This window comes from Brevibacterium sp. Marseille-P9724 (assembly GCF_902500275.1).
Lineage (GTDB): Bacteria > Actinomycetota > Actinomycetes > Actinomycetales > Brevibacteriaceae > Brevibacterium.
The window spans coordinates 343,634-458,976 of record NZ_LR722990.1 but is presented as its reverse complement, the minus strand read 5'-3'; the positions used below and the strand labels follow the sequence as shown (position 1 = coordinate 458,976).

The following is a 115,343-nucleotide window of genomic DNA, read 5'->3' as shown; positions in this document are numbered from 1 at the left end:
GGAGGGCAGGGCAGTTGCCGCCGAGGTGGTCAGGCAGGCTGAGGAGGTCAATCGCCAGCTGGATGTTCCGCTCATCGGACTGGTAGTCGGCGCGACGATCGGAACTGCCGCTGCTGATCTCGGCATTGACCTCGGGGGATTTTCGGGCCCGGTGCTCTCACCGGGCTTCGGTTCGCAGGGGGCCGGGACTGCCGATCTTGAGGCTGTTTTCGGTGAGGCCTACCGTGCCGGAAGGGTAATCGTCAACGCCTCGCGGTCGCTGTCGCGGTGCGGTCCTGACAGTGCCGATATTGCTGAGGAAATAGCCTCGATTGCCGAAGCGGTGACCCCAAAAGGCCGCTAGACTGCGAGTGTCCCGATCTACAAAGCGGATCTTGAGGAGGGGGACACATGGTACTGACACCGCTGACTGACGAACAGCGATCAGCTGCCCTGCGCAAGGCCTTCGACGCTCGCGTTGAGCGGGCGGAAGCCAAAGCAGATTTGAAATCAGGCAAAAAGAAGCTCGCCCAGGTCTTGGCAGAAGCCAATGACAGCGAAGCCCTGCAGAAGATGAAGGTCTACGACCTTCTGCGCGCAATCCCCAAAGTGGGGGACAGGCGCGCAGAGGCCATTATGGAAGAAGTCGGCATCGCCCGTTCACGCAGGATCAGAGGCCTGGGCGTCCACCAGCGAGCCGCGCTATTGGAGAAATTTGACTGAACCAGTTCTGACCGTGCTCACCGGCCCATCGGCGGTCGGCAAGGGCACCGTTGTCCAGCATGCCAAGAACAGCGCTGACCGACTGTGGCTCTCGGTGTCGGCAACTACGCGCGACCCCCGCCCGGGAGAAGTGGACGGCGTGCACTACCGCTTTGTGACGGACGCAGAGTTCGACGACCTCATCGACGCGGGCAGAATGCTCGAATATGCTGTCGTCCACGGTAAGCACCGCTACGGAACGCCGTCAGAGCCTGTTGAGCAGGCTTTGGCCGAGGGCTTTGCACCGCTTTTGGAAATCGACCTCGACGGGGCGCGTCAAGTGCGTCAGCACGCACCGAATGCGCGTTTTGTGTTCATGGCTCCGCCCAGTTGGGACGAACTCGTTCGCCGACTCACCGGTCGCGGCACCGAAACGCCCGAGCAGATTGCCCGTCGTCTTGAAACTGCGCGCACTGAACTTGCGGCGAAGGACGAATTCGATCACGTGATAGTCAACACCGATGTTTCGGCAGCCGCTGCCGAACTAGTAGACTTGATGGGACTGTCATCAGACACCCCTAGGTGAATGTGGAGAAATTTCTTGACTGCTAACCCCGAAGGCATCACCAATCCGCCGATCGACGATCTGCTCAATGTGACGCCGTCGAAGTACGAACTCGTCATCGAAGCATCCCGCCGCGCCCGCCAGATCAATTCGTACTACGCACAGCTGCAGGACGGACTGCTGGAGAACGTCGGTCCGCTCGTGACCCCGGAAGCCGGCGAAAAGCCGCTGTCGATCGCCCTGCGCGAAATCAATGAGGGCAAGCTCGTCAGCCGTGAGGCCAGCCCCGAAGAACTCGCTCAGGAAGAAGCTCTCGCCGAAGAGTTCGACTTCAGCTTGGACCCCGACGCACTGTGAACATCGTTCTCGGCGTCACCGGGGGCATTGCCGCGTACAAAGCGGCTCATATTGTCAGGATTCTGAAAGAGGCAGGGCACAGCGTTCGCGTTGTTCCCACCGAAAGCGCCCTGCGCTTTGTCGGCGCGCCCACGTGGGAGGCGCTGTCCGGCCAAGCCGTGCAGACGGATGTCTTCACACGCGTTGAAGATGTCGAGCACGTACTCATCGGCCAAGAAGCCGACCTCGTGCTCATTGCACCGGCAACGGCAGACAGCCTGGCGCGCATCCGCGCCGGCATTGCCGACGATCTTCTGACCGCCACGGTTCTGACGACCACCGCACCGGTCGTGGTTGCCCCCGCAATGCACACCGAGATGTGGTTCAACCCGGCAACCGTCGACAACGTCATCGTTCTCCGCAGTCGCGGAGTGCACGTCCTGGAACCTGCTTCCGGTCGCCTGACCGGAGCGGACTCCGGTCCCGGACGGCTGCCGGAACCGCAGGAGATCGTCGACTTCGCCCTGTCCGTCCACCGCGAAGCCGCTGCCCAACCAGCCAGCGGACTCCTTGCCGGGCGCCGAGTGTTCATCAGCGCCGGCGGCACCCGCGAACCACTCGATCCGGTGCGCTTCCTGGGCAATCGGTCATCCGGCAAACAGGGCGCAGCGCTTGCTGCCGCAGCCCACAGGGCCGGCGCTGAGGTTTGTTTGGCGTCGGCCAATATCGATTCGTCGATCCTTGCGTCCCTGCCGACCGGCATTGACATTCGGGAAGTCGAAACGACAGCACAGCTGGAAAGCGTGTGCCGCGAGCAGGCCCCACAAGCAGACATCGTCATCATGGCAGCCGCTGTGGCGGACTACCGTCCGGCCCAGACGGCAGGCCACAAGATGAAAAAAGACGGCGATGCCGGTCTGACCATCGAACTCGTGCAGAACCCCGACATCCTCGCCGGTCTTGTTGAAAATCGGCGCGAAGGCCAGACCATCGTCGGCTTTGCCGCGGAAACGGGCAGCCCGGAAACTCCTGCCGCGGAAATGGCTCGGCAGAAGATCGTGCGCAAGGGCTGCGACCTTTTGGTTTTCAACGATGTGTCCGGCGGCAAGACCTTCGGCCACAACACCACGAGCGTCGAAGTGCTCGCCCTGACCGACACGGGGGCTGTGGGGCTCGGAGAGTTCACCGGAGACAAGGCCGATGTGTCGGTTTCTGTCATGGACACGATCGCCAAGCACGCGGTCGAATAGGATTGAAGCGTGTCTGAACTTCGTCAATTCACCTCTGAATCCGTAACTGAGGGCCACCCGGACAAGATCTGCGATCAGATCAGCGATGCCGTGCTCGATGCCCTTCTCGAACAGGACCGTCGGGCCCGCGTGGCCGTCGAAACGATGGTCACCACCGGCCTGGTGCACGTCGCCGGCGAGGTGACAACCTCTGGCTACGCTGACATTGCTCAGCTGGTGCGCGACGTCATCACCGACATCGGCTATGACTCTTCAGCGAAGGGCTTTGACGGGCACACCTGCGGTGTTTCCCTGTCGATCGGCGCCCAGTCGAACGACATCTCGTCGGGTGTGACGCGCTCCCTCGAAGCGCGGTCGGGCACAACGGACCTGTACAGCGCTCTGGGTGCTGGCGACCAGGGCCTCATGTTCGGCTACGCGGACAATTCGACGCCCACTCTCATGCCCACGCCCATCTACTGGTCGCATCGTCTGACCGAACGACTCACCGCAGTCCGCAAGTCCGGCACTCTGCCCTATCTGCGGCCCGATGGAAAATCCCAGGTCACGGTCGGCTACGACGGCGACGCGGCGGTGTCTGTCGAAGCTGTTGTCCTGTCTACACAGCATGACGAGACTGTCACACACGCCGAGCTCGCCCAGGACATCCGCACGCACGTGGTCGATCCCGTGCTGGAAGAATCCGGTCTTGACACCACCAAGACCAACTACTTCATCAACCCCGCCGGGCCGTTCATCACCGGCGGCCCCATGGGGGATGCCGGTCTGACCGGGCGGAAGATCATCGTGGACACCTACGGCGGCTTTGCCCGGCACGGCGGCGGTGCGTTCTCCGGCAAGGACCCCTCGAAAGTCGACCGCTCCGGTGCCTACGCAACCCGCTGGGTGGCCAAGAACCTTGTCGCCGCCGGCCTGGCCGACCGCGCCGAAGTCCAGGTCGCCTATGCAATCGGCGCTGCCAGTCCCGTCGGCCTGTACGTCGAGACCTTCGGCACCAGCACGGTTGACCCGGTGAAGCTGGCTGACGCGGTTCGGGACGTCTTCGACCTGCGGCCGGCGGCCATCATCGACGAACTCGACCTCAACCGGCCCATTTACCGCAAAACCTCAACCTACGGCCACTTCGGTCGCGAAGACGCCGACTTCACGTGGGAGAACACCGACCGCGCCGATGCTCTGAAGTCCTATTTCAGCTGAGCGCTGTGGACGACGCTCAGCTGTTCACAGACGCTGAGGAGCCTCGCTTGAGGATCCGCGGCGGTGCACAGCCTGCGGCGGACCGTCCCGTGGCGCGCGTCCTGTTGGAATCACCGCTTCCGCACCTGGATCGGCTGTTCGACTATGCGGTGACCGAAGAGCAGGAAACCGAGGCGGTCGTCGGGGCTCGCGTCCGCGTCCGGTTCTCTGGGCGCAGGCTGTCGGGTTTCATTGTGCAGCGCACAGATACGACCGATGTCGACGGCGAGCTTGCGCCGCTGGCCTCTGTTGTTTCGCCGCTGCCTGTGCTGGGTGAGCAGCTGTACGGCCTGTGCAGGGCTGTTGCCGCGCGCTTTGCCGGAACAACGGCCGATGTTGTCAGACTGGGTGTGCCCGCACGCCACGCCAGGGGCGAAAAGAGCGTTCTGAAATCTGCTCCCGGTGATCCAGCACTGGCAGCTGAGGCCGCCCGCGCCGTTTCGGAGTCGACACAGGCCGACACGGCCCCAGCTGCAGAAGCCGATTTCCTTGCGGCACTGCATTCGTGGGCTGAGAACGCGGGTTCGTCTGAGTCGTCTGAGTTCCCACCGGGCCCGCGTGGTGCCTACACGGTGCTTCCGGGAGATTCCGGAGGTCTCGATTGGGTGCGCTTCGGGCTTGAGGCTGCTGCCGGGGTGATTGCCGCGGGGCGGACCGTGCTGTGGCTCGTCCCGGACTACCGGGAACTCGAAGCCGTCAAGCGTCGGCTCGGGAGGCTTGCTGAGTTCACTTCTGTTCTCAGCGCTGACCAGGGTCCAGAAGCACGATGGGCCGCGTGGGTTCGCGTGCTGACCGGACGGTCGCGCATGGTTCTGGGCACACAGGCGGCAGCCTTTGCACCCCTGCAGGACCTCGGGCTCATTCAGATGTTCGACGACGGCAATGACTCTTATCTTTTTGGGCGCGCACCGTACGTTCATGCGCGCTTTGTGTTGCAGGAGAGGGTCCGTCAATCCGGTGCCGCTTTGCTGTTTGTTGACCGCACGCGCACAGTCGACGTGCAGTTCCTCATCGACTCCGGCTGGGTGGGGCAGCTGCAGACTTCTCGCCAGGAGCGACGCGACGGTGCCCCGGTAGTCTTCTGCCCGCAGACTCAGCGCAGCGTCAGTGACCTGACCCAGCTGCCGGATGCGGTCTTCAGCGTCATCCGCGCTGCGCTGGGGCGTGCGAAAAGCGATGCCGCTGTTGGGCCTGTGCTCGTGCAGGTTCCGCGGACCGGCTATTCGACGTTTCTGACGTGTGCGGCGTGCCGCAGTCCTGCTCTCTGCCCGTCGTGCGAAGCCCCGCTGAGTGCGGCGGGGCCGGAGGGCCCCTTCGCCTGCTCGCGCTGCGGGTGGCACATCGAGCACCTGTCCTGCCGCAGTTGCCGCAGTCGGCGCTTCAGCTTCCACAGCGCCGGTCTCGACGGCATTCACGCGCAGCTCGGCCGGGCATTTCCCGGCTTCAGCGTTGTGCGCTCCGGCGGCAGCAGAGTGTTTTCCCGGCTTGACGATCCTGCTGACATCGTTGTTGCCTCGACGGGTGCCGAGCCTTATGTGGATGGCGGATACGCGGCAGCGGTTCTTCTTGACACGCTGTGGCCCGGTCCGGTTCTCAGGGCGACAGACAGGGCAATTGCCCGGCGCATGCGGGCCGCGGGCATGGTTCGCTCGTCTCGCGCAGGCGGTCGGGTGCTCATACTCGACGACGATCCCGATGTTGTGCGGACCCTGACCCGCTGGGATCCCGATGTCTACGCTGCAGCGGAAGCCGCCGATCGAACGCAGGCCGGCTTCCCGCCGGCCTGGCGAACAGCCGAGGTGACAGGTGCCCGCAGCGCGGTCGAAGACGTTTCAGAAGCCTGCTGTGATCAGTTCGGCGCACGCCTGTACGAACTGCGCGACGGCCCGCCTCGTTCCCGCTTCACCCGACCCGGTGACGATGTCGATGAGTCCGTCGTCACCGCGGTTATCGGCATTCCGGCCGCAACCGGCAACACCCTGTCTGAGCACTTGGCCGCCGAAACCGCAGCCCGGTCCATGCGGGGTGACGCGCAGATTCGCGTCCGCATGGACGATCCCGACGCTCTGTGACAGCTGCCGCCCACTAGACTGAGCGGCGTGAGAATCCTGTTTGCCGGCACCCCGGAACCCGCTGTTCCCTCCTTGCGCGCGGTGGCCTCGCAGCACAGCGTGGCAGCCGTGCTCACCCGTCCCGATGCACCCCTTGGGCGCAAACGCGTTCTGACGCCCAGTCCGGTCAAGATCGCCGCACAGGAACTCGGCCTGCCCGTCATTGAGGCCAGCCGCCTGGTCGGCGACGCCGTCACGCAGATCGAAGAACTCGAAGTCGATGCCGTGGCAGTCGTCGCCTACGGAGCGCTGGCCGGCCCCCGATCTCTCGCGGCCGCCCGCCTGGGCTGGTACAACCTGCACTTTTCGCTGCTGCCCGACTATCGGGGCGCCGCTCCCGTGCAGCGTGCTCTCATCGACGGGCACACCTCTTCCGGTGTCACCGTGTTTCGGCTTGATGAGGGTATGGACACCGGCGATATTGTCAGTGCCCTCGAACTGCCGCTCGACCACGCTGACGCAGGTGCAGCCCTTGTCGACTACGCGGACAGGGGAGCGGCGGTTCTGGCTGATGCGCTCACAGCCGTGGAAAACGGCACCGCACAGTTCACCCCTCAGCCGCATGAGGGCACACTCGCACCCAAGATCACCGCCGCTGATGCCCACCTGGACTTCCGGCGCCCAGCCGAACAGCTCATCGCACGCTCCCGCGGCACCTCGCCGGCTCCGGGACCGTGGAGCACAATCAACGGCAAGAGAGCCAAACTGGGTCCGCTCCAAGCCGCAGACGGCGCACTCGAACCGGGACGGGTCGCCAGTGCTGACGGCGGCATGCTCATCGGCACCGGCAGCCATCCCGTATTCGCCCCGACTGTCCAGCCGTTCGGCAAGCAGCGCATGGCCGCAGCTGACTTCCTGCGCGGCAACCCGGATGTTCGCTTTGACCTGGGAGACGTTGAATGAGTCGCCCCGACGCTCGTCGCAGCCGAGGGAGGAACAACCGACAGAAGGCAAATCTCGCCCGCATTCTCGCCTGGGAGGTGCTCGTCGCCGTAGACGAAGACGACGCCTATGCAAACCTCCTGCTGCCGCGCAAGATTGAGCGCACGCGCCTGCGGGCAGACGACGCCGCCCTGGCTACTGAACTGACCTACGGCACACTGCGAGCCCGCGGCCTGTACGACGCGATCATCGCCGAAGCCGCATCCCGAAAAGTCGACAGCCTTGAAGCGCCCGTGGTCAATGCCATGCGGATGGGCGCACACCAGCTTTTGGCAATGCGCGTTCCCGACCACGCGGCGGTCGGCGAAACAGTCGCCGTCATCAAACAGTCGCTGCCGAGGGCGGCAGGCATCGTCAACGCCGTCCTGCGTCGGATCGGTGAGCGCAGCTATGACGACTGGCTTGCGGCAGTCAGTGCGGGCCTGGCCGAAACACAGGCGAAATCCCTGCGGTACTCTCACCCGGCCTGGATTGTCACCGCCCTTGAAGAGGCGCTCACCGCTCACGGGCGCAGCGCATCCGAAATCGATCTGCTGCTGCAATCGCACAACGTTCCCGCCCCCGTTGTGCTGACCGCGCTGCCCGGCCTTGATCGCAGCGAACTTCCCGGAACGCCGACCGAACTGTCGCCCCTGGGCGCTGTTCTCGACCGCGGCGACCCGGGAAACCTCGAAGCGGTGCGCGCCGGGCGCGCCCGCGTGCAAGACGAAGGCTCGCAGCTGACAGCGCTCACACTGCTCGAAGCCACCGCCCCAGACGGGGAATGGCTGGACATGTGCGCAGGTCCCGGGGGCAAAACCGCTGTGCTGGCGGCAACGGCAGCACAGCGGAACACACCCGTGACAGCGCTCGACGCCTCCGGGCACCGAGCCGACCTCGTGGTAGACAGCACGCGCGCTTTTGCTGACACGGTCGAAGTCTTCAAAGCCGACGGGCGGGAATTCGCCGAGGCCTACCCCGGGGACTTCACCCGGGTTCTCGTTGACGTTCCATGCTCCGGTCTGGGTGCGCTGCGGCGCAGGCCGGAAGCGCGGTGGCGGCGCAGCGCCGAAGACGTGCAGACACTGCGGCCGCTGCAGGACGAACTGCTTCGTGCGGCGTGGCAGGCGTGTGCGCCCGGCGGGGTCATCGCATACTCCACGTGTTCACCCCACCGGCACGAAACCCTTGACGTGGTCCGCGCCTTCGCCGAAAACACTCCCGAGGCCCAGATTCTCAACACACCCGACCATATGGCCCGGGTGACGCGACAGCCTGCCGAAAGCTTCGCATCGTCCGCCGTGGGCGACGGCACAGCAGCCCAGCTGTGGCCTCACGTGCACGAAACCGACGGAATGTTCGTCTGCCTCATCCGCCGTCCAGCCTGAGAGGACACCCGTGTCGATTTCCATCAACCCCAGCATCCTGTCCTGTGACTTCGCCCAGTTCGATAGCGAACTGGCCCGAATCGCCGATGCCGACATGGCGCACGTCGACGTCATGGACAACCACTTCGTGCCCAACCTCACCTTCGGTCCGCCCGTTGTAGAGCGGATCCAGGCCGTTTCGCCCATCCCGTTGGACATGCACCTCATGATCGCCGATGCCGACAGGCACGCCCCGGTCTACGCCGAAATGGGCTGTGAGTCAGTGACCTTCCACCTGGAAGCATCGGCTGCTCCGGTGCGCACCGCCCGCGAACTTCGACGTTTGGGCGCAAAGGCATCCGTCGCAGTCAAACCGGCCACCCCGGTCGAACCGCTCATCGACCTGCTCGGAGAGTTCGATCAGGTGCTCATCATGACCGTTGAGCCGGGCTTCGGCGGACAGAAGTTTCTCGACGTGTGCCTGCCGAAGATCCAGCGGATCCGCGATGCGATCTCGGCGGCCAATCTCGAACTGACAGTTCAGGTCGACGGGGGAATCTCGGAGCAGACCATAGGCCGTGCCGCAGAGGCCGGGGCGGATGTCTTCGTGGCCGGCTCAGCCGTATACGGTGCCGACAGCCCGGCCGCGCAGATTGCGCGTCTGCGCGAACTTGCGGGAGAGCACGCTTGCTGACAGACCTCTTCGGAATCCTCAACACGCCCGCCTTCTGGCTGGCGGGCAAGGCCGTCCCGTGGTCAGACCTCATCGGCAATGTCTTCGCCCTGCTGACGGTGGGCCTTGCGCTCAAACGCAGCGTGTGGTCCTGGCCGGTGCAGATTCTGGGTTCCCTGCTTCTGCTCAGCGCGTCCCTGTCAGCGCACCTGGGAGGCAACGCCAGCCGCCAGGTGGTCATCATCGCCGCAGCCGTGTGGGGGTGGAGCACGTGGCAGAAGTCGAAGAGCGAAACCGGCTCGATTGAGGTTCGCTGGGCAACGTGGAAAGAGCGCGCTGTTCTCCTTGCCGCGCTCATTGTGGGCACCGCTGTTTTCGGCACCGTGCTGAAACTGGGGGACTGGTCCTGGAACCCCTATCCGGACGCGTACATCTTCATCGGCTCGCTCGCTGCGATGTACGCGCAGGGCAGGGCGATCGTCGAATTCTGGTTCGTGTGGTTGGCTGTCGACCTCGTGGGAATCCCGCTGGCCGTTATGGGCGGACTGCTCTTTTCCGGGATCGTCTACTTCATCTTCCTCATCATGGTGCTCATGGGCATGCGCGACTGGGCCAAGCGGTCAAGGCAGACAATATCGTCGCCGTCATCGGCCGCTGCCACAATCCACGGTGACGAGGCCGTCTGAGCCGAGGGCACCTCGGGTGTGAGCAGCTGTGATTCTCGCACAGCGAGCCGCGGCACATACGGCACGAGGCGTGTACTAATCTGACAGCGTGAAGACCTTTGACGAGCTTTTTGCCGAATTGAAGAACAAAGCGCAGACCCGCCCGGAAGGGTCCTCGACCGTGGCCGAACTCGACGCCGGAGTGCACCAGATCGGAAAGAAGGTCGTCGAAGAGGCCGCCGAGGTGTGGATGGCCGCCGAATACCAGTCCGACAGCGAACTGGCCGAAGAGATCTCCCAGGCGATCTACCACCTGCAGGTCATGATGCTCGCACGCGGACTGACCCCCGAAGACATCTACCGGTACCTGTAAGGAAGGCCCCGTGCTCAGAGTCGCAGTCCCGAACAAGGGATCCCTGTCAGAAAAAGCCACGGAAATGCTCCGCGCCGCGGGCTATTCGCTGCGGTCGAACGCGAAGACGCTGGCTCACACTGACAACGTCAACGAAATCGAGTTCTTCTACCTGCGTCCGCGCGACATCGCGGTGTACATCGGGCGAGGAATCCTTGACATCGGCATCACCGGTCGTGATCTCCTGCTCGAATCCGGTGCGGAAGCCAAAGAGATCATGTCGCTTGGCTTCGGCGCCTCGCGATTCCACTACGCCGGCCCGGCCGGTGCTTTTGCCAACACGCGCGAACTGGACGGCAAGAGCATTGCGACCTCGTACCCGGAACTCGTTGAGCAGGACCTCGCCCAGCGGGGCATGAGCGCCTCGATCGTGCCGCTGGACGGCGCTGTCGAAGTGTCGATCCAGCTGGGTGTTGCCGACGCGATCGCAGATGTTGTCGAAACCGGCACCACCCTGCGGGCTGCGGGACTGGAGACTATAGGGGAGCCGATTCTGCGCTCCGAGGGAGTGCTCATAGGTCGGGACGGACCGCCGCGCGAAGCAGAAGACCCCGAGCAGATCGAACTCAGAACCGATATTCTGCTGCGCCGCCTGGAAAGCGTCATCGTCGCCCGCGACTACGTGCTCATCGACTACGACGTCGCCGAAGAAAACCTCGAAGCGGCCATCAGCATCACCCCGGGCTTCGAAAGCCCAACCGTTTCGACCCTGCACGACCGCGGCTGGTTCGCCGTGCGGGCCATGGTGCCCTCGGCTGAACAGCACACTCTCATGGACAAGCTCTACAGCGTTGGCGCGCGGGCGATCCTCGTCAGCCGCATCGACGCCTGTCGTATCTGATATCGGCCGTCAGCACCGACGCCGACGGCTGTCACACCAGGAAGGACTGACATGTCGCAAGGACCACTCAACGGCTACACCGTCGTAGACCTATCCCGCGCTTTGGCCGGCCCTCACGCAGGCCAGATCTTCGGTGACCTCGGCGCGCGGGTCATCAAAGTGGAAAACCCCGCCAGCGGTGATGACACCCGCAGCTGGGGACCGCAGTACGTGGGTCCCGAAGACCAAAAGCAGGCCACATACTTCCTGGCGTGCAACCGGAATAAGGAATCCATCGCGCTGGATCTCAAAAGCGAGGACGGCCAGCACGTCCTCGAAGAGCTGATCAAGCGCGCCGACGTTCTCATCGAGAACTTCCGCACCGGGGTTATGGATCGTCTGGGCTTCTCCACGCAGCGCTGTCTGGAGCTCAACCCGCGCCTTGTGATCCTGTCCATCACCGGTTTCGGCCACGACGGTCCCGAAGGCGGTCGTGCCGGCTACGACCAGATCGCCCAGGGCGAGGCGGGGCTCATGTCGGTCACGGGTTCGGGCCCGGACGACTTCCAGCGGGTCGGCGTGCCGATCGGCGACCTCCTGGGCGGCATCAACGGAACCCTCGGAGTCCTGGCGGCTCTGCTTGAGCGCGAAAGGACCGGCAGGGGCAAGATCGTGCGCACCTCGCTCATTGCTGGAATTGTCGGCGTGCACGCCTTCCAGGCCACTTCGCAGCTCGTCGGCGGTGTGACACCCAAGCCCAACGGCAACCACCACTCGGCGCTATCGCCCTACGGCCTCTTCCGCTGCAAGGGCGGCGAGGGGGGTGCGGTCCAGATGTCGGTGGGCAACCAGTCGCTGTGGCAGAAGTTCTGCAGCGCCTTCGGCCTTGACCCCGAAGCTGAGGGCATGGCCGACAACGACGCGCGCGTGAAGAATCGCGAAGCCGTGACAGCCGCCGTTGAAGGCGCTTTTGCGGACCTCGATTCCGCAGAAGCCCTCGCGAAGCTCAGCGAAGCGGGAATTCCCGCCGGTGTCGTCCGCACGATTGACGAAGTCTACAGCTGGGATCAGGCGCTCTCACAGGGCCTGAAGATCACCGTCGACCACCCGGTTGTCGGCGACATGGACCTGGCAGGGCCGGTGCTGCGCTTCTTCGACGGAGGCGAAGCCGGCGAAGTCGAAACGACGTTCGCCGACCACAAAGCACCTCCTGTCCTCAACGCCGACTCCGAGGCCATCCGCGCCTGGTTGGACGGTGAATCATGACGAAGCGCTACTCCGCTCGCGAACTCATTGACCTCGTCGTCGATGAGGGAACATTCGAATCCTGGGACACCGAACCGATCACACCGGCGGCCGGGATCTCCGAAGAATACGCGGCTGAACTTGCCGCAGCCTCCGAAAAATCCGGGGCTGACGAAGCGATCCTCACCGGCGAAGGCCGTGTGCGCGGTCGTCGCGTGGCCATTGTGGCCAGCGAGTTCCGCTTTCTTGCCGGTTCAATCGGCATTGCCGCAGCTGAGCGCCTGACTGCCGCCGTCGAGCGGGCGACAGCCGAGGGCCTGCCGCTGCTGGCTGGGCCCGCTTCCGGCGGTACGCGCATGCAGGAGGGTACGGTCGCCTTCCTGTCGATGGTGAAGATCACCGCCGCAGTCAACGATCACCGCAAAGCCGGTCTGCCGATCCTCGTGTACCTGCGCCACCCCACCACGGGCGGAGTGTTCGCATCGTGGGGTTCACTCGGGCACTTCTCAGTCGCCGAACCGGGCGCGCTCGTGGGCTTTCTCGGCCCGCGCGTGTACGAAGAGCTCTACGGTGAGCCCTTCCCAACCAACGTGCAGACCGGCGACAACCTCCACCGGCGCGGCCTGGTGGATGCCGTCATGGGGCCTGAGCGGCTGGCAGAAACCGCAGCGAAAGCCCTCGACGTCCTCATGGGCGCACTCGAGGTTCCGGCCCCGGTGGACAATCCCGACACCTCGCCCGACCCGATGCCCAGCGGCACCAACGCTTGGGACATCATCACCGCCTCGCGCGATGACAACCGTCCCGGAGTACGCGAACTGCTGCGCTACGGGGCGCGCAATGTGCTGCCGCTGAACGGAACCGGTCAGGGTGAGAAGGACCGCGGCATGATTCTTGCGCTGGCCACGTTCGGTTCGGCCCCCTGCATTGTGCTGGGACAGGACCGCCGCGGACAGCGCAAATACGAGCCCATGGGCCCGGCGGCCCTGCGGGAGGCTCGCCGCGGTATGCGCCTGGCTGATGAACTGCACATTCCGCTGGTCACCGTCATCGACACCCCGGGTGCGGCTCTGTCCAAGGATGCTGAAGAAGGCGGCCTCGCCGGTGAAATCGCCCGGTCTCTGTCCGATCTCATTGCCCTGAAAGCACCGACGGTGTCGGTCATCCTCGGTGAGGGATCCGGCGGCGGAGCCTTGGCTCTCATCCCCGCCGATCGCGTGCTCAGCGCAGAAAACGGCTGGCTGTCTCCGCTGCCGCCAGAAGGCGCTTCGGCAATCGTGCACCGGACAAAGGACTACGCCGCTGACATGGCACAGGCCCAGCAGGTGCACTGCGAAAAGCTCGTTGAACACGGAATCGTCGACAGAGTCATCGCCGAGAAGCCCAACGCCGCTGCCGAACCGCGTGAATTCTCCGAGCGCGTGGCTCAGACGCTGGAATACGAAATCATCAACCTCATGCGCGTCCATCCTTCGCGCCGCCGCTACCAGCGGATCGACCGCTACCGAAAGCTGGGTGTGTAATGCCTGCCGTGCGCATCATTCCGTGCCTTGACGTTGACGGCGGGCGTGTCGTCAAGGGTGTGAACTTCAAGGGTCTGCAGGACGTGGGCGACCCGGTTGAACTCGCTGCCCGCTACGGCGACGGCGGAGCAGACGAACTGACGTTCCTCGACATCGGAGCTTCCAGTTCGAACCGCGAAACCCTGTACGACGCGGTCAAGAAGACCGCTGAACAGGTTTTCATTCCGCTGACCGTCGGCGGGGGAGTCCGCACCGCCGAAGACGTCGATCGGCTGCTGCGCTGTGGAGCTGACAAAGCGTCGATCAACACCGCCGCCATCGCCCGGCCCGAGGTGATCGGCGAGATCGTCGACCGCTTCGGTTCGCAGGTTCTCGTGTTGTCTGCCGATGTGCGCCGCGGCGAAACCGCCTCTGGCTATGAGGTCACAACCCACGGCGGCAAGAAGGGAACGGGCCTGGACGCGCTTGAGTGGGTACGCGAAGCCCAGGAGCGCGGCGTGGGCGAAGTCCTGCTGAACTCCATGGACGCCGACGGCACCAAGGAGGGCTTCGATCTCGAACTCATTCGCCACGTGCGCCCGCATATCACGGTTCCGCTCATCGCATCCGGTGGTGCAGGCAAGCTCGAGCACTTCGCACCCGCCGTGCGAGCCGGAGCAGATGCGGTTTTGGCCGCCTCGGTCTTCCACTACGGAACATTCACAATTGCCGATGTGAAAGACGCTCTGCGCACAGAGGGCATCGAAGTTCGATGACCGACGTTTGGGGACCCGACGACCTGCGCTATGGCGCCGATGGTCTTCTGCCTGCCGTCGTTCAGGAGTACGACACTCGCGAAGTGCTCATGCTCGCCTGGGTCGATGCCGAGGCGGTGCGCCGCACACTGGCCACGGGAAGAGCCACGTACTGGTCGCGTTCCCGCGCGGAGTACTGGGTGAAGGGCGAAACCTCTGGCCACGCACAGCAGGTCGTACGAGTCAGCCACGACTGTGACGGTGACACGGTTCTGTACGAAGTGCGCCAGACGGGGGCTGCCTGCCACACGAACACGCCGTCGTGCTTTTCTGACAGGAGGATGGATGATCACGCCGCTCAGTGAATTCCGCGAACTCGGCAAACATCACCGGGTCGTTCCCGTCACCGCGAAAGTTCTCGGCGACGGGGAAACCCCGATGTCGATCTACCGGGCTGTTGCCCACGGCCGCCCGGGCGCGTTCCTGCTGGAATCAGCTTCGCAGGGATCCTGGCAGCGCTACTCCTTTGTGGGACGCAGCCCCCTGTCGACGCTGACCGCACAGCGCGGCGGCGAACTGACCTGGCACGGCACGGTCCCCGCGGGTGCACCGACAGGCGGCGATCCGCTGGAGGGCATTTCGCACGTGCTCAGTCTGCTCAAGAGCCCGCCCCCGGTTGATATGCCTCCGATGACATCGTCGCTTGTGGGCTACATCGGCTGGGACGCGGTCCGTCGCTTTGAAAAGCTCGCCGATGGTCCGCACGCCGTCTCGAACATCCCCGAGATCCACCTGTCGATCCCCGGTGACGTCGTGGTGTTCGACCACTACACCGCAGAAATCACTCTCGTGGCCAACGTGCTCAACGCCGACGGATCCCCTGAGCGGATCGAGCAGGCCTACGAGAACGGGCGCAGCAGGATCGACGCCATGCTGCACGATCTCAACTCCCCGCGCACACCGGTCATTTCAACACTCGACTGGCCGGAGCCGACAGTGCGATCGCACACGGAGCACGAAGACTTCCTCACCACCGTCGAAGCCGCAAAAGAGCACATCCGCCGCGGCGACGTGTTCCAAGTTGTGCCCGGACAGCGCTTCGAAAGCGACACCTCGGCATCGGCGCTCGACATCTACCGCGTGCTGCGGCGAACCAACCCCAGCTCGTACATGTACCTGCTCGACATCGAAAACTCCGAGGGCGAGCCGTTCAGCGTCATAGGCTCGTCACCCGAGGCGCTCGTGACCGTGAAGGACCGAGAAGTCCTCACACATCCGATTGCAGGTTCGCGCCCCCGGGGCAAGACCGAAGCCGAAGACCGGCGGCTGGCCGAAGAGCTCATCGGCGATGCGAAAGAGCGCTCCGAACACATCATGCTGGTAGATCTGGCGCGCAACGACCTTGCAAAAGTGTGTCGGCCGGGAACTGTGGACGTCGCAGAGTTCATGGAAATCGCACGCTACAGCCACATCATGCACATCGAATCGACCGTGACCGGCACACTGCGCGACGGCGTCGACTGCATGGACGTCATCCGCGCGGCATTTCCAGCGGGCACGCTTTCGGGTGCGCCGAAGCCCCGGGCGCTGCAGCTGATCGACGAACTCGAACCGGTCGGACGCGGACTGTACGGCGGTGTTGTCGGCTACTTGTCGTTCGCCGGGGACCTCGACATGGCAATCGCCATTCGCACAGGAGTCCTCAAGGACGGCGTCATTGCCGTCTACGCTGGGGCCGGTGTGGTTGCTGACTCTGCACCGGAAGCCGAGTATCAGGAAACGCGCTCCAAGGCCGCATCCGTGCTCAATTCGGCCGCTGCCGCGCAGGCGCTGCGGGCAGCAGGCTCAGCGGAAGACCTCAAAGGACGCGAGGAGCGCGCATGACCCGCGGCCGGTCCGTTCTTCTGCTGCTGGTGATCGCCGGGATCCTGTGGTTCATTTCGACGCGTGAACTCGTGATGCTGACTCCAGCGGGCAGCACCGGTCCGGCAGGTGTGGCCAATGGGGAACCCGCCGCCTCCGAAGGTGGGGGTTCGCCCGTCCTTGCAGCACAGGCGGCGGCATTTGCGGTCACGGCTCTGCTGCTGGCGATGCTGGGCACGCTCGGCCGCAGAATCACCGGCATCCTCATGGTGCTGTTGGGGTTCGGCTACGCCGGTGCGAGCCTTGGCATCGCGCTTGGCCAAGATGCCACACCCTGGGCATGGACGGCCGTGGTGGCCGGCTTGGCAGCGGCTGCCGCCGCGGGGTTTGTCGGCTTCGGCCGCGATCAATGGCGCACCAGCCAGAAATTCGAACGAGCGGGAACCGCTGAGGGTGAAGCCCATCCTGACGACGACCCAGCCGCCGCCTGGGACGCGCTGTCGCGGGGAGAAGACCCTGACGACATCAGATGATCTGCCGACAGTGGCGAGCCGATTGTCAGCGACTCGGCCTTTCGTGAGAGAATCCTGACAGCAGAATGAAGGAGCACAATGTCTAAGACCAAGTACCGCAACGGAGCCCCCGACCTCGACAAGTCGAGCATCGACTACGAAGCAATTCAGGACCCTGGCCACATGCACTCCGTAGGCGCGTGGATCGGCGTCATCCTCGTGTTCGTCGGTGTTGCCGTCGCCGGCATCGGCACCCTTATCGTCAACACCAGCGGCTGGGCGCTGTTCTTCGTCGGCTGTGCACTCGTCGTGCTCGGCGCGGTTGTCGGCCCGGTCCTGGTCAAGGCCGGCCTTGGACCGAAGATTCACCGCAACACCCTGCAGCGTTGACAGTCCTCGGTGACATCATCGACGGGGTTCGCGAGGACCTCGAAGAACGCCGCGCTCGTGTCGACCTCGAGCAGATAAAAGAGCGCGCAGCGGCAGCAGCCCCTGCGCGCTCTTTTGCGCCGGAGCAGTTCGGGCTGATCTGCGAAGTCAAGCGCTCGTCGCCCTCCAAGGGCGCACTGGCCGACATTGCCGACCCGTCTGAGCTCGCCGCGGCCTATGAATCCGGGGGAGCGGCAGCCATTTCGGTGCTGACGGAAGAGCGCCGCTTCGGCGGCAGCCTGGCGGACTTCGCAGCCGTGCGCGCCCGCGTGGACGTTCCGCTGCTGCGCAAGGACTTCATGGTCGACGAATACCAGGTGTACGAGGCCCGGGCCTACGGCGCAGACATCATCCTGCTGATCGTCGCAGCCCTCGATGACTCCCAGATGCGCCGCCTGTACGATCTCGCACACGAACTCGGCATGGCCGTCCTCGTCGAAGCGCACACGAGCAAAGAAATCGTTCGTGCCACAGCGCTCGGCGCGAAGGTGCTCGGTGTGAACACCCGCAACCTCAAAGACCTGTCGGTCGACCCGGCCCGCTTTGCACCGCTGGCGGCGCAAGCCAGAGGGCACACGCACTTGGTCGCCGAAAGCGGTGTGGCCACGAGCGCTGAAGTCGAACTCTACGCCGCGGCGGGTGCAGACCTGGTGCTCGTCGGCGAAGCACTCGTGAAGCACGGCGACCCGCAGGCCAAGGTGGCCGAGTTCACCCGCGCTGGCCGCGCACAGCGCTGACCGCCACCAGCCGCACACCCAAAGCAAGCCGCCCGCGCGCAGGCGCCTTCGGCCCCGAAACCGCGCACACAGAACGGAAGTGACTATGCCCGAAATCCCAGCAGCAGAAGCCGGTCCGTACTTCGGTGAGTTCGGCGGACGCTTCTTCCCAGAAGCCCTCGTGCCCGCTCTCGAGCAGATTGAGGAAGCCTGGCGCAAAGCCATGGTCGACCCCCAGTTCTCGGAAGAGCTGACTCGACTGCAGCTTGAGTACACGGGTCGTCCCAGCCTGCTGACGGAAGCGCCGCGCTTCGGTCAGCACTGCGGCGGGGCTCGCATCTTCCTCAAACGCGAGGACCTCAATCACACGGGCTCACACAAAATCAACAACGTGCTCGGGCAGGCTCTGCTGACGGCGCGAATGGGCAAGACGCGGGTCATAGCCGAAACCGGCGCGGGCCAGCACGGCGTGGCCGCAGCGACTGCTGCTGCGCTGTTCGGCCTTGAGTGCACCGTGTACATGGGTGAAGAAGACACTCAGCGACAGTCGCTCAACGTGGCTCGCATGCGCCTTCTCGGCGCAGAGGTGGTTCCCGTGCGCACGGGAACGCGCACGCTCAAAGACGCTATGAACGAAGCCATGCGCGACTGGGTTGCGAACGTTGAAACGACGCACTACATGATCGGCACAGTAGCCGGACCCCACCCGTTCCCCGCCATGGTGCGAAGCTTCCAGCGGGTCATTTCGGATGAAGCCCGCGAACAGATCCAGCAGCAGGCAGGCCGCCTGCCGGACGCCGTATGCGCCTGTGTGGGAGGCGGCTCGAACGCCATGGGCATCTTCGCGGCCTTCATCGGCGACGAAAACGTCCGCCTGTACGGTTTCGAAGCAGGCGGCGACGGAGTCGACACGGGCCGTCACGCAGCTCGATTCTCCGGCGGCAGGCCGGGTGTTCTGCACGGCTCTGCCACCTACATTCTGCAGGACGAAGATGGGCAGACCCTGCCTTCGCACTCTGTGTCTGCTGGACTGGACTATCCGTCCGTGGGGCCCGAACACTCCTACCTCAACGATTCCGGGCGAGCTGAATACCGGCCGATCGTCGATGACGAAGCCATGGAGGCCTTTCGCCTGCTTGCCCGCACCGAGGGGATCATCCCCGCCATCGAAAGCTCGCACGCGCTTGCCGGCGCAATGAAAATCGGCAGGGAACTCGGAGAAGACGCTGTTATCGTCGTGAGCCTGTCAGGGCGCGGTGACAAAGACATGACCACCGCAGCCCGGTGGTTTGACTACATCGACGAAGGAGCAGTCCAGGTATGAGCACGGCTGAAGTCCTGACACAGACCAAGAATGACGGCCGGGCTGCCCTCGTGGGCTACCTGCCGGTCGGCTTCCCTGACGTTCCGGGCTCACTTGAGGCCATCGGCGAACTGGCTCGGGGTGGGGCCGACATCATTGAAATCGGCATCCCGTACACCGATCCCGGGATGGACGGACCGGTCATCCAGCGGGCAGCCGATGCTGCCCTGCGCGGCGGCGTGCGCGTTTCCGATTCGCTGCGCGCTGTCGAAGCGGCGGCGAGCGCCGGGGCCGTTCCCGTCGTCATGAGCTACTGGAATCTGATCCTGCAGTACGGCGTCGAAGCCTACTCACGTGACCTCGCATCGGCAGGGGGCCATGGCATCATCACCCCGGATCTGCTTCCGGATGACTGCGCAGCCTGGGACGCCGCTTCGGACGCACACGGCCTTGACAGGATCTTCCTCGCCGCACCGTCCTCAACTCCCGAACGGCTCGCTCTCATCAGCTCTCGGTCGCGCGGTTTCGTCTACGCCGCTTCGACTATGGGCGTGACCGGAACCCGCGATCAGGTGGACTCACACGCGGAAGGCCTCGTCAGCCGCGTGCGCGAGGCCGGTGCCGAGCACGTGTGCGTGGGCCTGGGTGTGTCGAATCGCGAACAAGCCGCCGAGGTTGCCGCCTATGCTGACGGTGTGATCGTCGGCTCCGCACTGGTGCGGGCTCTCGATGAGGGCGGTTCGGCCGCGGTCGGCCGACTTGCTGAAGAACTGAGCGAAGGCACGGTCCGCTCGTGACATATCAGGCGGCTATTCCCTCACCGACGTGGCAGGGCTTTTCGTTCGGCCCTCTGACGATCCACGCCTACGCTCTGTGCATCATCGCCGGGATCTTTGTGGCCCTGTGGCTGACGAACCGCAGGTGGACTGCACGAGGCGGAGATTCCGATGACCTGTGGACGATTGCCATGTGGGCGATCCCGGCTGGCATCATCGGCGGTCGCCTCTACCACGTGTTCTCTACCCCCGACCCGTACTTCGGACCGGGCGGCAATCCGGTCGCGGCACTCTACATCTGGAACGGCGGACTGGGCATTTGGGGCGCTGTCGCCCTGGGTGTGCTGGCTGCCTACTTTGCAGCGCGCAGGCTCGACATCCGGTTCGGGGCCTTCCTCGATGCGGCAGCTCCCGGCCTGCTCCTGGCACAGGGGATCGGACGATGGGGGAACTGGTTCAACCAGGAGCTCTTCGGCGCTCCGACCAGGCTTCCGTGGGGTCTGCAGATCGACCGGGTGCTCAACGGCCGCCCCAACCCCAACTGGCCGGATCCCGCCATCCCAGAGGGCACGCTGTTCCACCCGACGTTCCTGTACGAATCAGTCTGGAACATTCTGGGTGCTCTGCTGCTCATTTGGCTGGGCAGGCGGTTCCGCCTGGATCACGGTCAGGTGTTCTTTGCATACATCTGCTATTACACGCTCGGTCGCGTGTGGATCGAGGCGCTGCGCATCGACACCGCCGAGCACATTCTGGGCCTGCGGCTCAATGTGTGGACGTCCATCCTGGTGTTCGTGCTGGGAGCCGTTCTGCTGGCCGTGTCGCGACTTCGGCACCCCGATTTCAACCCGGACATCACCCTGAGCGGATCATCGGGTGCTCCCGACACCCAGCCGAGCGGGCCTTCGACTGAGACCTCCGCGCTGCCCCTGCAGGCCGACGGCGGCCAGGAGATCGGGTTCGGACCCGTCACGCACACACTGCCGGTGATTGCCGACCCCGAAACAGCTGAACTTCCGGTATCGGGTCGGTCGTTCGGCTACTTCGGGGCTGTCACATCGACGATTTCGATCATTCCACAGGTGCGCAAACGCGAGGATGAGCAGCGCGAAAGCTGATTGATCTGCGGTGGAGCTCTCACCGGGGACGACATTCGACTAGGGTGGAACCATGCGGCTAGCCAAGATCGTTGCGACCCTCGGACCTGCTCAGAAAACCTACGAAGACATTCGCGCCATAATCGATGCCGGAGTCGATGTCCTCCGCTTCAACTTCTCCCACGGCACTCACGCTGACCACAAACGCCTGTACGGCTGGGTGCGCGAAGCGGCAAACGACACGGGACGGCCGGTTGCGGTCCTTATGGACCTGCAGGGACCTAAGATCCGCTTGGGCACTTTTGCCGACGGCCAGAAGCACTATTTTGAACGCGGCCAGCAGTTCACAATCACAACTGAAGACGTCGAAGGAACTGTCGAGCGCATCTCGACCACGTACCAGGGCCTGCCCGGCGACGTCAGTGTGGGCGATCCTCTGCTGGTTGACGATGGCCGCGTGCGCCTGCGCGCTGTCGAAGTCGGCGAAACCGACATCCTGGTCGAAGTTGAAGTGCCCGGCTACCTGTCTGACCACAAGGGCGTCAACCTGCCCGGTGTTGCCGTTTCGGTGCCGGCGATGACCGAAAAGGACATCAAAGACCTCCGCTTCGGTCTGCGCATGGGCGTTGACTGGGTGGCACTGTCCTTTGTGCGCGACGCCGCCGACGCCGAGTACATTCGGTCAATCATGGACGACGAGGGAATTCACATCCCCGTGATCGCCAAACTGGAAAAGCCGCAGGCGGTAGAGAAGCTCGATGAGATCGTTGACGCCTTTGACGGCCTTATGGTGGCTCGCGGTGACCTGGGCGTTGAAGTGCCGCTCGAACAGGTTCCACTCGTGCAGAAAAAGGCCATTGCCAAGTGCCGCCGTGAGGCCAAACCCGTCATCGTGGCCACTCAGATGCTCGAATCGATGATCGAAGAGCCCCGGCCCACCCGTGCTGAAGCCTCGGATTGCGCCAATGCCGTGTTCGACGGAGCTGACGCGCTCATGCTCTCCGGCGAAACCTCGATCGGTCAGCACTGGCTAGACGCAGTGCGCACCATGGCGCGCATCATCGAGTCCTCCGAACAGCAGGGCCTGCACTTGGTGCCCGAATTGGGCAGCGAACCGAAGACCCGCGGCGGAGCGATCACCGCGGCGGCAGTGCAGGTTGCCCATGACCTCGACATCGACCACATGTGCGTTTTCACCCAGACGGGCGACTCGGTTCGCCGCATGTCACGGCTGCGCGCACCGCTGCAGCTTCTGGCATTCACCCCCGATGTCAAGGTGCGTCATCAGCTGGCGCTCACCTGGGGTGTCGAAACAATCCTCGTCAACGAAGTCAGCCACACCGACCAGATGGCCCGGCAGACTGACGAAATTCTGCTGGGCGAGGGCATGGCCGAAGAAGGCGACTACTGCGTCATCGTGGCGGGATCCCCACCGGGGCTGCCCGGTTCGACCAACGCTCTGCGCGTGCACAAGCTGGGGGACGCGATAAAGGGCCGCGCGCCGGCGTATCGGGACGACAATCAGATCTTCAGCCATCCCGAAGCCGGCTACGGCAAGGTCACCGAACCGGGTTTCTGATCCGCGGCCGCTTCCTCGGCGAGCTGAGCCGGAACAGCCCCGCTGTGCCCCGTGCGGAAGTGGGGCTGTTCCGGCGCCGAAGCAAAAAGTCTCGGGACATCGTTCACGCGATGTCCCGAGACTTCGTCTGTGTACCGGATGCGGGACTCGAACCCGCACATCTTGCGATAGAGCATTTTGAGTGCTCCGCGTCTACCAATTCCGCCAATCCGGCATCAGGGCAATCGTAGTGCACACCGGCGGAAGCACAAAACACGTGCCGCAGGCCCCGGCTTTCGATCACCTGCCCGGCCTGCGTACCGTTTACAGGCCAAGGCGACTACGATGGAGGCGTGTCTAACCCAGATCAAGAACATCAGCCCGTACGTCGAGTCATCGTCGCCGAAGACGAATCCGTCATTCGACTCGACATTGTTGAAATGCTTCGGGAAGTCGGCTACGACGTCGTAGGCGAAGCGGGTGACGGTGAATCAGCCGTGCGCCTTGCCGAAGAGCTCCGTCCCGACCTTGTTGTCATGGACATCAAAATGCCGAAGCTCGACGGCATTTCCGCAGCCGAGAAAATCGCCAGGGCAGGTATTGCCCCAGTCGTGCTGCTCACCGCCTTCTCACAGAAGGAACTCGTCGAGCGCGCCCGAGACGCCGGAGCTATGGCCTATGTCGTCAAGCCGTTCACAGCGGCCGACCTGATTCCCGCCCTCGAGATCGCACAGTCGCGCTACCAGGAAATGCAGGCGCTGGAATCCGAGATCGCGGACATGACCGATCGCTTTGAAACGCGCAAGCTGGTCGAACGCGCCAAGGGGCTGCTCATCTCCAGCATGGGGCTGACTGAACCGGAGGCCTTCCGCTGGATCCAGAAGACGTCGATGGACCGCCGCCTGACAATGCGCGAGGTCGCCGAAACGGTTCTCAACCAGCTCGACTCCAAGGACTGACTGAGCGGCTCTTTGCGCGTTCGGCTCAGCTCTTGGGCTGGAGCACCAGATTGGTGATCCGCACGATCGACAGCAGTCTGCCGTCGTCGTCGGTCATGCGGACTTCGTGGTTGATGATGGTCCGACCGGCGTGGATCACTTCGGCACGTCCCCGGACGCGGCCGCTGCGGGCGGCTTTCAGGTGAGTGGCGTTGAGGTCGACGCCGACGACGTTGGTGCCCGCGCGCAGAAAGGAATGCTGGGAGGCCAGGGTTTCTGCAAGTGCTACGTGGGCGCCGCCGTGGAACAGCCCGGCTGGCTGCTTGTTGCCCTCAACGGGCACGCTTCCGCTCAGGAAGTCGTAGCCGAGTGAGTCAATTGACATGTTCATTGCGGCCATGAGGGTGTCATCGCCGAATTGCGGATGGCCGGCGAGGATCGCCGCGTACTCGGTTTCGCTCAGTCCCGGTGCCAGTGGTGTGATCTGCTTCATGTTCCTCCTTGCTGTGGTCACTCTAGCCGATCCCAGCTGGCGGTTAGCGCAGTGGTTTTGCCGGTAGTGTGGGGGGTGTGAGCACCAAGAGACTTCTTCTGATTGACGGTCATTCCCTTGCCTACCGGGCCTACTTTGCTCTGCCGCCGGAGAACTTCTCAACGGCTGACGGTCAGACCACGAACGCTGTTTTCGGCTTTGCCAGAATGCTGCTGACCGCCGTCAATTCGCTCGAACCCACTCACGTGGCCGTGGCGTTCGACCTGGGTCGGCAGACCTTTCGGCTCGAAGAGTACCCGGAGTACAAAGCCGGTCGGGCAAAGACTCCGGAGGACTTTCACGGTCAGGTGGACCTCATCAAGGACATGCTCACCGCCTTCGGCGTCCCGGTCATCACTCGGGAGGGGTACGAGGCGGATGACCTCCTGGCCTCGCTGGCGCGCCGGGGTGCGGGGGAGGGCTATGACACCCTCATCGCATCGGGTGACAAAGACTCCTTCCAGTTGGCTGATGACAACATCACAATCATGTACCCCAAACGGGGTTTCACCGATCTGCAGCACATGACGCCGCAGGCAGTGGAAGACAAGTACGGTGTCACTCCGGCGAACTACCGGGGCCTTGCCGCGCTCGTGGGCGAAAAGGCGGACAATCTGCCCGGCGTGCCCGGGGTGGGCGAGAAGACGGCCGCAAAATGGCTGACCAAGTACGGTGACCTTCCCTCGATCATCGACAACGCCGAGGACGTCGGCGGCAAGGTCGGGCAGAGCCTGCGCGATCACATTGCGGATGTCGAACGCAACTACCGCCTCAACAGGCTCATCGACGACCTTGACATCCCGCTGGATCTTGCTGATGCAGCTCTGGGCCGCGGCAGCGCCGAAGAGATCACCGAGCTGTTCGACGCGCTCGAATTCCGTCAGCTGGCAGCAGAAATCGGGCCATTCCTCGGCGGCGGGGAAATCCCTGCGCCCACCGGGAGCGAAGCCCCCGCTCCGCAGAAGACCGACAGCATCCGCGCTGTAGCGGAAGCCGCTTCCGGCAGTGTCCTGGGTGTGGACGTCGATCTCGACACGCCCGACCGCCTGGGCTTTGCCGCAGGTGACAGCGCGTGGCTTATTGACCTGAGCACTCTCAGCCCGGACGCCCAACAGCAGCTGTCGGGCCTTCTGACTGAGCATCCGCAGATTGCAATGCACGACGCCAAACCGCAGATCAAAGCTTTAGCCGACAACGGTCTTCGGGTGAGCGTGTGGACGGACACGGAGCTTGCCGCCTACCTGCTGACACCGGACGCGCGCGGCTATGACCTCGAAGAACTTGCCCAGAGCCGTGCTGGCATCGCTGCGGCTGAGCCGGACGAAAACGCCGGCACTCTGCTGGAGAACACGAATGATGAAGCAGCGGCCAGAAAGGCTTTTCTCGCAGCCCGGCTGGCCCCGATTCTGCGGGAGCAGCTCGACGAGTACAGCCAGCTTGCAGTTCTCGACGACATCGAGATACCCGCGCAGGCGGTCCTGGCGGCGATGGAGCGAATCGGCATCAACATCGACTCCACGCAGCTGCAGAACCTCATCGACGAGTTCGGACGCGAAGCCGACCAGAGCGCCGAAGACGCCTACAGCGCCATCGGCCACACCGTGAACCTGGGTTCGCCCAAACAGCTGCAGACCGTGCTCTTCGACGAACTCGACATGCCGAAGACCAAGAAGACGAAGACCGGCTACACCACCAACGCCGATGCTCTGCACGACCTGTTTCGCAGAACCCAGCACCCATTCTTGGAGCACCTGTTGGCTCACCGCGAACGCATCAAGCTCAAGCAGACGGTTGTGGGTCTGAAGAAGGAGATCGCCGACGACGGACGGATTCACACCACCTACCTGCAGACGATGACCGCAACCGGCAGATTGAGCTCAAAAGACCCCAATCTGCAGAACATACCGGTCCGCACCGATTCGGGCCGGAGAATCCGCGGTGTATTCACGGCCGATGCCGATGCGGGCTTTACGGACCTTATGAGCGCTGACTATTCGCAGATCGAAATGCGGATCATGGCTCACCTGTCCGGTGACGAAGCGCTCATCGAGGCATTCCGCGCCGGTGAGGACCTGCACTCCTTCGTGGCCGGCCAGGTTTTTCAGATCCCGGTTGAGGATGTCAGTCGGCAGCAGCGCGAAAAGGTCAAGGCCATGTCCTACGGGCTGGTCTACGGTTTGTCGGCCTACGGGCTGTCGAATCAGCTGGGCATCAGCCCGACCGAAGCGTCGGATCTCATGGCCGAGTACTTCTCGCGTTTCGGTGCGGTGAAGAAGTACCTTGACGGTTCGGTCGAAGAAGCTCGCCAGAGGGGCTACACCCAGACAATGTACGGTCGCCGTCGCTATCTGCCGGCACTGCAGTCCTCCAGCCGCCCACAGCGCGAAATGGCCGAGCGGGCGGCTCTCAACAGTCCTATCCAGGGAACTGCGGCGGACATTATGAAGATCGCAATGTTCCGCATTGCCGACGCCCTTGCCGAGGCGGATCTCGCCTCGCGCATTCTCCTGCAGGTGCACGATGAAGTGATTGTCGAGTGCGCCGCCGGAGAGTTCGACAGCGTCGAGAAGATTGTGGTCGATACGATGCGCGATGCCGCTGAGCTCAGCGTTCCCCTTGACGTCAATGTGGGCCGTGGGCCGGACTGGCAGTCCGCGGCTCACTGACGCGGCGCTCATACGGCTGTGGTCCCACCCGAAAAGTGGGGCCACAGCCGTACTGAGTCACTGTGCCAAGCGGGTGGAGAAGATCGCGGTGCCGGGCATGAGCTTGCCGCGCAGGGGGGACCATCCGCCCCACGAGGTTTCGTTGTCTTCGGGCCATTCGGGTTCGGCGAGCTTTTCCAGTGTGAAGCCGGCTCCGTGGATCAGTGAGATCCAGTCGCCCAGAGTGCGGTGGTGTTCTGCGTAGACCGGATTTCCCTGTTCGTCGAGTTCGACATAGGGGGTGCGGTCGAAATAGGAGTATTCGACGCACAGGCCGTCTTCGCCGGGCAGATCAGGGAATATCCAACGCAGCGGATGGGTGACGGAGAATACCCACCGACCACCGGGGCGCAGAACGCGCGCGGTTTCAGCAAGCACCTTTTCGGCGTCTTTGACAAAGGGGAGGGCACCGTAGGACGAAAAGGCAATGTCAAATGAGCCCGAGGGGAACGGCAGCTGGCGGGCATCTGCCAGCAGGAACGTCGGCGGGGTGGCGGAGTCGCTCAGCGGGTTTTCCCTGGAGAGTCGGGCGGCCTGTTCGAGCATGCCGGACGATACATCGCATCCGGTGACGATTCCGCCCTGTTCTGCAACCCAGCGCGAACACTGCCCGGCCCCGCAGCCGATCTCGAGCACCTGTCTGCGCGCAACATCGCCGAGCAGGTTGACGTCGTCTTCGTTAACCCCTTCTGGACACCAGATGAATTCTTTGGCGCCGAGAAAAGAGCCGTGCTCGGCCAGGTAGTCCTCCGCGGAGTTGTCCCAGTAGGTGCGATTGGCCCGAACAGAGGCCTCCTCGTCGATCGGAAAGTATCCGCCGGAGATGATGCTGGGGTAGCCGTCAGACGTGCTCATACACTTCCATCCTCATTAAGCAGCGGGCTGTCTATTCTAAAGCGACTCAATGGATGTTACGCTTGATCATTGTGTAATGCTTGCGCCGCTCTGCTCGCCCGCGTACACACAATAATCTGTCCATATCAACACGAGCTCCGGACCGAGCAGCCCGCCCGGACCGGATAATCCAAATCGGAGTCCCTAACTTTATGACCACTACCACGCCGGACGCGGCGAACACCAAGCAGGTCGCTGTCGACGACATCGGATCTGCGGAAGATTTCCTCGCGGCAGTCGACGAAACCATCAAGTACTTCAACGACGGCGACATCGTTGAAGGCACAGTCGTCAAGGTTGACCGCGACGAAGTCCTGGTCGACATCGGATACAAGACGGAAGGCGTCATCCTTTCGCGCGAACTGTCGATCAAGCACGACGTCGACCCCTCTGAGGTTGTCGAAGTCGGGGATCCGATCGAAGCACTCGTGCTGACGAAGGAAGACAAAGACGGACGCCTGATGCTCTCGAAGAAGCGCGCACAGTACGAGCGCGCTTGGGGCGACATCGAAAAGATCAAGGAAGACGACGGCGTCGTCACCGGTTCGGTCATCGAAGTCGTCAAGGGCGGCCTCATCGTCGACATCGGACTGCGCGGCTTCCTGCCTGCTTCGCTTGTGGAAATGCGCCGCGTGCGCGACCTCACGCCGTACATCGGCCAGGAAGTCGAAGCCAAGATCATCGAGCTCGACAAGAACCGCAACAACGTCGTTCTGTCGCGCCGCGCATGGCTGGAAGAAACCCAGTCGGCCGTCCGCCACGACTTCCTGCAGACCCTGCAGAAGGGCCAGGTGCGCCCCGGTGTCGTGTCGTCGATCGTCAACTTCGGTGCATTCGTGGACCTGGGCGGAGTCGACGGACTCGTCCACGTGTCCGAACTGTCCTGGAAGCACATCGACCACCCCTCCGAGGTCGTCGCAGTCGGCGACGAGGTCACGGTGGAGGTTCTTGATGTCGACATGGACCGCGAACGCGTTTCACTGTCGCTCAAGGCCACCCAGGAAGACCCGTGGCAGCACTTTGCTCGGACTCACGTCATCGGCCAGATCGTGCCCGGCAAGGTCACCAAGCTCGTTCCGTTCGGTGCGTTCGTTCGCGTCGAAGACGGCATCGAAGGTCTCGTTCACATCTCCGAGCTCGCCGTTCGGCACATCGACCTGCCCGAGCAGGTCGTGTCGGTTGACGAAACCATCTACGTCAAGGTCATTGACATCGACCTGGACCGCCGCCGCATCTCGCTGTCGCTCAAGCAGGCCAACGAAGGTGTCGACCCGGACGCGGAGGAATTCCTCGACCCGGCTCTGTACGGCATGCTCCAGGAGTACGACGAAGACGGCAACTACAAGTACCCCGAAGGCTTCGACCCCGAAACCCAGGAATGGATGGAAGGCTACGAAGCACAGCGCGAAGAATGGGAGCAGCAGTATGCTGCAGCCCAGGAGCGCTGGGAAGAGCACAAGAAGCAGGTTGCGCGCGCAATCGCCGCCGACGCCGAAGCCGCCGCTCAGGCCGGCGACGACGCCGCCGGTGCGGGCGCTTCGTTCAGCACGGAAGAATCGGCTGATGACGAAGGCACCCTCGCTTCGGACGAAGCTCTCGCCGCTCTGCGCGAGAAGCTCGCAGGCAGCTGATCTCCTCTGAGATGAAGCCGCGGCCACTCCCACGGGGAGGGGCCGCGGCTTCTGCTTTCCACATCAGAAAGCTCGCTCCCTGGCTGATCTACACTGCCGTCCTGGCCTGCTTGTCCGCGGTCGTCTACGCGGAGCTCTTCGGCGGCTTCGGCTCAAGAGTCTTTGCTGACAACGACGATTCGTCCCTCTTCATCTGGTGGATAGCCCACACGGCCGATGTTGTCGGCGGATGGCTGGGCAGACCCACCTTTGACAGTTCTCTGCTGTACACCACCGCAATGAACGCCCCAGACGGTGTCAACGGAGCGTGGAACACCTCGCTTGTCGGCATAGGCCTGCCGCTCGTGCCGATCACCTGGGCGTTTGGTCCGATCGTCAGCTACAACCTCGCCATCGTGTGCGCCCCGGTGGTGTCAGCCCTTGCGGCAGCGCTTCTCTGCCGACGCTTCACCGCTCATCTGCCCGCATTCTTCGCCGGCGCCCTGTACGGTTTCTCCACCTACACCATCGCCCAGTCTTCGGGCCACCTGAATCTGGCCAGCGCGGCCTTCCCGCCGTTGGTGGTGCTGCTGATGCTGCTCATTGCACGCGACCGCCGTTGGACGGTGCCCTTCGGCATTGTCCTGGGCTGGCAGTTCTATATTTCAACTGAGCTGTTGGCGGGCACCTTCCTCGCAGTCCTCGTCTTCGCGGCTTCAGCAAGCATGTCGGCGTGGTCTCACGTTCGGGCCTCTGCGCCTGCTGTTCTTCGCCGAGGTGCAATCGCTGCGGTCATTGGGCTTGTCATAGCTGCGCCTCTGCTGTTCACCATGTGGTTCAGACCGAACGCTCCGCGGGAAGCCATCCGACCGCACGGGGTGTGGAACACCGATGTTCTCGATGCGGTCACCCCGGGCCACTACACCCGAATCGGCGGGGGAGCGAAGCTGCCGCGGATCGAGCCGATTGACCCCTCGGAACTTGGCGGCTACCTGAGCGCACTGTGGCTTGTACTGTGTCTTATCGCCGTCATCGTGCTGTGGAAGCGAAGCCCAGCGGCCCGCACCGCTGCCCTGACCGGGGCTGGCGTGTGGGTTCTGTCCTTGGGCTCACCGGTGCTCTTAGGCGGCGAGCAGGTGCTGCCCCTAGGGCCGTTCCGGCTGGTGGAGCTTACACCCGTGCTTGGAAATATTCTTCCGATGCGGTTGATGATCCATGTTGTGCTCGCCTGTTCTGTTCTGTCGGCGCTGCTGATGGAACGTGCGCGTGCTCTGCCGGTTCGCGCTCTGACCGGCGCTGGACTGGCCGGTGTCCTCGTATTGACAACCGCGGCCCCAGTTCCCGCGCGTGACCTCCACATCCCCGCGTTCTACACCCAGTCGATTCACGACACGATCCCAGCAGGATCGCTGGTCAAAACACTTCCCAGACCGCGGGCCTGGGCCTATCCTCGGGCAGACGAGGCGATGGTCTGGCAGGCCGTGTCCGGTATGCACTACCGCGAGGCCGGGGGCTACTTCATCGGCGGGCGCGACGACGCACCCGTAACCTATGCCGCGCCCGCCGATTCGCTGGATATCCTCCTAGAAGAAAAGCGCGGCGGTCCTGTGCCGAGTGCTGCAGAACTGCAAGACGGAGTCAGAGAGCTGTGCGGCGGGGGAGTTGACTACATCCTCATTGCCGACGACGGCTTCTACCTGCCGCAGTCAGCCCCGGACATCGCACAGGCCGTCGGCGAAGCCGCCGGTGTGACGCCTCAACATACAGGCGGGGTGTGGATGATCAAGCTGAACAAGGAGCAAGGATGCTGAAAATAGGTCTGACCGGCGGTATCGGAGCCGGAAAGTCAACTGCGGCAGCGCTGTTCAGAGCGCGGGGCGTACCCGTCATCGACTCGGACGTCGTTGCACGCGAAGTCGTCGAACCCGGACAGCCCGCCCTGCGGGCACTGCGTGAGCGCTTCGGAGAGTCAGTTGTCAAGGACGGCGAACTGGACCGCGCTGAACTTGCTCGAATCGCATTTGTCGACGCCGAATCCACACGGGCCCTCAACGACATCATGCACCCGGCTATTGCACAGCGCACCGCTGAGCTGTTTGCCGAGCAGGCCGGAACCGGGACCGTCGTCCACGATGTTCCTCTGCTGGCTGAGAACAGCATGGAAGACGACTATGACCTTGTCGTCGTCGTCGACGTTCCCGCCGAAGTGCGCTTACAGCGGCTGGTGCAGCTGCGCGGAATGGACGAAGCTGATGCTCGCCAGCGGATTCTCCGCCAGGCCTCAGACGATCAGCGCAAGTCAATCGCAGATGTCGTTCTCGACAATTCCGGCACCCCCGAGGAATTCGAAGAGCAATTCGAAGAGGCCTTCCAAAGCGTGATCCAGCCAGCCGCGCGCAAAGCCAGGGGCTCCCAGCCCGGCCGGTGACAGCGTTCTGCTGCTGACTACCTCGTGAGTTCCGGGAAGCAGTGGGCGCGAGCCGTCCAGGAGCACAGAACAGCGCCGTCGATGACGGCGCTGTTCTCGTGGCTCTCTGATCTTTTAGGCCATAGTGGCGCTGAGCGTGATCTTCACACCCGACAGCGCTTTTGCCGCCGGGCAGGTCTTCTTGGCCCGCTCAGCGAGTGTCTGGAACGTCTTCTGCTCTATGCCCCCTGCGCGGCCGACAGTGACGAGGTGGATCTCCTTGATGCCCTTGACTGGGTCGAAGGTGACGTCGGCCCCCGTGGTGATCTGCTCGGGAGTGGCGCCCTCTTCAGCGACGATGTTGGCAAGCGCCATCGAAAAGCACGACGCAAGACCAGCTCCGATGAGCTCTTCGGGGCTTGTCACCTTGTCGACTTCGGTTTCGGCGCGGTTTGTCCAGTTGACGGTGAACGGGCCGATTCCGGCACTTTCCAGCGAAGCGGATCCTTCGCCGTCTGCCAGGTGGCCCTTCCAGGTGGCCTGTGCTTTTGTTACGCGGCTCATTTTGCCTCCTCAGATTGGGGTTCACTCCAACTCTATGTGCTCGGGCACCTCCAGCGCTCGTGGCCCACAGCCGTGCAGAGTAGCCTGGATGCATGGCTCAGAAGTCTCTTCCCGTTCCCAAGATCGGACACCGGCCGGAAGTCACCCGTTCAGTGGCCCCGTTTGAGGTCGTCAGCGAATACAAGCCGTCTGGCGACCAGCCCACGGCCATTGCCGAAATGGCTGAGCGGCTTCGCGCGGGAGAAAAAGACGTCGTCCTCATGGGTGCGACGGGCACGGGCAAGTCTGCGACAGCAGCGTGGCTGATCGAAGAGGTGCAGCGGCCCACGCTCATCATGGCGCACAACAAGACGCTGGCGGCCCAGCTGGCCAATGAGTTCCGTCAGCTGTTGCCGAACAACGCCGTCGAGTACTTCGTGTCGTACTACGACTACTACCAGCCGGAAGCCTATGTACCGCAGACGGATACGTTCATTGAAAAGGATTCGTCGATCAATGACGAAGTCGAGCGCCTGCGCCACTCGGCAACAAATGCGCTTCTGACCCGACGCGATGTTGTCGTCGTCTCCACCGTGTCGTGCATCTACGGTCTTGGAACACCGGAAGAGTACGTGGAGCGCATGGTTTCCCTCGAGGTCGGCGAAGAAGTTGACCGCGACGCGCTGCTCAAGCAGTTCGTGACAATGCAGTACACCCGCAACGACGTTGCGTTCACCCGCGGCACTTTCCGCGTGCGCGGCGACACCGTCGAAATCATCCCTCAGTACGAAGAGCTCGCCATTCGAATTGAGTTCTTCGGCGACGAAATCGAAGCTCTCTACACTCTGCATCCGCTGACGGGCGAAATCATTCGCGAAGAAGAGGTCATCCACATCTTCCCCGCGTCGCACTATGTGGCCGGTGAGGACCGCATGGCTCGGGCAATTGCCGATATCGAGGCCGAACTGCAGGAGCGACTGGCTGAACTCGAGGGGCAGAACAAGCTGCTGGAAGCCCAGCGGCTGAAGATGCGCACCACCTACGACCTCGAAATGATGCAGTCGATGGGCTTCACGTCCGGGATTGAGAACTATTCGCGGCACATCGACGGTCGTGCGGCGGGCACCGCTCCGAACTGTCTGCTTGACTACTTCCCGGAAGACTTCCTGCTTGTGGTCGACGAGTCACACGTGACGATCCCGCAGATCGGCGGTATGTACGAAGGCGACATGTCGCGCAAGCGCACACTCGTTGAGCACGGCTTCCGCCTGCCGAGCGCCCTGGATAACAGGCCGCTGCGGTTCTCGGAGTTCCAGGATCGGATCGGCCAGACCGTCTACCTTTCGGCTACACCCGGTGATTACGAACTCGAGCGCTCCAACGGCGTTGTCGAACAGATCATTCGCCCCACTGGCCTGGTCGACCCGAAGGTCATCGTCAAACCCACGCGCGGTCAGATTGACGACCTGCTGGATGAAATCAATCTGCGGGTGGAGCGCAACGAACGCGTGCTCGTGACGACGCTGACGAAGAAGATGGCGGAAGACCTCACGGACTATCTGCTGAACCACAATGTGCGGGTCGAATACCTGCACTCGGACGTCGACACTCTGCGCCGCGTTGAGCTGCTGAGCGAACTGCGCTCCGGTGTGTTCGACGTGCTGGTCGGCATCAACCTGCTGCGTGAGGGTCTCGACCTGCCCGAGGTGTCGCTCGTGTCGATTCTCGATGCCGACAAAGAGGGCTTCCTGCGGTCCACCACCTCGCTCATTCAGACCATCGGCCGTGCCGCCCGAAACGTCAACGGCGAAGTGCACATGTACGCCGATACGCGAACCGAATCCATGCAGCGGGCCATCGACGAAACACAACGCCGACGCGAAAAGCAGATCGCGTTCAACAGGGAACACGGAATCGATCCGCAGCCGCTGGTCAAGAAGATCGCCGACATCACGGAGCGGCTCAAACGCGACAACGAAGACACCGCCGAGCTTCTCAACGACTTCGACTACGGCAAGGGCAAACGCGGCTACAACTCGGCCCAAACTGATGAGCAGCGCGCCCGCTCGGCAGGTCAGGAGACAGGACAGCCGACATCCGTGCGTCCGCCGACGACCGACCTTCCTGAGCTCATTGCCGAACTCACCGAGCAGATGAACCAGGCGGCAGCCGACCTGCAGTTCGAGCTCGCAGCCCGCCTGCGCGATGAACTGCAGGAGCTCAAACGTGATCTGCGTCAGATCCAGCGCGAAAGCTGACAGGCTGGCCCTCACTGTGCTCTAGACTGGGTGATCGGTGAAGGGGAGTATCCTCATGTGCTGACTCGTCAACACGAAACCGTCCGGCGTCCGGTCGGACCGGGATCCGGGTCAGCAGCGTACGCAGCAGGTGCTTCGGCGCAGGAAAGACTTTCACGGATTCCAACGACCCCTAAGAAAGAACTCCCGTGCACCACGAATCAGCCAGCGGACTGTCGCTGACCTTCGAATTCATCGTTCTCGGCGTACTCTGCGCTCTTCTCCTGGCAGACCTGCTGCTCATCCTCAAACGGCCCCACCGGCCATCGAATCGCGAAGCCGGCCTGTGGGTCGGCTTCTACGTTGCCCTCGCCCTGATCTTCGCGGGAGTGCTCTTCCTGTTCGGCAACAAGCAGGCCAGCGGTGAGTTCCTAGCCGGATGGCTTATGGAGTATTCGCTGTCAATCGACAACGTCTTCGTGTTCATCATCGTGCTGTCCGCTTTCAAGGTGCCGCCCCGGTATCAGCAGGAAGTGCTCATGGTGGGCATCATCATTTCGCTGGTGTTCCGCGGCATCTTCATTCTTGCGGGCGTGTGGATCATCGAGAAGTTCATCTGGGTGTTCTTCATCTTCGGCGCGTTCCTGCTGTGGACTGCGTGGAAGCAGGCCATGGAAAAAGACGGCGACGGCGAGGGCAGCGGCGACAACTTCCTCGTCCGCATGGTCAAGAAGCGCTTTCCCTTCACGGATGACTATCACGACAACAAGATCTTCGTGAAGATTGACGGCAAGCGATTTGCCACGCCGATGCTTCTGGTGTTCCTGGCCATCGGCACCACGGACGTCATGTTCGCGCTCGACTCGATTCCGGCGATCATGGCGGTGACTCGTTCGGCGTTCATCATCTTCACTGCGAACCTGTTTGCGCTCATGGGGCTGCGTCAGCTGTACTTCCTGTTGGAGAACCTGGCTGACAAACTGCAGTACCTCAAGTACGGCATCGCTGTCATCCTCGGCTACATCGGCTTCAAGCTCATCTACACGGCAGCCCGGGAAACCTTGGCCCACCAGCTGCCGGAGATCCCGCTGGCGGTTTCGCTCGGTGTGATCGTGGTTTCCATGACGGTGGCTGTCATCGCCAGCCTTCTCAAGCGCAAACGCGACTACCGGCACTTCCGCAGCGAGCACCTCGGCGGGTGATGCCAGTCGGGCACACAGAAAGGGCGGACGCACCGGCGTCCGCCCTTGTCAGTGAAGATCAGATCAGCGTGCCTGACCGAAGCCGCCGATGACGACATCCCATTCGTCGATGGTGGTTTCGATGATCACCCGAGCCTCGGCAAAGGGGTCATTCGTCAAGAGGTCTTCGACGTTGGCTTTCTCTTCAGCCTGGAATATCAGGAGGGCTCCCGGCTGTTGAGTGTTGACAAGAGGGCCTGAAGCCATGAGCATTCCGGCGTCAGCCAGTTTGGCCAGCCACTCCCGATGCGTGGGACGGACCTCCATCCGCGTCTGCTCGTCGTCGCTGTAGCGATAGGTGACCGCATAGAAAGCCATGGCGTTCCTCTCATGGGGAATAATGGGTAGTCCCAGTCAGTCTAGTTGAGGAATGGGTAATCGCTTCGTGAGTGCACTTGAGCAGATACCGGAGGAATTCGCCTCTGCCGACACCGTGTACGAAGCATTCGAAGACTATGTAAGCGGTTTGGGTCTGGACCTGTACGACGCGCAGCAGGAAGCGATACTCGCAGTTCTCGCAGGCGACAACACGATCGTTGCAACTCCCACTGGCTCGGGTAAGTCGATGGTCGCCCTCGCCGCCGCCTACTGGGGTGTGAGCACCGGGGTGAGGGTCTACTACACCGCGCCGATCAAGGCGCTCGTCTCAGAAAAGTTTTTCGACCTAAGCGAGCGCTTGGGCGCTGACAACGTCGGCATGGTCACCGGCGACAGTTCAGTCAACGCGGACGCTCCCGTCATCTGCGCTACAGCGGAGATTCTTGCCAACCAGGCGCTGCGCGAAGGTCCGCTGCTGGACGTGGGAATTGTCATCATGGACGAATTCCACTATTTCGGCGACCCTCAGCGCGGTTGGGCGTGGCAGGTGCCGCTGCTGACGCTGCCGCAGTCGCAGTTCGTTCTCATGTCCGCCACGCTCGGCGACACGACAGCGATAGCCGAAGGCATGGAACAGCTCACCGGCAGATCGACCTCCTATGTCACGGGTGCGCAGCGGCCGGTGCCGCTGGAGTTCAGCTACTCAGAAGAGCCGCTGCACGAAACACTCCACGCGCTCGTTCGCCACGACCAGGCGCCCGTCTACGTTGTCTCGTTCTCCCAGCGGCAGGCCGCGGAACTCGCCGGGTCGATTGTCAGCGCGAACCTTGCCACCCGGGAAGAACGCGAGGCGATCGCCGATGAGATCCGCGGCTTCGGCTTTCAGAAGGGGTTCGGAACAACCCTCAAACGCTTGCTGCTGCACGGCATCGGCGTTCACCACGCCGGCATGCTGCCCAAGTACCGCAGGCTTGTCGAGCACTTGGCGGGCCGGGGTCTGCTCAAGGTCGTATCCGGCACGGACACGCTCGGCATCGGCATCAACGTGCCAATCCGAACTGTGCTGCTGACCGCTCTGACGAAATTCGACGGTTCGAAGATGCGCAGGCTCTCGGTTCGTGAATTCCAGCAGATTGCCGGACGTGCGGGTCGGGCCGGGTTCGACACGGTCGGCTATGTGGTCGCGCAGGCGCCCGAACACGAAATCGAGAACAAGAAGGCAGCTGATAAGGCTGCCAACAGCGGCAAGAAGCGAAAACCGGCCAAGAAACAGCCGCCGGCGGGCTTCGTCGGCTGGTCGCAGGAGACTTTTGAGAACCTGCGCGACAGCGAGGTCGAAGAGCTTCGCTCCCGCATGAAGATTGCGCATTCGACCGTCATCAACCTTGCCGCACGCGGGGGAGACGTCGTCAAGACCGTGCGCGACTTCATCGCCTCGACCCATGAAACACCCGCCCGCAAGCTCGATATGCAGCTGCGCGCACTGCGGATCGGCCGTGCGCTGCTGAACGCGGAAGTTCTCGTGCGCACAGAACACAGCGGTCAGGTCCGCTTTGAGCTCGCCGAGGACTTCGGCCCGCAGTTCGCTCTCAACCAGCCGCTTTCGCCGTTCGCCCTGGCGGCCTTGGAGCTTTTCGATCCCGAAGCAGACGACTGGGCGGACAATGTGCTCAGCGTCATCGAAGCGACAACGGAGGTCCCGTACCACGTTCTTCGCGGACAGCTGGACCGGCTGAAGGGCGAAGAGATCCAAGCGCTCAAATCTGAGGGCGTGCCCTATGACGAGCGCATGGCGATCATCGACGAAATGGAGCTGCCCCGCCCCAACGGCGAAGTTCTGGACGAAGCCTTCGAGGCGTTCACGCAGCACACGCCCTGGCTGCGCGAAATCGGGATTGAGCCCAAAGCGGTTGTGGCCGACATGATCAGCCAGGCCATGAACTTTTCGCAGTTCGTCATGTACTACAAGCTCGCACGCGTGGAGGGCGGACTGCTTCGCTATCTGACTGATGTCTATCGCGCACTGGTGCAGACCGTGCCGGAAGACCTCGTGACAGAGCCGCTGAAGGACGTCATCGACTGGCTGGGCGATCTTGTTCTGCGCGTCGATTCTTCTCTCGTGCAGGAATGGGAAGCGCTTCGCAGGGCCGGTGCGGAGGAAACCGACACACTGCCGTTGGAACACGCGACGCGTAAGCTCACAGACGACGAGCGCGCTTTCACAGTCCTGGTTCGCAACGCACTGTTCCACCGGGTGCTGCTGGCTGAACGCGCCGCCTACCGGGCGCTGGGAGAGCTCGACGGGGACGACGGTTGGGACCACCGGCGCTGGGAGGACGCCGTCGAGGCGTTCTACGACGAATACGGTGAGCTCGGGGTGGGAGCCGACGCGCGTTCGGCTGATTTCATTCACATCCGCCGCGACGGCAGAACCTGGCTGGTCGACCAGATACTCGACGATCCGGAAGGCGACAAAGACTGGGCCATCCGCGCCCGGGTCGACCTCGACGCCTCGGACGATCTTGGAGAACCCGCGGTGACGATCATCGACGTCGCCCCGCGTTCGGAAATGGAGAGCTGACACATGACCACATACGAATCTCAGATTCATCGGCCCGCGGGCGGGGGAGTGTCTCACCTCGACACGATCATCGTGCAGGGCGCACGGGCGCACAACCTCAAGAACGTCGATGTCGAGGTGCCGCGGGACAGCCTCGTCGTCTTCTCCGGCCTGTCCGGCTCCGGCAAATCGTCACTTGCGTTCGACACGATCTTCGCCGAGGGCCAGCGCCGCTATGTCGAATCCCTGTCCTCCTACGCGCGGATGTTCTTAGGGCAGATGGACAAACCCGACGTCGACATGATCGAGGGCCTGTCGCCGGCGGTGTCGATCGATCAGAAGTCCACTTCGCGAAACCCTCGTTCGACTGTCGGCACCATCACCGAAGTCTATGACTTCATGCGCCTGCTGTGGGCGCGAATCGGAATTCCCCACTGCCCCCAGTGCGGCGAGGAGATCTCCAGCCAAACCCCCCAGCAGATCGTCGACCAGCTGCTCGGTCTGCCGGAGCGCACCAAGTTCATCGTCATGGCGCCGGTAGTCCGGCAGCGCAAAGGCGAGTTCGCCGATCTGTTCCAACAGCTGCAGAGCCAGGGCTTCTCACGTGCATGGGTTGACGGCGAACAGATCAGCCTGAGCGAACCGCCGACCTTGAAGAAGCAGTACAAGCACGACATCTCGGTTGTCGTCGACCGTCTCATCGCAAAAGACGGCATCCGGCAGCGCCTGACGGATTCGGTGGAAACCGCCCTGCGCACGGCGGACGGACGCCTCGACGTTCTGCTGGTCGATTCAGACGAGATGCGAACGTTCTCCGAACACATGTCCTGCCCCAATGACCACCCGCTGACCACCGACACGATCGAACCGCGCACATTCTCATTCAATTCGCCGTTCGGCGCCTGCCCCGCGTGCGATGGAATCGGGGTGCGCCTGCAGGTCGACGAACACCTCGTGGTCCCCGATGACGAAATGACACTCGGCGAGGGCGCAATCGCCGCGTGGTCGCACGGCAAGTCGACCATGAAGTACTTCAACCGCCTGCTTAAGGGACTGGGCGATGAAATCGGCTTCGACCTGAAAACCCCGTGGAAGGATCTGCCGAAGAAAGCCCGCAAGGCGATTCTCCAGGGCAAGGACTACAAGGTCCACGTTAAGTACCGCAACCGCTTCGGACGCGAGCGCACCTACTCAACGGGCTTTGAGGGTGTGTTCAACTACATCCTGCGCAAACACGGCGAGACCGAATCCGATACCGCCCGTGACCGCTACGAAGCGTACATGCGGGAAGTCCCGTGCGCCTCCTGCGATGGAACCAGGCTCAAGCCGGAAGCACTCGCCGTCACGGTGGCCGACACCTCGATAGCGGATGTCAGCCGGATGGCGATTGATCAGGCAGCAGAATTCCTCGGCGGCCTCGAACTGAGCGCGCGCGATGCGCAGATCGCCGACCAGGTGATGAAGGAAATTCGCGCCCGCCTGCAGTTCCTGCTGGACGTCGGCCTGGAATACCTGTCACTCGACCGCGCCGCCGGCACGCTCTCCGGCGGCGAAGCACAGCGCATCCGCCTGGCCACCCAGATCGGCTCGGGACTCGTAGGCGTGCTGTACGTGCTCGACGAACCGTCAATCGGCCTGCACCAGCGGGACAACAGGCGGCTGATCGACACACTCATGAAGCTGCGCGACCTGGGCAACACCCTGATCGTCGTCGAACATGACGAAGAGACGATTGATGCGGCCGACTGGATTGTCGACATCGGTCCCGGTGCTGGCGAACACGGCGGTCAGGTCGTCTACTCCGGCCCCGTCAAGGAGCTGACCCGTGCGGAAGGGTCCGCAACTGGCGACTACATTGCCGGGCGCCGCAAGATCGGGGTCCCGGACGAGCGCCGCCGGGTCGACCGCAAGCGAATGCTCGGCGTGGAGCGGGCGAGGGCCAATAACCTCAAAGACATCTCGGTGAAGTTCCCGCTGTCGGTGCTGACATCTGTAACCGGCGTGTCCGGGTCTGGGAAATCGACGCTGGTCAACGACATCCTGTACAGCGAACTGGCCAACAAGCTCAACAACGCCAAGCGGGTCCCGGGTCTGCACAAGCGGGTGACGGGCGTTGAAGAGCTCGACAAGGTCATCCATGTCGACCAGTCGCCCATCGGACGCACGCCACGGTCGAACCCGGCCACCTACACGGGTGTTTTCGACCACGTGCGGCGCCTGTTCGCCGAAACCGAAACAGCGCGCATGCGCGGCTACCAGCCGGGCCGCTTCTCGTTCAACGTCAAGGGCGGCCGCTGCGAGAACTGCTCGGGTGACGGCACCATCAAAATCGAAATGAACTTCCTGCCGGACGTCTACGTGCCCTGCGAAGTGTGCGGGGGAGCGCGCTACAACCGCGAAACGCTCGAAGTGAAGTTCAAGGGCAAGTCGATTGCCGAAGTGCTCGACATGCCGATCGAAGAGGCCGCCGAGTTCTTTGAGGCGGTTCCCGCAATTGCCCGTCACCTCAACACGCTCGTCAAGGTGGGCCTGGGCTATGTGCGCTTGGGCCAGCCGGCAACCACGCTGTCCGGTGGCGAAGCCCAGCGCGTGAAGCTCGCCGCAGAACTGCAGAAGCGCACGCGCGGCCGGGCCGTCTACGTTCTTGACGAACCGACCACGGGCCTGCACTTCGAGGACATCCGGAAACTGCTGCTGGTGCTTCAGGGGCTCGTCGACAAGGGCAACACCGTCATCGTCATCGAGCACAACCTCGACGTGATTGCCGCCAGTGACTACATCATCGACATGGGGCCCGAAGGCGGTCGAGGCGGAGGCACGGTTGTGGCTGCCGGCACGCCTGAAGAAGTGGCTCAGGTTGAGGCAAGCCACACCGGACGCTATCTGGCAGCCATGCCCGAGATTGCGAGCCGCATTGGCTGACCCCAGTCAGTATCGGCCTAAGCCGGGGGAGATCCCCACTCTTCCCGGGGTCTACCGATTTCGCGATGATGAGCGGCGGATCATCTACGTCGGCAAGGCGAAGAACCTGCGCAATCGGCTGAATTCCTATTTCGCCAACCCGGCGGGCCTGCACCCGCGGACATTCACGATGGTCCATACGGCGATGTCCGTCGAATGGACGATCGTGGAAAGCGAAGTTGAGGCGCTGCGGCTTGAATGGACGTGGATCAACGAATTCAAGCCGCGGTTCAACGTCATGTTCCGCGACGACAAGTCCTACCCCTACCTGGCGGTCACGGTGAAAGACCGCTATCCGCGGGTCTTCGTCACGCGGGGCAAACGGCGCAAGGGCGTGAAGTACTTCGGTCCGTTCACCGCAGTGTGGGCCATCCGCGAATCTCTCGACCTGCTGTTGAAGGCCTTTCCCGTGCGCACGTGCGCAAAGACGGTGTTCGACCGCGCCGCGCGTTCGGGCAGGCCCTGTCTGCTGGGCTACATCGACAAGTGCTCTGCCCCGTGTGTTGATCGGATCACCCCGGAGGCGCACCGGGAGCTCGTTGAGGGCGTCACCGAATTCATGTCGGGCAGCACGGGGAAGATCATCTCCACGCGCAGGCGGGCAATGAAAGAAGCCGCCGGTGAACTCGATTTCGAGAGGGCCGCGAAGCTGCGCGACGAAATTGAAGCTCTCGAAAAGATCGTCGACAAGTCCTCAGTCATCCTCTCGCAGAACGTCGACACAGACATCTTCGGACTGACAGTCGAAGAGCTCGAGGCATCCGTCCAGGTCTTCCACGTGCGCGGCGGTCGGATTCGCGGTCAGCGCGGATGGATCATCGAGCGGATGCAGGACCTTTCGGCCGCTCAGCTCACAAGCGACTACCTGCGCCAGGCCTACCTCGATGTTGAAGCAGAGGCGATTCCGAAGGAAATCCTCGTCGACACCCTGCCGGAAGACCACGCGACCCTAGAGGACTGGCTCAGCCAGACCAGGGGCGCGAAGGTCACAATCCGCGTTCCCGAGCGCGGTGAAAAAGCTGCCGCGCTGACAACTGTCGTCGCCAATGCCGAACAGGCTCTGGAGCTGCACAAGAAGCGCCGGTCGTCGGATCTGACCACCCGCAGCCAGGCGCTCAACGAGATCCAAGAGAACCTGGGTCTGGAAGAGCCTCCGCTGCGCATCGAGTGCATTGACAATTCGCACTTCCACGGCGAAGACGTCGTGGGTTCGCTCGTGGTGTTCGAAGACGGGCTGCCGGTCAAACGCGACTACCGCAGGTTCTCGGTGACCGGTGACGCGGCCAGGGACGACACCTCGGCCATGTACGACGTGGTGTCTCGCAGATTCAGCCGGTACCTGGAGTCCCTGGCCAGTGAAGACGATGATCCCAAGTTCGGCTACCGGCCGTCGCTGCTCGTAGTCGACGGCGCCCTGCCGCAGGTGTCAGCTGCCAGGCGAGCGCTCGATGACCTGGGCCTTGTCGACATCACCGTCGTCGGCCTGGCCAAGCGGCTCGAAGAGGTGTGGGTTTCGTGGGACGAATTCCCCGTCATCTTTCCGCGCAACTCCGAGGGCCTGTTCATGTTGCAGCGCGTGCGTGACGAAGCCCACCGCTTTGCCATCACCTTCCAGCGCAGCAAACGCAGAATCACAGCTTCCGCACTCGATACGGTCGAAGGCCTCGGCGCGGCCAAGAGGCAGGCGCTGCTTGACCACTTCGGGTCTGTTACGAAGATCAAAAGGGCCAGCGCTGATGAGCTGACCCAGGTCAAGGGGATCGGCACGGCCTTGGCGGAGCGCATTGTGGCCGCGTTCAGAAAAGACTGAAAGAATTGAGCGGGGAAGAATAAGGAGATCGCATGACGACCAATCAGCGTGACACCGTGCTCGTCGTAACGGGCATGTCCGGTGCCGGACGTTCAACCGCGGCAAAGGCCCTCGAGGACATGGGCTGGTACGTTGTCGACAATCTGCCGCCGCAGATGATCAGCGGTCTTGTCGATATTGTCAGTCGGGTTGACGGTGACGCCCCGAAAGTCGCTGTTGTGGCCGATGTGCGCGGGCGGGGCATGTTCGCAACACTGAAAGACACCCTGCGCGATCTCCACGGCCCCGAAGGCATCCGCGTTCTCTACCTCGATGCGTCCGACGACGCTCTTGTGCGCCGCTATGAATCTGTTCGCCGCCCCCATCCGCTGCAGGGCGAGGGCACCATTGTCGACGGTCTGGAAGCCGAACGCCGAGAACTTGAGCCGGTGCGCTCCAGTGCCGATGTCATCGTCGACACCTCCGACCTCAATGTCCACCAGCTGGGCGATGAAATCCGCCGTCTGTTCGACAAGGACGGTTCATCGGCGCTGCGGCTTACGGTTATGAGCTTCGGCTTCAAATACGGCACCCCGAAAGACGCCGACTACGTTGCGGATGTCCGCTTTCTGCCGAATCCCTTCTGGGTGCCGGAGCTCAAAGCCCTGCGCGGAACAGACGAACCGGTTGCCGAATATGTGCTCACACAGCCGCGTGCTCAGGACTTCATCGACCGCTACGTGTCAGCGCTGGAAATCGTCATCGACGGCTACCTCGCCGATCACCGCCCCTACGCGACCATTGCGATTGGCTGCACGGGCGGCAAACACCGTTCGGTCGCGGTCGCCGAAGCCGTCCACCGCAGACTTGCCGAACTGACTCACGCATCGGTCACCCTGCGCCACAGGGACCTGGGGAAGGAATGACATGGAGCCCCCAGTCAACACTGCGGAACTTCCCCTGTATCTGAAGCACCCGGCCCGGCGCACCGGGCCGAAGGTCGTGTCCTTCGGCGGCGGCCATGGACTGTATGCCGCTCTGCGCGCTTTTCGCCTGCTGACGGAAGATCTCGTCGCCGTGGTCACCGTCGCCGACGACGGCGGCTCGTCTGGCCGGCTGCGCCAGGAGTTCGGCGGTCTACCGCCGGGGGACCTGCGCATGGCGCTTGCCGCTTTGACTGATGACAGCGAGTGGGGTCGCATTTGGCGCGATGTCATTCAGCACCGCTTCGATTCTTCCGGTTGCCTTGACGGGCATTCGGTGGGCAATCTGCTCATCAGCGCTCTGTGGCAGATCCACGGGGACGAAGTCGAGGGCCTCGACTGGGTGGCTCGGCTCCTGCGGGCGCACGGTCGCGTGCTGCCCATGTCGTCGGTGCCGCTGACAATAGAAGCAGATTTCACTGACAGCCAGGGAACTTCCGGTGTGATCCGCGGTCAGTCGCAAGTCGCCTCGTGCCGGGCGACCGTGTCCCAGGTTCAGCTCGTTCCAGCCGCGCCGCCGGCGCGGAAGGAGACAATCGCCGAGGTGGAGCAGGCCGATGTTCTCAACCTCGGCCCCGGTTCGTGGTACACCTCGGTCATGCCGCACCTCTTGGTGCCGGAACTGGCGGAGACGATCTGCTCCTCGACCGCTGTGAAGTCGTTGACTCTCAACCTGCCGGGAGCGACAGCGGAAACCCGAGGCCTGAGCCTGACCGAGCACCTGGAGTCGCTGAAAGAGCACGCGCCCGGGCTCAGCTTCGACTACATTCTCGTCGACGAAGCTGCAGCCGCTGAAGAAGCCGGTCTGCGCGATGCCGCAGAGAAGCTGTTTGCGGCCAGGCTGTGGGCCCGGCCCCTGGCCGCGCGGATCCGCGGTCAGCACGACACGCTGAAGCTTGCCGCGTGCTATCGCGATATGTTTGTCAACGCCGGTCTCAAGACCGATGAACAGTGGTGACTGAGGAAGGAACCCCATGTCCCTGACCGCAAAGGTCAAAGACGAACTCACGAGGGTGGAAGAACGCCGCTCGCCCGCCCGCAAGGCCGAGGTCGCCTCGACGCTGCGCTTCGCTTCGGCTCTGCACATCGTGGCCGGTTCAATCGTCATCGAAGCTGAGCTCGACACTGCGGCGGCTGCCCGCCGCCTCTACGGCGAGATTGCGACTCTCTACGGGGCTTCGCCGGAGGTCGCCGTTGCGGGAGCCTCGGGTCTGAACAAGCGGGAACGCTACATTGTGCGCGTCACCGAAGAAGGGCCTGCGCTGGCCCGACAGACCGGGCTTATCGACAACCGGGGCCGTCCCGTCCGCGGACTGCCCCCGGCAGTCGTCAACGGCTCCACCAACGATTCCAAAGCCGCCTGGCGCGGAGCATTCCTCGCTCACGGGTCACTCACCGAACCAGGCCGGTCGTCAGCTCTCGAAGTCACGTGTCCCGGACCGGAAGCAGCACTGGCGCTGGTCGGCGCTGCGCGGCGTTTGGGCATCATCGCCAAAGCCCGGGAGGTCCGCGGGGTCGATCGCGTTGTCATCCGCGACGGTGAGGCAATCGGCGAACTCCTCGAAGCCATGGGTGCCGCCGAAGTGCGCCGTGAATGGGAAGAAGGACGGCAGCGCCGCGAAGTCCGGGCCACCGCCAACCGCCTGGCGAACTTCGACGACGCCAACCTGCGCCGCAGCGCGCGGGCTGCAGTCGCAGCCGGTGCGCGTGTTGAGCGAGCCCTGGAGATTCTCGGTGACGACGTACCCGATCACCTCCGCTACGCTGGAGAGCTGAGGCTGAAGCACAAACAGGCCTCGCTCGAAGAACTCGGCCAGCTGGCCGATCCCCCCATGACAAAAGACGCCATTGCCGGCCGTGTTCGCAGGCTGCTGGCCACCGCGGACAAAAAGGCCGAGGAAACGGGCGTTCCCGACACCAAAGCCAGTCTCACACCCGAAATGCTCGACGACGTCTGACCCCCCCCACCTCGAACTCACGGAACTCAGAACACGCGAAAGGCAGACACCATGACAGTCCGCATCGGAATCAACGGCTTCGGCCGCATCGGCCGTTCCGTTCTGCGCCAGATCCTCGCCGGAAGCACTTCACTCGAAGTGGTTGCCGTCAATGACCTCACCGACAACGCCAGCCTCGCCCATCTCTTCCGCTATGACACCGTGTGGGGTCGGTTCGGCGGGACCGTAGAGCACACTGACGATTCGCTCATCATCGACGGCAAGTCGATTCACGCCAGCGCCCACAAAGACCCGTCCGACATCCCTTGGGGAGAGCTCGGGGTCGACATCGTCATCGAAGCCACCGGCAAGTTCCGCAAGCGCGATCAGGCGCAGAAGCACATCGACGCCGGCGCTGAGAAGGTCCTGCTGTCGGCACCGGGCAAAAAAGACGACGGCATGTTCGTCATGGGCGTCAACCACGAAGAATTCGACCCGCAGAAGCATCACGTGTTCTCCAACGCGTCCTGCACCACCAACTGCTTGGCCCCGCTGGCAAAAGTCCTTCACGAAGAGTTCGGCATCGAATCCGGGATCATGACTACGATCCACGCCTACACCGGTGGTCAGGCCCTCGTTGACGGCCCGCACAAAGATCTGCGCCGAGCACGTGCCGCCGCGGTCAACATCGTGCCGACCACCACCGGCGCGGCCAATGCCGTCGGCAAGGTTCTGCCTGAGCTCAAAGGCAGGCTCGACGGCTTCGCCGTCCGCGTTCCGGTTGTCACGGGATCTCTCGTCGACCTGACCTTCCTGCCGAGCAGGAGCGTCACCGTCGACGAAGTCAACGCCGCGGTCAAGAAGGCCGCGGAAGGCTCCCTCAAGGGCATTCTGGGCTACACGGAAGACCCAATCGTGTCATCGGACATCGTCATGGAAGACCGTTCGTCGATTTTCGACGCTCAGCTGACCCGCAAAGTCGGCGACCAGATCAAGGTGGTCTCCTGGTACGACAATGAATGGGGCTATTCCGAACGCCTGGTCGACCTGACAGACTATGTTGCCGAACGGCTCTGAGTTCCGGCACCGAGAAAAGGACACTATGCAGACTCTCACCAACCCGAGTGACTTCGCCGGCAAGCGCGTCATCGTCCGCTCCGATCTCAACGTCCCGATGGACGGCGACACAATCACCGACCGCGGTCGGATCGAGGCCTCCGCGCCGACCATCGCATCTCTTGCAGAAGCGGGTGCGCGCGTCATCGTCATTGCCCACCTGGGCCGACCCAAGGGAGAGCCGAACCCCGAATTCAGCCTTGGCCCGGTGGCGCCGGTCCTGACGGAGGCCATCGGCCGTCCGGTGCAGTTCGCCGCGGACACCGTGGGCGAAGACGCTCAGGCCCGCGTCGCTGCACTGGCTGATGGTGAGGTGCTGCTTTTGGAGAACCTGCGCTTCAACCCGGGCGAAACTTCGAAGGACGACGCCGAGCGCGCTGCTTTTGCCGATCAGCTGGCAGCTCTGGGCGACGTCTTCGTCTCTGACGGCTTCGGCGTGGTCCACCGCAAACAGGCAAGCGTCTACGACCTTCCCGCACGACTCCCGCACTATGCCGGGGGGCTCGTCGCGGCTGAAGTCGAAGTCAGCGAACGTCTGCTGCATGATCCTGAGCGGCCCTACGCTGTTGTTCTCGGCGGCTCGAAGGTCTCCGACAAGCTCGGCGTCATCGATTCGCTCATCGACCGGGCTGACTCGCTGCTGATCGGCGGCGGCATGGTCTTCACCTTCCTCAAAGCGCAGGGCTGCAAGGTCGGCTCGTCGCTGCTGGAAGAAGACCAGATCGACACCGTCCGGGGATACCTGGAAAAGGCAGAAAAAGCCGGCGTCGACATCGTCCTGCCCACTGACATCGTCATGGCCGAGAAGTTCGGGGCTGACGCGGACCACTGGGTTGCGTCCGTCGACGCTTTGGAAGGCACTCCGGCCGGTGCCGACGCTATGGGGCTCGACATCGGGCCCGAATCCGCAGCGCACTTCGCAGAGATCATCAAGAAGGCAAAGACGGTGTTCTGGAACGGCCCCATGGGCGTATTCGAGATCCCTGCCTTCGCTGCGGGCACCAAAGCGGTAGCCGAGGCGCTGACGACAGTTCACGGATCTGAAGCCGACGGCCGCCTCACAGTTGTCGGCGGGGGAGACTCCGCGGCAGCAGTGCGCTCCCTGGGCTTTTCCGAAGCCGACTTCGGCCACATCTCCACCGGGGGCGGCGCGAGCCTGGAATACCTCGAAGGCAAAGAACTCCCCGGACTGACAGCACTCAACTGAAAGCACACCAATGACCCGCAAACCACTCCTGGCCGGCAACTGGAAGATGAACAACGATCATCTCGAGGCGATCGCCTCGGTCCAGAAGCTGGCATGGTCGCTGCGCGATGCGCGTTTCGACGGATCGACCGCTGACATTGCGGTGATCCCTCCGTTCACCGACATCCGTTCGGTGCAGACCCTCGTTCAGGCCGATAAGATCCCTGTGTCCTATGGCGCGCAGGACCTTTCGGCTCATGACGAAGGCGCTTTCACCGGCGAGATCAGCGGACGCTTCCTCAATCAGCTCGGCTGTCAGTACGTTGTCGTCGGACACTCTGAAAGGCGAGCACATCACGGTGAGGACGACGAAATCATTGGCCAGAAGGTTCGGGCGGCTCGTCGCCACGGGCTGGCCCCGATCCTCTGCGTGGGCGAACCACAGGACGTGCGCGCCGCGGGCACGCACATCGAATACACCCTGGCTCAGGTTTCCGGGGCACTTGAAGGCCAATCGGCAGACGAACTCGAAGGCCTTGTCATCGCATATGAGCCGGTTTGGGCGATCGGCACGGGAGAAACTGCGACGGCTGATGACGCCGGGACGATGGCGACGGCCGTGCGCGGACTGCTGAGCGACACCTACGGTGATGGATTCGCGCAGTTGGTGCGACTCCTCTACGGAGGGTCGGTCAACCAGGACAACGTCGGGGACATCATGCGCCAGTCAGACGTCGACGGTGCGCTGGTCGGAGGGGCGAGTTTGGACCCGACTGGCTTCGCCGCACTGTGCAAGACCGCTGTCCGCGCTTCGGCTGACTGATAGGATATTCGGCGTGACTATTCTGACGTGGATTCTGACTGGCGTGCTCGTGCTCTCGAGCTTCATTCTTGTGCTGTTCATTCTTCTGCACAAAGGCAAGGGCGGCGGCATGTCCGATATGTTCGGCGGCGGTATGAGCTCTAACCTCGGTTCGTCCGGCGTCGCCGAAGGCAACCTCAACAGGTTCACCGCGCTGACGGCGATTGTGTGGGTTGCCTGCATTGTGCTTCTGGGACTCATCGTCCGCTTCCAGTAGGACCTAAGCCGCGCATAGGCGCCGCTGCCGCAACGGCAGCGGCGCTTTTTGTGCAGATGCGGAATCAGACGGATGCGCAGTGCGATGCGTGTTTGCGCCTATTGCCCCGTATCCAGATCCTGTCGGCATCATGACTGAGGGCCTCGCAGCCATACGCTGCGAGGCCCTCAGTCGCTGCGGCATACTGACGTCCGCTGCGTAAAGCTGCTGTCTACAGCTTGGTGTGTTTGTCTTCGCGTCCTTCGCGACGGTCAGCGGTGATCTTTCGGAATGCCCGGCGAACGCGCGACTGCTTCTCGCCTTCTGCTTTCAGGCGGGCGTCTTCTTCCTTGATCTGCTGCTGTGTCGGTTCGTGATCGCGCAGACCGACCTGCAGGTCTTCTGGGATCTCGTCGAGAGTTCCGGCCTTGACGCGGGCACGGTAGGTCCAGATCTCCTTCTTGGTCCTGCGCGCCAGGAAGTAGATTCCCAGCAGGTTCGGGAAGGCCATGATGAACAGCGTGGCGTCAGAAATGCCGACGACGCTCTCAAGGGTCATAGCCGAACCGACGACGACGGCCAGGATCCACACGATGTGGAAGCCCCGAACGGCTGCGCGGCTCTTCTTGGTGAGGAAGCCGATGGCAACCTCGCCGTAGTAGGCGTAGGACAGAACCGTCGAGAAGCCGAACAGAATCGCCGCAACGGTGACAAAGATCGGGAACCACGAGGAAACAGTGGCGAACGCTTCGGTGGTCAGGACAATGCCGTCGCCGCTTGCGTCACCCTGGTAGACGCCGGTGATCGTGATGGCAAGGCCCGTCAGGGTGCAGACGACGACGGAGTCGACGAACGGCTCCCACAGTGCAGTGAAGCCTTCAGTCGCCGGCTCGCGAGTCTTCACGGCCGCGTGGGCCATACCGGCGGTGCCGACACCGCCGACGTTTGAGAACAGTGCTCGCTGAATGCCGACAATGGCAACGCCGACGATGCCACCGGATACGCCCTCACCTGTGAACGCGCCGGTGAAGATAGCGCCGACAGCGCCCGGCAGGTGCTGAATGTTGATGACGATGATGATGAGAACACAGGCTACGTAGAGGACGCCCATGAGGGGAGTGATGGCGGAGGTCCACTGTGCGATGCGGCTGATGCCGCCGAGGATGACGGCACCGCTGAGAATGGCAAGGATCAGGCCGATGAGCCACAGACGGCCCGCGAAGAAGGAGTCTTCGCCGCCGGTGGCGTTCTGCACGAGCATCGCAACCTGGTTGGCCTGGAACAGGTTGCCGGCACCGAACACGCCGATGAGGGTTGCGGCGGCGTAGAAGTAGCCGAGGAACGAACCGAAGCGCGGCATGCCCTTTTCGCGCAGACCGTTGCGCAGGTAGTACATGGGGCCGCCGATGGTTTCGCCCTTGGCGTCGACCTCGCGATACTTCACACCGAGAGTGGCTTCAACCATCTTCATGGTCATGGCAAGGAGGCCGAAGATGATGATCCACAGGACTGCGCCGGGGCCGCCGATGGTGATGGCGACGGCCACACCGGCGATGTTGCCCAGCCCGACCGTTCCCGAAAGCTCAGTCGCAAGTGCTTGGAAAGAGGACACCTGGCCGGGGTCGGTCTTGCGGGTCAGCCGACCCTGAATCACCTTGTAGGAGTATTTGAGGCCCGTGATGGGCTGGAACCGCAGGTAGACGGTCAGGAAGATCGCGCCGGCCATCAGCCAGACGACGATGAGCGGAATCTCAACGCCGCCGACGCTCGGTGCGTAGAAGACGACCTTGTTGAGCCAGTCTGAGAACGGGCCCAGGATGCTCTGAATAGTCGCGTCGACGGACTCGAGTGAGCCCCCTTGTGCCAGGACTTCTGGTTGTGAACCAGAGATCATAATCTCTCCGAAGATCGGGTACATGGTCTCGGCCGTGGAGTCATAGAGTTACAGTGATCCGCGGCATGCATATACCCTAGGGCAATTGCAGAGCGAATGCACAAGTGCCGGTCAGAAAGTCTCTGCTTCCTTTCCTCCAGTCCGAGGCTTCCCCTATCCTTTCAGTCCGAGTGAGCGCTCCAGCTGTGTCCATCCGTCGGTGCGCAGGTGCAGGCGAACGACGGGACGTCCCGCGCGGCGGAGTGCATCCGCATCGCCGTCGGCTTGTGCGCTGAGCAGCTGTGCAAAAGAGCAGTCGGCACCGGGAACTGCGAGGTCTTCGCCCGCAGGGTCGGCGGTGATCTGGATGAAGGCCCCATTGTTCCGCCCGCCCTTGTGGTACTGCCCGGTGGAGTGCAGATAGGCCGGCCCGAAGCCGAAGGTGGTGACAAGTCCGGTCAGGCGGAAAACTGCTTCGCGCAGCGCCTCGATCGCAGCAAAGCGCTCCGGGTCGACAAAAGCCTGGACGGCTACGTATCCGAACTCGGGAACGGCACCGGCCAGGGCCTGAACGGTCCCGCTGATGCTGCGCACGCTGGCCAGCGCGTGCTCATTGCCGTAGACGTCGATGTTTTCGTAGCTGAACACAAGGTCCATGCCGTGAACCGCTTCGGGATCTGCAAGGGCGGCCCGGGCGGAGGCTTTGGCGGATTCAACGTCGGGTTGGTCAAAGGGATCGACGGCCGTGGAGAAAGCCAGAAGGGCGGTTGTGAATTCCCACAGGTAGAGCGCAGCTCCGAGCTCGGCCGTGACTGTGGCCATGTGGCCGGATACGGGCGCAGGAAGCTCCGTGCTGTCTTCGCCGTCCAGGGCGAGTTGGACAATGCTGACGTCCGGCCCGGCCTTCTGGATGAGATCGGAGTTCGGGTCTGCAACGGCAATCGGCAGAAGCCCCCTGCCGTCCTTGCCGAGCGATTCGCCTACGAGCTGCTCGATCCATGCACCCAAACCGACGCCGGTCTGGTCCGCCAGAACGAGCTTGTCGACATCGCGAGCGTGAGCGCTGGAGAGGAACGCCGCCAGTTCAACCGCGGGGTTGTCGTCGTCACGGCCGAGCACAGCGGCACTCTGCGCAGCCGCCTCCAGCAGCGGTCGCGGATCGCCGCCGGCCAAAACGGCGGGGACAAGGCCGAAGGCGGTGAGTGCCGAATAGCGCCCGCCGACATCGGCCGGGGTCGTGAAGACCGCGGTGAAGCGCTCGAGGTCGTTCAGCTGTGAACCGGGGTCTGTAATGGCGATGACCCGTTCGGCGGGGTCGAGGCCGGCGTCGGCGCAGGCGGCCTCAAAAGCGGCAAGGTGTGAGCGGGTTTCGACCGTTGTGCCTGATTTCGATGCGACGATCAGTCCCGTGTGCTTGAGGTCGTCGCCGAAAGCCCGGTGCACAGCGGCGGGTGCCGTGCTCGTCAGAAAGGTGAGCTCCACCTCGAGAGCGCGAGCGATAACGGCCGCTCCCAGCGACGATCCGCCCATGCCGGACAGGACAAAACGGTGCACACCGCTTTTGGCCAGTTCGCGGCGCAGCTCTTCGGCGCGAGCGATTTCGGGGTGTTCGACTTTCGGCAGTTCCACCCAGCCAAGGCGATTCTCAGCTGTGGCAGCGCAGGAATCGCCCCACAGCTGAGAATCGCGGGCGGCCAGGCGTGACGCAGCACGAGCCTCAGTGAGGACCTTCAGTTCATGATCGTAGGACTCGTGGGAGGCAGGGGAGAGGACGACCTTCATCGCAGACCCGCCTCGACCGTCTGTACGAGCTCGGCCCAGCTGTCGTCGAACTTCTGCAGGCCCTCGTCTTCAAGCACCCGCATGACGTCCGCGTAGTCGATGCCTTCGGAAGCCAGCGCATCGAGCACGCTGTTGGCTTCGGCTGCAGTGCCGGTGACGGCATCACCCTTGTCGTGGCCGTGTTCGGCGTAGGCGCGCAGGGTCTTCTCCGGCATTGTGTTGACGGTTCCGGGGGCCGTGAGCTCTTCGACGTAGAGCGTGTCGCGGTACTCGGGGTTCTTCGTGCCGGTTGAGGCCCACAGCGGTCTCTGCCGGTTGGCACCGGCTGCTTCGAGAACGGCAAAGCGCTCGGAGCTGAACTGCTCTTCGGCAATGCGGTAGGCAGCACGGCAGTTGGCGATTCCGGCCTTTCCGCGCAGAGCCAGAGCCGCGTCGGTGCCTATGTTCTCCAGGCGCTTGTCCACTTCTGTGTCCACGCGGGACACGAAGATCGATGCCACGGAGTGGATGGTGCCGAGGTCGTGGCCTGCTTCGCGCGCCCTTTCGAGCCCGTTGATGTACGCCTCGACCACCCTGCGGTAGCGATCAAGCGAGAAGATGAGGGTGACATTGACGCTGATTCCCTCAGCGGTGACCGCGGTGATGGCCCGCAGGCCCTCGGGTGTGGCGGGAATCTTGATCATGACGCCTGGGCGGTCGATCATGCGGTGAAGCTTCAGCGCGCACTTGACCGTTCCCTCGGCATCGTGGGCAAGCGTCGGCGGGACTTCGATGGACACGCGGCCGTCGCGGCCGTCCGTGGCGTCGTAGACAGGTTTGAGGATGTCGCAGGCCAGAGCGACATCGCGCACGGTGAGCGCATCCACAGCATCCTCTGTCGAAGTGCCGCTGGCCTTGAGCTCGCTCAGCTGGTCTGCGTAGCCGCTTCCCTCGGCAAGTGCTGCCGCGAAGATTGTCGGATTGGTCGTCACTCCGACAACGGAGTCTTCTGCCACGGACTGCGCGAGCGAGCCGGATTCAATGCGAGTGCGCGAAAGGTCGTCCAGCCAGATGGAAATGCCGTTCTTGCTCAGGGTCTGAAGGTTCACTGTTCCTCCTTGGCGGCGCGGATGGATTCGCGTGCGGCGGTGACGACCGCGTCGGCCGTGATGCCGAACTCTTGGTAGAGGCGCTTGTAGTCGGCTGAAGCTCCGAAGTGTTCGAGCGAAACAGCGCGGCCGTCCGTGCCGAGGTAGCGGTGCCAGCTCATTGCCGAGCCGGCTTCGACCGAGACGCGTGCCCGCAGGGTCGGAGGCAGAACGCTGTCGCGGTAGTCGCGGGGCTGAGCGTCGAACCATTCGTGGCTGGGCATCGAGACGACGCGCACCGCAGTGCCGTCGTGGCGCAGCTGCGCAGCCGCTTCGAGCGCCAGCTGAACTTCTGAGCCGGTGGCCATGAGGATGACCTCGGGTTCTGGATCGTCAGACAGAACGTAGGCGCCCTTGGCGGTGTTCTCCGCGCCGGCGAGTTCTGTCCGGTCGAGTACGGGCAGATTCTGGCGCGACAGCACAAGACCGGAGGGCCCGTCGGTGCGCTGGAGGATCTTCAGCCACGCGCAGACGGTTTCGTTGGCGTCAGCGGGTCGCACCACGTCGAGTCCCGGAATTGCGCGCAGGGCGCTTAAGTGCTCAACCGGCTGGTGGGTCGGGCCGTCTTCGCCAAGGCCGATGGAGTCATGGGTCCACACGAAGATGTTCGGCAGGTTCTGCAGTGCAGCCAGGCGGACAGCAGCCCGCTGGTAGTCGGAGAACACGAGGAAGGTGCCCGAGTACGGCCGGGTGGGCCCGTGCAGGGCGATGCCGTTGCAGATCAGCCCTGCGGCGAACTCGCGAACACCGAAGTGCAGGTTGCGGCCGTATTCGGTGCCGCGGAACATTTCCGAAGAGCGATCTTCTGGGAGGAATGATGGATCATTCTTGATGAGGGTGTTGTTCGAACCGGCGAGGTCAGAAGATCCGCCCCACAGTTCGGGCATCGCTGCGCCGAGTGCCTGAAGAACCTGACCGGAAGCTGCGCGCGTCGCAATTCCCTTGTCGTCTGCTTCGAAAGTCGGCAGCGTGTCTGTGAGGCCTTCGGGCAGTTCGCGCGCCTGCAGACGGCCGTACAGCGTCGCGGCTTCGGGGTTGGCGCTGCGCCACTGCTGGAAGCGCTCGTTCCAGTCTCGCTGTGCTTCGCGGCCGCGCTCTGCGGCCTTGCGGGTGTAGTCGAGAACCTCCGGGGCGATGGCGAACTTCTCTTCAGGGTCGAAGCCCAGCAGCCGTTTGGTCTGGGCGATCTCGTCGTCACCGAGCGCAGCACCGTGCGCAGCTCCCGTGTTCTGAGCGTTCGGGGCCGGCCAGGCGATGATGGTCGACAGGCGAATGAAGGACGGACGGTCGTCTTCCTTGGCCGCTTCCACTGCGAGGTGGAGGGCGTCGAGATCTTCGAGGTAGGTGCCGTCTTCCTTGACCCAGGAAACGTGCTGGGTGTGCCAGCCGTAGGCTGCGTAGCGTGCCTCGACGTCTTCGGTGAACGCGATCGAAGTGTCGTCTTCAATGGAGATGCGGTTGTCGTCCCAGATGACGATGAGGTTGCTCAGACGCTGAGTGCCCGCAAGCGATGAAGCTTCGCCGGATACGCCCTCCTGGAGGTCGCCATCACCGGCGATGACGAAGATGCTGTGGTCGAAAACGCTTTCGCTCTTCGGTGTTTCGGGGTCGAACAGACCGCGTTCGCGCCGTGCCGCCATAGCCATGCCGACAGCGCTTGCAATGCCGGAGCCAAGCGGGCCCGTGGTGATTTCAACGCCCGCGGTGTGCCCCACCTCGGGGTGGCCGGGGGTGAGCGAACCCCATTGGCGCAGCTGCTTGATGTCGTCAAGTTCCAGCCCGTAGCCGGTGAGGAACAGCTGAATGTACTGCGTAAGGCTGGCGTGTCCCGCTGACAGAACGAAGCGGTCGCGGCCGATCCAGTTCGGATCGGCCGGGCTGTGGGTCATCGCATACTGGTACAGGTAGTGCGCGGCGGGTGCGAGGCTCATAGCGGTGCCGGGGTGGCCGTTGCCGGCAGCCTGAACGGCATCAGCGGCGAGAAGTCGAGCAGTGTTGACAGCAGCCTGGTCTTCGGCAGACCAGTTCAGCGAGCTCATGCGAAGGTTCCTCCTGTTGACGTGCGTCCACACCAACTGTAACGGGCGCGCACACCGGGTGAGAGCTGGTATTCACAGGAACAGCCGATAGAATGAGCGGACGCTGGGAGAATCCAGTGAGAACAACCGCGTCGACTACAGGAAGTGAATGCGTGAGCGCTCATCAGCAGCACCAAGCAGAACGACCGCTGCAGCGTCTTCGGGATGAACAGCGACCGGCTGCTTCGGTTGAGAACCGCAGCCGCTTCATGGCCTTTGTCTCACTGACCAAACCCCGCGTCATCGAACTGCTGCTGGTCACGACAGCGCCGGTGATGTTCCTTGCCGAACGCGGACTGCCCAATCTTTGGCTCATCGTCGCCACCCTCATCGGCGGTTCGGCCGCCGCCGCGTCAGCTTCGGTGTTCAACTCGATTTTCGACCGCGACATCGACGCCCGCATGGCCCGGACCGAAACCCGCCCCCTTGTCACCGGCGAAATCTCGGTGAAAGAAGCGACGATCTTCGCGTTCTCACTGGGCATCGGCTCGATTCTGTGGATGGGCGGCTTCACCAACTGGGTTGCGGCTGGCCTGACCGCCGCTGCGATCCTCCTGTACGCGGTCTTCTACACCATGGTCCTCAAACGCCGCACCACCCAGAACATCGTCTGGGGAGGCGCGGCAGGCTGCATGCCGGTCTTCATCGGCTGGTCTGCCGTCACCGGTTCGCTTGACTGGGCGCCCGTTGCGCTTTTCCTCGTGGTGTTCTTCTGGACCCCGCCGCACTACTGGCCGCTGGCCATCAAATACAAGGCCGACTATGAAGCCGCCGATGTTCCGATGTTGCCCAACAAGGTGCCGCCGAAGACCGTCGGCGTGCAGATGATCGGCTACACGGTGGCGATGATCGTTGCATCTTTGGCTGTCATCCCGCTGGCGCCCATGGGCCCGCTGTACACGGTTGTCGCCCTGGGCTCGGGCGCTTGGTTCATGTGGGAGTGCATCACCTTCCTCAAGCGCGCAAAGCAGGGGCTGAGCGGAACGCAGCTGAAGGCCATGCGCGTTTTCCACGGATCCATCACCTACCTTTCGATTCTGTTCCTGGCAGTTGCAATCGATCCGTTCCTCAATCCGTTCCTCGGCTGATTCCTGACTGCAGAACAGCGGGGCCGGTGAGAAATTTCTCACCGGCCCCGCTGTTCTGTGTCTGCCCGATCTGTGCTCTTAACGTACACGGCAGCGGGCGGTTGGACTCCTAGCGGTAGGTCAGCAGTCTGCCGGTGCAGTGGGCCGTTTGGTTGAAGCTCACGAGGTTCACGCCCTGTCTGCCGGCAGCGAGGGTCGTCACACCGGTGTTGGCGGCAACCCGGCACAGCTTCACCCACGTTTCGACTGTGCCGTCGATGAGCGCGGTCGCCAGCTGCGAGATCACTCCGGCGGAACTGAAGACAACGCTCGTGCCCGGCACAGCCGCAAGCTCAGTCAGCGCCTCGTCGGCTGCGCGAGCGAACTCACGGTAGGCGCTGCGATGCTGCGCTTCGGTGGCCCACAGGCGCATGCCGACTTCGATTCTCTTCTGGAACTCTGTCGCCGAAATGATGTCGTCTGAGTAGCCCGCCAGGCTCAGCAGACAGTCGCTGTCGTATTCATTCCAGCGTGCATCTGCTGTCACATCGGCCGTCCAGCCGGCGGCCGATTTCGCCAGTTGCGCGGTGTGCGTCTGCCTTTCGAGGCTGCCGGTGATGATCCGCGCTGGTTCAGCCGGAAGATGCTCACGTAAGTAGGCGCCGAGCGCCGTGGCCTGTGCGCGGCCGACTTCGGAGAGCCGATCGTACACCGGCTCTCCGAAGCTCGCCTGTCCGTGACGGACCAAGAGGATGGTCGGCATCAGATTCTGTTGAGGTCGATGCCCTTGGCCTCGGGCATGATGAGCACAGCGATGAGCGTGGAAACACACAGTGCAACGATGTACGCGCTTGAGAGCCACGCCATGTTGATGTCGATTGCCAAAGCGTTGAGGTACGGTGCCGAACCGCCGAAGACTGCGACAGAAACGGAGTAGGCGAAGCCCAGCGCCTGTGTGCGGTACTTGGTGGGGAAGGCCTCGGACATGACGGAGGCCAGAAGCGCGCCGGACATGGCGACGACCACCAGCGACACCGTCGAAGCAACCAGCAGAGTCCACGGTTCCGAGCTGATGAGCATCATCATCGGGAACTGGAGGACCATCATGCCGATCGCGAAGCCGAACAGCACCGGCTTGCGGCCGACTTTATCGGAAAGCAGACCCCACAGCGGCAGAGCTGCCAGCGCAATGGTCTGCGATACGCACACCACGAGGTATGCCTGGGCCGGTTCCATTCCGTGCTGAGTGATCGCATAGGTCGAAACATAGGAGCTCCAGGTGTAGTGCGCAGCCGTAATGCCTGACACGAAGGCGATGATGAGGATGACCGTCTTCCACACCGCGTGCGTTGTGACGGGATGCGGTGCATCTGCGGGTGCTTCGGCTGCTGCGGATCTGACGGTGTCGGCGGCAGGGTGTGCGAGATCAGCCGCGTCGGCCGGGATGTCGTCATCGGAACTTTCGAAAACCTCGGATTCGAGCATTTCGCGGCGCATCCAGAGCACAACGAGAGCGAGCACACCGCCTGCGAGGAACGGCAGACGCCAGCCCCATGCCGAAACTGCTTCATCCGAAAGCACCGTGGTGAGAACCGTTCCGACGATATAGGCGAGGACCGATCCGGCGAAAATGGCGATGAAGGGAATTGATCCCCACATGCCGCGGCGTGCCGCGGGTGCGATCTCAGCGACGTAGGTGTTCGCCGCGGCCGACTCACCGCCGTGGGCAAAGCCCTGGACAATGCGGATCGCCAGGAGAAGAGCCGAAGCGCCGATGCCGATTGCGGCGTAGGTGGGCATGATTCCAATTGCGAATGATCCCGCGGCCATGGTCAGCATTGTGACCAGCAGAACGAACTTGCGGCCCTTCTTGTCTGCCAAGCGGCCGAAGACGAAACCGCCCAGAGGCCTAGCCAAGAACCCAACTGCGAATACCGCGAAGGTCGCCAGCAGGGCTGACACGGGGTCGGTCTGGTCGAACATCACCTTGGCGATGAACGGGGCGAAGACCGCATAGGACGACCACTCGTACCATTCGAGGATGTTGCCGACGGTTGAGGCCCGCACCGATTTTCTTGTAGCCCGATCAGCTTTGACACGGGAGGTCGGCAGCGACTGGGGGTACTGGCGAGGTGGTGTGTGAGCCTGCGACGTTGGAGGCTGGGACATGGTTACTCCTCTATGAGCTGTTGCGCTTGATCAAGCAGCGTCAAGACGCCGGTGTCGAGATTCGCTGCGAAGGGATCGTCCGGACGCTCGCCGTTGAGCCACCGGGTGTAGATTGCTTCGGAGAAGATTGCGGCCTTCCACAGTGCCAGCGACATGTACCATTTCAGCGGCGAGACATCGAGGCCCGTGCGATCGGCGTAGCGGCTGATGACCTCGTCGCGGGTGGGAAATGCCGACCCGCGGGTCACGGGTGTCAGCTCCATAATCGTCGGCTCCGCTGATGGGTCGGCATAGGTTGCCACCAGGTAGCCGAGGTCTGCCAGGGGATCTCCGAGTGTTGCCATCTCCCAGTCGAGGATCGCCTGAATCCGAGGCGGAGCTGACTTTTCATACATCACGTTGCCCATGCGGAAGTCGCCGTGGACGACACTGTGACGCTGGGTTGTCGGCAGTGCTGACGCCAGCCTGCGCGCGATCGCATCGACCTGGGGGACTTCACGCTTCGATGTCTGTCCCCACAGGCCGCTGAAACGCTGCACTTGGCGTTCAAGGTACCCCTCGGGCCTGCCGAGAGCGGATACCGGTTCGCAAGACACATCGACGGAGTGCAGGGCAGCGAGTGAATCGACCATCGCCTCGACAGCGATGCGCGGCCCCTCCGGTCCGGCAAAGCAGTCGGGCACCCGGTCGGTGACGACCTCACCGTCGAGGAACTCCATGATGTAGAACGGAACACCGAGGACCGCTTCGTCTTCGCACAGGGCGAGGATGCTGGGAACGGCTATGCCTTCGGGTGCGAGTGCGGACTGGATGCGCGCTTCGCGCTTCATGTCGTGCGTCGACTTCGGCAGCGGAGGGCGCGGTCCGCGGCGCAGAACAAACTGGGTGTCGCCGCGGCGCAGGAGGTAGGTGATATTCGACTGGCCCTCGCCGATTCGCTGCCACGCAACCGGCCCTGAGCCCAGCCGCTGCTCGTCAAGATATTCGGTCAGGGATTCCAGAACGAGCAGCGGGGGAGAGCTCAACTCCTGCGCTTCGGTGCGCGTGGCGACAACCTCGATTCCATCAGGCTGTGTCAGCATCGGGAATCATCCCCATCGCAGGGGCGGAGGGCAGCTGTGCCCTGATCGGGTGCTCCTGCCTGCACTTCTTTTCTGCGGCGGGACGAAGCGCGCCGGGCTATGGCGAACTTGTGGGTCTCAGTCGAGCCGTCGTAGATCCTGAACGGGCGAACCTCGTTGAGGTACTGAATCAGCGGCAGACCGTCGGATACGCCGTCGCCGCCGCAGATCTGCACACAGCGGTCGATGACCCGGTAGACAGCTTCGGAAACATACACTTTCGCAATTGACGACAGGCTGCGGCCGGCTGCTTCGTCCTCCTCCAGCTTCCGTGCTGTCTTCTCAATGAGCGCTGCAGATGTTTCGATGTCGATCTCACACTGCGCGATGAGCTCCTGTGCAAGTCCCAGACGGTAGAGCTTGTCGCCGAAGATCTCCCGCTTCTCCGCCCGATCCAGCGCAATGTCAAGAGAACGGCGGGCCAGGCCCAGCCAGCGCATGCAGTGTGTGAGGCGAGCCGGTCCCAGACGAACCTGGGCATATTCAAACCCCCGCCCCACCGCACCGATGACTGCTGAAGAATCGACCTTGCAGTCGTCGAAGTACACGTGGGGGTGGCCACCGGCAATTGTGGTGTCAACCGTGTGGATGGGCTCACCCACACGCACTCCGGGATTGTCCGCATCGACGAAGAACATGGTGGCGCCCTCGGGGGAATCACCGTGTGCGGGAGTGCGCATCATCGCGATGAAGAACGATGCTTCGTATGCCCCGGAAATGAAGCGCTTGTGTCCGTTGAGCACCCACTGGCCGTCTGAGAACTCAGCACTCGAAGTCAGCGAGTTCGGGTCGGAGCCGGCGCCGGGATGCGGTTCGGTCATAGCGAATGACGAACGCACCTGACCTGCTGCCAGCGGACGAAGATAGCGCTCTTTCTGCTCTTCGTTCGCTACCAGGCTGAGCATGTGCATATTGCCCTCGTCTGGGGCCATGATGTTGAGAACTGCCGGTCCGATGGGGGAGTACCCGGCCTCTTGGAACAGCACAGGCCAATCGCGCAGCGGAACACCGGCACCGCCGTGCTCTTCGGAGACGTGCACGCTGAGCAGTCCCTCACCGGCTGCGGCATCTTTGAGGCGCTGCAGCTCTTCTGGTTGGAGGGTCTCACCGGGGCGAGGTTCGGCGGGAATGATCTGCTCTCGCACGAAGCTGCGGATTCTTTGGCGCAGCTGTTCGACATCGGGGGTGTGCGTGCTGTGTGCGTTCATGTCAGGCCCTTCCTCCGTTTGAGAGCAGTCCACCGTCGAGGGTGATGACTTGTGATGTGATCCACGACGAAGAATCGGACACCAAGAACACTGCGGTATGTGCGATGTCTTCGGGTGTGCCCAGGCGTTTGAGCGGATACTGCTGGGCGACCTTGTCTTCGCCTTCGGCATAGAGCGCTTCGGAGAACTGAGTTTTCACGACGGCCGGGGCGATCGCGTTGACTCGCACTTCCGGTCCGAGTTCTGCGCCGAGAGTCGTGGTCAGGTGGTTGACCGCGGCCTTGGAAACGCCGTACAGGCCGAGGTTCGGTGACGGTGTTGCGCCTGCGACCGAAGACAGGTTGACGACCCTGCCGCGGTTTTCGCGGAACTTCAGTCCTTCGTGGTGGTAGGCCGCTTGGGTCCAGGCCAGGGTTGAGAGCAGGTTGACTGACAGCACCTTCTCAACGGCTGCCATTTCGAGGTCCACGAGCTTGCCGTAGATGGGGTTGATTCCTGCGTTGTTGATGAGGATGTCGAGTCTGCCGAAGCGCTCGGCAATAGTGTCCAGTACCTGTCTGCGGTGTTCGGGGTCATCTGCTTTGCCCGCAATGCCGATGGCTTTGCCGTCCGGCAGGCTGTTGACTGCCTGCTGCAGCGCGTCGTCCTTGCGGGCTGTCATAACCACCGTCACGCCGCTGCGGGTGAGCTCTTCGGCTATTGCAAAGCCGATTCCGCGCGATGCGCCGGTCACAAGGGCTGTCTGCCCTTCGAGTTCGGTGTACACGGTCATGGTGTTCTCCTCGGGAGTGCTTCACCGCAGTGCGCGGCGTTGAATCTTTCCGGTTTCTGTCTTGGGCAGTTCATCGACGATTGTGATTTCTGTCGGGCGTTTAAAGGCCGCTAGGCGTTCACTGCAGAAGTCTCTGAGCTCGCTTGGTTCGGCAGGGGTGTTCGGGTGCAGCGACACGAAGGCGACAACTGTTTCACCGCGGTATTCGTCTGGTTTGCCGATCACTGCGGCTTCGTAGACGGCAGGGTGTTCGTACAGGACGTCTTCGACTTCGCGCGGCCAGACTTTGAAGCCGGATGCGTTGATCTGGTCTTTGAGCCGGTCGACCAGGTAGATCCAGCCGTATTCGTCCATGATTGCGGAATCCCCGGTGCGCAGCATTCCGTCGACAATCGTCTTCTCTGTCGCTTCCGGGTTGTTCCAGTAGCCTGAGATAACCTGCGGTCCGGCAACTGCAAGTTCGCCTTCTTCGCCCGGCGGCAGTTCGCTTCCGTCAAGTCCGATGACGGCGGCGTCGACATTCGGCAGCGGCACACCCACCGACAGGGTGCCGCTTGCGCTGTGCACCGGTGCCCTGTGGCCTGGCGGACTGGCAATGATGGCCGAGGTGATCTCCGTCATTCCGTAGGCCCCGCCGATGATGATGCCGAATTTGTCTGCGAATGCCTCGACGGTGGCCGGGGGAGTGGGCGCTCCGCCGGAGAGCAGCGCTTTTGCAGATGCGAAGTGCTCGCGCTTGACCTCATCTGCCTGCAGCAGGGCGTTGTAGACGGTGATGGATGACAGCATGTAGTGGGCGCCGTGCTCGCGGAACGCATCCGCCAGAACATCGGGCTTGGGCCTATTGGCGAACACGAGCGCACCGCCGTGCAGCAGGGCAGTCGTATTGACGGCGCCGACACCCGTGATGTGGAACAGCGGTGCGGCAGCAAACGTGACGTCTTCGGGCGTCATGGACAGCCACGCGCTGTTCGTCGCAGCAATGTGCAGGAGATTTCCGTGTGTATTCGGTGCGCCCTTGGCCGGTCCGGTTGTTCCCGACGTGTAGACCATGACGGCCACGTCGTTGTGATTCAGCTGGACAGGGGGCGGTGCGCTGCCGTCGAACTGTTCGATCAGTGCGCAGACATCGCCGTCGGAAGCAGCGTCAAGGCGTTCGGTGCTGGCGAAGACGCGGGGGTCGTTGCGGGTCTGGTAGTCCAGACTCGACGTGGTGAGAAGCCACTCAACGTCAGAGCCCTCGCAGAAGCTCCGCGTCTCCTCAAACAGCGTGTCTTCAACGATGACGCCCTTGGCGCCGGAATCGTCTACCAGCCTGCGGAACTCTCGCTGGCGGTACATGGGATTGATGAGCAGAGCGGAAGCGCCGAGTTTCCACAAGGCGAGCAGAGCAAGGGGGAACTGGGGAATGTTCTGCAGCTTCAAACCGACGCAGTCGCCTTTGCCGATTCCCCGCTGCGCTAAGGCCGCAGCAAGAGCATCGGACTTTCTGTCAACCTCCGCGGCGGAGAATACTCGATCGAAGTAGACGAGGGCTGTGTTGTCTGGGTCTCGGGCAACGCGTGCTTTCCACCCTTCCGGTAGATTTGCGTGTTCGACCTCGACGCTTTTCGGGATGTGTTCAGGGTAGAGATGTGTCCATCGCTTGGTGTGCCCCATGACATGCTCCTTCGAATGTCCCGACCGAGCGATCGCTCGGTGTATGAACCCTCACACGGCGAGCCGCGCAATGTCAAGAGTCATTCGCGTGTAAGAGTGTGGGGGATGCCGAATTGCAGAAAGAGGAAGCACGATGGAGGATTTCCAGCCGTCGATAGAAGACGGAAACTGGCGCGCTTTTTACGACACTGTGATGCCGCCGATTCTCCGCGCTGCCCTCAGCTGTTTCGCCGACAAGGGCTTCCACGGCACAAGCATCCGCCAGATAGCCGATCGCGCAGGTCTTTCGGTGCCTGGGCTCTACCACCATTGGAAATCGAAATACGACCTTCTGCTGGCTGTCATTCGCTACGCGATGACTGACCTCGCGGCCCGTTCTGACCTTGCAGAAGAGCAGGCTGGTGCAAGCAGTGCTGAGCAGCTCGACGCATACGTCGAATGCATGGTGCTGTTCCATGCAAAGAACCAGCAGCTCGCCTTTGTGGCAGCCTCAGAGCTTCGCTCGATTCACCCTGATGACAGGCCCGACTACGTTGCTTTGCGCGATGCGCAGCACGCCAGGCTCAGCAGAATAGTCCAACGCGGTGCCGCCGATGGCGAATTCAGCGTGCCCTATCCGCGCGAAGCCGTGACCGCTGTGATCAGCATGTGCACGGGAATCTCCCAGTGGTATCGCGCGGACGGGCCGCTGCGTCCGGAACAGCTGGCCGGACGTTTTCGGCACATAGCACGCGGTGCTGTCGGTGCTGTGCGCTCTGGCTCGGCTGAGCCCTGAGAGCTACTCTTCGCCAAAACCCGCCGCGTGCAGTGACGCGTAGAGGCCGCCGGCGGCAATGAGATCGTCATGCGCGCCCTGCTCGACAATGCTGCCCTTGTCCATGACGACGATGACATCCGCATTGCGGATGGTCGACAGCCGGTGGGCTATGACAATGCTCGTCCGCCCCGCCCGCAGCCTGTTCATTGCCTCCTGCACCAGCACTTCTGTGCGAGTATCGACGTTCGAGGTGGCCTCGTCGAGAATCAGGATCGTCGGCTCGGACACAAAAGCGCGGGCAATTGTGATGAGCTGACGCTGCCCCGCGGAGATGTTGTCTGCGGTTTCGGTGATCATGGAATCCAGACCGTCAGGCAGCTGCGACGTAAAGCGGTCCACGTAGGCGGCCTGGGCGGCCGCTTCGATTGCGCTGGAATCGGCACGATCATTGCCGTAGGCGATGTTGTCCCGTATGGAGCCCTCAAACAGCCACGTGTCCTGCAGAACCATGCCGATAGGGCGGCGCAGATCGGCTCGACTCATGTTGCGAACATCTCGTCCGTCGATCCGTATGCTGCCGGAATCCGCGTCGTAGAAGCGCATGAGCAGGTTGACGATCGTGGTTTTGCCAGCACCCGTGGGTCCCACAACGGCAATTGTCTGACCCGGCTGGGCAGTGAGCGTCAAATCGGAGATGAGCTCCTCATCGGGGCTGTAGGAGAAGCCGACCGCAGAGAACTCGATTTTCCCGTGCGAGGGGGCAAAGGGCTCGACGTCCGTCTGCGGTGTTTCCTCCGGAGCGTCGAGAAGTTCGTAGACGCGCTCGGCACTTGCAGCAGCCGACTGCAGGCGCGATGCCATGCCGCCCAGCTGGCCGAAGGTCTGAGAGAACTGGCGTGAGTACCACACAAAGGCCTGCACAATGCCCAGAGTGATGGCTCCGCCGGCCACGAGAGCCGCCCCCACAATCGCTATTGCGACGAACACGAGGTTCGACACGAATGTCATCGACGGCATGATCGAACCGGACAGAATCTGCGCCCGGAGGCTGGCGGCATAGACTTCGCGATTCGATTTTTCGAACTCTGTGCGTGCCGCCGGAAGCCCGCCGTGTACGCGCAGCAGCGCAATCCCGGTGATTGACTCTTCGACGTGCGCATTGAGTTCGCCGGTTGCGGCCCATTGCCTGCTGAACTGCCGTTGGCTGGGCACGCCGATGAGCGCGAAGATCACACCCGTAATCGGAATTGAGGCAACCGCAATGAGCGCCAGCTGCCACGACAGGGTGAACATCACCGCGAGTACTCCGAAGAAGCTGATGAGTCCCGTAATGATCTGCTGGAGGTTTTCATTGGCGACCTGGGTGACATTGTCGAGGTCGTTGTTCAGCCGGGACAGAACATCGCCCTTGCGCTGCCTATCGGCGTAGGACAGCGGCACCCGGTGCAGCTTTGCCTCGACACGAGCGCGCATATCGCTCATGACGATGTTGACAACCCGGATGCTCACGCGGCCGCCGATGAAGGTGAACAGCGAAGATAGGACGTACACCGCAACACCGACGAGAACGAGTTTGCCGATGAGCCCGAAGTCCATCCCAGCTCCGGGCACGACATCCATCGTGTCGATGATGGGTCCCAGCGATGACTGCTGATCGCGCGCCTGTGCAGCTTCTTCGGCATGCTGCCCAGCCGCGGTCGTCATCGACAGATAGCCTGCAAACACGGCGTCTGTCGCCAGTCCGAAAACATAGGGTGCCGCAATTGTGAGCACTGTGCCGACGAACAGGGTGATGACGGTGATGACCATCGGGGTGCGATGCGGTCTGAATTCGCCGACGAACCGTTTGACCGTGGCCCAGAAGTGAGCGGACTTTTCGTTTGGCGGGGTTTCTTCACTCATGGGCCGCTCCCGTCTGCGATGAGTAGATCTCCCGGTAGACGTCCGAGGATTCCAAAAGCTCGGTGTGCGTGCCGACTGCAACGGCTCGACCTTCATCGAGCACGACGATCTGATCGGCCCGGGCTGCACTTGAGCAGCGTTGGGTGACGACGATCTGGGTGCGCGGACCCATCTGGGCAATTCCGTCCCGCACTCGCGCTTCTGTCTGCGTGTCGAGGGCCGAAAAGGAATCGTCGAAGATCAGGATGGGACTTGGGCGAACCAGCGCCATGGCGATTGCCAGCCGCTGACGCTGACCGCCGGAGAGGTTAGTGCCGTTCTGGTTGACCCGGTACTGGGTCTGGCCTTCTAGCCCCTGCACGTACTCCCACGCCTGGGATGTGCGCAGGGCGCTCTGCACTTGAGCATCAGTGGCACCGGGGTTGCCCTTGCGCAGATTTCCCTCGATCGTGTCGCCGAAAACCTGCGGTTTCTGCGGCACATAGCCGAACTGTTCGCTGCGTGCTTCTGCCGTGAGCTCTTCGGCGGGCACCCCGCCGATGACGACAGAGCCGCTCGTGGGGTCAAGCAAGCCCACGATGAGCTGCATGAGAACGGTCTTGCCGGAGCCCGTGGCGCCGATGATCGCAGTCGTGGTGCCCGGTCGGCAGGTGAACGTGACCGAATCCAGAACGGGCGCCTCGGCCCCGGGGAAGCAGAAAGTGACATCGGAGACTTCCAGCAGACCGGGGTGGGAAACGGACTCGGCGGAACCTGAGCGCGTCTGTGCCGGCTCGGTTTCCAGCACTTCCCGGATGCGGCCGGCGGCGACTTCGGCACGGGGCATCATCATGGCCAGGAACGAGGCCATGAGAACGCCCATGAGGATCAGCATGAGGTACTGCGTGAACGCCATAATCGAACCGACATTGCTGGTGCCGGCTTCCACACCGAGCGCCCCGAACCACACAATGGCCATCTCGCCAAGGCCGACAACGAGCATGACCAGCGGAAACAGGGTCACGAAATACTTTCCGACAGTCATGTAGGCGTCCGTCATCTGATCATTGACCCGTTCGTAGCGCTTCTTCTCAGCGTCTTCTTTGACGAAGGCACGGATGACCCGCAGGCCTGAGAGCTGCTGTGACAGAACCGACCCCATAGCGTCAAGGCGCTCCTGCATGATGCGGAAGCTCGGCACCATCCCGCGAATTGCCCACACCATGATCGCCATGAGCAGGACGACAGTAGCCACAATCGTCCACGAAAGCGCAAGGTCCAGAGTCAGCGCCATGATGAGCCCGCCGACGGCCATAAACGGAGCCATGATCGCGATCGACATCGCCATTGTCAGGAACTGCTGGACCTGGCGGACGTCGTTGGTTGAGCGGGTCACCAAACTCGATGTGCCGAACTGGGCGATCTCCTGAAACCCGAACGACGACACCTTGGCAAAGAACGCCGTGCGCATGTGCTGCGCCGCTTTGAGGGAGGCGTACGCGCCGCAGGCAACCGCGAGGATATTGGTCACCAGCTGTCCGAAAGTCAGAGCCAGCATGGCTGCGCCCAAACGCCACACCACGGCAGCGTCTCCAACGGCAATCCCGTCGTCGATCACGCGCGCATTGAGGGTCGGCAGAGCCAGCGATCCTGCAATCTGCAGGGCTTCAAAGACCAACAGGCCGAGAAGCGCAGGCCACAGCGGAAGCGCGAACTTGCGAAAAAGATGCAGAAGCATGTGTCAGGGCCTGCTGTCTGTAGGTTCGAAAATGTCATCTGCCGGGTGAGCAGGTGCATCCTTCCACGAGTAGTTCGACATGATGGCGAACACCGCGGCCATGATCACAAGCGTCAGACCGAACATGTGGACCAAGACAATGCCGATCGGCAGACCGGTGAAGTACTGGACGTAGCCGATCAGACCCTGAACGACCGTGACGGCCAAGAGAAAGTCGATTGCGCGGGCTTGGGGGACAGCGCCTTCTTTTGCTGCGATGACGCGAGCCCACACCGCGGTCAGGACCATCAGCCAGACGGGAAACGCGTGGAAGCGGGCCATCCACACGGTCGGCAGGCCGTTGCGAGCCGATTCGCGGTCGCCCGCGTGCGGCCCAGCCCCGGTGGTGAGGACGCCGAACACGAGGACGACCGCGAGCAGTGCCGCGATGATCCACATGAGCGTCCGCAGCTTTGCCGGTCCGACCGCTCTGCGCGGTCCCGGTCCGGAATACACGCGGACAATCAGATACGCGGCAACCGCGACTGATGCGGCAGATGGAATGAAGTGGCTGGCGACAACCCACGGGTTGAGCTTTGTCAGCACCGACATGCCTCCGATGACAGCCTGGACGGGCACAACCATGAGAAGTGCAAAGGCCGACCACGCGAGTTCGGGCCGTTCGCGCCGCCACGGCCAGACCACGATGAGCGCGGCGAGGCAGATGAGACCGAGGACAACGCCCAGGACCCGGTTGCCGAACTCGATGAAGCCGTGAATGCCCATCTCCGGGGTGTTCGTCAGCGATCCGGGCTCGCACATGGGCCAGTCGGAACAGCCCAAACCGGATCCTGTCAGGCGCACGGCCGTTGAGGTGACGATAATGCTCACCTGGGCTAAGAGGACAACCCACGCAGCCACGCGAACTCGGCGGGGAAGCTTTTCACTTCTGTGCGGGGCTGCCGCGGGAGAAACAGAGGCGGAGGTCGACATGGCCCCTATTGTCTCATTTGTCGTCGTAGGAGAACCATCGGCGAGCCGCTGCCGCTGCGATGACCGCCCACACCGCCAAAACGAGCAGGCTCATCCAGTCGAAGCGACCGTCGATCACAGCGCTGCGCAGCGCCGATCCCAAAGCTCCAGAGGGCAGAAAGCCTACGACAGAACCCCACGTGCCGCCGTGGTCGATGAGCAGTCCACCGCCGCCGGCCATGGCAGCCCACAGGAGATTGGCGAAGGCGAGCACCGCCTCGGGCCTCATGGTTCCGGCCATGAGAAGAGCCAGGCCGACAAAAGCGGCGGTGCCTAAAGCTGCGCTTAAAACAACCGCTGAAATGCTGATATTCGCCTCTAGGCCCAGAAAGGCCGCGCAGGCGAAGGCGAGAGCGTACTGGACGACGGTCACGGCGAGCACGGCTGCAATTTTGCCTGCCACGAGGCCGCTGACGCCCAGGGGCGTTGTTGCGGTGTGGCGCAGAACCCCGTAGCGGCGCTCGAAAGCGGTCGCGATCGCCTGGCCGGTGAAAGCGTTGGAGGCAATGGACACCCCGAGTACGCCCGCCAGTGCAACGGCCGTGTGATTGCTTCCCGTATAGCCGAAGACCTCCAGGATTCCTGTCAGGGACAGGGTGAACAGGATCGCCAGCGGCAGCACCAGCGACAAAATCAGCTGCTCGCCGTTGCCGAGAATCGCCCTGGTCTCAAACGCTGCGCGTGCGGTAACGCGGCCAACGGCAGGTGCGGGCCGCTGCCGGAATGAGCCGGGCTCTTCGGCATTCGTGCGCGCTGTCATCGCAGGCTCCTTCCCGTCAGCTGGAGGAAGACATCGCCAAGGTCGCCAGAGCTCATCGTCAAGCCCGTCAGCTCTGCTCCGCTGGCTGCTATTTCCGCTGTGATCTGGCTGAGGTCCTCAGCCGTGTAGGCGCCGGTTGAGGTCATAGCCGTTGCCGAAGCGCAGCTGAGGTCCCAGCGAGAGCGCAGCTTGTCGCTGAGCTTGTGTGGGGGAGCCTCGGCAAAGGTCAGGCGCAGAACCGAGGTGCGGCCCGCGGTGAGCTCTGACGGCGTTCCCTGGGCAATGATCTGCCCGTGGTCGACAATGTGGACGTTGTCGGCAAGCTCTTGTGCATCTGCCATGTTGTGGGTTGTCAGCACGACGGCCGTTCCCCTGTCAGCGAGGCTGCTGACAATGTCTTTGACTGCCAGGGACGCCTGCGGGTCCAGCCCGGCGGTCGGTTCGTCGAGGAACACGAGGCTGGGCTTGCCGATAAGCGCTGCGGCCAAGCCCACGCGCTGCTTCTGACCGCCGGAGAGCCGGCGGATGGACCGTCCGGCAAAGGATCGGATGCCCAGCTGGTCCATGAGTTCGTCCGGGTCTGCCGGGTCTGCGTACATTCGCGCCAGGTGTTTGAGAATGGCCGGCGGCTTTGCGGCCATGGGCAGACCCCCGTCTTGCAGCATGACGCCGATGAGAGCCCTGGTCTGTGTTTCCAGGGGGCTGCGGCCGAAGATCTCGACCGAACCGGACTGTGGGCGCAACAGACCGGTGCACAGCGAGATGAGAGTGGATTTTCCCGCTCCGTTGGGGCCGAGAACCGCGGTGGTCATACCCGGTTCAACAGAAAGTGAGATTCCGTCGACGGCGGTTCTGCGGCCGTAGGCGAACCGGACGTCGCGGACTTGAAGTGCTGTCACAGGTGCCCACTGTAGCCGTCTGGCCCGCCGGACGTGCGGAGGACGCCCAGGCCCGGTGCTTGTGGAACAATTTAGGCCACATTAATGTTATTGAATGAAAATGAGGCAGAACGCCTCATAAGTCTATGCAGCAAGGCAGGTTATGTCTCAGCAGAGTTCGCAGGCTGTGCTGCGCACCCGGGCGCGGGTGCTGCAGGCGGTATTGGATCACGGTCCCATCACCGCTGCCAGCATCGCCCGCCAGCTCGACCTGACCGCCGCGGCCATAAGACGGCACCTGGACGCACTGACAGATGAGGGCGCGATCGAGGTGCGGGAACTGGCCGGTGCGAAGACCGGCCGGGGGCGCCCGGCACGCCACTACGTGGTCTCGACCGCTGGCCACAGCCGAATCAGCCACTCCTATGACGAACTGACCGTTGAGGCACTCGAGTTCCTCGAAGATAAACTCGGGGAGAGTGCAGTAGAGGAGTTCGCCAGGCAGCGGATCGGCGAACTCATGGATCGTGTCGAAGCGCGTGTCGGCCGCAGGTCCGCCACCGTGGCAGGACGCTCCCGCGATCTCGCCGCGGCACTCGATGCCGAGGGGTACGCCACATCGGCAACCCCCGTGGCGGTGGGAACACCGCTGGAGGCCATGCAGCTGTGCCAGGGGCACTGTCCAATACACAAAGCTGCCGCAAGGTATCCGCAGTTCTGCGAAGCAGAGCTCGATGCCTTCTCTGATTTTCTGGGCGTGGACATCAGGCGCCTGTCGACGCTCGCAGCCGGCGGTCATGTGTGCACAACGCACGTGCCGACTTCAGACGTCAACAGACCGCTGATCGATGCGCCGGAACAAAACCAAGGAGGAGCAAGGTGACTGACACCACTGAATCCAACTGGATTCTGGAAGCCAATCCCGAACTGAAAGACATCGGGAACGCCTATGAATACGGCTGGCATGATTCTGATGAAGCAGGCGCCAATGCTCAGCGCGGCCTGAATGAGGATGTCGTCCGCAACATCTCGAAGCTGAAGGACGAGCCCGAATGGATGCTGCAGCGCAGGCTGCGCGCACTCGAGCTCTTTGAGAAGAAGCCGCTGCCGCAGTGGGGCCCAGACCTGGGCGGCATTGACTTCGACAACATCAAGTACTTTGTGCGCTCGACCGAGCAGCAGGCGCAGACGTGGGATGACCTCCCGGAGGACATCAAGAACACCTACGACCGCCTGGGCATCCCGGAAGCTGAACAGCAGCGCCTGGTCGCCGGTGTCGCTGCGCAGTATGAATCCGAGGTCGTCTACCACAAGATCAACGAAGAGCTTGAGCGCCAGGGTGTCATATTCGTTGACACGGACACCGGCCTGCGCGACTACCCGGAGATCTTCGAAGAGTACTTCGGCACCGTCATCCCCTCCGGCGACAACAAGTTCTCCGCGCTCAACACCGCTGTGTGGTCCGGCGGTTCGTTCGTCTACGTCCCCAAGGGCGTTCACGTCGAAATTCCCCTCCAGGCCTACTTCCGCATCAACACCGAGAACATGGGCCAGTTCGAGCGCACACTCATCATTGCCGACGAAGGTTCGTCGGTGCACTACGTCGAGGGCTGCACCGCTCCGATCTACAAGTCCGACTCCCTGCACTCGGCAGTCGTTGAGATCATCGCCAAGAAGGGCGCAAAGGTTCGCTACACGACCGTGCAGAACTGGTCGAACAACGTGTACAACCTCGTGACCAAGCGCGCGATCGCCGAAGAGGGCGCCACCATGGAGTGGATCGACGGCAACATCGGCTCGAAGGTCACCATGAAGTACCCGGCCATCTGGATGACCGGCGAACACGCTCGCGGTGAAACCCTGTCTGTTGCCTTCGCAGGCTCTGGCCAGGACCAGGACACCGGTTCGAAGATGGTGCACGCAGCCCCGAACACGTCCTCGAACATCGTCGCGAAGTCCGTTGCCCGCGGCGGCGGTCGCTCCGCCTACCGCGGACTCGTGCACGTGTACCCGAACGCATCCGGTTCGGCTAACAACGTGCTGTGTGACGCTCTGCTGGTGGACAATCATTCGCGTTCGGACACGTACCCGTACATCGACATTCGCAATGACGATGTGACCCTCGGGCACGAGGCCACCGTGTCGAAGGTGTCGGCAGACCAGCTGTTCTACCTCATGAGCCGTGGCCTGGACGAAACTGAGGCCTACGCCATGATCGTCCGCGGCTTTGTCGAACCGATTGCACGCGAATTGCCGATGGAATACGCACTCGAACTCAACCGCCTTATCGAACTTCAGATGGAAGGCGCGGTCGGCTGACCAGTCCAGCCGCGATCACGCCGACTGTCAAAGGAGAATAATGACCCAGACCTCGAGCAGCACCGCGCCCAAGCAGGTGCCTGCCACCACTCGTTCGCAGCGCACGCGCAGCTTCGACATCGCTGACTTCCCGGCAGTGACCGGCCGGGAAGAAGAATGGCGCTTCAGCCCGGTCAAGAAGCTCGACGCGCTGCTTCAGAACCAGACCGGAAACGGAACGCTCGGCCGCGAAGAGACCCTGCCCGAAGGCGTCGCCGTAGAAACGATCACGCTGGAACGGGCTCGCGAGCTCGGCGCGGTAGCACCGGAAGACCTTCCGGCTGTCATCGCCGCCAATCAGGCGGCGACCGTCACCCACTATTCGGTGGAAGCCGGTGCCGAGATCAGCGAACCCGTCCGCATCGACCTCACGGGCGCAGGGGGCCTCGTTCACGGCCACACCCTCGTGACAGTCGGTGAGAACGCCCACGTTGACTTCATCGTCACCCACAGGGGAACCGTTGACTACAGCGAGCTGATCACGACGGTTGTGGGAGACGGCGCCAACGTCGACTTCATCGAACTGCAGCTGTGGGACGACACCGCCCTGCACGCTGCGCAGCACGATGCCGTCGTCGGCAAGGACGCGTACTTCAAGCACGTGCAGATTACGCTCGGCGGAAAGATCGTGCGGCTGAACACCAACGTCCGCTACTCCGCGCCCGGCGGAGAAGCCGAAATGTTCGGGCTGTACTTCGCCGATGCTGGACAGCACTTCGAACACCGCACCTACGTGGACCACAACACGCCGAAGGCCGTGTCGAACGTGCTGTACAAGGGCGCCCTCTACGGTAAGGACGCGCGCACCGTCTGGATCGGCGATGTCCTGATCCGCCCCGAGGCCCTCGGCATCGACACCTACGAAATGAACCGCAACCTGCTGTTGAGCAAGGGTGCCCGTGCTGACTCGGTTCCCAACCTGGAAATCGAAACGGGCGAAATCGAAGGCGCCGGCCACGCATCGTCGACCGGCCAGTTCGACGAAGAGCACCTGTTCTACCTCATGAGCCGCGGCATTCCCGAAGACGAAGCGCGCCGCCTGGTGGTTCGCGGTTTCTTCAACGAAATCATCCAGAAGATCGAAAACGAGGAAGTCGAAGACCTCCTCAGCCAGAAAATCGAAGAAGAACTCGCTCGGAGCATGGCCGAATGAGCAGCAAGCCAGCACTGAAATCGGACGAACTCGCCATCGGCACCGCCGTGCGGGTGGTCATCGACGACGTCGAAGTGTGTGTTGCGCGCACGGAAGACGGCGCGGTCCACGCCGTCAACGACGTCTGCACGCACGGCGAAGTTTCGCTGGCTGAAGGCGAAGTTTCGGGCTGTTCGATCGAATGCTGGCTGCACGGCTCGGCCTTCGACTTAAGAACGGGTGAGCCCGAATCACCCCCGGCCTTCGAGCCCGTAGCCGTCTACGCCGCCGAAGAGCGCGACGGCACGATCTTCGTAGACATCAACTCGACGCACTGAAAGCAGGAAACATGTCCACTCTCTCTATCCGCGACCTCCACGTCAGCGTAGAAACCGACGAAGGCCCGAAGGAGATCCTCAAGGGCCTGTCACTCGACATCAACTCGAAGAAGACCCACACCGTCATGGGCCCCAACGGCTCGGGCAAGTCGACGCTGGCCTACGCCCTGGCCGGCCACCCCGCCTACACCATCACCTCGGGCACGATTGAGCTCGACGGCGAAGACATCACCGAAATGGAAGCAGACGAACGCGCCAAGGCCGGTCTGTTCCTCGCTATGCAGTACCCGGTGGAAGTTCCCGGCGTGACCGTCACGAACTTCCTGCGCACCGCCAAAACCGCCATCGACGGCGAAGCTCCCAAGCTGCGCACCTGGTCGAAAGAACTGGGCGAAGCCATGGAGAAGCTGCGCGTTGACCCGGCATTTGCCACCCGCAACGTCAACGAAGGGTTCTCCGGCGGTGAGAAGAAGCGCCACGAAATCCTGCAGATGGAGCTGCTCAAGCCGCGCTTTGCGATCCTCGACGAAACCGACTCCGGTCTTGACGTCGACGCCCTGCGCATTGTGTCCGAGGGCGTCAACCGCGCTAAAGACAACACCGACGTGGGCATTCTGCTCATCACCCACTACACGCGCATCCTGCAGTACATCAAGCCGGACTTCGTGCACGTGATCGTCGACGGCAAGATCGTCGAAGAGGGCGGACCGGAACTGGCCGAGCGTCTGGAAAACGAAGGCTACGACCGCTTCTTCCAGACCGCCTGACACATCAGAGGAGGAAAGTGTGACCGAAGTCATCGATTCGCCGAGCAACGCCTCTGCAGAAGAAGTCACAGAAGCGCTCCTGGACGTCGTTGACCCAGAACTCGGCGTCAACGTCGTCGACCTCGGGCTCGTCTACGGGGTTGTTGTCGAAGAAGACGGCACTGCTGTCATCGACATCACCCTGACCTCGGCGGCGTGCCCGCTGAGCGACGTCATCGAAGACCAGATCGCCCAGGCGCTCGACGGCATCGTCCCGGCATTCCGCCTCAACTGGATCTGGATGCCGCCGTGGGGCCCGGAGAAGATCACAGAAGACGGCCGCATGCAGATGCGTGCACTGGGCTTCAACATCTGATCAGCTGATCCTTGGGGGCGGGTAGAATCTACCCGCCCCCAAAGTCTTCTCTAGGAGTTCTGTGACGATCATCGCAGCCGTTGACGGTTCGGCTCTCGGCAATCCCGGCCCCGCCGGCTGGGCCTGGTACATCAGCGACGACCAGTGGGCTTGTGGCGGGTGGCCCAAGGCGACGAACAACCGCGGAGAGCTGCAGGCCGTCATCGAGCTCCTCCGCGCAGTCGAGGATTCTGGCGCTGACGTGCACGTTCTGTGTGATTCGCAGTACGCCATCAATTCGATCACCAAGTGGATGACCGGCTGGAAGAAGCGCGGATGGAAGAAAGCCAACGGATCGCCCGTGCTCAACGACGACCTCATGAAGCAGCTCGATGAACTCATGTCTGCTGCCAAGTCTGCGGGCCGCTCCATCACATACGAGTGGGTGAAGGGGCACGCAAACCACAGGATGAACGAAAGGGCCGATGATCTCGCCCGAGCTGCGGCTGGCGCCTATCAGAAAGGCGCGAAGCTCGACAGTGGTCCCGGGTACAGCGGAGAAGCTGCGAACGAACCCGACACCGCAGGCAGTGGCACAGCCGAGTCCTCATCCTCCGGCACCTCGTCTTCCGAGGACCGCTCAACCGCGGCCTCGACCACAGATACGGTGCGCATCTGGGCAGATGTTCCGCGTGACCTCGCGGGGGCCATCGCCGAGCGCGCACGTGAAGACGGCGTCCGCCCGCAGCAGTACCTGCGCGCACTCATTGAGAAGGCGGTTGCGGAATGATTGCCGCATCCGGCCTCGAAATCACGGTGGGCGCCCGCGTGCTCATGTCCGATGTCACCTTCCGCGTCGAGAAGGGTGACCGGGTTGGTCTGGTGGGTCGCAACGGCGCGGGCAAGACCACCTTGACAAAGGCCCTCATGGACGAGGTGCCGCCGAGCGCCGGGCAGGTGTTCCGCTCCGGTTCGGTCGGCTATCTGCCGCAGGATCCGCGGACGGGCAATCTCCGCATGACGGGCAAAGAGAGGATCCTAGCCGGGCGGGAGCTCGACGTTTTGGCCAAGCGTCTGCGCCGCACGGAGGAGCAGATGTCTTCGCCTGATCCGGACACCGCGTCGAAGGCCATCGACAAGTACCCGCGCATTGAAGACGAATTCATAGCCGCCGGCGGCTATGCTGCTGAATCTGAAGCGCTTGCGATTGCAGCCAATCTGGGGCTGGATGCGGAGCTTCTCAAACAAGAGCTGCAGACTCTTTCCGGCGGTCAGCGGCGCAGGGTCGAACTGGCCCGAATTCTGTTTGAAGCACCGAAGACCATGATTCTCGATGAGCCGACCAACCACCTCGATGCCGAAAGCGTTCTGTGGTTGCGGGACTATCTGGCCAAGTATCCCGGTGGGCTCATCATCATCTCGCATGACCTCGACCTGATCGACGAAGTCGTCAACAAGGTGTTCTTCCTCGACGCCACGCGCCAGTGCATTGACATCTATTCGATGGGCTATCGGCAGTACCTCAAACAGCGTGAAGACGACGAACGTCGCAGGCGCCGTGAACGCGCCAACGCCGAAAAGAAGGCTGCAGCCTTGCACGCCCAGGCCGACAAGATGCGCGCGAAAGCCACGAAGACGGTTGCCGCGCAGAACATGGCCAAGAGGGCGGACCGGCTTCTGGCCAGCACACAGGGGGAGAGGCAGCGCGAAAAGGTCGCTGACCTCCGGTTCCCCGAACCTGCCAAGTGCGGTCGGGTACCGCTTGAGGCGCGCGGCCTGTCCAAAGCGTACGGTTCGACGGAGGTGTTCACCGGTGTCGACCTCGCTGTTGACCGGGGCACGCGCGTTGTGATTCTCGGGTTCAACGGGGCCGGAAAGACAACCCTGCTGAAGCTTCTGGCCGGTGTCGAAGAACCAGACAGCGGCGAAGTCGTTGCCGGGCACGGCCTCAAACTGGGCTATTTCGCGCAGGAACACGACACACTCGATCTTGAGCGGACGGTTCTGGAGAACATGCAGTCGGCCGCACCGGATGCTTTTGACGACACGAAGGTGCGCACTGTGCTCGGTTCATTCCTGTTCTCCGGCGAAGACGTCGACAAGCCCGCGGGCGTTCTCTCCGGCGGCGAGAAGACCCGCCTGGCGTTGGCCTGCCTCGTGGTGTCTTCAGCCAATGTGCTTCTTCTAGATGAGCCGACAAACAACCTCGACCCACAGTCGAGGGTGGAGATCCTGTCGGCCATTGAACGCTATGAGGGTGCGATCCTGCTGGTGACGCACGATGCCGGTGCTGTTGAGGCTCTTAACCCCGACCGGGTGCTGCTGCTGCCGGATGCTGACGAGGACCTGTGGAGCGAGGACTACCTGGACCTGGTTGAACTGGCCTGATGCGAGTGAGCTGGGGCTCTGGTCTCGCAGTCTCAGCCCCAGCCCTGGGAGTCCAGAAGCGCGTCTTCGTCTGCCTCTGCCGAACGGTCACGACGGCCTGATCTGACCCTGCGCCCATCGTCGCCGTAGCGGCTGCCGGAGGTGCGCACTCCGTGTGCGATCGCAGCCTTTTCCACGACGACGTAGTCGGCCTGCTGCTGGTCCTTGCCCGCCGCGATTGCCCTGCGTTCTCGCACGGCTGCGACGATGATCGCACCGAGTGCCATAGCGCCGAACAGAATCCATTGCAGGGTGTAGGACAGGTGAGAGCCGGGATCGACCGATGGCTTCGGCAGGCCCGTGAGGGCTTCGTCTGCCTGCGGGTCTTCGCTGCCGGCTTGGAGATACAGGCCGGTGTATCCGTCGTCGATTCCCATCACCTTCGGATCGAGCTGTTTGACCGTGCCGACAGTGTTGTCATCGGGCTTGCCGTCTTCCGCGGGGCGAATCCAGCCGTCGACTGTGACGGTGCCGTGCGAGGGAGCGGGCACGCTGCTCGGATCGGGGCTGCTTGAGCTCGGTGTCCACCCGCGCACGACTGCCACGGGACCGTTGTCGGTCTGCAGCGGTGTGACGACGAAATATCCGGGCTGCCCGCCCAGAGGCCTGTTGCGCGCAAGGACCGTATGGTCTGCGGCGTAGGTCCCGGTGACGGTCACGTGTTTCCAATCGGCCTCATCCGGCAGCTGGTCTGATGCGGACGGCACCGCCTTGTGCAGCTGCTGCGGGGCAGCGCTGTAGTTCGCTTCGATGCGCTCGATTTCGGCGTTGCGGGCTTCACGGCGGCTGTTCTGCCAGTTGGCCAAAAGCGCACACGCGATGGCGAAGATGATTGCAATGGCGATGTAGCGCAGCCATTTTGCGGAGAAGAGGAATCCGTAGCGCACTTATCCAGCTCCTGGGGGAATACGGCCTGCGGGCACAGTTTCACGCAGAAATGACCGGAGTGTGAGGAATTCTTCGAGGGTTTCTCGGTGCAGACTGCAGGCCAGCCACACTTTGCGGCGTTCATCGGAGTGGAGTTTCGGGTTGTTCCACAGAAGAGCCCACGACGCCAGTGCTGGGCAGCCCTTTGCCGAGCACTGCAGGTCAGTCATCGTCGTCCTCCACGATTTCGCCGTCGATGATGATCGGGTCGTCCGGTGCGGCCGGGCTGCTCTGTTTTGGCTGGCCCAGCGGGGCTGCGGTGGGCGCGGGCTGTTCGGCATCGATCGGGCTGTAACGGCGGACGACGGCATTGGCAATGAGAACGGCAATCCACGGAAGGACGACGGCGCCGGCGACAAGTGCCCAGCGAAACCAGCCGTGTGCGAATACAGCCCCGACAAAGCAGACCATGCGAATGGCCATGAGTATCAGGTACTTGCGGGTGCGCGCGTTGAGATCGGCTTCGTGAGATTCGCTGGCCGAGGTGATGTTGACCGCGGGCCTGCTGTTCACGTCTCCCCACCTTTCAAACGGACTACAAAAGCATATCGCTCCTTTGTTGTTCAACCACGCCCGACTGGGCTTTAGGCTAGGTTGGGAGAGATTGACTCCAGATTGAAAGGACCAGCGTGGCTGAACCCCGTGTTGTTCTTGTAACCGGCGGAAACCGCGGCATCGGTCGCACGATCGCCGAACGTTTCCTGGCCCAGGGCGATAAGGTCGCTGTCACCTCGCGCAACGGCGATGCTCCCGAAGGAGCATTCGCGGTCGCCGCGGATGTCACGGACCTCGCGTCGTTGGAAGCGGCTTATGAAGCGATCGAAAATGAGCTCGGCACCGTTGAAGTCGTAGTGGCGAATGCCGGCATCACGCGGGACAACCTGCTGATGCGGATGTCAGAAGATGAATTCGAACAGGTCATCGACACCAACCTCACGGGTGTGTTCCGCACCGTCAAACCGGGGATCACCAACATGGTCCGCTCGCGGTTCGGCCGCATCATCTTCATTTCCTCTGTTTCGGGCCTCTACGGCGTGCCCGGTCAGTTCAACTACTCGGCAGCCAAGGCTGGGCTCGTGGGCATGGCGCGTTCGCTCACTCGCGAGCTCGGTGCCCGCGGCATCACGGCAAATGTTGTTGCCCCGGGCTTCATCAAGACGGACATGACTGATGAACTGCCCGAAAAGCAGCAGAAGGAATACCTCGACACCATCCCCGCTAAGCGGTTCGCCCTCCCGGAAGAGGTCGCAGGGGTTGTCGCCTGGTTGGCCTCGGAGGACGCCGCCTATATCTCCGGTGCCGTCATTCCGGTTGACGGCGGCCTCGGCATGGGTCACTGACAGCAGAATCTTGTAGAAAGGAACATCATGGGAATTCTCGAAGGCAAGCGCATCCTCGTCACGGGTGTGCTCACTGAATCGTCCATCGCCTTTTCGGCAGCCCGCCTGGCTCAGGAACAGGGCGCCGAGGTCATCCTGTCGTCCTTCGGACGCCAGATGAAGATCACGTCGATCATCGCCGAGCGCCTGCCGAAGCCGGCTGAGGTCATCGAGCTCGACGCGACGAACGAAGACGACCTTGCCGCACTTCCCGAGCGTTTGGGCGGCAACATCGACGGCATTGTCCACGCGATCGCCTTCGCACCAAAGGACGCACTCGGCGGTGTGTTCCTCGACACGCCGTGGGAATCCGTATCCAATGCCCTTCACGTTTCGGCATATTCGCTCAAGGCCATCGCTGTCGCTGCTCAGCCGGTGCTCAACAAGGGAGCCTCAATCGTCGGCCTGACGTTCGATGCGACAGTCGCCTGGCCCGCATACGACTGGATGGGCGTATCGAAGGCCGCACTCGAGTCCACAAGCCGCTACCTGGCCCGCTACCTCGGTGAACACGACATCCGCGTCAACCTCATCTCGGCAGGTCCTCTCAAGACCACCGCAGCGAAGTCCATTCCGGGCTTTGACGCGTTCGAAGACGTATGGGGCGACCGCGCGCCGCTGGGTTGGGACCAAAGCGACACGGAACCCGCCGGTCGCGGAATCGTCGCCCTGCTGTCGGACTGGTTCCCCAAGACAACCGGTTCGATGATCCACGTTGACGGCGGCCTGCACTCAACCGGATCCTGAGGCAGCGGATAATGCCCACTCTGATCTTCGCCCGTCACGCCCACGCGTCGAACGAAGCCGGACCTGACTACGACCGTCCGCTCACGCCCGAAGGACGCGAAGAAGCGCGACGAGCTGGCGAACACCTCGCGGATCTTCCGATCGACTTCGCAATAGCTTCGAGTGCGCGGCGAACGACGGAAACCGCGCAGCTCATCATCGAGCAGCTGAACAGCAGCCCCCAGGTGCGTTTGGACGACGCGCTGTACCAGGCGCAGGTTCTTGACTGGCGTGAAGCTGTTGCGACCATTCCGCCGGACTCGCAGGCGGCGATCATCGTGGGCCACAATCCCACCGTCGCCCAAGCGGTGTCCGAATTCTCGGGCGTCCCGGTTGAGAAATTCCGCCCCAGTTCTATCGCGGTTTTCACGATCGACAGCTGGGAAGACGCGGCGGGAGTCCTCCCACAGCCGCAGATTCTCGACTTCACAGAACGGGTTTGAGACCGCTGCCGTGAACATCTGGGCCCAAAAACAGGCCTAAAAACCGATTCTGCGGCACCTTCAAATACACAGCAGAGGCGGTGGGTCCCCAAGTGGGGCCCACCGCCTCTTCTGTGCCCGGATGGTTCGCCGGAGCTTTCGCCTGCCCGCGGGGGATTGCCGGGTGGTTTTGGCCTACAGGCTCATACCCGTCAGTCCGGGATAGACCGCATCGAGCCGCCGGGTGCGCAGTTGAGCATCGGCCCGTTCGATAAGCGCGGGCTTGGCGCAGAAGGCAATGCCGAAGCCCGCGGCTTCAATCATGTCGATGTCATTGGCTCCATCGCCGATGGCCACGGTGCGCGCTGTGTCGAGCCCTTCGGCTTCGACGATCTCCAGCAGCCGGTTGGCCTTTGCCTGCCTGTCGACAATCGGACCGCTGACCTTCCCAGTGAGAACGCCCTCGGCGATCTCAAGCCCGTTGGCAGTGACATCGTCAATTCCGAGGGAACCGGCGATCTGCTGGACCACTGCGGTGAAGCCGCCTGAAACCAGCGCGATACGGCAGTCGGCCGCGTGCAGGTTCGCCACAAGGGTTTCAACACCGGGGGTCAACGTGACGGCGGCAGCAACTTCGTCCAGCGCCGAGGCCGGTACGCCCGCCAGCTGTTCGACACGGTGGATCAGCGATTCGGCGAAGTCGAGCTCACCTGCCATGGCGCGTTCGGTTACGGCGCGCACTTGTGCTTCGCGTCCAGCGTGTGCCGCGAGTTTTTCAATGACCTCTTCGTTGATGAAGGTCGAATCGACATCCATCACAACCAGCTCAGGTCCAAGCAGGCCCAGGGGCAGGGGGACGGTCCACAGGTCACCGTCGGGGTGCTGTTCACGCAGCTCGCGGGCGACAATGTGCTGCTCGTCTTCGTCAAAGAGGTCGGAGCGGACGAAAAGACCGTCGTCGTCGGTGATGATGCTCAGTCGATCCATGCCGCGATTGTATGTGAGCGAATGCGGCTCACCGGGCTCGGGTAACAGACCACACAACTGCGGCTGCCGCGGCGTGAAGGCGGGCGAGCAGAGCGCCGAACTCCGGCGGCTGCAGCGTTTGGGGAGCCAAAATCGGTGCCAGGAGCGAATGGATTTCACACGCTGTGACCAGACTTGCCGCCCACCTCGGCTCCGGCAGAAGAAACCCGATGTTCTCTGCCAGGCGGCCCAGCGCCATGTCCGCCTGCCAGTCACGCCACGGGGCCTGACGCAGATCTTCCGGCAGCTCGTCGCCCAGCCGCTCAACAAGAGCCAGCCCTTCCATCGTGCATTCGCGCAGAGCCCGCACCGCCTCGGAAGCAGACACAGTGCCCAGAGGTGTGGAAGGCACAGCGGCCGTGGGAATCACCCGAGCCGTGCCTTCGGCATTGAGCACGACGAGGGCGCGTGAAACGCCCTGCGCTTCAAGAACTGTGACATTTGACACGCGAGATAATAGGCCCCGGTGCTCACGGTCGGTGCGGGGCACCCGGTGTGGAAGCGTGGGGTGGACGAGGACGGTGTATGCCGAGTCGATGCCTGCGCGGCGCAGCTGTGCCGCCCACAGCAGAAGGCCCTCGGGCAGGTCGGCGGAGAAGACCGGATCATCTACAATCAGTGGGACCGCAGACCCAGCCGAGGTGTATGAGTCAACCACCGCATCCGGCGGCCTGGTCTGGGAAAGGAGGCACTGGAGCGAAGCGACGAAGAACACGGCCGACGTGTCAGGAGAGGGGGGAATCATCGGCCCGAGTATAGGTTAGAGTTCGTCGTATGAGCATTGTCCTGCAGCTAGACGACGTCGGTGTCCGCCGAGGAGCCAATCAGCTCCTCTCAGATTTTTCTCTCAAGATTGAAGAAGGCCAACATTGGGCTGTTCTCGGTCCAAACGGCGCTGGAAAGACGACGCTCCTTGAGCTTGCGGCCGGACGCATGCACCCGACAGAAGGCACGATCGACATCCTCGGAGAGCGCCTGGGGCGGGTTGACGTTTTCGAGCTGCGGCCGCGGATCGGCTATTCGTCCTCGCAGCTTGCCAAACGGATTCCCGGCAGCGAAAAAGTGCGCGATGTCGTTCTCACCGCCGCCTACGGAGTGCTCGGCCGCTGGGTGGAGGACTACGAGGACGTCGACCTCACCCGCGCTGATGACCTCTTGGCGGCCTTCGGAATCGAGGGCTTCGGCTCTCGTCGATTCGGCACGCTGTCCGACGGCGAAAAGAAGCGCGTGCAGATTGCCCGCTCGCTCATGACCGATCCCGAACTGCTCCTGCTGGACGAACCGGCAACGGGCCTTGACTTGGGCGGACGCGAAGAGCTCGTGCGGGCGCTGACCGAGATCGTCGGCTCAAAATACGCCCCGACCACCCTCATGGTGACCCACCACGTCGAAGAGATTCCGCAGTCGATGACGCACGCCCTGCTCATTCGCGGCGGCGGCGTAGTCGCAGCCGGTGAAATCAAGGAAGCCATCACAGAAGAAAACCTGTCGGAGACTTTCGATCTGCCCATCAAGCTCACCGTCACCGAAGGGCGCTTCCACGCGCAGGCGCGCTTGAACTGATGGGATCATTCAGCCTCGTCGAGGCTCTGCTCATCTTCGCCGCGGGCCTCGGCGCCGGCGCAATCAACGCGGCCGTCGGGTCTGGAACGCTCATCACGTTCCCGGCTCTGGTCGCTTTTGGGGTTCCGCCGCAGACTGCGACGATGAGCAATGCGCTGGGTCTCATCCCCGGCAATGTGGCAAGCTCCCTGGGCTACCGAAAGCAGATGGCCGGCTACGGCAAACAGGTTGCCGTGTGGCTGCCCGCGTCGATTCTCGGCTCTGTTGTAGGCGCGCTGCTTCTGGTGATTCTGCCCTCGACGACATTTGAGGCCGTAGTGCCGGTGCTCATTGTTCTAGCGGTCGTTCTCGTGATCGGGCAGCCGTTCCTCAAACGGGCCCTGACTGCTCGGGCAGTAAGGACGGGGCACACGGCACCGGCCAAGCCGGAAGACGCCTCAACTGCCATGAAGGCGGCAGCTCTGGCCGCAATCTTCTTCACCGCAATCTACGGCGGCTACTTCGCCGCCGCGCAGGGTGTTCTGCTCGTAGGCCTCCTGGGTGTTCTCACGGCCTATTCGCTGCAGCAGATCAACGGCTTCAAAAATGTTCTCGTTCTCGGCGTCAACACGGTTGCAGCCGTTGTCTACATGATCGTCGGGTTCGACAAGATCAACTGGACGGCCGTGCTGCTTGTCGCCATCGGATCGCTCATCGGCGGTTACGCAGGAGCCAAGTTCGCCCAGAAGCTGCCCGACCCGCTGCTGCGGGGCATTATCGTCATTCTCAGCATCATCGCCTTCTTCCGCATCATCCAGCTGTGAACACCCCGGCCAAGCGCGATATTGACGACGCGCAGATTCAGCAGATTCTCCGCACTCACGGCATCGACGAAGCTCGGGTCATCCGGTCTTCTCAGGCGTCCGGGACTCTGCTTGCGGACTACACGGATCTGACGGATGTTCAGCTGCGCAGCAAACGAGAACCCGCCGAGGGGCTGTTCATTGCAGAGTCATCCAAGATCGTGACACGGGCGCTTGCCGCCGGATACAGCGCGCGCTCGTTCCTGCTGCGGCCCAACTGGCTGGCTGATCTCGCACCACAGCTGGCCAGCTCAGACGCCCCCATCATCTTGGGAACACCGGCTGAACTTGAAAACATCGTCGGCTTTCACCTGCACAGGGGAGCCCTGGCGGCCATGGAGCGCAAACCGCAGCCAACACTGAAGACAATTCTCGAGTGGGCCAGGACGGTCGTAGTGCTGGAGGACATCGTCGATCATACGAATGTCGGTGCGATCTTCCGCTCTGCGGCAGCACTTGGCGCTGACGCCGTTCTCATCAGTCCACGATGCGCCGACCCGCTGTACCGGCGCTCCATCCGGGTGTCGATGGGCACAGTCTTCTCTGTGCCGTGGGTGCGGATCGAACCGTGGCCCGGCGGCATTGACCTGCTGCGTGAGCACGGCTTCACAACTGCGGCTCTGGCTCTGCGCGATGACGCGATGAGCGTTCGCGAGTTCGCCCGGGCAGGGCACCGCAAGACCGCGTTGGTTATGGGCACTGAAGGCGCCGGGCTCAGTCGCCGGACAATCGAATCCGCCGATGCCAGAGTCATCATCCCCATGTCCCACGGAATCGATTCACTCAATGTGGCTGCGGCAGCGGCTGTGGCAGTGTTTGCACTTCAGGAGGACGCCGATGGCTGAAATCACCCGCGATGCCGCCGCCCGATCGCTGATTGAAGGCGGGGTGACCGGCGAGGTTGCAACGCCGAGGGAGAACAACCTGTCGCACATCCACAGGTTCTTGGCCCAGGAGCGCAATTTCGACTTCGGCGTGCCCCTGACGCGCGATTGGGATTATGACTCCGTCTTCGACGTCATGGTTGCCCGCTGCGGCATTCGACCGCAGCGAGACTACACGGAAGGCGCTGACACGATCTCCACTGAGCTGTGCATGGACGGTCTGGACCGTCTGCGGGCGGCAGTATCTGACGCGGCTGGGCGCGGTGAGCGCATCCTCTTTGCCACCGGCCACCCTTCGGGGCTTCTGCCGGTGCACGAAGCCACTGCCGCCTGGGCTGAGCGGCTGGGTGCTGCACTCGTGCGGCTTGACCAGTTCATTCCGCTGCAGTCAGAAGGCGGGGACGTCCGCCAGATCGGCCGTGTGTGGCACTGGCACATTCACGGCGGCCTGCCGCACACGCACCTGGCCGAGCCCATGCACGCGCTGCTCGACGCGCTGGATGAAGCCGGCCAGCCCATGCCCGACCTCGTGGTTGCCGACCACGGATGGGCGGGGGCCGCGGCCAGCAGGGGACTGCGCACAGTGGGCTACGCCGACTGCAATGACCCGGCCCTCTTCGTCGCGCAAGCCCAGGGCCAGGTGGAGGTCTGCGTACCACTGGACGACAACATTCCGCCGTACAACTACGCCGGGCTCATCCGGTGGCTGACGCGCTGACTCCCTGAATCAGTTCGCTTTGCAGGTGCTGAGCCGGTATAGTCTCATAGGTTGACGCCTCAGCGTCGGCACATCCGAATTTGAGCAGCTGGCAGGCGACTCGGTCGCACCAGGGGCTCTGACGAATTCAAAGGAAAGACTTATGCAGAAGGACATTCACCCCGAATACCAGGCGGTTGTCTTCAACGACCTCGCTTCGGGCAAGAAGCTCTTGACCCGTTCGACGGTCAAGAGCGACAAGACCATCGAGTGGGAAGACGGCAACACCTACCCGCTCGTCGACGTTGAAATCTCGTCGGCATCGCACCCGTTCTACACCGGCAAGCAGCGCATCCTCGACTCCGCTGGCCGTGTTGAGAAGTTCAAGGACCGCTACAAGTCCTTCGGCAAGCGCAAGTAATCTGCGCCGAAGAAGCCGCCGGATCCCTGCGTGGGACCGGCGGCTTTATGCTTTCCGGGTGAGGTTCCAAAACGCTGGGGCTTCAGAATGTGACCTGCGAGGCGGAGCTCACCGGACGGGGCTGTTTCAGCTGACGGTGACGGACACGTCGGGGTGCGGCCAGACGCGGGCGGCCGGGTGGAACATCGAGTTGACGTTCATTGCGTTGGGCATGGAGCGGGCAATTCCGTGCGCCACCTTCACCTTTGCGCTGACAACCGCGTCGAGCGGCTTGTGTCCCAGGGCGAGGCCGGCGGCAATCGAGGATGCGAAAGAGCACCCGGCGCCGTTGACGAGTTCGTCATTGACCTTGCGCGAGCGCAGTACGTGGGCCGTCGAACCGTCGTAGAAGACGTCGACGGCGTCCGGGCCGGGGAAGCGGGCACCGCCCTTGACGACGACGCTTGCCGCACCGAGGGCGTGCAGCTGTTTGGCCGCGGCGATCATGTCTTCAGCAGAGTCAAGGGAGTCCGCGCCGATCAGCTTTGCCGCTTCGTCCAGATTGGGTGTCATGACCGAAGCTGCAGGCACATAGGTCTCCAGCATCATCTGGGAGAGATCGATGACGCCTTTGCCGCTGCCCTTGTAGGTCAGCACGGGGTCGAATACGTAAGGGGCGTCGATATCGCGCAGGCGCTGGGCGAGCATGGGTGCGGTGTCAACGCTTCCGAGCATCCCGGATTTGACCGCGTGGAAGCGGTGGGCCCCGAGAGTGGAGTCGAACTGCCGTATCACGCTTTCGGGCGTGGTGAAGTCGATCGTGTGGTCAAAGCCCTCCGCCGGGTCAAAGGTGACGATGCAGGTGATGACGGATGCGCCGAAGACCCCGTATTCGTTGAACATTTTGAGGTCTGCGGCAAGGCCTGCGCCGCCGGAAACATCGGAGCCGGCAACTGTCAGCGCGCGTCGATGCGTCATGGTCTGTCTCCTTCTGGCGTTCAGCAGCCGCCGGGGTAGCCCAGCTGGCGCCAGGCTTCGTAGGCGGCAATGGATGCGGAGTTGGCAAGATTGAGGGAGCGGCGGCTGGGCAGCATGGGGATGCGCACGCGCTCTTCGATCCGCGGATCGTCGACAACGCTCTGCGGCAGTCCCGTGGATTCTCGGCCGAAGAGCAGAACGTCGTCTTCGCGGTACTCAAGGTGGCCGAAGTGCTTGTCGGTGTGCGTTGTGAACGCGATGATGCGACGGCCGACCAGCTGTGTGAAGACGTCGTCGATGTTCGGGTGGACCGTAACGTGCGCGAGGTCGTGGTAGTCCAGTCCCGCGCGGCGAAGCTTTGCGTCAGACAAATCGAAACCCAGCGGCTCCACCAGGTGAAGGTGAGCCCCCGTCACAGCGGCCAGGCGGATGGCGTTGCCCGTATTGCCGGGAATTTCGGGGGTGTGGAAGACAAGGCTGAGCTTCATAGGTCCACTAGTCTATTCGAAGATCCATTTGCACTATTAGAACACCCGTTCGATACTGGGTGTATGTCCGTTCATGCCGTGTCCGCAGCGCTTGCGCAGCTGCGCCGCCTGCCGGGTGTGAGCACTGCTCGCGACCTGGCGGAGGCAAAGCCCGCCTTCCCCGTGGTCTCCGGGCTGCGCTCAGTGTTTCCCACTGGTCTGCCGCGCGGTGAAATAACTGAGATCGTCGGGCCGCAGGCTCTGTCGCTCGCACTGGCGTCCGTGGCGCGCCTGAGCACAGAAGACTGCTGGACGGCCGCTGTTGGGGTGGGGGAGCCCGCGGTTCAGGCAATTGCCGACTACGGAGTTTCCCTCAGCCGCTTTGCCAGCATTGAAGTCGACACCCGCGATTGGCTGCGTGCCGTGTCGATTCTCGTGGAGTCCTTTTCCGCTGTCATTGTCCGCCCGGGCTTCTCGCTCACACCCGCCGAACAGGCGCGCCTGCGGGCAAAAGTGCGCGAAAGGAACATGAGTCTGCTCGTGGTGGGGCGCAGCCGACAGCCAAAGGGGATCGCCGGCAGCACAGTGTCTGTCACTTCGCCACGGTGGACGGGCCTGGCACAGGGCGCGGGAGCGCTCAGCGAATGCACTGTTACGGTCCACCGCGGCCGCGATCGTGTCCAGCTGCTCCTGCCCGGCCCATCTGGGTGCGCTGAGGAAAGGGGCTTTCGCCTTGTCTGATTCTCGCCGCGCCAGCACTGCGCGCACTGCGCGCACAGCTGCCCAGCGTCGGCCGGCTGAGCCCGGAGGCACTCTGCGCACGCTCGTGCTCCACGTTCCCGATTTCACCGCCGTCGCTCATGCTGAAGCTGCCGACATTTCGCCGAGCACACCGGCTGTCGTTCTGCACGCCGGGCGTGTCATCAGCGCCGACGCGCAGGCCAGGACAGCAGGCATTGCCGTGGGCCTGGGCCGCCGAGCCGTCGGTCACCGCTGCCCGCAGGCGGCTGTTCTCGACTACAGCGAAGACATCGAACAGCGGCTCTTTGCCCGCAGCGTGGGAATCCTCGAAGATCGCATGGCTCGCTTCACTCTGCTGCGGCCGGGCACCGTCGGCGTTCCCGTCAGCTCCTTTTCCCACACCCACACTGAAGACGCCGCGGCAGAAGAACTGCTGACGGTGCTGACCGATGCCACCGGGTGGGAAGTGCTGGCGGGCATTGCCGACTCGCCTTTTGCGGCGGTGCTCGCAGCGCATCGTTCACATCGCGTTGAGGCAGGCAGAACCGCAGAATTCCTCGCGCCGCTGCCGGTCAGCACTCTGGCAGAAGCCCACCCGGAGCGCTACGCGGACTTCGTCCAGCAGCTGAGCCACCTGGGGCTTAGAACCCTGGGTGATCTCGCGGCGCTGTCAGCTGACAGCGTCTACACGCGCTTCGGCTCTGTCGGCCGGAGAGCCCGACTGTTGGCGGCGGGGCTGACCGAATCTCTTCCGACCACCCATCTCCGGGCGGTCGATGTGACTGTCTCCTGTCCCATAGAACCGCCCACCGGCCGAGCCGACGCACTGTCCTTCTATGCGCGCAGCGCAGCGGCAGAGCTGTTCCGTCGCGTCCGCTCCACCGGACTGGCGTGCACGCAGGTGACAGTCGTCCTGCACAGCCGCGGGACAGAACCCGAACAGCGCACGTGGCGACTGCCGGACATGGACGAATCGCACATTGCCGACCGCGTCCGCTGGCAGGCTGATGGCTGGATGGCCACACGCGGCAACACTCCAGTCTCAGCATCGCAGGCCCCAGACGCCGGCTCCCCGGAACCCGACAGCGACGGCGTCAGCCTCATCGAACTCACAGCGGCCGAACTCGTCCGCCCGCTGGAAAGCACCGCGGATCTTTTCAGTTCCCGGTCAGGAGACGTCAGCCGCACACTCGAACGCCTACAGGGGCTCTTCGGCCCCGACGCCGTGCGCGTACCGCACGTACAGGGCGGCCGCGAACCCAGCGAAACGAACCTGTGGACCCCGTGGCAGCAGTCGCCTCGGCCGCTCAGAGACAGTCAGGCGCCCTGGCCCGGCGCACTTCCGGCACCCCGACCTACCCTCGTTGAGACAGCCGATATCGACCTCTTTGACACACGCGGCAACACGGTCGTGGCCAGACCGTCAGGGCTGGACAGTCCACCGGACAGGATCGTGTGGTCAGGAGGGGAACACAGCCGCGTGATCGCCTACTCTTCCGCCTGGCCCGTCGAAGCCGAATGGTGGGACCCACCGGGACAGTACCGGGTTCGCCTGCAGGTGCTGACAGACGACGATCGTGCCTTTCTGCTGAAAAAAGAAGACGGGCAGTGGTCGATTGCCGGCAGGTACGAATGAGCGGCTTCAACCCCCGCACACCGTGGTCGGAACTCGAACGGCGCCTGTCAGCCACGCAGCCGGGCCCTGCAACTGGCAGCCCGGTAGGAGCGGGCTGGCCCGCCGCCGCAAAAGCAGGCCCCTCGTCACCATCGGCACCACCCGTGCCTGCCGTGCGCACGGCCCCAGGTGCCATCCGCTACGCCGAACTGCACGCTCACTCGGTCTACAGCTTCCTCGACGGGGCCTCACAGCCGAACGAACTGATAGAGGAGGCAGCCCTGACGGGACTGAGTGCGATGGCGCTGACAGACCACAACAGCCTCGGCGGGGCAGTGCAGTTTGCCCAGGCTGCCCGTGAACACAAGATCCCCACGGTGTTCGGCGCGGAGCTGTCACTCGGACTTCAGAAGAAGATCCCCGGCCAGGTTGACCCTGAAGCTCATCACCTGCTGGTGCTGGCCGCCGGGGTTGAAGGCTATCGGCAGCTGTCAGCGGCAATCACCCGAGCCAGTATGCGCGGCGAAAAGAACAGGCCGGTGTTCGAGCTCGAAGAACTCGCAGCACTCGAAGCCGACTGGAAGATCCTCACCGGCTGCCGCAAAGGGCACCTGGGCCGGGCACTCGGTGATCCCGATGGGGGCGCGGGCGCACTGCGGCGGCTTGTCGACCTGTTCGGCCGCGAACGGGTTGTCGTCGAACTCACCCGCTTCGGCCTTCCCGGCGACGATGCGCGCATAGCCCACCTCGAAGATCTCGCAGCCCGGTTCCGTCTGCCCGCCGCAGCCACAAACGCGGTGCACTACGCTGACCGCTCAGGATTCCACGATGCGCAGGTGCGGGCTTCCGTTCGCTCCCGCCTTCCGCTGTCCGAACTGGCCGGGTGGCTGCCGCCGACAGCTTCCGCCAGGATCCACACACCAGCCGAAATGCTGGCGCGATTCGGCCGCGGTCCGGTCCTTACCGCCGCTGCCATCGGAGACGAATGTGCATTCGAGCTGCGCGCAGCACGCGCCGGGCTGCCGAGTCCGCCCGTGCCGGACGGAAGAACAGACAGCGAGCACCTGCGCGATCTGGTGACCCAAGGCACCTGGAAACGATACGGCGGCCCGGAAGCGGCACCTCGGGCGTGGGAGCAGGTCCACAGCGAACTCGACGTCATCGACTCCATGGGGCTTGCCGGCTACTTCCTCATAGTCGAAGACATTGCGCGCTTCTGCCGCGACAACAACATCTTCTGCCAGGGGCGAGGATCAGCGGCAAACTCGGCGGTGTGCTTTGTGCTCGGCGTGACAGCCGTCGACGCCGTCCAGTTCCAGCTGCTGTTTGACCGTTTCCTCAGCCCCGAGCGCGCAGGCTACCCGGATATCGACCTCGACATCGAATCCGACAGGCGCGAAGAAGTCATCCAGTACACCTACCGAACCTACGGGCGCGACCGCGCAGCGCAGGTGGCCAACTACATCACCTATCGGCCCCGATCGGCCATACGGGATGCCGCGCACGCACTGGGCTACAGCCCCGGCCAACAAGACGCGTTCACCAAGGGCATCAGCCGCTGGCGCTCTCTTCCTCCGGCCGATGAATCCCCGGCCCCGCCCCAGGTGCTTCAGCTGGCAGAAGGTCTGCTGGGCACACCGCGGCACCTGGGCATCCACTCCGGCGGCATGGTTCTTGCCGACCGCCCCCTGGGTGAAGTGGTTCCCATCGAACAGGCCTCCATGCCCGGCCGCACGGTGCTCCAGTGGGACAAGGATGACTGTGCGGCGATGGACCTGGTCAAATTCGATCTTCTGGGCCTCGGCATGCTCGGGGCCCTGCACGAAATGGTCGACCTCGTTGACCGCCACACCGGAACGCGCATCGACCGGGCGCAGATACCCCAGGAGGACGGGGTCTACGACATGCTGTGCCGCGCCGATGCACTGGGCGTGTTTCAGGTGGAATCGCGCGCTCAGCTGGCCACACTGCCCAGACTCAGACCGCGCAGCTTCTACGACCTCGCGGTGCAGGTTGCGCTCATCCGACCCGGACCCATTCAAGGTGGGTCCGTGCACCCGTATATTCGCCGTAAGCAGGGCTTGGAGGATGTCGACTACATTCACCCCAGCACACGACAGGCACTGGAGAAGACACTCGGGGTTCCGCTGTTTCAAGAGCAGCTCATGCAGCTGGCCATTGACGTCGCCGGGTTCTCCGGGACAGACGCCGATGAGCTGCGCCGCGCCATGGGAGCTTCCCGCAGCCAGCGGAAGATGCGCGAACTTCAACAGCGCTTCCACGCCGGATGCGCCCAGCGCGGAATTGACGAACAGACAGCGCAGGTCATCTTCGACAAGATCGCGGCATTTGCCAACTACGGCTTCCCGGAGTCTCACGCACTGTCCTTTGCGGGCTTGGTCTATGAATCCGCGTGGTTCAAATACCGCCACCACGCGGCCTTCACAGCGGGGCTTCTGCGCAGCCAGCCCATGGGCTTCTACTCTTCGCAGTCGCTCATCTCCGATGCCAGGCGCCACGGGATTGACATACGCCCCGTGCACATCAACTCTTCTGGCGCGCGCACGGATCTCGAGGCGGATGCCGAGTCTTCCGGCGGGTTCGCCATCCGCTTGGGGCTGAGTGAAGTCAAGGGGGTTGCCGATGCCGCCTGTGCCATAGAACAGGAACGGCAGAGAGGGGAGTACACGTCAATCGTCGATGTTGCCGAACGCACCGGGGTGGGCGTGAGGGTGCTTGAAGCCCTTGCCACCGCCGGAGCCTTTGACTGCTTTGGCGTTGACCGCCGCCAGGCGCTGTGGACGGCCGGTGCTTTGGGCCGGGCGGGGCCGCAGACGCTCCCGGGAACCGCGCCTGCAGCACAGTCGCCCACGCTGCCGACTATGGACGACTTCGCTGTCACGCTCGCACAGCTGTTCTCCACCGGAATCACTGTTGAGGGGTATCCAACGGAGCACCTGCGCGCTCAGCTTGCGGCACGCGGATGCTGGTCGACGGCAGATGTGCGGCGCGCCGCTCAGGGACAGCGTGTGACTGTCGCCGGGATTGTGACGCACCGACAGCGGCCGAGCACGTCGCAGGGCATCACGTTCATCAACCTGGAAGACGAGTTCGGCATGCTCAACATCGTGTGCACCCGCGGGTTCATCCGCCGGTTCTCACCACATGCGCTCACGAGCAGTGCAATAGCGGTCACGGGCCTCATTCAGCGCGCAGGGACTGTCATCAGCCTCTACGCCCACAGCCTCGTGCCGCTGGAAGTCGAATTGCCCGTCCGCTCCCGCGACTTCCAGTAGCACTGTGACGGCGGGTGTCGCGACTGCCGACTTCAAGGCTGTCTGAACTGCCGTTCATATCTGCTTCATGACGCGAACCGACGAGTGTGTGACCGAATATGACAAGCCGTGACACAGACATGACGAGACCGCGGCAGCAGGGGCGCACACGAACCTAGCGTGAGCTTTGACAGCCCAGACACGACCAGACCGAACCCAACTGGGACACACGATTTCGCCGAGGAGAACCCCATGGCCGAACAGGCTTTTGAAACCCGCCAGATCCACGCCGGCCAGGTAGTGGACAGCCAGACCGGCGCACGCGCCCTGCCCATCTACCAGTCCACCTCGTTCGTCTTCGACTCGACGAAGACCGCGGCCGACCGCTTCGCCCTCGCGGAACTGGGCCCCATCTACAGCCGCCTGACCAACCCGACGGTTGAAGCAGTCGAAAACCGGATCGCCAGCCTCGAAGGCGGCGTCCACGCGGTTCTCGTTTCCTCGGGTCAGTCGGCAGAGTTTCTTTCGCTCATCAACATCGTCGAAGCCGGCGACCACATCGTGTCCAGCCCCAGCCTCTACGGCGGCACCTACAACCTGCTCAACGTGACTCTGCGCAAGCTCGGCATCGAAACGACCTTCGTTGATGACCCCAGCGACATCGAAGCGTGGAAGCGCGCCGTGAAGCCCAACACCAAGGCGTTCTTCGGCGAAACCATTTCGAACCCCCGTTCGGACGTGCTCGACATCCGCGCCGTTTCCGACGTCGCACACGAAGCCGGCGTGCCGCTCATCGTCGACAGCACCCTGGCAACCCCGTACCTGCTGCGTCCCATCGAGCACGGTGCTGATGTCGTCGTGCACTCGGCCACCAAATTCCTCGGCGGGCACGGCACTTCGATCGCAGGTGTCATCGTCGACTCCGGCAACTTTGACTACGGCAAGAACCCGGAGAAGTTCCCCGGCTTCAACGAACCGGATGACTCCTACAACGGCCTGGTCTTCGCCCGTGACCTCGGCGCTGACTCGCCGTTCGGCGCGAATGTGTCCTACGGACTGAAGATCCGCGTGCAGCTGTTGCGCGACCTCGGCAATTCGGCATCGCCGTTCAACGCGTTCCTCCTGCAGCAGGGAATCGAAACCCTGTCGCTGCGCATGGAGCGCCACGTTGAAAACGCCACCCGGGTCGCCGAATGGCTCGAAGCTCGCGACGACGTCGAATCGGTCGCCTACGCGGGACTGGAGTCCTCCCCGTGGTACGAAACGGGCAAGAAGTACCTGCCCAAGGGCGTCGGATCGGTTCTCGGCTTCAACATCGCAGGCGGCTACGACGCAGCGGTGAAGTTCGTCGAAGCACTCGAACTGCACAGCCACGTGGCAAATATCGGCGATGTCCGTTCGCTCGTCATCCACCCGGCTTCGACAACTCACGCCCAGCTGAGCGAAGAAGAGCAGCTTGCAGCCGGAGTCAATCCCGCGTTTGTCCGCCTGTCGGTGGGCATTGAGGGCATCGACGACATCCTCGCCGACCTCGAGAAGGGCTTCGCCGCGGCCCGCGGCTGATCCACTATGACAGTCACCAGTGTGAACAGAGTATTCGAGATCGACGACTTCACCCTTGAGTCGGGAACTCTCGAGCACGTCAGCGTCGCATATGAAACATTCGGCACGCTCAATGCCGAGAAGACGAATGCGGTGATTGTCGAACACGCCCTCACCGGTGACTCTCACGTGACGTCCGGCCGCATGGATGCCCATGCGGCCGGCGCCGCGCCCGGGTGGTGGGAAGAGCTTGTCGGTCCGGGTCGGCCGATTGACACCAACCGCTTCTTCGTCATCTGCACCAATGCTCTGGGCGGGTGCACCGGCACTACCGGACCGCTGTCGACCGCACCGGACGGTCTGCCCTACGGTGGGCGCTTTCCACGGGTCACCATCCGCGATATGGCTCGTCTGGAGCTGCTCCTGCTGGACCATTTGGGCATTGAGAGCCTGTATGCGGCGATTGGCGGTTCGATGGGCGGGGCGAGGGCTTTGGAATTGGCTCTTGAAGCGCCTGAGCGTGTGCAGCGGCTGACGGTTCTGGCCGCCCCCGCGTATTCCGAGGCGGACCAGATTGCCTGGGCGCACGCGCAGGTTGCCGCCATCACGATGGACCCTGACTACGCGGGCGGTGACTATGCCGCACTGGGTTCTGTACCCGAAAAGGGCTTGGGTCTGGCCCGCCAGATTGCGCACTTGACGTATCGCAGCGATGTCGAGCTCAATTCGCGCTTCGGCCGCAGTCTGCAGCACAGGGCTGACGAACCCTATTACGCTGTGCAGTCCTATCTGGACTACCACGGGGACAAACTCGTGGGCCGCTTTGACGCGCAGGCGTATATTCTCCTGACTGAAGCCCTGCGCGATCACGACGTGCGTCGCGGACGCGCGGACACTCTTGACCAGGCGCTGTCGCGCTATACGGGATCGGCGCTGATTCTGTCGCTGTCGACAGACAGACTCTACCCGCCGCAGCAGGTGAAGCTCATTGCCGACAACCTGCCGGGCGAGGTAGAGTACGCCGAGATTCCCACGGAAGTCGGTCACGACGGCTTCCTCACGGAAGCCCGCGCAGTGGGCGCCTACGTGTCGCGCTTCCTCGACTGACGAGGTGCAGGCAGCGCAGCCGCGTTTTCGCAGGCGCCGCTGCGGTTCAGATCAGCTGTCCGCGGCTTTGGCTCTCAGCTGGGCTTCTCTCTGCTGCCTGCGGCGGTAGATGTCCTTTTCATCCCGCGGCATGTTCCCGCTGCGCTTGAGCTCGGCGTAGTAGTCCTGCGCTTCCTGCTGGCGGTGTTCTTCTGCGCCGTCGGCTATCGGGCAGCGGCGGTGTTCGGGGCCGTAGCCGAACGCCGCTGCTGCCTCGGCGGCGTTGGCGGCGAGTTTGCGCACCAGACGGTTGATGGTCGGCTCAACCTGCCGGGCGCGTGTCATGGACAGGCGCCCGTTGGCGATGTGCCATCCGGCGTGCGCATTGATGAGTTCGAGACCGTAGAGGTCACGCAGGCGCCGCAGGAACTTCGCTTCTGCTGGATTGTCTTCGGTGTCGACGGAGTGCATGAGGTCGTTGAGTGCACGCCACTTGTACAGCTCGATGTAGGCCCGCGCCGTTTCAATGAGGTCGTTCTGGTGATCGTTGAACAGCTCCGCGGCATCGGCTGAGCTCATCTTCTTCGCCGGTCGGAGATTGGCGGCGAGCTCAGTCAGCGTGACTTCTGCCCGCGAGGCCAGCAGGGCTTCCTGCAGGCGGCCGGAGCGGATGCGCTTTTCGTTCATTGCGGGAGTGAAGATGTCGCCAATGGTTGAGCTGACACTGGCAATGCCGGAGCGGAACAGTGTTCGCTCCGCGGCGTAGCTGCCGAGATAGCGGGCAATGCCGCCGACGTCGAGGTCGCGCATTTCGCTCGCGTAGTCGGTCAGCAGGCGTTTGCCCACCAGCTGCAGGAGGACAGTGTTGTCGCCTTCGAACGTGGCGTACACGTCGAGGTCGTGGCGCAGTCCCACCAGCCGGTTTTCGGCCATGAAGCCTGCACCGCCGCACGCTTCGCGCGCTTCCTGGATGATGTCAAGGGCTTCCCAGGTGGTTGTGGCCTTCAGTCCCGCGGCCAGGGTTTCGAGTTCTGCCCGGGCTTCTTCGGTGTCTTCTCGGCCGGAGAACACAGCGTCGAAACGGTCCAGAAGCCGGTCGTATGCAGCTTGATTGGCCCAGATCTTCGCAAGCATCGGCATGAGTCGGTGCTGGTGGCGACGGTAGGACAGCAGCGTAGATTCTTCTGCGGCACCCGGTGCTTGGAACTGGCGCCTGGCCAGTGCGTAGCGCACGGCGATGTCGGCGGCCAGTTTTGCCGCCGCGTTGGAAGCGCCCACAAGCGATACGCGGCCCTGCACAAGAGTGCCGAGCATAGTGAAGAAGCGCCTGCCGGGTGATTCGATGGGGGAGCTGTACTCGCCGTCTTCGGAGACGGCCCCGTAGCGGTCGAGCAGGTTGGTGCGGGGAACTCGTACGTTATCGAAGGCAAAGCGGCCGTTGTCGACACCGGCCAGGCCGCCCTTGTGCCCGTCGTCTTCGATTATGACGCCGGGCAGGGGATTGCCGGATTCATCGCGGACGGGAACGAACAGTGCGTGCACGCCGTGATCAACACCGGCGGTGATGAGGCGGGCGAACACGACCGCTGCACGCGCGTGACAGGCCGCGTTGCCGATGTACTCCTTGTACGCCGCGCGGAACGGCGTGTTGATCACGAACTCGCGTGTCTGCGGATCGTACTCGGCAGTTGTGGCGACAGCGGCAACATCAGAGCCGTGGCCGATTTCCGTCATAGCGAAAGAGCCCAGAAGGCGCCCTTCGATCGCGTCGAGCAGCCACGCATCGTGCTGTTGCTCGTTGCCCAGGTGATGAATGGCGCCCGCGAACAGGCCGATCTGCACACCGGCTTTGATCTGCAGTGACGGGCTGACGGTGACAATCTCTTCGAACATCGTGATGTGCTGGTCGTGTCGGTTGTCCCCGCCAAGCCGCTTCGGCAGGGGAGAGCGCGCAATTCCCGTATCGATGAGCTTCTGCAGGCTCTCGCGGGTTGCCTCGCGCTTCTGTGACAGCGTCCAGCTGTCATCGAGCAGGAGGCCGTCGCCTCCGGCGAATTCACGACCGGCAGCGCGGGATTCTGCGCGGGTGCCGTCAAGCAGGGAGGACAGGACGTCGACGTCGAGCGTCAGATGGTCTTTGCGGCTCATGATTCTCCTGGGAGGGTGGCGGCTGATGCGTACAGCCAGTCGGTCAGGGTGGCGGCAAGATGTTCATGGGAGGGAATGTCGTCAGCGGGGCGATCATCAACCGGTGTTTGGGCCAGCCAGTGCTGTGCAGCAGAGTGGATGAATCCCAGTGCTCCGTATGACCACGCCAATCCGTCAGGTCCCTTCAAGCGCAGGCGCGCGGCGATGAGTTCGGCAATGCCCTTCATGAACGGGCTGTCTGGACTGACTGCGATTTCACAGAATCGGTAGACATTCGGCGATCCTGCGGCAAATTGTGCGAAGGCGAAGATCATGTCTCGCAGTTCATCTTTGGGTGCGCCCTGCCCGCCGGTGTCGAGGCTGCGCTCGATGCGCTTGAGCGCCCATTCGCCCATAGCCCGGCGCAGACCCGTGCGGTCACCGAAGTAGCGGTAGACGACGGTCTTGGAAGTGCCGATTTCGGCGGCGATTTCATCCATTGACAGATCGCCGTGCGCGTCGACGGCCTTGCGCACCGAGCGCAGCAGGTCAGCGCGCCTGCGAGCGCGGTGGGCGTCCCATCGTGCTGCGCGACCATCGCGTCTTTGCGGTTCCATACGGCCACAGTATCAAGTACTGTTCGTATCAGATAACTCTTCAGGAGGTTCCCGTGTCACAGACTCCAGCCGCCATTCTCGGCGGCAACCGCATACCTTTTGCCCGCGCCAACCGTGAATACGCCGAAGCTTCCGTGCAGGACATGCTCACCGCGGCTCTCGACGGGCTTACCGCACGATTCGGCCTTGCCGGCACCACGCTCGGCGCTGTCGCCGGCGGTGCTGTTCTCCGCCACTCCCGCGATCTCAACATCACGCGCGAAGCTGTTCTCGGTTCGGCTCTCGCACCGCAGACTCCGGCTTTCGACCTCGGGCAGGCGTGCGCAACAGGACTCGAATCCGTCGTCTCGGTTGCGCAGAAGATCAAAGTCGGCCAGATCGAAGCCGGCATCGCGTCAGGAGTCGACTCCGCCTCGGACGCCCCCATTGCAGTCAGTGAAGGCCTTCGACGGGCGCTGCTGGAGGCTTCCCGCGCCCGCACTCTGCCAGCGCGCCTCAAAGCTCTGGCGGGCATTCGGCCAGCCGACCTCGCACCGTCACCTCCGAGCAACACCGAACCGCGCACCGGACTGTCGATGGGTGAACACCAGGCCCGCACCACCGCTGATTGGGCCATCAGCCGTGAGGATCAGGACGCGCTTGCCGCGGCCTCACACCGGAATCTTGCAGCCGCGTGGGACCGCGGATTCTTTGACGACCTGGTCACCCCGTACCTTGGCTTGACTGTCGACGGCAACCTTCGACCCGATTCAACCCCGGAAGCCCTTGCACGCCTCGGCACGGTTTTCGGTCACGGGCTAGATGCGCCTGCAACCATGACCGCGGGCAATTCGACACCGCTGACCGACGGCGCTTCTTCAGTCCTGCTGTCCAGCCCGGATTGGGCTCAGCAGCACGGTTTCGAGCCGCTTGCGTACCTGAAGGACGCCGAGGTTGCGGCTGTTGACTTCGTCACCGGCAATGAGGGCATGCTCATGGCTCCCGCCTACGCGGTGCCGCGCCTGCTGGCTCGCAATGGCCTCACCTTCGCCGACTTCGACTTCTTTGAAATCCACGAGGCGTTCGCATCGACCGTTCTGTGTCACCTCGCGGCGTGGGAATCGGAAGAGTTCTGCCGTGAGCGCCTGGGCTTGGACGCCCCTCTCGGTGCGATCGAACGCAGCAAGATCAACCCGAATGGATCATCGCTGGCCGCCGGTCACCCCTTCGCGGCAACGGGCGGGCGGATCGTCGCCTCGGCAGCCAAGCACCTTAAGGAAACCGGCGGCAAACGCGCTCTCATTTCCATCTGCGCGGCCGGTGGTCAGGGACTCACAGCAATTGTGGAGGCATGACATGGCTGATAAGTACATCAACATTGCAAACGGCCCGCTGGCAGGCATCATCAAGAAACTCGGACTGCCGGCACCGGTGAAGCTGCGGCGCTTTGCAAGCGGTTCGGCTTATCTGAAAGAGCCGATTCTGGTGGTCGGCACGGGCAGTGCAGCAGACCAGTTGGCTGACATGCTCAAGGAGAACAGCTTCAGCGTGCACCGCAGCTTTGACCCCGCCTACCGATACAGCGGAATCATTGCCGACTACACCCAGATCAAAGCGCCCGCGGACCTCGCAGAGATCTCCCTGGGGCTTGGTGCGGCGTTGAAGCGCATGAGCGCCTGTGCCCGGATCGTCACAATTGGCCACGCACCGGGCAGCAGTGTGTCTGCTGAACTCAATTCGGCACGCAAAGCAGTTGAAGGCATCACGCGCTCACTGGCACATGAAATGTTGCGCGGCTCAACGACAAACGGCATCCAGCTGGACGGCGTGGACCTCGACGCACCGAGCGTCCGGGGCGCCCTGTGGTTCCTCCTGTCCTCGAAGTCGGCCTATGTGTCCGGCCAGTTCCTACGCGTGAACTCGACAGCAGGCACACCGATTGGCGCTGAACAGTTCGCAGCGACTGGGGACGACGGCCCCCTAGCAGGGAAGACTGCTGTCGTTACGGGTGCCGCCCGCGGTATCGGCGCAGCGATTGCGAAGACCCTTGCCCGCGACGGAGCACACGTAGTCGGCGTTGACGTCCCGCCAGCTGGCGATGCTCTCGCGAAAACCATGAACTCGATCGGCGGACGCGCGTGCGCTCTCGACGTCACTGCAGAAGACGCAGGCGCCCGTCTTGCCGAGGATGTGGGCGCTGCCGTCGATATCCTCGTGCACAACGCCGGCATCACCCGCGACAAGCTGCTGGCCAATATGAATCAGCAGCAGTGGGAGGCGGTGCTTGCGGTGAACCTCGAATCACAGCTGCGCATCAACTCCCAGCTGGCCGATGCGTGGGGGAACGAACCGCACGTGGTGAGCCTCGCCTCGACATCGGGTATTGCGGGCAACCGCGGCCAGACGAACTACTCTGCCTCCAAGGCCGGTGTCATCGGAATGGCAGCTGCCTGTGCTGACGAGTTTGCTGCTCGCGGCGGCAGCATCAACGCGGTGGCACCCGGCTTCATTGAAACCGATATGACCGCGGCTATGCCGTTCCTGACCCGCCAGGTTGCCAGGCGCCTGTCCAGCCTCCAGCAGGGCGGTCTGCCGGTCGATGTCGCAGAGGCCATCGCGTTCCTTGCAAGCCCCGCGGCCGGCGGCATCAATGGGCAGACCCTGCGGGTGTGCGGGCAGAATATGGTGGGTGCGTGATGAGCGCTTCCATCTATGTGAAAGCGGCTCTTACAGCACTGCGCCGCGGACCGAGGGCAGCATCCGCGCCCGCAAGATCCGTGACGCAAACGCACCGTATTGATCCGTCGGCGTGGGCGCGCTTCCAGCGCGTCACCTCGGGAACTGTGGGCAACCGCGTCAGTCCCGCCTATCTGCACACGCTGGGCTTCCTGCCTTCGCTCGAGCTCATGGCCGACAAGGCGTTCCCGCTGCCGGTGCTCGGCATGGTCCACGTCTACAACCGCTTTGAACTGCTGACACCCGTATGGGTGGATGACGAACTCGAGGTAGAAACGTCTGTTTCAACTCCTCGCCTACACACCAAGGGTGCTGTGGTCGATATTCACGTGATCGGTCGCCGAGGTGGAGCCTTGGTTTTCGAAGAAACCTCGGTCTACCTGGCTAAGGGTGCGGAGCTTATCGGCGCGGCAGAAGGCGAAGCGGTTCCGCGGATCGAATGGCACGCGGAAGGACGGCCAACAGCACAGTGGAAGCTCGACCCTGCAGTCGGCGGCAGCTACGCCGCTGTGTCCGGCGACCGCAATCCGATTCATTTGAGCGCAGTCGCAGCAAAGGCCTTCGGGTTTCCGCGGCGCATTGCCCACGGAATGTACACGGCTTCGCGGGCGCTCAATTCGACAGATGTCGAGCGTGAGTCCTGTGTGTGGGAGATCCAGTTCGCCAAGCCGGTCCTGCTGCCGAGCACTGTGGAATTCAGCCTGGCACAAGCCGGTGACGGCGTTACGACGGCTGTCACCCGAAAGACCGACGGAGCGCCCCACGTCATTTCCCGGATCCGTCCGCTGGGCGTGTAGGAGCCTCGCAGAACGGGTGGTGCACAGATGATTTTGCAATCGCCTGACCAGCGTGTAAAGTGTCATCTGTTGCCCAGCGCGGGTGGCGGAATTGGTAGACGCGCTAGCTTGAGGTGCTAGTGGCCACTTATACGGTCGTGGGGGTTCAAGTCCCCCTCCGCGCACAGTGTGAAGTCCCGGGACATCGTTCACTCGATGTTCCGGGATTTTTTGTGTGTGGGGCGGCTGATGTGTCGGGTCATCGTTCCCCGCTGTAGGTCCTGCATCCCCAAGCTGCGGGATGTGCAGATTAGGGCACATATGGAGGCAAGTCCATCACGGATCGCCTCTATATGTGCCCTAATCTGCAGAACCCACTGAAACCTGCGGGCTGTCTCTTGCCAGCGCGGCTGCTGGATGGCTGACTATTCCGCGTCCCCACACCCGTTAACACCACATCCACGCTTGAGCCGCAGGGAGACTCCTTTGAGCAGCCGAAACTCCCGTTAGAAGCTGTTGCTAAGGCGCAGAACCCGGCTAAAGGGTGTCGGCAGTCTGAATGTAGACGTGAACGATGACCCGACACATCACCGGAACTATGTCATGAGACATCCGCAACCCAATTCCCAGCGGCAGGGGTGAACGATGTCCTGAAACCAGACACCCCCTCGCGCACAGTCAGACAAGGCCCGGAACCTCGGTTCCGGGCCTTGTGCTTTACACGGCTGAATTGCGCGCGGCTCTTGCTCCTCGCGGTACGCTTGGCCTTATATCAGCTGAAAGAGCGCTGGGATGAACGGAGAACGCATGGCAGAAGCGCATCTCGAATCAGAGCTGACAACGGCAGCGGTATTGGCGACATACGGCCGCATCCACAAACTGCCTGTCGACCACGGCGCCCGTATTCTCAGCCCAGAGATCCGCCGTGTGCTCCTCGAGCGCTTCGCCCAGCAGGGCACACCCTCAGAGAAGATCAGCGAGATTGAAGGGCTCATCGCCGCAGCCCAACAGCACATAGGCTCTGATGCGGCCAAACCGCTCAGTGCGGTTGCCTACGACAAATCGCGTCGCCAGTTTGTTTCGCGTCTTGTCCGCGCCGGCAGTGCAGGCGTTCGTCTGTGGCCGCCCACCAGCCAAACCGTGCGCGCTCAGCTCGGCGGCCAACAGTGGAACACTGCCATGCGCAGCCTCGGCATTCCCATTTCCACCCGGGGCAAAGCTCCTGGGCCCACCCGGTTCAGCCGAGAAGAGTACGTGCAGTCTGTGACGGACTTTATTGCAGATTCTCAGTCCGACCAGTCCTTCCGCGCGTACGGTGAGTGGGTGGCTCACCAGAACGCCCTGGGAGCACACCGGCCTTCTGGACCGGCGCTGCGCAAGTTCTTCGGCAGCTGGTCCGCCGCGAAAGAAGCACAGGCTACTGAAAGACAGGAGTGACCCTTGAACATCGACTTCTCTGCCGCTCAGTCCGAAGTTGTTCAGATCTGCTCGGAGCTTATCCGGATTGACACTCAGAACTGGGGTGAAGGCAAGGCCAACCCCGAAAGGCCTGCCGCTGACTACATCGCCCAGAAGTTCAGAGAAGTCGGGCTTGACTCTGAGATCTACGAATCGGCACCCGGGCGAGCCAACCTGGTTGCCCGCATCAAGGGCAAGAACCCGGACAGGCCTGCACTTGTCATGCACGGCCACACCGACGTCGTTCCAGCAGATGCATCCGAATGGAGCGTCGATCCTTTCGGCGGCGAGGTCAAAGACGGACTGCTGTGGGGCCGCGGTGCCGTGGACATGAAGAACGGCTGCGCCATGATCGTTGCCGTCGTGCGCCAGATGATGCGCGAGAACATTGTTCCTGACCGCGACATCCTCGTGGTGTTCTTTGCCGATGAGGAAGCAGGCGGAAAGTTCGGCTCCGGCTGGATGGTCGACAATCACCCCGACGTGTTCGCCGGGGCGAGCGAAGCTGTGTCGGAAGTCGGCGGCTACTCCGTCGATGTGCGCGGTGAGCGGGTCTACTTGGTCCAGACAGCGGAAAAGGGCCTGCAGTGGCTCAAGCTGGTAGCCAAGGGAACCGCAGGCCACGGCTCGCAGCGCAATGACGACAACCCCATCGTGAAGCTGGCCGAAGCTGTCTCTCGCATAGGCAGGTACGAATGGCCCGTAGAGATTCCTCAGGCAACCCGTGAACTGCTCAAGGGTGTGGCGGAACTCACCGGAATCGAATACACGGAGGAGAACTTCCCAGCTCTGCTCGCCGAACTCGGCTCAGTGGAGAAGTTCGTCGGACCGACATTTGCCACAAGCGCAAACCCGACTGCACTTGCCGGGGGCTACAAGCACAATGTCATTCCCGGTTCAGCAGAAGCCCTCGTCGACTGCCGACCGATTCCCGGACGCACAGAAGACGCTCTGCTGAAGCTGAAAGAACTCGCTGGTCCAGACGTCGACATCGTCCCGGTGGTTCAGCACGTTTCACTCGAAACGCCTTTCGAAGGCGACCTCGTCGAGCAGATGAAGAACAGCGTCCACGCCTACGACCCGGACGCCCACGTCCTGCCCTACGCGCTGTCAGCAGGCACCGACAACAAAGCTCTGAGCTTCTTGGGGATCACCGGCTACGGGTTCATCCCGCTTCGCCTGCCGAAGGATCTCGACTTTCCCGCAATGTTCCACGGCGTCGACGAACGCGTCCCGACCGACACCCTGGAATTCGGCACGCAGATCCTGGGAGATTTCCTCATCAACGCCTAACCGGCGCGACTGGCATCCGCTGCACAATCAGCTGCCGACGTCGATGTGTGACCGCACTGCCTGGCGGCCCCCAATAACGGGTTTCCCGGGCAGAGTGGCAATCACAACCCCGAGCACCACCAGCCCAATTGACACCAGCGAAGCAGGAGTGAATGCCTGTTCGCTTCCCGCCACGGCGTCAATGATAAGCGAACCGCCCATATTGCCCACCAGCGTTGACAGGCTCAGAATGAGCACGCCCAGCCGAGGCACAATGAGCGCGGACACCAAGATGAAGGCAACGCCGAACAGACCGCCGGAATACAGCAGCGGTTCAGACGGAAACCTCAGCGGGGGAGTGCCTGCGGCAAACACAACGGCGCAGCCAACAGCCAGGGCAGCAAAGCCGACCACGAAGTTCATCGTCGTCGCCGCCAGCGCAGAACCAGAGGCGGCTGACAGCCTCCCGTTGAAAGCGTGCTGCAGCCCTGTGAGCGCACCGGACGCAAAGGGAATCAGAGGAATCCACCACTGCAGGCCGGACGTGAATGCTCCGGCGCTCACAATCGCCACACCCACCAGAACGACGGCAACACCGACGAGCCGGCCGAGGGTAATCGGCTTCGGCCCGCCGGCGGGCAGCCGTGTGCTGTCTACGATCAGCGCACCGAGCAGCTGGCCAGATGTGAAGCTCATAGTGAAAACGGCTACGCCGAAAGCCGGAACCGTGATGCCTTGGGCTATGACGATCGTGGTGCCGCCAAGCCCGCCCAGACACATCCACCAGGGAAAGGCCTTTGAGCGCAGAAGCCCGACAGTGGTTGCAATGGCTCGCCGCCCGGCGGGGAGTATCGCAGTGACAATGGAGATGAGGACGAGCCCGCCGCCGAAAGACACGGCCGCACTGTAGATCCAGTGGCCGATTTCGACGGTCAGTTCACCGTTGTACTTCCCCTGCAGGGAAACCGCGAGTCCGGTCGCAATGGCCGGAAAGATGTAGAGGAGATTGGGGCCTGACCTCATGCGGTGCGTACGACCGTCATAACGCGGCGACGAAGCCAGACGGTCTTCTGGCCGCCCATTCCGACTACTGTCCGGGCCAGCTCCCAGCGGCCCGTATCGGCCGCTTCGGTCAGTGCCCGCAACGATTCGCTGCGCGAAATCTTCGGGTGGAAAGTCACCTGGCGCACTTCGTATTCGATTTCTCGCTTCACCTGGGCTTCGCTCCTTCCCTGGGGTGGCCGTCGCTGTATCATCGCGTTAGCCTGATTCTATGGTGAAGATCATCTTCGCGCGCCACGGGCAATCGGAGGCGAACCTCGCAGGCATCCTCGCCGGTCGCCGAGGTGCCAATCCGCTGACGGCGACAGGCCGCCAGCAGGCGCGCGACGCGGCTGGTCTGCTGCCTTCCGGCGTCGCTCTGTGGCGTGTCTCAGACATAGCACGATGCGCCGAAACGGCTGATCTTCTGATGTCCGCCTACGCCGAAAAACACGGCTCGGCTGCTCCGACTGCCGCCGTGATGGAAGAGTTCTCGGAAGTCGACTACGGCGACTGGTCTGGCCGTCGACTTGAAGAGCTGCGCACTCTGCCCGCGTGGGATCGCGTGCAGAACAATCCGCAGGACATGGTTTTCCCGGGCGGTGAAGCACAGCACGACGCCTGGCTTCGAACACGCCGCGGAGTCAGGCTTGTCCTCAGTGAGCTCAGCGTTCTCGAAAGCGGCGCCACGGCAGTTGTAGTAACCCACGGTGACATCATCAAAATGGCTGTCGCCGATGCCCTGGGCATGCCGCTGCAGCACTTTCAGCGAACCGCCGCAGCCCCCGGATCCCTGACCACAGTCGACTATTCGGGTCGAGTTCCCGTGCTTACCGCCATGTCCGTGTCGTCCGAGGGGCAGACAGGACAGGCGCGAACACTTGGGGGAGGGGCCTGAACAAGCCCGGCGGCGCCTGGTAATCAGGCGGCGGTGAGGACTCCCGTGCCCAGCAGCACGTACAGAAGCAGACCCAGGGCAATCCGGTACCACACGAAAACAGCGAACGACTTCGTCTGCACGAACTTCAGAAAGCCGACGATCACGACATAGCCCACTACGAACGACACGAAGGTGGCCAGAAGAGTCGGCCCCCAGCCGATCGTCATGGACGCCGTTCCTTCAATCTGATCCTTTGCCGCCTTGAACAGGCTGTAGGCGCCCGAGGCCATAACGGCCGGGATAGCCAGCAGGAATGAGTAGCGTGCCGCGGCAGGCCGGGTGAAGCCCATAAAACGACCGGCCATGATCGTTCCGCCCGAACGTGAAACACCGGGCACAAGGGCCAGCGCCTGCGCAAATCCGAATGCGAGTCCCTGGCCCCAGTGCATGGTTTCCAGAGTGTTCACCCGCTTGCCGACCGCGTCAGCCACGCCGATGAGAATCGCAAACACAATGAGCATCGTCGCAACGATCCACAGCGACCGGAATGTCGAGGTGATCTGTTCTTCGAACAGAAGTCCCAAAACTCCGATCGGAATAGAGCCGATGATGATCAGCCAGCCCAGGCGGACTTCGGGATCGCGCCGATCGTGTTTGCCGACAAGCGCTTTGCACCACTTGGTGATGATCGTGACGATGTCATTCCAGAAGTAGACGAGCACGGCAAGTTCTGTGCCGACCTGAATGATGGCGGTGAAGAACGCTCCCGGCTCACGGCCCGGCATGAGCAGCTCACCTACGATCCGCAAATGCGCAGACGAAGACACGGGCAGGAATTCAGTGAGTCCCTGCACAATTCCCAAAATGGTCGCCACTAGCCAGTCCATGCGATCCCTTCGAAACGACTTCCGGTCCTGCCGGTCTCAGCAGGCCCTACGGGACTCTAACGGACAAGGCTGACCAGTGTGCGGAAACTCGCCCGCAAATCGCTTAGAGCTTGCCAACAGTCGACGCCCGAGTCTCAGTCGTCGTCTTCGTCATCGTCAGAGTCGGGGTCGTCGAAGTCATCGTCGTCATCAAAATCGTCGAAGTCGTCGTCGAAAGTGCCGTCTTCGCGGGCATCTTCTATGTCGTCGAAAAGCTCGAACGGGGTTACTTCGTCATAGGCGACGTACAGTGCGTCTTCGTAGACTTCATACGCGTCAGCAAGTGCCATGTAGGCGGCTTCGACGCGTTCGTCGGTGTCGGAGGTCCGTTTGACTGCGGCCGCGTAGTGTTCGCGGATGGCTGCGATGAAGGCTTCGAGGGCGACTTCCGGTTCTGAGCTCATAGTTCCATCGTAACCGTGTGTGAGCTGAGCGACTACCCTGTTGACTATGGCTCCCAGCGAATACTTCTTCCCCGCTCCCGACCGGTTCATCGTGGGCACCGTCGGCCTGCCGGGGGACCGCACTTTCTATCTGCAGGCAAAGGAGGCCGATCGGGTTGTCACCGTTGCGCTCGAAAAGGAACAGGTCGAGCTTCTCGGCGAGCGAATCAACGAACTGCTGGACATGGTCAGGTCTCGTTCGGCTGACGGCTACATGATCCCTGCCGGACCGGACCCGGGCGATGCTGACAACGCCAACCTCGAAATGCCGGTCGACCCGGAGTTCCGCGTGGGCACAATGAGTTTGGGGTGGGACACCCGCCGCCGTCACCTGGAAATCGAATGTTCCGCGATAAACCTTGGACCAGACGACGATGATGCTGAAGCGCCGGTCCTGCGCGTTGTTCTGTCCGCGGAATCTGCCCGTGAGTTCGCCCGTCGCGCCGACCAGGTTGTCAACGCTGGTCGCGCCGACTGCCCGTTCTGCTCCCTGCCCCTGGATCCGGGCGGTCATCTGTGCCCGCGTGCCAACGGGGTTCCCCGATGATCGAATCCGCTCTGGCGCAAGCCCAGGTGACGGTGCTCGGTCAGGTGCCCGGCGCCTCGAACGAAGTTTTTCTGTGCCTGCTGGAAGGGGATTTTGGCTCCGGGCCGACTATGCGGCGGGGCATCTACAAGCCGGTTCGGGGTGAACGGCCCCTGCGAGATTTTCCGGCCGGTTCGCTGGCGCGACGAGAAGTCGCGGCCTTCCGCTTGGCGCGTCTGCTGGGCATTGACGAGGTGCCGCCGACTGTCTTCCTTGATGACGGCCCGCTGGGCCCGGGGTCGCTGCAGGCATATGTGCTTTCCGACAGTGACTACGAGCTCCCCGTGACTGTTTGCCCGCCCTCTGAGGTCCCTGACGGCTGGCTGGTCGCTGCAGCCGGTGAAACCGAGACGGGCGAACAGGTGGTCATTGCGCACAGCCCGGATGATGGGCTGCTGCGCTTGGCCGTGTTCGACGCCGTGGCCAATAATGCTGACCGCAAAGGCAGCCACATTCTGCCCGGCACGTGGGATCCGCACGCGGACTCTCGATTCTGCGGAATTGACAATGGGCTGTCATTCCACACGCAGCCAAAGCTGCGTACAGTCCTGTGGGGCTTTTCGGGGGTGACAGTGCCGGATTCGATGCGCTCAGCCCTGGACTCTATTGCCGGTTCGGTCCCAGATGTCCTCGCCGAATACCTGACCCCGGATGAGCGCGGGGCACTGGCGCTGCGGGCGGGAATGCTCGCTCAACATGGAACTGTGCCGTTTATGCCCCAGGACCAGATTGCGATTCCCTGGCCCCCGATATAGACGACAGGCGGCTATGCTGGGTGGCGTGAAATCTTGGTCAGCTCCCGAAGTTCCGACTCTGTCCGACTTCCCAGTGCTCCCGCCCGCCCCAGCCGACAGCACCGTCTACAGCACATCGGCCCGCGGACCTGTCAGCGGTCTGCTCAACGACGGGCAGGCCCGGCTCTACGTGTGCGGCATCACGCCCTACGACGCAACGCACCTGGGACACGCATCCACATACGTCGCATTCGACGTTCTCCTTCGCACGTGGATTGATGCGGGGGCCGATGTTGTGTACGTCCAGAACACCACGGATATCGACGATCCCCTTCTGGAGCGCGCCGATGCGACGGGAGTTGACTGGCGCGAACTCGCCGACAGTCAGATCCGGCTGTTCTTCTCTGATATGGAAGCACTCAGAGTCATACCGCCTAAGCACTACATAGGGGCGGTAGAGTCGATTCCAGACGTCGTGACAGCAGTGGAAGACCTGCTTGATCAGGGAGCGGCCTACACGCTGGACAACGGCGACGTGTACTACCGCATCGGCACACAGGTCGAACCGCCGTTCGGCTCCGAATCTCACTACAGCCGCGAGCAGATGCTGGAGATCTTCCCCGAACGCGGGGGAGACCCCGACACGCCCGGCAAAGAAGATCCCCTCGACGCTCTTCTGTGGCGTTCTGCCCGCGAAGGCGAACCGCAGTGGCCCGGCGGGAAACTGGGGCCGGGACGTCCCGGCTGGCACATTGAGTGCGCCGTCATCGCCGGGAAGTACGCGGGCTATCCGCTGACCGTGCAGGGCGGGGGATCGGACCTGATCTTCCCGCACCATGAAATGGGTGCTGCTCATGCGATCGCACTGACCGGCACGCCGTTTGCCGACGCCTACATGCACACCGGCATGGTCGCCTATGAGGGCGAAAAGATGAGCAAATCCCTGGGAAACCTGGTGCTCGTGTCGAAGCTCACCGCAGCGGGAACTGACCCCATGGCCATCCGGCTGGCCATTCTCGGCAACCACTACCGGTCTGACTGGGAGTACAGCGGCAGCGTCCTGTCTGCCGCAGAGAACCGGCTCGGCACATGGCGCGCAGCCGCCGAGTGTGCAAACTCTTCCGATCCGGCAGACGTCGTCGCCGAAATCCGCAGTGAGCTTGCAGACGATCTCGACACGCCGAACGCCCTGTCGGTGATTGACGACTGGGCTGCAGCCCGACAGACCGGATCAGTCGCTGATGAGAACACGCAAGCCGTTGTCGCTGCAGTCGATGCTCTTCTGGGCATCAAACTGTGATTCCCGCTTAACGGTCCTCTTCGCGGCGGCGCAACAGCTTCTCGAATTCGCGCGCAATGTCCTCGCCGTCGTGCGCACCGGCGAGGTCGTACTCTTCTTCCATCATCTTGATGCGCTTGGCCAGTTCGGCGTCAGCTTCTGCAATCATGTCTACCCCGTCAGACCACGCCCTGGCGGCTTCTGTCAGATCATCGGGCTCAAAGGTGGTGCCGATGACGTCTTCGAGTGCAGACAGAAGCGCCAGACCTGCCTTGGGTGAGGGCGACAGCGCAGCGTAGTCAGGCACTGCGCAGGTCAGGGTGATTGCCGGAATCCCCGCCTCGACCATAGAAACGGCAAGCGCGTCCTGCAGATTCGCAATTCCCTCGTATTCCTGCTGCTGCACCCCCGGGCAGTTCACGATGCCAGGGTCCTCTGAGGTCAGCCGCACGGGCAGGCTGCGCGTGTGGGGGACCGCGGCCGGCTCTGAGGCCAAGAAGATGACGACATCGCTGTCTGGATCCAGTGAATCCAGCAGGTCTTCGATGAACTCCTCCCACATGTCGAGGGGAGTCGGACCGGACACGAGCAGCATGTTCAACGACCTGTCCGACCGCTCAACTGAGCCTTCTATTCCGATGACGTGCGGGTACACAACAACGGGCTTGCCATCGGGGCGGACGATGAAAGGCGGATGCTTCTCGCGGTCGTAGCTTTCGGCCACGCTGAGATCGACCAGGCGGCCGTCGTCTATGTGATGTTTGAGGACGTCGATCACTACGGCGGCCGCATCGTCGGGGCTGTTGGGCCCCTGCAGGCCGATGACCACAGCCTGACCGCCCTGACTGGGAAGAAATGCCATGTCGTCAGCCTAGCCGCGTTCACCGGGGCGTTGCTCTTAGACCATACGCAGCTTTTAGGGTTGAGGCATGGAATTCTCTGGAGTCCTGTGGGATATGGACGGCACAATCGTCGACACCGAACCGTACTGGATTGAAGCCGAACACCGGCTGACCGCTCAGTACGGTCTGCCGTGGTCTGAAGAAAAGGGGCTGAAGCTCGTGGGCAATGCTCTGAGCGTGTCCGCCCAGGTGTTCATCGACCTCGGCGTACCGCTTGAGCCGCTGGAGATCATCAACCGTCTAACGCAGGACGTCATTGCCCAAGTGCAGCAGCGGGTGCCGTTCCGTCCCGGTGTGCGAGAGCTGTTCGGGCAGCTTCGCCGGGTCGGCATTCCGTCGGCAATGGTCACGATGTCGTTTCGGCCCTTGGCCGACGCCGTTGTCGCCAGCCTGCCCGAAGGCACCTTCGATGCGGTCATCACCGGAGACGAGGTGGAGCACGGCAAACCGCACCCGGAGCCCTACGAGGTGGGTGCGAAGGCTCTGGGCCTGCGTGCTCAGGAATGCATAGCGATCGAGGATTCCCTCAACGGAGCCCTCTCGGCATCAAGCGCAGGGGCCCGCACTCTCGTTGTGCCGTGCCACATTGATATTCCAGACGACCCCCGCTGGTCGATTGTTCACAGCCTGGAGGGCCTGTCCCTCGAAGACTTTGCGAAGGCGGCTACCTGCCGGCAATCGAAGTGATCTCCGGCGTTTCCGGCGCCCGGCCTCCCCAGGCTGGGCATATGTCCTTGAAATGACACCACCCGCACAGGGGTGATTTTTTCGGCCGCCAGGTGTCGGTCAGGGCCGCCTGCACGATGTCGTCCCAGATGTGCAGGATTTCGTCTTCCGTCCGCTCGATGTCTGTCATCTGCGGCCGCATGGCCTTAATGGTTCCGGAGCCTAAGTACATAAGCTGCAGTGTGTGGGCCAAAGTGCCGTCCGTGCGGTGTTTGAGGACGCCGTAGAAGCGCATCTGGAACTCCGCTTCCCGGGAGTATTGGGGTTTGGGCTCTTTGCCGGTCTTGTAGTCGACAAGCCGCACTTCGCCTCCCGGGGCCACATCGATCCTGTCGATGAATCCGCGCAGCAGCAGGCCATTGTCCAGTTTGGCCTGCACAAACTGCTCTCGTCCGGCCGGTTCCAGACGGTCGGGCAGTTCGAGTGTGAAATAGCGGTCCACCAGCTCGCCTGCCTGAGCGAAGAGCTTCAGTCGGGAGGGTTCGTCAGGGAAGAGCTCAGCGAGCTCCGCGGCGTTCTTGTCTTCAAGCTCCCCGAAGCTGGGCGCTATGAGGGAGCGCGCAGCGGCGGCGGTCCTCTCCTCGGCTGGCAGATCAAAAAGCCCCTCGAGAACAGAGTGGACGAGCGTTCCTTTGAACGCCGCTTCACTCGGCGGTTCTGGCAGCTTGTCGATTGTGCGGAAGCGGAACTTCAGCGGGCACGACACGAAGTCATTGGCGCGCGAAGGTGAAAGAGCATTGAGCGAGACCATGAACACAGCCTAGTAGGCACGCGGGCGCAGGTCGCAGTGTTTCTGCGTCTGCCGGTTATGATGTCGCATATGGCACAAGCGAATGCTAGCAAGGACGGCACCGCCGGCGGCCTCGTGATCGGTCGCGCCCTCGGTGCGCCCATTGTGCTGTCATGGACGTGGTTTATTGCGGCGATTCTCATCACGGCCCTGCTGGCGCCGTTCATTCGCACCCTGTCACCCAGCATGACCATAGCAACGTCGATGTTCGTCGCGTTCCTCTATGCGATTCTGCTTTTCGCGTCGGTCTTCCTGCACGAGTTCGCTCACGGTGTTGCCGGCACGCTCGGCGGGCAGAAGGTGTCTGTCATCGAGCTCAACGTATGGGGCGGCTTCACTAAGTTCGAACCGAAGATCGATGACGACTTCAAGCGCACCTCGATGACGAGCTTCTAC

At 62.9% G+C, this 115,343-nt stretch carries 110 protein-coding genes and 2 tRNA genes (2 of these 112 running past the window's edge); 77 read left to right on the top strand and 35 right to left on the bottom strand.

What is annotated here, in order from left to right; translation table 11 throughout:
* From pyrF to pyk, 25 genes are all read left to right on the top strand, one after another.
* A protein-coding gene (gene pyrF / locus GC119_RS02220; protein WP_070572557.1) for an orotidine-5'-phosphate decarboxylase crosses the window boundary here: on the top strand, positions 1-343 show its end. It extends 494 nt beyond the left edge of the window; the window shows 343 of its 837 coding nt (coding positions 495-837); its start codon lies off the left edge, out of view; its stop codon occupies positions 341-343.
* Positions 344-390: 47 nt separating this feature from the next.
* Positions 391-702: an integration host factor, actinobacterial type gene (mihF, locus tag GC119_RS02215; RefSeq protein ID WP_070572559.1), complete on the top strand. Its 312-nt coding sequence runs from the start codon at positions 391-393 to the stop codon at positions 700-702.
* Positions 695-1,267 carry a guanylate kinase gene (gmk, locus tag GC119_RS02210; RefSeq protein ID WP_070572560.1) on the top strand — a complete coding sequence of 191 codons (573 nt, stop codon included), beginning with the start codon at positions 695-697 and terminating at the stop codon, positions 1,265-1,267. Before mihF ends, gmk begins: the two co-directional genes overlap by 8 nt.
* A gap of 15 nt (positions 1,268-1,282) precedes the next feature.
* Complete coding sequence (gene rpoZ / locus GC119_RS02205; protein WP_226829178.1) at positions 1,283-1,603, top strand: DNA-directed RNA polymerase subunit omega; 321 nt, start codon at positions 1,283-1,285, stop codon at positions 1,601-1,603.
* Entirely contained in the window at positions 1,600-2,832 is a 1,233-nt protein-coding gene (gene coaBC, locus GC119_RS02200) for a bifunctional phosphopantothenoylcysteine decarboxylase/phosphopantothenate--cysteine ligase CoaBC (RefSeq protein ID WP_070572564.1), read from the top strand. The genes rpoZ and coaBC overlap by 4 nt, the downstream gene beginning before the upstream one ends.
* 9 nt (positions 2,833-2,841) lie before the next feature.
* Positions 2,842-4,029 (top strand): methionine adenosyltransferase, encoded by a 1,188-nt coding sequence (gene metK, locus GC119_RS02195; protein WP_070572566.1) that lies wholly within the window; start codon positions 2,842-2,844, stop codon positions 4,027-4,029.
* 5 nt (positions 4,030-4,034) lie between these two features.
* The gene (locus tag GC119_RS02190) at positions 4,035-6,140 is read left to right on the top strand and encodes a hypothetical protein (protein ID WP_083304031.1); all 2,106 of its coding nucleotides are present in this window, start codon (positions 4,035-4,037) and stop codon (positions 6,138-6,140) included.
* 27 nt (positions 6,141-6,167) lie between these two features.
* Entirely contained in the window at positions 6,168-7,082 is a 915-nt protein-coding gene (locus tag GC119_RS02185; RefSeq protein WP_070776862.1) for a methionyl-tRNA formyltransferase, read from the top strand.
* Entirely contained in the window at positions 7,079-8,488 is a 1,410-nt protein-coding gene (locus GC119_RS02180) for an RsmB/NOP family class I SAM-dependent RNA methyltransferase (RefSeq protein ID WP_151952322.1), read from the top strand. Before GC119_RS02185 ends, GC119_RS02180 begins: the two co-directional genes overlap by 4 nt.
* Before the next feature lie 10 nt (positions 8,489-8,498).
* Positions 8,499-9,161, top strand: a complete 663-nt coding sequence (gene rpe / locus GC119_RS02175; RefSeq protein ID WP_151952321.1) for a ribulose-phosphate 3-epimerase — start codon at positions 8,499-8,501, stop codon at positions 9,159-9,161.
* Positions 9,155-9,826 (top strand): nicotinamide mononucleotide transporter family protein, encoded by a 672-nt coding sequence (locus tag GC119_RS02170; RefSeq protein ID WP_070572573.1) that lies wholly within the window; start codon positions 9,155-9,157, stop codon positions 9,824-9,826. The genes rpe and GC119_RS02170 overlap by 7 nt, the downstream gene beginning before the upstream one ends.
* Before the next feature lie 88 nt (positions 9,827-9,914).
* Positions 9,915-10,178 carry a phosphoribosyl-ATP diphosphatase gene (locus GC119_RS02165; protein ID WP_070572575.1) on the top strand — a complete coding sequence of 88 codons (264 nt, stop codon included), beginning with the start codon at positions 9,915-9,917 and terminating at the stop codon, positions 10,176-10,178.
* A gap of 10 nt (positions 10,179-10,188) precedes the next feature.
* The gene (gene hisG / locus GC119_RS02160) at positions 10,189-11,058 is read left to right on the top strand and encodes an ATP phosphoribosyltransferase (RefSeq protein WP_070572576.1); all 870 of its coding nucleotides are present in this window, start codon (positions 10,189-10,191) and stop codon (positions 11,056-11,058) included.
* Positions 11,059-11,109: 51 nt separating this feature from the next.
* The gene (locus tag GC119_RS02155) at positions 11,110-12,303 is read left to right on the top strand and encodes a CaiB/BaiF CoA transferase family protein (RefSeq protein ID WP_151952320.1); all 1,194 of its coding nucleotides are present in this window, start codon (positions 11,110-11,112) and stop codon (positions 12,301-12,303) included.
* The gene (locus tag GC119_RS02150) at positions 12,300-13,805 is read left to right on the top strand and encodes a carboxyl transferase domain-containing protein (protein WP_151952319.1); all 1,506 of its coding nucleotides are present in this window, start codon (positions 12,300-12,302) and stop codon (positions 13,803-13,805) included. Before GC119_RS02155 ends, GC119_RS02150 begins: the two co-directional genes overlap by 4 nt.
* On the top strand, positions 13,805-14,560 hold the full coding sequence (gene hisF / locus GC119_RS02145) for an imidazole glycerol phosphate synthase subunit HisF (protein ID WP_070572582.1): 756 nt from the start codon (positions 13,805-13,807) through the stop codon (positions 14,558-14,560). The genes GC119_RS02150 and hisF overlap by 1 nt, the downstream gene beginning before the upstream one ends.
* Positions 14,557-14,904 (top strand): phosphoribosyl-AMP cyclohydrolase, encoded by a 348-nt coding sequence (gene hisI / locus GC119_RS02140; RefSeq protein ID WP_070572584.1) that lies wholly within the window; start codon positions 14,557-14,559, stop codon positions 14,902-14,904. The genes hisF and hisI overlap by 4 nt, the downstream gene beginning before the upstream one ends.
* Positions 14,885-16,423, top strand: a complete 1,539-nt coding sequence (locus GC119_RS02135) for an anthranilate synthase component I (RefSeq protein WP_151952318.1) — start codon at positions 14,885-14,887, stop codon at positions 16,421-16,423. The genes hisI and GC119_RS02135 overlap by 20 nt, the downstream gene beginning before the upstream one ends.
* The gene (locus tag GC119_RS02130; RefSeq protein ID WP_070572587.1) at positions 16,420-16,935 is read left to right on the top strand and encodes a Trp biosynthesis-associated membrane protein; all 516 of its coding nucleotides are present in this window, start codon (positions 16,420-16,422) and stop codon (positions 16,933-16,935) included. The genes GC119_RS02135 and GC119_RS02130 overlap by 4 nt, the downstream gene beginning before the upstream one ends.
* A 78-nt stretch (positions 16,936-17,013) precedes the next feature.
* A complete protein-coding gene (locus GC119_RS02125) occupies positions 17,014-17,304 on the top strand; it encodes an HGxxPAAW family protein (protein WP_083304032.1) in 291 nt (96 codons plus the stop codon).
* Positions 17,301-18,080: an indole-3-glycerol phosphate synthase TrpC gene (gene trpC, locus GC119_RS02120; RefSeq protein WP_070572589.1), complete on the top strand. Its 780-nt coding sequence runs from the start codon at positions 17,301-17,303 to the stop codon at positions 18,078-18,080. The genes GC119_RS02125 and trpC overlap by 4 nt, the downstream gene beginning before the upstream one ends.
* 85 nt (positions 18,081-18,165) lie before the next feature.
* The gene (gene trpB, locus GC119_RS02115; RefSeq protein ID WP_151952317.1) at positions 18,166-19,383 is read left to right on the top strand and encodes a tryptophan synthase subunit beta; all 1,218 of its coding nucleotides are present in this window, start codon (positions 18,166-18,168) and stop codon (positions 19,381-19,383) included.
* On the top strand, positions 19,380-20,159 hold the full coding sequence (trpA, locus tag GC119_RS02110) for a tryptophan synthase subunit alpha (RefSeq protein ID WP_151952316.1): 780 nt from the start codon (positions 19,380-19,382) through the stop codon (positions 20,157-20,159). The genes trpB and trpA overlap by 4 nt, the downstream gene beginning before the upstream one ends.
* A complete protein-coding gene (gene lgt / locus GC119_RS02105) occupies positions 20,156-21,256 on the top strand; it encodes a prolipoprotein diacylglyceryl transferase (protein ID WP_151952315.1) in 1,101 nt (366 codons plus the stop codon). Before trpA ends, lgt begins: the two co-directional genes overlap by 4 nt.
* A 52-nt stretch (positions 21,257-21,308) precedes the next feature.
* Positions 21,309-22,814 (top strand): pyruvate kinase, encoded by a 1,506-nt coding sequence (gene pyk, locus GC119_RS02100; protein WP_070776872.1) that lies wholly within the window; start codon positions 21,309-21,311, stop codon positions 22,812-22,814.
* Between the two features lie 132 nt (positions 22,815-22,946).
* Here the strand turns inward: pyk and GC119_RS02095 are convergent.
* Positions 22,947-23,028, bottom strand: a tRNA-Leu gene (locus GC119_RS02095).
* A gap of 118 nt (positions 23,029-23,146) precedes the next feature.
* On the opposite strand from GC119_RS02095, the gene GC119_RS02090 reads away from it, so the two are divergent.
* The gene (locus GC119_RS02090) at positions 23,147-23,752 is read left to right on the top strand and encodes an ANTAR domain-containing response regulator (protein WP_070776873.1); all 606 of its coding nucleotides are present in this window, start codon (positions 23,147-23,149) and stop codon (positions 23,750-23,752) included.
* Between the two features lie 25 nt (positions 23,753-23,777).
* On the opposite strand, the gene GC119_RS02085 is transcribed toward GC119_RS02090, so the two are convergent.
* A complete protein-coding gene (locus GC119_RS02085; protein WP_070776874.1) occupies positions 23,778-24,224 on the bottom strand; it encodes a PaaI family thioesterase in 447 nt (148 codons plus the stop codon).
* Between the two features lie 77 nt (positions 24,225-24,301).
* Here GC119_RS02085 and polA point away from each other — a divergent pair, with 77 nt between their 5' ends.
* Positions 24,302-26,929, top strand: a complete 2,628-nt coding sequence (gene polA / locus GC119_RS02080; RefSeq protein ID WP_151952314.1) for a DNA polymerase I — start codon at positions 24,302-24,304, stop codon at positions 26,927-26,929.
* Positions 26,930-26,986: 57 nt separating this feature from the next.
* On the opposite strand, the gene GC119_RS02075 is transcribed toward polA, so the two are convergent.
* The gene (locus tag GC119_RS02075) at positions 26,987-27,823 is read right to left on the bottom strand and encodes a class I SAM-dependent methyltransferase (protein WP_151952313.1); all 837 of its coding nucleotides are present in this window, start codon (positions 27,821-27,823) and stop codon (positions 26,987-26,989) included.
* A 191-nt stretch (positions 27,824-28,014) separates the two neighbouring features.
* On the opposite strand from GC119_RS02075, the gene rpsA reads away from it, so the two are divergent.
* From rpsA to coaE, 3 genes are all read left to right on the top strand, one after another.
* Positions 28,015-29,493, top strand: a complete 1,479-nt coding sequence (gene rpsA, locus GC119_RS02070; protein ID WP_070572614.1) for a 30S ribosomal protein S1 — start codon at positions 28,015-28,017, stop codon at positions 29,491-29,493.
* Between the two features lie 110 nt (positions 29,494-29,603).
* Complete coding sequence (locus GC119_RS02065; protein WP_193215590.1) at positions 29,604-31,283, top strand: hypothetical protein; 1,680 nt, start codon at positions 29,604-29,606, stop codon at positions 31,281-31,283.
* Positions 31,277-31,900 carry a dephospho-CoA kinase gene (gene coaE, locus GC119_RS02060; protein WP_151952311.1) on the top strand — a complete coding sequence of 208 codons (624 nt, stop codon included), beginning with the start codon at positions 31,277-31,279 and terminating at the stop codon, positions 31,898-31,900. Before GC119_RS02065 ends, coaE begins: the two co-directional genes overlap by 7 nt.
* Before the next feature lie 114 nt (positions 31,901-32,014).
* Here the strand turns inward: coaE and GC119_RS02055 are convergent, their stop codons facing one another.
* Positions 32,015-32,443, bottom strand: coding sequence for an OsmC family peroxiredoxin (locus GC119_RS02055; RefSeq protein ID WP_070776878.1), 429 nt, complete (start codon positions 32,441-32,443; stop codon positions 32,015-32,017).
* A 92-nt stretch (positions 32,444-32,535) separates the two neighbouring features.
* On the opposite strand from GC119_RS02055, the gene uvrB reads away from it, so the two are divergent.
* Together uvrB and GC119_RS02045 are read left to right on the top strand one after the other, a co-directional pair.
* Positions 32,536-34,680 carry an excinuclease ABC subunit UvrB gene (gene uvrB, locus GC119_RS02050; protein WP_151952310.1) on the top strand — a complete coding sequence of 715 codons (2,145 nt, stop codon included), beginning with the start codon at positions 32,536-32,538 and terminating at the stop codon, positions 34,678-34,680.
* 188 nt (positions 34,681-34,868) lie between these two features.
* Positions 34,869-35,861 (top strand): TerC family protein, encoded by a 993-nt coding sequence (locus tag GC119_RS02045; RefSeq protein ID WP_151952309.1) that lies wholly within the window; start codon positions 34,869-34,871, stop codon positions 35,859-35,861.
* Positions 35,862-35,924: 63 nt separating this feature from the next.
* Here the strand turns inward: GC119_RS02045 and GC119_RS02040 are convergent, their stop codons facing one another.
* Entirely contained in the window at positions 35,925-36,218 is a 294-nt protein-coding gene (locus GC119_RS02040; protein ID WP_070572624.1) for a YciI family protein, read from the bottom strand.
* A gap of 52 nt (positions 36,219-36,270) precedes the next feature.
* On the opposite strand from GC119_RS02040, the gene GC119_RS02035 reads away from it, so the two are divergent.
* From GC119_RS02035 to secG, 10 genes are read left to right on the top strand one after another with little or no spacing between them, the layout of a single operon-like run.
* A complete protein-coding gene (locus GC119_RS02035; RefSeq protein WP_151952308.1) occupies positions 36,271-38,799 on the top strand; it encodes a DEAD/DEAH box helicase in 2,529 nt (842 codons plus the stop codon).
* A 3-nt stretch (positions 38,800-38,802) separates the two neighbouring features.
* Positions 38,803-41,700, top strand: a complete 2,898-nt coding sequence (uvrA, locus tag GC119_RS02030; RefSeq protein WP_070572628.1) for an excinuclease ABC subunit UvrA — start codon at positions 38,803-38,805, stop codon at positions 41,698-41,700.
* On the top strand, positions 41,693-43,549 hold the full coding sequence (gene uvrC / locus GC119_RS02025) for an excinuclease ABC subunit UvrC (protein ID WP_151952307.1): 1,857 nt from the start codon (positions 41,693-41,695) through the stop codon (positions 43,547-43,549). The genes uvrA and uvrC overlap by 8 nt, the downstream gene beginning before the upstream one ends.
* A 32-nt stretch (positions 43,550-43,581) precedes the next feature.
* Positions 43,582-44,454: an RNase adapter RapZ gene (rapZ, locus tag GC119_RS02020; protein WP_070572631.1), complete on the top strand. Its 873-nt coding sequence runs from the start codon at positions 43,582-43,584 to the stop codon at positions 44,452-44,454.
* A 1-nt stretch (position 44,455) separates the two neighbouring features.
* Positions 44,456-45,469, top strand: coding sequence for a gluconeogenesis factor YvcK family protein (locus GC119_RS02015; protein WP_070572633.1), 1,014 nt, complete (start codon positions 44,456-44,458; stop codon positions 45,467-45,469).
* A 16-nt stretch (positions 45,470-45,485) separates the two neighbouring features.
* The gene (gene whiA / locus GC119_RS02010; protein WP_151952306.1) at positions 45,486-46,469 is read left to right on the top strand and encodes a DNA-binding protein WhiA; all 984 of its coding nucleotides are present in this window, start codon (positions 45,486-45,488) and stop codon (positions 46,467-46,469) included.
* Between the two features lie 51 nt (positions 46,470-46,520).
* Positions 46,521-47,525 (top strand): type I glyceraldehyde-3-phosphate dehydrogenase, encoded by a 1,005-nt coding sequence (gene gap / locus GC119_RS02005; RefSeq protein ID WP_070572636.1) that lies wholly within the window; start codon positions 46,521-46,523, stop codon positions 47,523-47,525.
* 25 nt (positions 47,526-47,550) lie between these two features.
* The gene (locus tag GC119_RS02000) at positions 47,551-48,771 is read left to right on the top strand and encodes a phosphoglycerate kinase (RefSeq protein WP_151952305.1); all 1,221 of its coding nucleotides are present in this window, start codon (positions 47,551-47,553) and stop codon (positions 48,769-48,771) included.
* A gap of 10 nt (positions 48,772-48,781) precedes the next feature.
* A complete protein-coding gene (gene tpiA / locus GC119_RS01995) occupies positions 48,782-49,573 on the top strand; it encodes a triose-phosphate isomerase (protein WP_070776886.1) in 792 nt (263 codons plus the stop codon).
* Positions 49,574-49,586: 13 nt separating this feature from the next.
* Positions 49,587-49,829: a preprotein translocase subunit SecG gene (secG, locus tag GC119_RS01990; protein WP_070572641.1), complete on the top strand. Its 243-nt coding sequence runs from the start codon at positions 49,587-49,589 to the stop codon at positions 49,827-49,829.
* Positions 49,830-50,040: 211 nt separating this feature from the next.
* Here the strand turns inward: secG and GC119_RS01985 are convergent, their stop codons facing one another.
* The 4 genes from GC119_RS01985 to tkt form a co-directional block, all read right to left on the bottom strand.
* Positions 50,041-51,702, bottom strand: coding sequence for an alanine/glycine:cation symporter family protein (locus GC119_RS01985; protein ID WP_226829176.1), 1,662 nt, complete (start codon positions 51,700-51,702; stop codon positions 50,041-50,043).
* Between the two features lie 153 nt (positions 51,703-51,855).
* Positions 51,856-53,463: a glucose-6-phosphate isomerase gene (locus GC119_RS01980; RefSeq protein WP_151952304.1), complete on the bottom strand. Its 1,608-nt coding sequence runs from the start codon at positions 53,461-53,463 to the stop codon at positions 51,856-51,858.
* Positions 53,460-54,551 carry a transaldolase gene (gene tal, locus GC119_RS01975; protein ID WP_151952303.1) on the bottom strand — a complete coding sequence of 364 codons (1,092 nt, stop codon included), beginning with the start codon at positions 54,549-54,551 and terminating at the stop codon, positions 53,460-53,462. Before tal ends, GC119_RS01980 begins: the two co-directional genes overlap by 4 nt.
* On the bottom strand, positions 54,548-56,629 hold the full coding sequence (gene tkt, locus GC119_RS01970) for a transketolase (RefSeq protein ID WP_070776890.1): 2,082 nt from the start codon (positions 56,627-56,629) through the stop codon (positions 54,548-54,550). The genes tal and tkt overlap by 4 nt, the downstream gene beginning before the upstream one ends.
* A 152-nt stretch (positions 56,630-56,781) precedes the next feature.
* On the opposite strand from tkt, the gene GC119_RS01965 reads away from it, so the two are divergent.
* A complete protein-coding gene (locus tag GC119_RS01965) occupies positions 56,782-57,756 on the top strand; it encodes a heme o synthase (protein WP_151952302.1) in 975 nt (324 codons plus the stop codon).
* A gap of 109 nt (positions 57,757-57,865) precedes the next feature.
* Here GC119_RS01965 and GC119_RS01960 read toward each other — a convergent pair whose 3' ends face one another.
* Genes GC119_RS01960 through GC119_RS01935 form a run of 6 tightly spaced genes read right to left on the bottom strand, consistent with a single transcriptional unit; the run spans position 57,866 to position 64,664 of the window.
* A complete protein-coding gene (locus tag GC119_RS01960) occupies positions 57,866-58,498 on the bottom strand; it encodes a histidine phosphatase family protein (RefSeq protein ID WP_070777372.1) in 633 nt (210 codons plus the stop codon).
* Positions 58,498-59,904, bottom strand: coding sequence for an MFS transporter (locus tag GC119_RS01955; RefSeq protein WP_151952301.1), 1,407 nt, complete (start codon positions 59,902-59,904; stop codon positions 58,498-58,500). The genes GC119_RS01960 and GC119_RS01955 overlap by 1 nt, the downstream gene beginning before the upstream one ends.
* A gap of 2 nt (positions 59,905-59,906) precedes the next feature.
* Complete coding sequence (locus tag GC119_RS01950; RefSeq protein ID WP_070777370.1) at positions 59,907-60,986, bottom strand: phosphotransferase family protein; 1,080 nt, start codon at positions 60,984-60,986, stop codon at positions 59,907-59,909.
* Positions 60,980-62,233 carry an acyl-CoA dehydrogenase family protein gene (locus GC119_RS01945; RefSeq protein WP_151952300.1) on the bottom strand — a complete coding sequence of 418 codons (1,254 nt, stop codon included), beginning with the start codon at positions 62,231-62,233 and terminating at the stop codon, positions 60,980-60,982. The genes GC119_RS01950 and GC119_RS01945 overlap by 7 nt, the downstream gene beginning before the upstream one ends.
* 1 nt (position 62,234) lies before the next feature.
* Positions 62,235-63,005: an SDR family oxidoreductase gene (locus tag GC119_RS01940; protein WP_151952299.1), complete on the bottom strand. Its 771-nt coding sequence runs from the start codon at positions 63,003-63,005 to the stop codon at positions 62,235-62,237.
* A gap of 21 nt (positions 63,006-63,026) precedes the next feature.
* A complete protein-coding gene (locus GC119_RS01935; RefSeq protein WP_151952298.1) occupies positions 63,027-64,664 on the bottom strand; it encodes a class I adenylate-forming enzyme family protein in 1,638 nt (545 codons plus the stop codon).
* Positions 64,665-64,797: 133 nt separating this feature from the next.
* On the opposite strand from GC119_RS01935, the gene GC119_RS01930 reads away from it, so the two are divergent.
* Positions 64,798-65,439, top strand: coding sequence for a TetR/AcrR family transcriptional regulator (locus tag GC119_RS01930; protein WP_070572663.1), 642 nt, complete (start codon positions 64,798-64,800; stop codon positions 65,437-65,439).
* A gap of 3 nt (positions 65,440-65,442) precedes the next feature.
* Here the strand turns inward: GC119_RS01930 and GC119_RS01925 are convergent, their stop codons facing one another.
* The 5 genes from GC119_RS01925 to GC119_RS01905 are packed head-to-tail and all read right to left on the bottom strand — an operon-like array spanning position 65,443 to position 71,710.
* Positions 65,443-67,323, bottom strand: a complete 1,881-nt coding sequence (locus GC119_RS01925; RefSeq protein ID WP_070572665.1) for an ABC transporter ATP-binding protein — start codon at positions 67,321-67,323, stop codon at positions 65,443-65,445.
* On the bottom strand, positions 67,316-69,040 hold the full coding sequence (locus tag GC119_RS01920; RefSeq protein WP_070572667.1) for an ABC transporter ATP-binding protein: 1,725 nt from the start codon (positions 69,038-69,040) through the stop codon (positions 67,316-67,318). Before GC119_RS01920 ends, GC119_RS01925 begins: the two co-directional genes overlap by 8 nt.
* 3 nt (positions 69,041-69,043) lie before the next feature.
* Positions 69,044-70,012 (bottom strand): COX15/CtaA family protein, encoded by a 969-nt coding sequence (locus GC119_RS01915; RefSeq protein ID WP_070572670.1) that lies wholly within the window; start codon positions 70,010-70,012, stop codon positions 69,044-69,046.
* 13 nt (positions 70,013-70,025) lie between these two features.
* Positions 70,026-70,811, bottom strand: coding sequence for an ABC transporter (locus tag GC119_RS01910; protein WP_070572671.1), 786 nt, complete (start codon positions 70,809-70,811; stop codon positions 70,026-70,028).
* On the bottom strand, positions 70,808-71,710 hold the full coding sequence (locus GC119_RS01905) for an ABC transporter ATP-binding protein (RefSeq protein ID WP_070572673.1): 903 nt from the start codon (positions 71,708-71,710) through the stop codon (positions 70,808-70,810). Before GC119_RS01905 ends, GC119_RS01910 begins: the two co-directional genes overlap by 4 nt.
* Positions 71,711-71,852: 142 nt before the next feature.
* Between GC119_RS01905 and GC119_RS01900 the strand changes: the two genes are divergently transcribed.
* The 8 genes from GC119_RS01900 (at position 71,853) to GC119_RS01865 (ending at position 79,006) form a co-directional block, all read left to right on the top strand.
* A complete protein-coding gene (locus GC119_RS01900; RefSeq protein ID WP_070572675.1) occupies positions 71,853-72,572 on the top strand; it encodes a helix-turn-helix transcriptional regulator in 720 nt (239 codons plus the stop codon).
* Positions 72,569-74,008 (top strand): Fe-S cluster assembly protein SufB, encoded by a 1,440-nt coding sequence (gene sufB, locus GC119_RS01895; RefSeq protein WP_305366931.1) that lies wholly within the window; start codon positions 72,569-72,571, stop codon positions 74,006-74,008. The genes GC119_RS01900 and sufB overlap by 4 nt, the downstream gene beginning before the upstream one ends.
* Before the next feature lie 40 nt (positions 74,009-74,048).
* On the top strand, positions 74,049-75,200 hold the full coding sequence (sufD, locus tag GC119_RS01890) for a Fe-S cluster assembly protein SufD (RefSeq protein ID WP_070572677.1): 1,152 nt from the start codon (positions 74,049-74,051) through the stop codon (positions 75,198-75,200).
* Positions 75,197-75,517 (top strand): Rieske (2Fe-2S) protein, encoded by a 321-nt coding sequence (locus GC119_RS01885; RefSeq protein WP_070572679.1) that lies wholly within the window; start codon positions 75,197-75,199, stop codon positions 75,515-75,517. The genes sufD and GC119_RS01885 overlap by 4 nt, the downstream gene beginning before the upstream one ends.
* 11 nt (positions 75,518-75,528) lie before the next feature.
* The gene (sufC, locus tag GC119_RS01880; protein ID WP_070572681.1) at positions 75,529-76,284 is read left to right on the top strand and encodes a Fe-S cluster assembly ATPase SufC; all 756 of its coding nucleotides are present in this window, start codon (positions 75,529-75,531) and stop codon (positions 76,282-76,284) included.
* A 19-nt stretch (positions 76,285-76,303) separates the two neighbouring features.
* On the top strand, positions 76,304-76,639 hold the full coding sequence (locus tag GC119_RS01875; protein WP_019175051.1) for a metal-sulfur cluster assembly factor: 336 nt from the start codon (positions 76,304-76,306) through the stop codon (positions 76,637-76,639).
* A 61-nt stretch (positions 76,640-76,700) separates the two neighbouring features.
* Positions 76,701-77,408 carry a ribonuclease H family protein gene (locus tag GC119_RS01870; protein WP_070572683.1) on the top strand — a complete coding sequence of 236 codons (708 nt, stop codon included), beginning with the start codon at positions 76,701-76,703 and terminating at the stop codon, positions 77,406-77,408.
* Positions 77,405-79,006 carry an ABC-F family ATP-binding cassette domain-containing protein gene (locus GC119_RS01865; protein ID WP_070572685.1) on the top strand — a complete coding sequence of 534 codons (1,602 nt, stop codon included), beginning with the start codon at positions 77,405-77,407 and terminating at the stop codon, positions 79,004-79,006. Before GC119_RS01870 ends, GC119_RS01865 begins: the two co-directional genes overlap by 4 nt.
* Positions 79,007-79,038: 32 nt before the next feature.
* Here the strand turns inward: GC119_RS01865 and GC119_RS01860 are convergent, their stop codons facing one another.
* The 3 genes from GC119_RS01860 to GC119_RS01850 are packed head-to-tail and all read right to left on the bottom strand — an operon-like array spanning position 79,039 to position 80,485.
* Positions 79,039-79,932, bottom strand: coding sequence for an SURF1 family protein (locus GC119_RS01860; RefSeq protein WP_151952297.1), 894 nt, complete (start codon positions 79,930-79,932; stop codon positions 79,039-79,041).
* On the bottom strand, positions 79,933-80,142 hold the full coding sequence (locus GC119_RS01855; RefSeq protein ID WP_151952296.1) for a hypothetical protein: 210 nt from the start codon (positions 80,140-80,142) through the stop codon (positions 79,933-79,935). It abuts the gene before it with no gap.
* Positions 80,135-80,485, bottom strand: coding sequence for a DUF3099 domain-containing protein (locus tag GC119_RS01850; RefSeq protein WP_070572689.1), 351 nt, complete (start codon positions 80,483-80,485; stop codon positions 80,135-80,137). The genes GC119_RS01855 and GC119_RS01850 overlap by 8 nt, the downstream gene beginning before the upstream one ends.
* 116 nt (positions 80,486-80,601) lie before the next feature.
* Between GC119_RS01850 and GC119_RS01845 the strand changes: the two genes are divergently transcribed.
* The 3 genes from GC119_RS01845 to GC119_RS01835 are packed head-to-tail and all read left to right on the top strand — an operon-like array spanning position 80,602 to position 82,580.
* A complete protein-coding gene (locus GC119_RS01845) occupies positions 80,602-81,312 on the top strand; it encodes a beta-ketoacyl-ACP reductase (RefSeq protein ID WP_070572691.1) in 711 nt (236 codons plus the stop codon).
* A gap of 27 nt (positions 81,313-81,339) precedes the next feature.
* A complete protein-coding gene (gene fabI / locus GC119_RS01840; RefSeq protein WP_070572693.1) occupies positions 81,340-82,098 on the top strand; it encodes an enoyl-ACP reductase FabI in 759 nt (252 codons plus the stop codon).
* An 11-nt stretch (positions 82,099-82,109) separates the two neighbouring features.
* Complete coding sequence (locus tag GC119_RS01835; protein ID WP_070572695.1) at positions 82,110-82,580, top strand: SixA phosphatase family protein; 471 nt, start codon at positions 82,110-82,112, stop codon at positions 82,578-82,580.
* A 174-nt stretch (positions 82,581-82,754) separates the two neighbouring features.
* Here GC119_RS01835 and serB read toward each other — a convergent pair whose 3' ends face one another.
* Positions 82,755-83,546, bottom strand: a complete 792-nt coding sequence (gene serB, locus GC119_RS01830; RefSeq protein WP_070572696.1) for a phosphoserine phosphatase SerB — start codon at positions 83,544-83,546, stop codon at positions 82,755-82,757.
* Positions 83,547-83,574: 28 nt separating this feature from the next.
* Positions 83,575-84,330 (bottom strand): hypothetical protein, encoded by a 756-nt coding sequence (locus tag GC119_RS01825; RefSeq protein WP_070572698.1) that lies wholly within the window; start codon positions 84,328-84,330, stop codon positions 83,575-83,577.
* 29 nt (positions 84,331-84,359) lie between these two features.
* Between GC119_RS01825 and GC119_RS01820 the strand changes: the two genes are divergently transcribed.
* The 5 genes from GC119_RS01820 (at position 84,360) to GC119_RS01800 (ending at position 87,992) form a co-directional block, all read left to right on the top strand.
* Positions 84,360-85,148 carry an ABC transporter ATP-binding protein gene (locus GC119_RS01820; RefSeq protein ID WP_070572700.1) on the top strand — a complete coding sequence of 263 codons (789 nt, stop codon included), beginning with the start codon at positions 84,360-84,362 and terminating at the stop codon, positions 85,146-85,148.
* Positions 85,148-85,951, top strand: a complete 804-nt coding sequence (locus GC119_RS01815; protein ID WP_070572702.1) for a sulfite exporter TauE/SafE family protein — start codon at positions 85,148-85,150, stop codon at positions 85,949-85,951. Before GC119_RS01820 ends, GC119_RS01815 begins: the two co-directional genes overlap by 1 nt.
* On the top strand, positions 85,948-86,835 hold the full coding sequence (locus tag GC119_RS01810) for a TrmH family RNA methyltransferase (RefSeq protein WP_176745862.1): 888 nt from the start codon (positions 85,948-85,950) through the stop codon (positions 86,833-86,835). The genes GC119_RS01815 and GC119_RS01810 overlap by 4 nt, the downstream gene beginning before the upstream one ends.
* Complete coding sequence (locus GC119_RS01805) at positions 86,828-87,592, top strand: phosphatase (protein WP_070572704.1); 765 nt, start codon at positions 86,828-86,830, stop codon at positions 87,590-87,592. The genes GC119_RS01810 and GC119_RS01805 overlap by 8 nt, the downstream gene beginning before the upstream one ends.
* Before the next feature lie 142 nt (positions 87,593-87,734).
* The gene (locus GC119_RS01800) at positions 87,735-87,992 is read left to right on the top strand and encodes a type B 50S ribosomal protein L31 (RefSeq protein WP_070572706.1); all 258 of its coding nucleotides are present in this window, start codon (positions 87,735-87,737) and stop codon (positions 87,990-87,992) included.
* Positions 87,993-88,118: 126 nt separating this feature from the next.
* On the opposite strand, the gene thiD is transcribed toward GC119_RS01800, so the two are convergent.
* Positions 88,119-88,949 (bottom strand): bifunctional hydroxymethylpyrimidine kinase/phosphomethylpyrimidine kinase, encoded by an 831-nt coding sequence (gene thiD / locus GC119_RS01795; protein WP_070572708.1) that lies wholly within the window; start codon positions 88,947-88,949, stop codon positions 88,119-88,121.
* Between the two features lie 20 nt (positions 88,950-88,969).
* On the bottom strand, positions 88,970-89,437 hold the full coding sequence (locus GC119_RS01790) for a tRNA (cytidine(34)-2'-O)-methyltransferase (RefSeq protein WP_070572710.1): 468 nt from the start codon (positions 89,435-89,437) through the stop codon (positions 88,970-88,972).
* A 63-nt stretch (positions 89,438-89,500) separates the two neighbouring features.
* Here GC119_RS01790 and GC119_RS01785 point away from each other — a divergent pair, with 63 nt between their 5' ends.
* From GC119_RS01785 to metX, 5 genes are all read left to right on the top strand, one after another.
* Positions 89,501-90,157 (top strand): hypothetical protein, encoded by a 657-nt coding sequence (locus GC119_RS01785; RefSeq protein ID WP_070777324.1) that lies wholly within the window; start codon positions 89,501-89,503, stop codon positions 90,155-90,157.
* Positions 90,150-91,793 carry a DNA polymerase Y family protein gene (locus GC119_RS01780; protein WP_226829174.1) on the top strand — a complete coding sequence of 548 codons (1,644 nt, stop codon included), beginning with the start codon at positions 90,150-90,152 and terminating at the stop codon, positions 91,791-91,793. Before GC119_RS01785 ends, GC119_RS01780 begins: the two co-directional genes overlap by 8 nt.
* On the top strand, positions 91,790-95,068 hold the full coding sequence (locus tag GC119_RS01775) for an error-prone DNA polymerase (protein WP_151952295.1): 3,279 nt from the start codon (positions 91,790-91,792) through the stop codon (positions 95,066-95,068). Before GC119_RS01780 ends, GC119_RS01775 begins: the two co-directional genes overlap by 4 nt.
* Positions 95,069-95,227: 159 nt before the next feature.
* On the top strand, positions 95,228-96,610 hold the full coding sequence (locus tag GC119_RS01770; protein WP_264291069.1) for a bifunctional o-acetylhomoserine/o-acetylserine sulfhydrylase: 1,383 nt from the start codon (positions 95,228-95,230) through the stop codon (positions 96,608-96,610).
* A 21-nt stretch (positions 96,611-96,631) separates the two neighbouring features.
* Entirely contained in the window at positions 96,632-97,696 is a 1,065-nt protein-coding gene (gene metX / locus GC119_RS01765) for a homoserine O-acetyltransferase MetX (RefSeq protein ID WP_226829172.1), read from the top strand.
* Between the two features lie 51 nt (positions 97,697-97,747).
* Here metX and GC119_RS01760 read toward each other — a convergent pair whose 3' ends face one another.
* The gene (locus tag GC119_RS01760; RefSeq protein ID WP_151952292.1) at positions 97,748-99,823 is read right to left on the bottom strand and encodes an acyl-CoA dehydrogenase family protein; all 2,076 of its coding nucleotides are present in this window, start codon (positions 99,821-99,823) and stop codon (positions 97,748-97,750) included.
* On the bottom strand, positions 99,820-100,419 hold the full coding sequence (locus GC119_RS01755; protein WP_070572719.1) for a TetR/AcrR family transcriptional regulator: 600 nt from the start codon (positions 100,417-100,419) through the stop codon (positions 99,820-99,822). Before GC119_RS01755 ends, GC119_RS01760 begins: the two co-directional genes overlap by 4 nt.
* A gap of 53 nt (positions 100,420-100,472) precedes the next feature.
* Between GC119_RS01755 and GC119_RS01750 the strand changes: the two genes are divergently transcribed.
* From GC119_RS01750 to GC119_RS01725, 6 genes are all read left to right on the top strand, one after another.
* Positions 100,473-101,753: an acetyl-CoA C-acetyltransferase gene (locus GC119_RS01750; RefSeq protein WP_151952291.1), complete on the top strand. Its 1,281-nt coding sequence runs from the start codon at positions 100,473-100,475 to the stop codon at positions 101,751-101,753.
* A 1-nt stretch (position 101,754) separates the two neighbouring features.
* Positions 101,755-103,095, top strand: a complete 1,341-nt coding sequence (locus GC119_RS01745) for a 3-oxoacyl-ACP reductase (RefSeq protein WP_070572723.1) — start codon at positions 101,755-101,757, stop codon at positions 103,093-103,095.
* Positions 103,095-103,931, top strand: coding sequence for a MaoC/PaaZ C-terminal domain-containing protein (locus GC119_RS01740; protein ID WP_151952290.1), 837 nt, complete (start codon positions 103,095-103,097; stop codon positions 103,929-103,931). Before GC119_RS01745 ends, GC119_RS01740 begins: the two co-directional genes overlap by 1 nt.
* Before the next feature lie 76 nt (positions 103,932-104,007).
* Positions 104,008-104,095 (top strand) — tRNA-Leu (locus GC119_RS01735).
* Between the two features lie 622 nt (positions 104,096-104,717).
* Entirely contained in the window at positions 104,718-105,347 is a 630-nt protein-coding gene (locus GC119_RS01730) for a hypothetical protein (protein WP_141750123.1), read from the top strand.
* 3 nt (positions 105,348-105,350) lie between these two features.
* A complete protein-coding gene (locus GC119_RS01725; protein WP_083304036.1) occupies positions 105,351-106,661 on the top strand; it encodes a M20/M25/M40 family metallo-hydrolase in 1,311 nt (436 codons plus the stop codon).
* Between the two features lie 27 nt (positions 106,662-106,688).
* Here GC119_RS01725 and GC119_RS01720 read toward each other — a convergent pair whose 3' ends face one another.
* Both GC119_RS01720 and GC119_RS01715 read right to left on the bottom strand, forming a co-directional pair.
* Positions 106,689-107,663 carry a DMT family transporter gene (locus GC119_RS01720; RefSeq protein WP_151952289.1) on the bottom strand — a complete coding sequence of 325 codons (975 nt, stop codon included), beginning with the start codon at positions 107,661-107,663 and terminating at the stop codon, positions 106,689-106,691.
* Positions 107,660-107,854, bottom strand: a complete 195-nt coding sequence (locus tag GC119_RS01715) for a DUF5703 family protein (RefSeq protein WP_070572731.1) — start codon at positions 107,852-107,854, stop codon at positions 107,660-107,662. Before GC119_RS01715 ends, GC119_RS01720 begins: the two co-directional genes overlap by 4 nt.
* A 59-nt stretch (positions 107,855-107,913) precedes the next feature.
* Here GC119_RS01715 and GC119_RS01710 point away from each other — a divergent pair, with 59 nt between their 5' ends.
* Positions 107,914-108,579, top strand: a complete 666-nt coding sequence (locus GC119_RS01710; RefSeq protein WP_151952288.1) for a histidine phosphatase family protein — start codon at positions 107,914-107,916, stop codon at positions 108,577-108,579.
* A gap of 23 nt (positions 108,580-108,602) precedes the next feature.
* Here GC119_RS01710 and GC119_RS01705 read toward each other — a convergent pair whose 3' ends face one another.
* Together GC119_RS01705 and GC119_RS01700 are read right to left on the bottom strand one after the other, a co-directional pair.
* Positions 108,603-109,448, bottom strand: coding sequence for an undecaprenyl-diphosphate phosphatase (locus GC119_RS01705; RefSeq protein WP_070572734.1), 846 nt, complete (start codon positions 109,446-109,448; stop codon positions 108,603-108,605).
* 134 nt (positions 109,449-109,582) lie between these two features.
* Positions 109,583-109,891 (bottom strand): hypothetical protein, encoded by a 309-nt coding sequence (locus GC119_RS01700; RefSeq protein ID WP_151952287.1) that lies wholly within the window; start codon positions 109,889-109,891, stop codon positions 109,583-109,585.
* A 46-nt stretch (positions 109,892-109,937) separates the two neighbouring features.
* Here GC119_RS01700 and GC119_RS01695 point away from each other — a divergent pair, with 46 nt between their 5' ends.
* The 3 genes from GC119_RS01695 to mshC are packed head-to-tail and all read left to right on the top strand — an operon-like array spanning position 109,938 to position 112,550.
* Positions 109,938-110,477: a DUF3090 domain-containing protein gene (locus tag GC119_RS01695; protein WP_070572738.1), complete on the top strand. Its 540-nt coding sequence runs from the start codon at positions 109,938-109,940 to the stop codon at positions 110,475-110,477.
* On the top strand, positions 110,474-111,271 hold the full coding sequence (locus tag GC119_RS01690) for an SCO1664 family protein (protein ID WP_151952286.1): 798 nt from the start codon (positions 110,474-110,476) through the stop codon (positions 111,269-111,271). Before GC119_RS01695 ends, GC119_RS01690 begins: the two co-directional genes overlap by 4 nt.
* A 25-nt stretch (positions 111,272-111,296) precedes the next feature.
* Positions 111,297-112,550 (top strand): cysteine--1-D-myo-inosityl 2-amino-2-deoxy-alpha-D-glucopyranoside ligase, encoded by a 1,254-nt coding sequence (gene mshC, locus GC119_RS01685; RefSeq protein WP_070573020.1) that lies wholly within the window; start codon positions 111,297-111,299, stop codon positions 112,548-112,550.
* A gap of 7 nt (positions 112,551-112,557) precedes the next feature.
* On the opposite strand, the gene GC119_RS01680 is transcribed toward mshC, so the two are convergent.
* Positions 112,558-113,391, bottom strand: a complete 834-nt coding sequence (locus GC119_RS01680; protein ID WP_070572741.1) for a PAC2 family protein — start codon at positions 113,389-113,391, stop codon at positions 112,558-112,560.
* A 67-nt stretch (positions 113,392-113,458) separates the two neighbouring features.
* On the opposite strand from GC119_RS01680, the gene GC119_RS01675 reads away from it, so the two are divergent.
* Complete coding sequence (locus GC119_RS01675; protein WP_226829170.1) at positions 113,459-114,118, top strand: HAD family hydrolase; 660 nt, start codon at positions 113,459-113,461, stop codon at positions 114,116-114,118.
* Here GC119_RS01675 and GC119_RS01670 read toward each other — a convergent pair.
* Positions 114,096-114,908, bottom strand: coding sequence for a RecB family exonuclease (locus GC119_RS01670; RefSeq protein WP_151952285.1), 813 nt, complete (start codon positions 114,906-114,908; stop codon positions 114,096-114,098). The two genes, GC119_RS01675 and GC119_RS01670, sit on opposite strands and share 23 nt — an antisense overlap.
* 69 nt (positions 114,909-114,977) lie before the next feature.
* Between GC119_RS01670 and GC119_RS01665 the strand changes: the two genes are divergently transcribed.
* Positions 114,978-115,343 carry the start of a site-2 protease family protein gene (locus tag GC119_RS01665; RefSeq protein ID WP_070572744.1) on the top strand. Its footprint extends 807 nt past the window's final position, so 366 of the gene's 1,173 nt are visible here — the first part of the coding sequence; it begins with the start codon at positions 114,978-114,980; the stop codon falls past the right edge of the window.

Bases quoted from the DNA above. Each gene is read 5' to 3' on its own strand.
- GC119_RS02075 (WP_151952313.1), bottom strand. From the start codon at position 27,823: ATGAGCACGTCTGACGGCTACCCCAGCATCATCTCCGGCGGATACTTT.
- GC119_RS02135 (WP_151952318.1), top strand. From the start codon at position 14,885: ATGATCACGCCGCTCAGTGAATTCCGCGAACTCGGCAAACATCACCGG.
- GC119_RS01955 (WP_151952301.1), bottom strand. From the start codon at position 59,904: ATGTCCCAGCCTCCAACGTCGCAGGCTCACACACCACCTCGCCAGTAC.
- GC119_RS01920 (WP_070572667.1), bottom strand. From the start codon at position 69,040: ATGCTTCTGCATCTTTTTCGCAAGTTCGCGCTTCCGCTGTGGCCTGCG.
- GC119_RS01925 (WP_070572665.1), bottom strand. From the start codon at position 67,323: ATGAGTGAAGAAACCCCGCCAAACGAAAAGTCCGCTCACTTCTGGGCC.
- GC119_RS01865 (WP_070572685.1), top strand. From the start codon at position 77,405: ATGATTGCCGCATCCGGCCTCGAAATCACGGTGGGCGCCCGCGTGCTC.
- GC119_RS02000 (WP_151952305.1), top strand. From the start codon at position 47,551: ATGCAGACTCTCACCAACCCGAGTGACTTCGCCGGCAAGCGCGTCATC.
- GC119_RS01680 (WP_070572741.1), bottom strand. From the start codon at position 113,391: ATGGCATTTCTTCCCAGTCAGGGCGGTCAGGCTGTGGTCATCGGCCTG.
- GC119_RS01825 (WP_070572698.1), bottom strand. From the start codon at position 84,330: ATGATTCCCCCCTCTCCTGACACGTCGGCCGTGTTCTTCGTCGCTTCG.
- GC119_RS01670 (WP_151952285.1), bottom strand. From the start codon at position 114,908: ATGGTCTCGCTCAATGCTCTTTCACCTTCGCGCGCCAATGACTTCGTG.
- pyk (WP_070776872.1), top strand. From the start codon at position 21,309: ATGCGGCTAGCCAAGATCGTTGCGACCCTCGGACCTGCTCAGAAAACC.
- thiD (WP_070572708.1), bottom strand. From the start codon at position 88,949: ATGACGCATCGACGCGCGCTGACAGTTGCCGGCTCCGATGTTTCCGGC.
- GC119_RS01745 (WP_070572723.1), top strand. From the start codon at position 101,755: ATGGCTGATAAGTACATCAACATTGCAAACGGCCCGCTGGCAGGCATC.
- fabI (WP_070572693.1), top strand. From the start codon at position 81,340: ATGGGAATTCTCGAAGGCAAGCGCATCCTCGTCACGGGTGTGCTCACT.
- mihF (WP_070572559.1), top strand. From the start codon at position 391: ATGGTACTGACACCGCTGACTGACGAACAGCGATCAGCTGCCCTGCGC.
- GC119_RS02150 (WP_151952319.1), top strand. From the start codon at position 12,300: ATGACGAAGCGCTACTCCGCTCGCGAACTCATTGACCTCGTCGTCGAT.
- rpsA (WP_070572614.1), top strand. From the start codon at position 28,015: ATGACCACTACCACGCCGGACGCGGCGAACACCAAGCAGGTCGCTGTC.
- GC119_RS01915 (WP_070572670.1), bottom strand. From the start codon at position 70,012: ATGTCGACCTCCGCCTCTGTTTCTCCCGCGGCAGCCCCGCACAGAAGT.
- GC119_RS01720 (WP_151952289.1), bottom strand. From the start codon at position 107,663: ATGAGGTCAGGCCCCAATCTCCTCTACATCTTTCCGGCCATTGCGACC.
- GC119_RS01695 (WP_070572738.1), top strand. From the start codon at position 109,938: ATGGCTCCCAGCGAATACTTCTTCCCCGCTCCCGACCGGTTCATCGTG.
- GC119_RS01820 (WP_070572700.1), top strand. From the start codon at position 84,360: ATGAGCATTGTCCTGCAGCTAGACGACGTCGGTGTCCGCCGAGGAGCC.
- sufD (WP_070572677.1), top strand. From the start codon at position 74,049: ATGACCCAGACCTCGAGCAGCACCGCGCCCAAGCAGGTGCCTGCCACC.
- GC119_RS01940 (WP_151952299.1), bottom strand. From the start codon at position 63,005: ATGACCGTGTACACCGAACTCGAAGGGCAGACAGCCCTTGTGACCGGC.
- GC119_RS01760 (WP_151952292.1), bottom strand. From the start codon at position 99,823: ATGAGCCGCAAAGACCATCTGACGCTCGACGTCGACGTCCTGTCCTCC.
- GC119_RS01800 (WP_070572706.1), top strand. From the start codon at position 87,735: ATGCAGAAGGACATTCACCCCGAATACCAGGCGGTTGTCTTCAACGAC.
- GC119_RS02040 (WP_070572624.1), bottom strand. From the start codon at position 36,218: ATGGCTTTCTATGCGGTCACCTATCGCTACAGCGACGACGAGCAGACG.
- GC119_RS01785 (WP_070777324.1), top strand. From the start codon at position 89,501: ATGTCCGTTCATGCCGTGTCCGCAGCGCTTGCGCAGCTGCGCCGCCTG.
- GC119_RS01935 (WP_151952298.1), bottom strand. From the start codon at position 64,664: ATGGGGCACACCAAGCGATGGACACATCTCTACCCTGAACACATCCCG.
- gap (WP_070572636.1), top strand. From the start codon at position 46,521: ATGACAGTCCGCATCGGAATCAACGGCTTCGGCCGCATCGGCCGTTCC.
- uvrA (WP_070572628.1), top strand. From the start codon at position 38,803: ATGACCACATACGAATCTCAGATTCATCGGCCCGCGGGCGGGGGAGTG.
- GC119_RS01690 (WP_151952286.1), top strand. From the start codon at position 110,474: ATGATCGAATCCGCTCTGGCGCAAGCCCAGGTGACGGTGCTCGGTCAG.
- GC119_RS02035 (WP_151952308.1), top strand. From the start codon at position 36,271: ATGGGTAATCGCTTCGTGAGTGCACTTGAGCAGATACCGGAGGAATTC.
- GC119_RS01740 (WP_151952290.1), top strand. From the start codon at position 103,095: ATGAGCGCTTCCATCTATGTGAAAGCGGCTCTTACAGCACTGCGCCGC.
- GC119_RS01855 (WP_151952296.1), bottom strand. From the start codon at position 80,142: ATGACTGACCTGCAGTGCTCGGCAAAGGGCTGCCCAGCACTGGCGTCG.
- GC119_RS02155 (WP_151952320.1), top strand. From the start codon at position 11,110: ATGTCGCAAGGACCACTCAACGGCTACACCGTCGTAGACCTATCCCGC.
- GC119_RS01885 (WP_070572679.1), top strand. From the start codon at position 75,197: ATGAGCAGCAAGCCAGCACTGAAATCGGACGAACTCGCCATCGGCACC.
- GC119_RS01675 (WP_226829170.1), top strand. From the start codon at position 113,459: ATGGAATTCTCTGGAGTCCTGTGGGATATGGACGGCACAATCGTCGAC.
- GC119_RS01700 (WP_151952287.1), bottom strand. From the start codon at position 109,891: ATGAGCTCAGAACCGGAAGTCGCCCTCGAAGCCTTCATCGCAGCCATC.
- GC119_RS01710 (WP_151952288.1), top strand. From the start codon at position 107,914: ATGGTGAAGATCATCTTCGCGCGCCACGGGCAATCGGAGGCGAACCTC.
- rapZ (WP_070572631.1), top strand. From the start codon at position 43,582: ATGACGACCAATCAGCGTGACACCGTGCTCGTCGTAACGGGCATGTCC.
- GC119_RS02130 (WP_070572587.1), top strand. From the start codon at position 16,420: ATGACCCGCGGCCGGTCCGTTCTTCTGCTGCTGGTGATCGCCGGGATC.
- GC119_RS01980 (WP_151952304.1), bottom strand. From the start codon at position 53,463: ATGAAGGTCGTCCTCTCCCCTGCCTCCCACGAGTCCTACGATCATGAA.
- GC119_RS01755 (WP_070572719.1), bottom strand. From the start codon at position 100,419: ATGGAACCGCAAAGACGCGATGGTCGCGCAGCACGATGGGACGCCCAC.
- GC119_RS01815 (WP_070572702.1), top strand. From the start codon at position 85,148: ATGGGATCATTCAGCCTCGTCGAGGCTCTGCTCATCTTCGCCGCGGGC.
- GC119_RS02015 (WP_070572633.1), top strand. From the start codon at position 44,456: ATGGAGCCCCCAGTCAACACTGCGGAACTTCCCCTGTATCTGAAGCAC.
- GC119_RS01835 (WP_070572695.1), top strand. From the start codon at position 82,110: ATGCCCACTCTGATCTTCGCCCGTCACGCCCACGCGTCGAACGAAGCC.
- serB (WP_070572696.1), bottom strand. From the start codon at position 83,546: ATGGATCGACTGAGCATCATCACCGACGACGACGGTCTTTTCGTCCGC.
- GC119_RS01790 (WP_070572710.1), bottom strand. From the start codon at position 89,437: ATGAAGCTCAGCCTTGTCTTCCACACCCCCGAAATTCCCGGCAATACG.
- GC119_RS01945 (WP_151952300.1), bottom strand. From the start codon at position 62,233: ATGAACGCACACAGCACGCACACCCCCGATGTCGAACAGCTGCGCCAA.
- GC119_RS01960 (WP_070777372.1), bottom strand. From the start codon at position 58,498: ATGCCGACCATCCTCTTGGTCCGTCACGGACAGGCGAGCTTCGGAGAG.
- uvrB (WP_151952310.1), top strand. From the start codon at position 32,536: ATGGCTCAGAAGTCTCTTCCCGTTCCCAAGATCGGACACCGGCCGGAA.
- GC119_RS01805 (WP_070572704.1), top strand. From the start codon at position 86,828: ATGGCTGAAATCACCCGCGATGCCGCCGCCCGATCGCTGATTGAAGGC.
- GC119_RS02055 (WP_070776878.1), bottom strand. From the start codon at position 32,443: ATGAGCCGCGTAACAAAAGCACAGGCCACCTGGAAGGGCCACCTGGCA.
- GC119_RS01775 (WP_151952295.1), top strand. From the start codon at position 91,790: ATGAGCGGCTTCAACCCCCGCACACCGTGGTCGGAACTCGAACGGCGC.
- hisF (WP_070572582.1), top strand. From the start codon at position 13,805: ATGCCTGCCGTGCGCATCATTCCGTGCCTTGACGTTGACGGCGGGCGT.
- trpB (WP_151952317.1), top strand. From the start codon at position 18,166: ATGCCCGAAATCCCAGCAGCAGAAGCCGGTCCGTACTTCGGTGAGTTC.
- GC119_RS02180 (WP_151952322.1), top strand. From the start codon at position 7,079: ATGAGTCGCCCCGACGCTCGTCGCAGCCGAGGGAGGAACAACCGACAG.
- hisI (WP_070572584.1), top strand. From the start codon at position 14,557: ATGACCGACGTTTGGGGACCCGACGACCTGCGCTATGGCGCCGATGGT.
- GC119_RS02085 (WP_070776874.1), bottom strand. From the start codon at position 24,224: ATGAAGCAGATCACACCACTGGCACCGGGACTGAGCGAAACCGAGTAC.
- GC119_RS02125 (WP_083304032.1), top strand. From the start codon at position 17,014: ATGTCTAAGACCAAGTACCGCAACGGAGCCCCCGACCTCGACAAGTCG.
- GC119_RS01985 (WP_226829176.1), bottom strand. From the start codon at position 51,702: ATGATCTCTGGTTCACAACCAGAAGTCCTGGCACAAGGGGGCTCACTC.
- tkt (WP_070776890.1), bottom strand. From the start codon at position 56,629: ATGAGCTCGCTGAACTGGTCTGCCGAAGACCAGGCTGCTGTCAACACT.
- whiA (WP_151952306.1), top strand. From the start codon at position 45,486: ATGTCCCTGACCGCAAAGGTCAAAGACGAACTCACGAGGGTGGAAGAA.
- GC119_RS01705 (WP_070572734.1), bottom strand. From the start codon at position 109,448: ATGGACTGGCTAGTGGCGACCATTTTGGGAATTGTGCAGGGACTCACT.
- GC119_RS01950 (WP_070777370.1), bottom strand. From the start codon at position 60,986: ATGCTGACACAGCCTGATGGAATCGAGGTTGTCGCCACGCGCACCGAA.
- tpiA (WP_070776886.1), top strand. From the start codon at position 48,782: ATGACCCGCAAACCACTCCTGGCCGGCAACTGGAAGATGAACAACGAT.
- sufC (WP_070572681.1), top strand. From the start codon at position 75,529: ATGTCCACTCTCTCTATCCGCGACCTCCACGTCAGCGTAGAAACCGAC.
- GC119_RS01730 (WP_141750123.1), top strand. From the start codon at position 104,718: ATGGCAGAAGCGCATCTCGAATCAGAGCTGACAACGGCAGCGGTATTG.
- trpA (WP_151952316.1), top strand. From the start codon at position 19,380: ATGAGCACGGCTGAAGTCCTGACACAGACCAAGAATGACGGCCGGGCT.
- GC119_RS01930 (WP_070572663.1), top strand. From the start codon at position 64,798: ATGGAGGATTTCCAGCCGTCGATAGAAGACGGAAACTGGCGCGCTTTT.
- GC119_RS01900 (WP_070572675.1), top strand. From the start codon at position 71,853: ATGTCTCAGCAGAGTTCGCAGGCTGTGCTGCGCACCCGGGCGCGGGTG.
- GC119_RS01910 (WP_070572671.1), bottom strand. From the start codon at position 70,811: ATGACAGCGCGCACGAATGCCGAAGAGCCCGGCTCATTCCGGCAGCGG.
- coaE (WP_151952311.1), top strand. From the start codon at position 31,277: ATGCTGAAAATAGGTCTGACCGGCGGTATCGGAGCCGGAAAGTCAACT.